Source organism: Spiribacter roseus, assembly GCF_002813635.1.
Taxonomy (GTDB): domain Bacteria; phylum Pseudomonadota; class Gammaproteobacteria; order Nitrococcales; family Nitrococcaceae; genus Spiribacter; species Spiribacter roseus.
This window is the reverse complement of sequence record NZ_CP016382.1, coordinates 1,243,691-1,354,036: the sequence shown is the minus strand read 5'-3', so window position 1 is coordinate 1,354,036 and position 110,346 is coordinate 1,243,691. Positions and strand designations below refer to the sequence as shown.

114 protein-coding genes (2 of these 114 only partly in view) are annotated in these 110,346 nt (G+C 67.1%); 76 read left to right on the top strand and 38 right to left on the bottom strand.

Annotation, left to right across the window (positions count from 1 at the left end; all coding sequences use genetic code 11):
• Both BBH56_RS06585 and typA read left to right on the top strand, forming a co-directional pair.
• Window positions 1–826, top strand: the 3' portion of a protein-coding gene (locus tag BBH56_RS06585) for a TrkH family potassium uptake protein (RefSeq protein ID WP_148122335.1). 692 nt of this gene lie to the left of the window's left edge; only the last 826 of its 1,518 coding nucleotides appear in the window; the start codon falls outside the window, past its left edge; the stop codon is at window positions 824–826.
• Window positions 827–918: 92 nt separating this feature from the next.
• The gene (typA, locus tag BBH56_RS06580; RefSeq protein WP_144348081.1) at window positions 919–2,760 is read left to right on the top strand and encodes a translational GTPase TypA; all 1,842 of its coding nucleotides are present in this window, start codon (window positions 919–921) and stop codon (window positions 2,758–2,760) included.
• Between the two features lie 30 nt (window positions 2,761–2,790).
• Here the strand turns inward: typA and BBH56_RS06575 are convergent, their stop codons facing one another.
• Window positions 2,791–3,684: a polyprenyl synthetase family protein gene (locus tag BBH56_RS06575; RefSeq protein ID WP_148122334.1), complete on the bottom strand. Its 894-nt coding sequence runs from the start codon at window positions 3,682–3,684 to the stop codon at window positions 2,791–2,793.
• Entirely contained in the window at window positions 3,665–3,916 is a 252-nt protein-coding gene (locus tag BBH56_RS06570) for an exodeoxyribonuclease VII small subunit (RefSeq protein ID WP_148122333.1), read from the bottom strand. Before BBH56_RS06570 ends, BBH56_RS06575 begins: the two co-directional genes overlap by 20 nt.
• 72 nt (window positions 3,917–3,988) lie before the next feature.
• On the opposite strand from BBH56_RS06570, the gene parE reads away from it, so the two are divergent.
• Genes parE through BBH56_RS06555 form a run of 3 tightly spaced genes read left to right on the top strand, consistent with a single transcriptional unit; the run spans window position 3,989 to window position 8,872 of the window.
• Window positions 3,989–5,881, top strand: coding sequence for a DNA topoisomerase IV subunit B (gene parE / locus BBH56_RS06565; protein WP_148122332.1), 1,893 nt, complete (start codon window positions 3,989–3,991; stop codon window positions 5,879–5,881).
• 25 nt (window positions 5,882–5,906) lie between these two features.
• Entirely contained in the window at window positions 5,907–8,153 is a 2,247-nt protein-coding gene (parC, locus tag BBH56_RS06560) for a DNA topoisomerase IV subunit A (protein WP_148122331.1), read from the top strand.
• Between the two features lie 23 nt (window positions 8,154–8,176).
• Entirely contained in the window at window positions 8,177–8,872 is a 696-nt protein-coding gene (locus BBH56_RS06555; protein WP_083217691.1) for a response regulator transcription factor, read from the top strand.
• Here BBH56_RS06555 and BBH56_RS06550 read toward each other — a convergent pair.
• Window positions 8,829–10,796, bottom strand: a complete 1,968-nt coding sequence (locus tag BBH56_RS06550) for a sensor histidine kinase (RefSeq protein ID WP_198515198.1) — start codon at window positions 10,794–10,796, stop codon at window positions 8,829–8,831. The two genes, BBH56_RS06555 and BBH56_RS06550, sit on opposite strands and share 44 nt — an antisense overlap.
• A 58-nt stretch (window positions 10,797–10,854) precedes the next feature.
• Entirely contained in the window at window positions 10,855–11,859 is a 1,005-nt protein-coding gene (gene epmB / locus BBH56_RS06545) for an EF-P beta-lysylation protein EpmB (RefSeq protein WP_148122329.1), read from the bottom strand.
• Between the two features lie 80 nt (window positions 11,860–11,939).
• Here epmB and efp point away from each other — a divergent pair, with 80 nt between their 5' ends.
• Together efp and epmA are read left to right on the top strand one after the other, a co-directional pair.
• Window positions 11,940–12,509, top strand: a complete 570-nt coding sequence (gene efp, locus BBH56_RS06540) for an elongation factor P (RefSeq protein WP_148122328.1) — start codon at window positions 11,940–11,942, stop codon at window positions 12,507–12,509.
• Between the two features lie 7 nt (window positions 12,510–12,516).
• Window positions 12,517–13,464: an EF-P lysine aminoacylase EpmA gene (epmA, locus tag BBH56_RS06535; protein WP_148122327.1), complete on the top strand. Its 948-nt coding sequence runs from the start codon at window positions 12,517–12,519 to the stop codon at window positions 13,462–13,464.
• Here epmA and asd (BBH56_RS06530) read toward each other — a convergent pair.
• Together asd (BBH56_RS06530) and BBH56_RS06525 are read right to left on the bottom strand one after the other, a co-directional pair.
• Window positions 13,423–14,325 carry an archaetidylserine decarboxylase gene (gene asd, locus BBH56_RS06530; protein ID WP_318262514.1) on the bottom strand — a complete coding sequence of 301 codons (903 nt, stop codon included), beginning with the start codon at window positions 14,323–14,325 and terminating at the stop codon, window positions 13,423–13,425. The two genes, epmA and asd (BBH56_RS06530), sit on opposite strands and share 42 nt — an antisense overlap.
• Complete coding sequence (locus BBH56_RS06525) at window positions 14,322–14,981, bottom strand: SCO family protein (protein WP_157809119.1); 660 nt, start codon at window positions 14,979–14,981, stop codon at window positions 14,322–14,324. Before BBH56_RS06525 ends, asd (BBH56_RS06530) begins: the two co-directional genes overlap by 4 nt.
• A 62-nt stretch (window positions 14,982–15,043) precedes the next feature.
• Here BBH56_RS06525 and prmB point away from each other — a divergent pair, with 62 nt between their 5' ends.
• The 22 genes from prmB (at window position 15,044) to BBH56_RS06415 (ending at window position 37,340) form a co-directional block, all read left to right on the top strand.
• Complete coding sequence (prmB, locus tag BBH56_RS06520; RefSeq protein WP_144348088.1) at window positions 15,044–15,982, top strand: 50S ribosomal protein L3 N(5)-glutamine methyltransferase; 939 nt, start codon at window positions 15,044–15,046, stop codon at window positions 15,980–15,982.
• A 5-nt stretch (window positions 15,983–15,987) separates the two neighbouring features.
• A complete protein-coding gene (aroC, locus tag BBH56_RS06515; RefSeq protein ID WP_148122324.1) occupies window positions 15,988–17,091 on the top strand; it encodes a chorismate synthase in 1,104 nt (367 codons plus the stop codon).
• A 3-nt stretch (window positions 17,092–17,094) separates the two neighbouring features.
• Entirely contained in the window at window positions 17,095–18,270 is a 1,176-nt protein-coding gene (locus BBH56_RS06510) for an MFS transporter (protein ID WP_144348090.1), read from the top strand.
• A 70-nt stretch (window positions 18,271–18,340) separates the two neighbouring features.
• A complete protein-coding gene (gene leuC, locus BBH56_RS06505) occupies window positions 18,341–19,750 on the top strand; it encodes a 3-isopropylmalate dehydratase large subunit (RefSeq protein WP_069134267.1) in 1,410 nt (469 codons plus the stop codon).
• A 3-nt stretch (window positions 19,751–19,753) separates the two neighbouring features.
• The gene (gene leuD, locus BBH56_RS06500; protein WP_148122323.1) at window positions 19,754–20,407 is read left to right on the top strand and encodes a 3-isopropylmalate dehydratase small subunit; all 654 of its coding nucleotides are present in this window, start codon (window positions 19,754–19,756) and stop codon (window positions 20,405–20,407) included.
• Window positions 20,404–21,483 (top strand): 3-isopropylmalate dehydrogenase, encoded by a 1,080-nt coding sequence (gene leuB, locus BBH56_RS06495; RefSeq protein ID WP_148122322.1) that lies wholly within the window; start codon window positions 20,404–20,406, stop codon window positions 21,481–21,483. The genes leuD and leuB overlap by 4 nt, the downstream gene beginning before the upstream one ends.
• Before the next feature lie 30 nt (window positions 21,484–21,513).
• Window positions 21,514–22,626 (top strand): aspartate-semialdehyde dehydrogenase, encoded by a 1,113-nt coding sequence (gene asd, locus BBH56_RS06490; protein ID WP_069134151.1) that lies wholly within the window; start codon window positions 21,514–21,516, stop codon window positions 22,624–22,626.
• Window positions 22,626–24,182 carry a type IV pilus assembly protein FimV gene (locus BBH56_RS06485; RefSeq protein ID WP_148122321.1) on the top strand — a complete coding sequence of 519 codons (1,557 nt, stop codon included), beginning with the start codon at window positions 22,626–22,628 and terminating at the stop codon, window positions 24,180–24,182. Before asd (BBH56_RS06490) ends, BBH56_RS06485 begins: the two co-directional genes overlap by 1 nt.
• Window positions 24,179–24,979 carry a tRNA pseudouridine(38-40) synthase TruA gene (truA, locus tag BBH56_RS06480; RefSeq protein ID WP_148122320.1) on the top strand — a complete coding sequence of 267 codons (801 nt, stop codon included), beginning with the start codon at window positions 24,179–24,181 and terminating at the stop codon, window positions 24,977–24,979. The genes BBH56_RS06485 and truA overlap by 4 nt, the downstream gene beginning before the upstream one ends.
• Before the next feature lie 9 nt (window positions 24,980–24,988).
• Window positions 24,989–25,618: a phosphoribosylanthranilate isomerase gene (locus tag BBH56_RS06475; RefSeq protein ID WP_148122762.1), complete on the top strand. Its 630-nt coding sequence runs from the start codon at window positions 24,989–24,991 to the stop codon at window positions 25,616–25,618.
• Entirely contained in the window at window positions 25,593–26,825 is a 1,233-nt protein-coding gene (gene trpB, locus BBH56_RS06470; protein WP_069134154.1) for a tryptophan synthase subunit beta, read from the top strand. The genes BBH56_RS06475 and trpB overlap by 26 nt, the downstream gene beginning before the upstream one ends.
• Window positions 26,822–27,646 carry a tryptophan synthase subunit alpha gene (trpA, locus tag BBH56_RS06465; protein ID WP_069134155.1) on the top strand — a complete coding sequence of 275 codons (825 nt, stop codon included), beginning with the start codon at window positions 26,822–26,824 and terminating at the stop codon, window positions 27,644–27,646. The genes trpB and trpA overlap by 4 nt, the downstream gene beginning before the upstream one ends.
• Window positions 27,643–28,527 (top strand): acetyl-CoA carboxylase, carboxyltransferase subunit beta, encoded by an 885-nt coding sequence (gene accD, locus BBH56_RS06460; RefSeq protein WP_069134156.1) that lies wholly within the window; start codon window positions 27,643–27,645, stop codon window positions 28,525–28,527. The genes trpA and accD overlap by 4 nt, the downstream gene beginning before the upstream one ends.
• A gap of 9 nt (window positions 28,528–28,536) precedes the next feature.
• Window positions 28,537–29,829: a bifunctional folylpolyglutamate synthase/dihydrofolate synthase gene (locus BBH56_RS06455; RefSeq protein ID WP_148122319.1), complete on the top strand. Its 1,293-nt coding sequence runs from the start codon at window positions 28,537–28,539 to the stop codon at window positions 29,827–29,829.
• A gap of 9 nt (window positions 29,830–29,838) precedes the next feature.
• Entirely contained in the window at window positions 29,839–30,354 is a 516-nt protein-coding gene (locus BBH56_RS06450) for an SPOR domain-containing protein (protein WP_157809118.1), read from the top strand.
• Window positions 30,355–30,381: 27 nt separating this feature from the next.
• A complete protein-coding gene (locus BBH56_RS06445; protein WP_235013465.1) occupies window positions 30,382–30,972 on the top strand; it encodes a CvpA family protein in 591 nt (196 codons plus the stop codon).
• Between the two features lie 4 nt (window positions 30,973–30,976).
• Window positions 30,977–32,488, top strand: a complete 1,512-nt coding sequence (gene purF, locus BBH56_RS06440; protein ID WP_069134160.1) for an amidophosphoribosyltransferase — start codon at window positions 30,977–30,979, stop codon at window positions 32,486–32,488.
• Window positions 32,485–33,669, top strand: coding sequence for an O-succinylhomoserine sulfhydrylase (locus tag BBH56_RS06435; RefSeq protein ID WP_069134161.1), 1,185 nt, complete (start codon window positions 32,485–32,487; stop codon window positions 33,667–33,669). Before purF ends, BBH56_RS06435 begins: the two co-directional genes overlap by 4 nt.
• A gap of 161 nt (window positions 33,670–33,830) precedes the next feature.
• Window positions 33,831–35,030 carry a glycine betaine/L-proline ABC transporter ATP-binding protein ProV gene (proV, locus tag BBH56_RS06430; RefSeq protein WP_144348101.1) on the top strand — a complete coding sequence of 400 codons (1,200 nt, stop codon included), beginning with the start codon at window positions 33,831–33,833 and terminating at the stop codon, window positions 35,028–35,030.
• Window positions 35,030–35,878: an ABC transporter permease gene (locus BBH56_RS06425; protein WP_069134163.1), complete on the top strand. Its 849-nt coding sequence runs from the start codon at window positions 35,030–35,032 to the stop codon at window positions 35,876–35,878. Before proV ends, BBH56_RS06425 begins: the two co-directional genes overlap by 1 nt.
• 28 nt (window positions 35,879–35,906) lie before the next feature.
• Window positions 35,907–36,776, top strand: a complete 870-nt coding sequence (locus BBH56_RS06420) for a glycine betaine ABC transporter substrate-binding protein (protein WP_069134164.1) — start codon at window positions 35,907–35,909, stop codon at window positions 36,774–36,776.
• 87 nt (window positions 36,777–36,863) lie between these two features.
• Window positions 36,864–37,340: a hypothetical protein gene (locus BBH56_RS06415; RefSeq protein WP_148122317.1), complete on the top strand. Its 477-nt coding sequence runs from the start codon at window positions 36,864–36,866 to the stop codon at window positions 37,338–37,340.
• Here the strand turns inward: BBH56_RS06415 and BBH56_RS06410 are convergent.
• Window positions 37,324–38,079, bottom strand: a complete 756-nt coding sequence (locus BBH56_RS06410) for a UDP-2,3-diacylglucosamine diphosphatase (RefSeq protein ID WP_148122316.1) — start codon at window positions 38,077–38,079, stop codon at window positions 37,324–37,326. The genes BBH56_RS06415 and BBH56_RS06410 overlap by 17 nt on opposite strands.
• A 61-nt stretch (window positions 38,080–38,140) precedes the next feature.
• Between BBH56_RS06410 and gltX the strand changes: the two genes are divergently transcribed.
• The gene (gltX, locus tag BBH56_RS06405; protein ID WP_148122315.1) at window positions 38,141–39,571 is read left to right on the top strand and encodes a glutamate--tRNA ligase; all 1,431 of its coding nucleotides are present in this window, start codon (window positions 38,141–38,143) and stop codon (window positions 39,569–39,571) included.
• The gene (gene cysS / locus BBH56_RS06400) at window positions 39,564–40,958 is read left to right on the top strand and encodes a cysteine--tRNA ligase (protein ID WP_148122314.1); all 1,395 of its coding nucleotides are present in this window, start codon (window positions 39,564–39,566) and stop codon (window positions 40,956–40,958) included. The genes gltX and cysS overlap by 8 nt, the downstream gene beginning before the upstream one ends.
• Before the next feature lie 8 nt (window positions 40,959–40,966).
• Here cysS and BBH56_RS06395 read toward each other — a convergent pair whose 3' ends face one another.
• Together BBH56_RS06395 and BBH56_RS06390 are read right to left on the bottom strand one after the other, a co-directional pair.
• Window positions 40,967–42,256, bottom strand: a complete 1,290-nt coding sequence (locus BBH56_RS06395; protein ID WP_069134169.1) for an HlyC/CorC family transporter — start codon at window positions 42,254–42,256, stop codon at window positions 40,967–40,969.
• Between the two features lie 6 nt (window positions 42,257–42,262).
• The gene (locus BBH56_RS06390) at window positions 42,263–43,075 is read right to left on the bottom strand and encodes a cytochrome C assembly family protein (protein WP_318262513.1); all 813 of its coding nucleotides are present in this window, start codon (window positions 43,073–43,075) and stop codon (window positions 42,263–42,265) included.
• Window positions 43,076–43,218: 143 nt separating this feature from the next.
• Here BBH56_RS06390 and ffh point away from each other — a divergent pair, with 143 nt between their 5' ends.
• From ffh to rplS, 5 genes are read left to right on the top strand one after another with little or no spacing between them, the layout of a single operon-like run.
• Window positions 43,219–44,622, top strand: a complete 1,404-nt coding sequence (gene ffh / locus BBH56_RS06385) for a signal recognition particle protein (RefSeq protein ID WP_069134171.1) — start codon at window positions 43,219–43,221, stop codon at window positions 44,620–44,622.
• A gap of 54 nt (window positions 44,623–44,676) precedes the next feature.
• A complete protein-coding gene (gene rpsP, locus BBH56_RS06380; RefSeq protein ID WP_069134172.1) occupies window positions 44,677–44,946 on the top strand; it encodes a 30S ribosomal protein S16 in 270 nt (89 codons plus the stop codon).
• Window positions 44,947–44,977: 31 nt separating this feature from the next.
• Window positions 44,978–45,460, top strand: coding sequence for a ribosome maturation factor RimM (gene rimM / locus BBH56_RS06375; protein ID WP_069134173.1), 483 nt, complete (start codon window positions 44,978–44,980; stop codon window positions 45,458–45,460).
• A 6-nt stretch (window positions 45,461–45,466) separates the two neighbouring features.
• A complete protein-coding gene (trmD, locus tag BBH56_RS06370; protein WP_148122312.1) occupies window positions 45,467–46,204 on the top strand; it encodes a tRNA (guanosine(37)-N1)-methyltransferase TrmD in 738 nt (245 codons plus the stop codon).
• Window positions 46,205–46,222: 18 nt separating this feature from the next.
• A complete protein-coding gene (rplS, locus tag BBH56_RS06365; protein WP_148122311.1) occupies window positions 46,223–46,600 on the top strand; it encodes a 50S ribosomal protein L19 in 378 nt (125 codons plus the stop codon).
• Window positions 46,601–46,622: 22 nt separating this feature from the next.
• On the opposite strand, the gene serB is transcribed toward rplS, so the two are convergent.
• Window positions 46,623–47,855 carry a phosphoserine phosphatase SerB gene (serB, locus tag BBH56_RS06360; protein ID WP_069134176.1) on the bottom strand — a complete coding sequence of 411 codons (1,233 nt, stop codon included), beginning with the start codon at window positions 47,853–47,855 and terminating at the stop codon, window positions 46,623–46,625.
• Between the two features lie 62 nt (window positions 47,856–47,917).
• On the opposite strand from serB, the gene msrB reads away from it, so the two are divergent.
• From msrB to minE, 6 genes are all read left to right on the top strand, one after another.
• A complete protein-coding gene (msrB, locus tag BBH56_RS06355) occupies window positions 47,918–48,325 on the top strand; it encodes a peptide-methionine (R)-S-oxide reductase MsrB (protein ID WP_069134177.1) in 408 nt (135 codons plus the stop codon).
• Between the two features lie 66 nt (window positions 48,326–48,391).
• Window positions 48,392–50,281 carry a biosynthetic-type acetolactate synthase large subunit gene (gene ilvB / locus BBH56_RS06350; RefSeq protein ID WP_148122310.1) on the top strand — a complete coding sequence of 630 codons (1,890 nt, stop codon included), beginning with the start codon at window positions 48,392–48,394 and terminating at the stop codon, window positions 50,279–50,281.
• Between the two features lie 66 nt (window positions 50,282–50,347).
• Window positions 50,348–52,216, top strand: a complete 1,869-nt coding sequence (gene htpG / locus BBH56_RS06345) for a molecular chaperone HtpG (protein WP_148122309.1) — start codon at window positions 50,348–50,350, stop codon at window positions 52,214–52,216.
• On the top strand, window positions 52,216–52,917 hold the full coding sequence (minC, locus tag BBH56_RS06340; protein ID WP_148122308.1) for a septum site-determining protein MinC: 702 nt from the start codon (window positions 52,216–52,218) through the stop codon (window positions 52,915–52,917). Before htpG ends, minC begins: the two co-directional genes overlap by 1 nt.
• 16 nt (window positions 52,918–52,933) lie before the next feature.
• Complete coding sequence (gene minD, locus BBH56_RS06335; protein WP_069134269.1) at window positions 52,934–53,740, top strand: septum site-determining protein MinD; 807 nt, start codon at window positions 52,934–52,936, stop codon at window positions 53,738–53,740.
• Window positions 53,741–53,744: 4 nt separating this feature from the next.
• Window positions 53,745–53,999 (top strand): cell division topological specificity factor MinE, encoded by a 255-nt coding sequence (gene minE / locus BBH56_RS06330; RefSeq protein ID WP_069134181.1) that lies wholly within the window; start codon window positions 53,745–53,747, stop codon window positions 53,997–53,999.
• Window positions 54,000–54,029: 30 nt separating this feature from the next.
• Here minE and BBH56_RS06325 read toward each other — a convergent pair whose 3' ends face one another.
• Complete coding sequence (locus BBH56_RS06325; protein WP_148122307.1) at window positions 54,030–55,670, bottom strand: LysM peptidoglycan-binding domain-containing protein; 1,641 nt, start codon at window positions 55,668–55,670, stop codon at window positions 54,030–54,032.
• Between the two features lie 11 nt (window positions 55,671–55,681).
• The gene (gene gloB / locus BBH56_RS06320) at window positions 55,682–56,449 is read right to left on the bottom strand and encodes a hydroxyacylglutathione hydrolase (RefSeq protein WP_148122306.1); all 768 of its coding nucleotides are present in this window, start codon (window positions 56,447–56,449) and stop codon (window positions 55,682–55,684) included.
• Window positions 56,450–56,519: 70 nt separating this feature from the next.
• On the opposite strand from gloB, the gene BBH56_RS06315 reads away from it, so the two are divergent.
• Genes BBH56_RS06315 through BBH56_RS06280 form a run of 8 tightly spaced genes read left to right on the top strand, consistent with a single transcriptional unit; the run spans window position 56,520 to window position 62,766 of the window.
• Entirely contained in the window at window positions 56,520–57,281 is a 762-nt protein-coding gene (locus BBH56_RS06315) for a class I SAM-dependent methyltransferase (RefSeq protein WP_069134184.1), read from the top strand.
• Window positions 57,268–57,714 (top strand): ribonuclease HI, encoded by a 447-nt coding sequence (rnhA, locus tag BBH56_RS06310; protein ID WP_144348116.1) that lies wholly within the window; start codon window positions 57,268–57,270, stop codon window positions 57,712–57,714. Before BBH56_RS06315 ends, rnhA begins: the two co-directional genes overlap by 14 nt.
• Window positions 57,714–58,442, top strand: coding sequence for a DNA polymerase III subunit epsilon (gene dnaQ / locus BBH56_RS06305; RefSeq protein WP_148122305.1), 729 nt, complete (start codon window positions 57,714–57,716; stop codon window positions 58,440–58,442). Before rnhA ends, dnaQ begins: the two co-directional genes overlap by 1 nt.
• Complete coding sequence (locus BBH56_RS06300; protein WP_148122761.1) at window positions 58,439–59,176, top strand: HAD family hydrolase; 738 nt, start codon at window positions 58,439–58,441, stop codon at window positions 59,174–59,176. Before dnaQ ends, BBH56_RS06300 begins: the two co-directional genes overlap by 4 nt.
• Window positions 59,176–59,958: a competence/damage-inducible protein A gene (locus BBH56_RS06295; RefSeq protein ID WP_148122304.1), complete on the top strand. Its 783-nt coding sequence runs from the start codon at window positions 59,176–59,178 to the stop codon at window positions 59,956–59,958. Before BBH56_RS06300 ends, BBH56_RS06295 begins: the two co-directional genes overlap by 1 nt.
• The gene (locus BBH56_RS06290; protein WP_148122303.1) at window positions 59,948–61,090 is read left to right on the top strand and encodes a hypothetical protein; all 1,143 of its coding nucleotides are present in this window, start codon (window positions 59,948–59,950) and stop codon (window positions 61,088–61,090) included. Before BBH56_RS06295 ends, BBH56_RS06290 begins: the two co-directional genes overlap by 11 nt.
• A gap of 21 nt (window positions 61,091–61,111) precedes the next feature.
• A complete protein-coding gene (locus tag BBH56_RS06285) occupies window positions 61,112–61,303 on the top strand; it encodes a hypothetical protein (protein WP_148122760.1) in 192 nt (63 codons plus the stop codon).
• Window positions 61,300–62,766: a sodium:solute symporter family protein gene (locus BBH56_RS06280; protein WP_148122302.1), complete on the top strand. Its 1,467-nt coding sequence runs from the start codon at window positions 61,300–61,302 to the stop codon at window positions 62,764–62,766. Before BBH56_RS06285 ends, BBH56_RS06280 begins: the two co-directional genes overlap by 4 nt.
• On the opposite strand, the gene BBH56_RS06275 is transcribed toward BBH56_RS06280, so the two are convergent.
• Window positions 62,767–63,357, bottom strand: coding sequence for a chalcone isomerase family protein (locus BBH56_RS06275; RefSeq protein ID WP_157809117.1), 591 nt, complete (start codon window positions 63,355–63,357; stop codon window positions 62,767–62,769).
• Window positions 63,350–63,913: a DUF3833 domain-containing protein gene (locus BBH56_RS06270; protein ID WP_148122300.1), complete on the bottom strand. Its 564-nt coding sequence runs from the start codon at window positions 63,911–63,913 to the stop codon at window positions 63,350–63,352. The genes BBH56_RS06275 and BBH56_RS06270 overlap by 8 nt, the downstream gene beginning before the upstream one ends.
• Window positions 63,914–64,001: 88 nt before the next feature.
• Between BBH56_RS06270 and BBH56_RS06265 the strand changes: the two genes are divergently transcribed.
• Window positions 64,002–64,706: a DUF3429 family protein gene (locus tag BBH56_RS06265; RefSeq protein WP_157809116.1), complete on the top strand. Its 705-nt coding sequence runs from the start codon at window positions 64,002–64,004 to the stop codon at window positions 64,704–64,706.
• Here BBH56_RS06265 and BBH56_RS06260 read toward each other — a convergent pair.
• Complete coding sequence (locus BBH56_RS06260) at window positions 64,690–66,099, bottom strand: phospholipase D-like domain-containing protein (protein WP_148122298.1); 1,410 nt, start codon at window positions 66,097–66,099, stop codon at window positions 64,690–64,692. The two genes, BBH56_RS06265 and BBH56_RS06260, sit on opposite strands and share 17 nt — an antisense overlap.
• 63 nt (window positions 66,100–66,162) lie before the next feature.
• Between BBH56_RS06260 and BBH56_RS06255 the strand changes: the two genes are divergently transcribed.
• From BBH56_RS06255 to BBH56_RS06220, 9 genes are all read left to right on the top strand, one after another.
• Window positions 66,163–67,605 carry a lytic transglycosylase domain-containing protein gene (locus tag BBH56_RS06255; protein ID WP_148122297.1) on the top strand — a complete coding sequence of 481 codons (1,443 nt, stop codon included), beginning with the start codon at window positions 66,163–66,165 and terminating at the stop codon, window positions 67,603–67,605.
• 40 nt (window positions 67,606–67,645) lie between these two features.
• Window positions 67,646–68,143 (top strand): tellurite resistance TerB family protein, encoded by a 498-nt coding sequence (locus tag BBH56_RS06250; RefSeq protein ID WP_069134196.1) that lies wholly within the window; start codon window positions 67,646–67,648, stop codon window positions 68,141–68,143.
• On the top strand, window positions 68,143–68,625 hold the full coding sequence (locus tag BBH56_RS06245; protein ID WP_148122296.1) for a hypothetical protein: 483 nt from the start codon (window positions 68,143–68,145) through the stop codon (window positions 68,623–68,625). The genes BBH56_RS06250 and BBH56_RS06245 overlap by 1 nt, the downstream gene beginning before the upstream one ends.
• Before the next feature lie 167 nt (window positions 68,626–68,792).
• Window positions 68,793–70,949 (top strand): adenosylcobalamin-dependent ribonucleoside-diphosphate reductase, encoded by a 2,157-nt coding sequence (locus BBH56_RS06240; protein ID WP_069134198.1) that lies wholly within the window; start codon window positions 68,793–68,795, stop codon window positions 70,947–70,949.
• 11 nt (window positions 70,950–70,960) lie between these two features.
• Complete coding sequence (locus BBH56_RS06235) at window positions 70,961–71,680, top strand: TSCPD domain-containing protein (RefSeq protein WP_069134199.1); 720 nt, start codon at window positions 70,961–70,963, stop codon at window positions 71,678–71,680.
• Window positions 71,681–71,818: 138 nt separating this feature from the next.
• Window positions 71,819–72,148, top strand: coding sequence for a type IV pilus modification PilV family protein (locus BBH56_RS09660; RefSeq protein ID WP_318262512.1), 330 nt, complete (start codon window positions 71,819–71,821; stop codon window positions 72,146–72,148).
• Window positions 72,145–72,990 carry a PilW family protein gene (locus BBH56_RS06230; protein ID WP_198515281.1) on the top strand — a complete coding sequence of 282 codons (846 nt, stop codon included), beginning with the start codon at window positions 72,145–72,147 and terminating at the stop codon, window positions 72,988–72,990. Before BBH56_RS09660 ends, BBH56_RS06230 begins: the two co-directional genes overlap by 4 nt.
• Window positions 72,987–73,475 carry a hypothetical protein gene (locus BBH56_RS06225; protein ID WP_144348131.1) on the top strand — a complete coding sequence of 163 codons (489 nt, stop codon included), beginning with the start codon at window positions 72,987–72,989 and terminating at the stop codon, window positions 73,473–73,475. The genes BBH56_RS06230 and BBH56_RS06225 overlap by 4 nt, the downstream gene beginning before the upstream one ends.
• 39 nt (window positions 73,476–73,514) lie before the next feature.
• Window positions 73,515–74,372, top strand: coding sequence for a D-amino-acid transaminase (locus BBH56_RS06220; protein WP_144348132.1), 858 nt, complete (start codon window positions 73,515–73,517; stop codon window positions 74,370–74,372).
• Here BBH56_RS06220 and dsbG read toward each other — a convergent pair whose 3' ends face one another.
• From dsbG to BBH56_RS06195, 5 genes are all read right to left on the bottom strand, one after another.
• Window positions 74,373–75,146: a thiol:disulfide interchange protein DsbG gene (gene dsbG / locus BBH56_RS06215; protein WP_148122294.1), complete on the bottom strand. Its 774-nt coding sequence runs from the start codon at window positions 75,144–75,146 to the stop codon at window positions 74,373–74,375.
• A gap of 109 nt (window positions 75,147–75,255) precedes the next feature.
• Complete coding sequence (locus tag BBH56_RS06210) at window positions 75,256–75,594, bottom strand: high-potential iron-sulfur protein (protein ID WP_148122293.1); 339 nt, start codon at window positions 75,592–75,594, stop codon at window positions 75,256–75,258.
• 145 nt (window positions 75,595–75,739) lie between these two features.
• A complete protein-coding gene (locus BBH56_RS06205; RefSeq protein ID WP_148122292.1) occupies window positions 75,740–76,696 on the bottom strand; it encodes an SLAC1 anion channel family protein in 957 nt (318 codons plus the stop codon).
• A 3-nt stretch (window positions 76,697–76,699) separates the two neighbouring features.
• Window positions 76,700–77,047, bottom strand: a complete 348-nt coding sequence (locus tag BBH56_RS06200) for a DUF5368 family protein (protein WP_148122291.1) — start codon at window positions 77,045–77,047, stop codon at window positions 76,700–76,702.
• 11 nt (window positions 77,048–77,058) lie between these two features.
• A complete protein-coding gene (locus BBH56_RS06195; RefSeq protein WP_148122290.1) occupies window positions 77,059–78,393 on the bottom strand; it encodes an NAD(P)/FAD-dependent oxidoreductase in 1,335 nt (444 codons plus the stop codon).
• Between the two features lie 140 nt (window positions 78,394–78,533).
• On the opposite strand from BBH56_RS06195, the gene BBH56_RS06190 reads away from it, so the two are divergent.
• A complete protein-coding gene (locus BBH56_RS06190; RefSeq protein WP_148122289.1) occupies window positions 78,534–79,343 on the top strand; it encodes a Crp/Fnr family transcriptional regulator in 810 nt (269 codons plus the stop codon).
• Here BBH56_RS06190 and BBH56_RS06185 read toward each other — a convergent pair.
• Window positions 79,262–80,785: a protein adenylyltransferase SelO gene (locus BBH56_RS06185; protein ID WP_148122288.1), complete on the bottom strand. Its 1,524-nt coding sequence runs from the start codon at window positions 80,783–80,785 to the stop codon at window positions 79,262–79,264. The genes BBH56_RS06190 and BBH56_RS06185 overlap by 82 nt on opposite strands.
• 65 nt (window positions 80,786–80,850) lie before the next feature.
• Between BBH56_RS06185 and BBH56_RS06180 the strand changes: the two genes are divergently transcribed.
• Together BBH56_RS06180 and BBH56_RS06175 are read left to right on the top strand one after the other, a co-directional pair.
• Window positions 80,851–81,360, top strand: coding sequence for a disulfide bond formation protein B (locus BBH56_RS06180; protein ID WP_404828030.1), 510 nt, complete (start codon window positions 80,851–80,853; stop codon window positions 81,358–81,360).
• On the top strand, window positions 81,357–83,285 hold the full coding sequence (locus tag BBH56_RS06175) for an ATP-dependent DNA helicase (RefSeq protein ID WP_148122287.1): 1,929 nt from the start codon (window positions 81,357–81,359) through the stop codon (window positions 83,283–83,285). The genes BBH56_RS06180 and BBH56_RS06175 overlap by 4 nt, the downstream gene beginning before the upstream one ends.
• Here BBH56_RS06175 and BBH56_RS06170 read toward each other — a convergent pair.
• Both BBH56_RS06170 and ectA read right to left on the bottom strand, forming a co-directional pair.
• Window positions 83,264–83,653, bottom strand: coding sequence for an ectoine synthase (locus BBH56_RS06170; RefSeq protein WP_069134212.1), 390 nt, complete (start codon window positions 83,651–83,653; stop codon window positions 83,264–83,266). The two genes, BBH56_RS06175 and BBH56_RS06170, sit on opposite strands and share 22 nt — an antisense overlap.
• Window positions 83,654–83,701: 48 nt before the next feature.
• On the bottom strand, window positions 83,702–84,235 hold the full coding sequence (ectA, locus tag BBH56_RS06165) for a diaminobutyrate acetyltransferase (RefSeq protein ID WP_069134213.1): 534 nt from the start codon (window positions 84,233–84,235) through the stop codon (window positions 83,702–83,704).
• Window positions 84,236–84,352: 117 nt separating this feature from the next.
• On the opposite strand from ectA, the gene BBH56_RS06160 reads away from it, so the two are divergent.
• Genes BBH56_RS06160 through BBH56_RS06140 form a run of 5 tightly spaced genes read left to right on the top strand, consistent with a single transcriptional unit; the run spans window position 84,353 to window position 89,213 of the window.
• On the top strand, window positions 84,353–85,642 hold the full coding sequence (locus tag BBH56_RS06160) for an MFS transporter (protein WP_144348141.1): 1,290 nt from the start codon (window positions 84,353–84,355) through the stop codon (window positions 85,640–85,642).
• Window positions 85,639–86,331: a tRNA (adenosine(37)-N6)-threonylcarbamoyltransferase complex dimerization subunit type 1 TsaB gene (tsaB, locus tag BBH56_RS06155; RefSeq protein WP_148122286.1), complete on the top strand. Its 693-nt coding sequence runs from the start codon at window positions 85,639–85,641 to the stop codon at window positions 86,329–86,331. The genes BBH56_RS06160 and tsaB overlap by 4 nt, the downstream gene beginning before the upstream one ends.
• Window positions 86,332–86,336: 5 nt before the next feature.
• Window positions 86,337–86,810 carry a Fur family transcriptional regulator gene (locus tag BBH56_RS06150; RefSeq protein ID WP_069134216.1) on the top strand — a complete coding sequence of 158 codons (474 nt, stop codon included), beginning with the start codon at window positions 86,337–86,339 and terminating at the stop codon, window positions 86,808–86,810.
• A gap of 4 nt (window positions 86,811–86,814) precedes the next feature.
• Window positions 86,815–87,639: a M23 family metallopeptidase gene (locus BBH56_RS06145; protein WP_148122285.1), complete on the top strand. Its 825-nt coding sequence runs from the start codon at window positions 86,815–86,817 to the stop codon at window positions 87,637–87,639.
• Window positions 87,636–89,213, top strand: coding sequence for a cryptochrome/photolyase family protein (locus BBH56_RS06140; protein ID WP_148122284.1), 1,578 nt, complete (start codon window positions 87,636–87,638; stop codon window positions 89,211–89,213). Before BBH56_RS06145 ends, BBH56_RS06140 begins: the two co-directional genes overlap by 4 nt.
• A gap of 97 nt (window positions 89,214–89,310) precedes the next feature.
• Here the strand turns inward: BBH56_RS06140 and pdeM are convergent, their stop codons facing one another.
• From pdeM to BBH56_RS06120, 4 genes are read right to left on the bottom strand one after another with little or no spacing between them, the layout of a single operon-like run.
• Window positions 89,311–89,967: a ligase-associated DNA damage response endonuclease PdeM gene (pdeM, locus tag BBH56_RS06135; RefSeq protein WP_148122283.1), complete on the bottom strand. Its 657-nt coding sequence runs from the start codon at window positions 89,965–89,967 to the stop codon at window positions 89,311–89,313.
• Entirely contained in the window at window positions 89,964–92,423 is a 2,460-nt protein-coding gene (locus BBH56_RS06130) for a ligase-associated DNA damage response DEXH box helicase (RefSeq protein WP_148122282.1), read from the bottom strand. Before BBH56_RS06130 ends, pdeM begins: the two co-directional genes overlap by 4 nt.
• Window positions 92,420–94,009 (bottom strand): ATP-dependent DNA ligase, encoded by a 1,590-nt coding sequence (locus BBH56_RS06125; protein ID WP_148122281.1) that lies wholly within the window; start codon window positions 94,007–94,009, stop codon window positions 92,420–92,422. The genes BBH56_RS06130 and BBH56_RS06125 overlap by 4 nt, the downstream gene beginning before the upstream one ends.
• Entirely contained in the window at window positions 94,009–95,013 is a 1,005-nt protein-coding gene (locus BBH56_RS06120; protein ID WP_148122280.1) for a ligase-associated DNA damage response exonuclease, read from the bottom strand. The genes BBH56_RS06125 and BBH56_RS06120 overlap by 1 nt, the downstream gene beginning before the upstream one ends.
• 35 nt (window positions 95,014–95,048) lie before the next feature.
• Between BBH56_RS06120 and BBH56_RS06115 the strand changes: the two genes are divergently transcribed.
• Window positions 95,049–95,816, top strand: coding sequence for an SDR family NAD(P)-dependent oxidoreductase (locus BBH56_RS06115; protein ID WP_148122279.1), 768 nt, complete (start codon window positions 95,049–95,051; stop codon window positions 95,814–95,816).
• A 7-nt stretch (window positions 95,817–95,823) separates the two neighbouring features.
• Here the strand turns inward: BBH56_RS06115 and BBH56_RS06110 are convergent, their stop codons facing one another.
• From BBH56_RS06110 to BBH56_RS06090, 5 genes are read right to left on the bottom strand one after another with little or no spacing between them, the layout of a single operon-like run.
• Entirely contained in the window at window positions 95,824–97,245 is a 1,422-nt protein-coding gene (locus BBH56_RS06110) for a M20/M25/M40 family metallo-hydrolase (RefSeq protein ID WP_148122278.1), read from the bottom strand.
• A 54-nt stretch (window positions 97,246–97,299) separates the two neighbouring features.
• Entirely contained in the window at window positions 97,300–99,090 is a 1,791-nt protein-coding gene (locus tag BBH56_RS06105; RefSeq protein WP_148122277.1) for an SLC13 family permease, read from the bottom strand.
• A 20-nt stretch (window positions 99,091–99,110) separates the two neighbouring features.
• A complete protein-coding gene (locus BBH56_RS06100) occupies window positions 99,111–100,031 on the bottom strand; it encodes an ABC transporter substrate-binding protein (protein ID WP_148122276.1) in 921 nt (306 codons plus the stop codon).
• A 12-nt stretch (window positions 100,032–100,043) separates the two neighbouring features.
• A complete protein-coding gene (locus tag BBH56_RS06095; protein ID WP_069134227.1) occupies window positions 100,044–100,226 on the bottom strand; it encodes a hypothetical protein in 183 nt (60 codons plus the stop codon).
• A 31-nt stretch (window positions 100,227–100,257) separates the two neighbouring features.
• Complete coding sequence (locus BBH56_RS06090) at window positions 100,258–100,704, bottom strand: ProQ/FINO family protein (protein ID WP_148122758.1); 447 nt, start codon at window positions 100,702–100,704, stop codon at window positions 100,258–100,260.
• Between the two features lie 94 nt (window positions 100,705–100,798).
• On the opposite strand from BBH56_RS06090, the gene BBH56_RS06085 reads away from it, so the two are divergent.
• The 3 genes from BBH56_RS06085 to BBH56_RS06075 are packed head-to-tail and all read left to right on the top strand — an operon-like array spanning window position 100,799 to window position 102,706.
• On the top strand, window positions 100,799–101,218 hold the full coding sequence (locus BBH56_RS06085; RefSeq protein ID WP_069134273.1) for a hypothetical protein: 420 nt from the start codon (window positions 100,799–100,801) through the stop codon (window positions 101,216–101,218).
• 1 nt (window position 101,219) lies between these two features.
• Entirely contained in the window at window positions 101,220–101,900 is a 681-nt protein-coding gene (locus tag BBH56_RS06080) for a uracil-DNA glycosylase family protein (protein ID WP_148122275.1), read from the top strand.
• Window positions 101,897–102,706: a creatininase family protein gene (locus BBH56_RS06075; RefSeq protein ID WP_148122274.1), complete on the top strand. Its 810-nt coding sequence runs from the start codon at window positions 101,897–101,899 to the stop codon at window positions 102,704–102,706. The genes BBH56_RS06080 and BBH56_RS06075 overlap by 4 nt, the downstream gene beginning before the upstream one ends.
• Here the strand turns inward: BBH56_RS06075 and BBH56_RS06070 are convergent.
• On the bottom strand, window positions 102,703–103,815 hold the full coding sequence (locus BBH56_RS06070; RefSeq protein ID WP_148122273.1) for a GTP cyclohydrolase II: 1,113 nt from the start codon (window positions 103,813–103,815) through the stop codon (window positions 102,703–102,705). The two genes, BBH56_RS06075 and BBH56_RS06070, sit on opposite strands and share 4 nt — an antisense overlap.
• 107 nt (window positions 103,816–103,922) lie before the next feature.
• On the opposite strand from BBH56_RS06070, the gene BBH56_RS06065 reads away from it, so the two are divergent.
• A complete protein-coding gene (locus tag BBH56_RS06065; RefSeq protein WP_157809115.1) occupies window positions 103,923–104,702 on the top strand; it encodes a RibD family protein in 780 nt (259 codons plus the stop codon).
• Here the strand turns inward: BBH56_RS06065 and BBH56_RS06060 are convergent.
• The 5 genes from BBH56_RS06060 to BBH56_RS06045 are packed head-to-tail and all read right to left on the bottom strand — an operon-like array spanning window position 104,683 to window position 108,801.
• Window positions 104,683–105,561, bottom strand: a complete 879-nt coding sequence (locus tag BBH56_RS06060; RefSeq protein ID WP_157809114.1) for a lysylphosphatidylglycerol synthase transmembrane domain-containing protein — start codon at window positions 105,559–105,561, stop codon at window positions 104,683–104,685. The genes BBH56_RS06065 and BBH56_RS06060 overlap by 20 nt on opposite strands.
• Window positions 105,549–106,370: a class I SAM-dependent methyltransferase gene (locus BBH56_RS09610; protein ID WP_157809113.1), complete on the bottom strand. Its 822-nt coding sequence runs from the start codon at window positions 106,368–106,370 to the stop codon at window positions 105,549–105,551. Before BBH56_RS09610 ends, BBH56_RS06060 begins: the two co-directional genes overlap by 13 nt.
• Window positions 106,340–107,395, bottom strand: a complete 1,056-nt coding sequence (locus tag BBH56_RS06055; protein ID WP_318262511.1) for a glycosyltransferase family 4 protein — start codon at window positions 107,393–107,395, stop codon at window positions 106,340–106,342. Before BBH56_RS06055 ends, BBH56_RS09610 begins: the two co-directional genes overlap by 31 nt.
• 17 nt (window positions 107,396–107,412) lie before the next feature.
• A complete protein-coding gene (locus BBH56_RS06050; protein WP_148122269.1) occupies window positions 107,413–107,817 on the bottom strand; it encodes a 6-pyruvoyl trahydropterin synthase family protein in 405 nt (134 codons plus the stop codon).
• Between the two features lie 9 nt (window positions 107,818–107,826).
• The gene (locus tag BBH56_RS06045) at window positions 107,827–108,801 is read right to left on the bottom strand and encodes a zinc-dependent alcohol dehydrogenase (protein ID WP_148122268.1); all 975 of its coding nucleotides are present in this window, start codon (window positions 108,799–108,801) and stop codon (window positions 107,827–107,829) included.
• A gap of 60 nt (window positions 108,802–108,861) precedes the next feature.
• On the opposite strand from BBH56_RS06045, the gene BBH56_RS06040 reads away from it, so the two are divergent.
• The 3 genes in view from BBH56_RS06040 to BBH56_RS06030 are tightly spaced (at most 11 nt apart) and all read left to right on the top strand, a layout consistent with a single transcriptional unit that may run on beyond the window.
• Window positions 108,862–109,578, top strand: a complete 717-nt coding sequence (locus tag BBH56_RS06040) for a CDP-alcohol phosphatidyltransferase family protein (protein WP_148122267.1) — start codon at window positions 108,862–108,864, stop codon at window positions 109,576–109,578.
• Between the two features lie 11 nt (window positions 109,579–109,589).
• Entirely contained in the window at window positions 109,590–110,186 is a 597-nt protein-coding gene (locus BBH56_RS06035; protein ID WP_148122266.1) for a YceI family protein, read from the top strand.
• Window positions 110,179–110,346: the 5' end (the start) of a patatin-like phospholipase family protein gene (locus BBH56_RS06030; protein ID WP_148122265.1), read on the top strand. It continues 666 nt past the right edge of the window; 168 of the gene's 834 nt are visible here — the first part of the coding sequence; the start codon lies at window positions 110,179–110,181; its stop codon lies off the right edge, out of view. Before BBH56_RS06035 ends, BBH56_RS06030 begins: the two co-directional genes overlap by 8 nt.

Below are 110,346 nucleotides of genomic sequence, written 5' to 3'. Positions count from 1 at the left end.
CATCAATCACGCCATGTCGGCGATTTCCACGGGCGGGTTCACGATCACCGATGATGGGCTGGCGAGCGCGAGCACTGCGGTTCGACTGGCCTACACACCGATCATGCTGGTGGGGGCGATCAGCTTTCTCATTCATTACCGGATGGTGGTCGAGCGGGTCGGCCCGCGGTCCCTGTGGCAATTGCTGGAGGTGCGGGTATTCGTCTACGTGCTCGTGCTGGGCGGGCTGCTGCTCTGGGGACACCGCTGGCTGGTGGGTGCCGATACCGACCCGGTCAGTGCGCTGGTGCTGTGGGTATCCGCCATCACCGCCACCGGTGTGACATCGGTGAACATCGCCACACTCGACAATGGCTCGCTGCTGTTGATGCTGGTCGGGCTGGCCATGGGCGGCATGGCCGGCTCGGCGGCCGGAGGCATCAAACTGCTGCGCGTCGGGCTTTTGATCAAGGACGTGGTCGGCCAGCTGAGACGGCTGCGCGCCACGCCCCACGAGGTGGTCGTGCTGCGCTATAACGGCGCCCGGATCACGCCGGCGGAAATGGCGCGGCTCGGGCATACCGCGCTGCGGCTCGTGGGCGTATTCATGCTGCTGTGGCTCGTCGGCGTTTTCATCATGCTCTACTGGATGCCCGATGACATGCGTCTGGCCTATGTGTTCTTCGACACGGCCTCGGCGCTGTTCAACAACGGGCTCGCCACCGGGGTGGCCGGACCGGACCTGGACACCGGCGCCGCGCTGGTGCTGAGCGTGCTCATGCTGCTGGGACGACTCGAGGTGTTTCCGCTGCTGCTGCTGGTGGCGTTTTTCCTGGGACGGCGCTAGGAAATCGCCGGCTGGCCGACAATTCCGCCGCGCAACCTGTAGACTGGGGGGTTATTCATCACAGCGACCGATTGATCAGCGAGCGAAATCCCATGAGCACCGATCCCATCCAGACCGACGTGCGCGACCTGCGCAATGTCGCCATCATCGCCCATGTCGACCACGGCAAGACCACGCTAGTGGATCAGTTGCTCCAGCAGTCGGGCACCCTGGCCGCGCGGGGCGAGGTGCAGGACCGGATCATGGATTCCAATGATCTGGAGCGCGAGCGCGGCATCACGATCCTGTCAAAGAATACCGCCATCAAGTGGCAGGATCTGCGCGTCAACATCGTCGACACACCGGGCCATGCCGATTTTGGTGGCGAGGTCGAGCGCGTGCTGTCGATGGTCGACTCGGTGCTGCTGCTGGTCGATGCGGTCGATGGACCGATGCCGCAGACCCGCTTTGTCACCCAGAAAGCGCTGGCGCTGGGTCTCAAACCCATCGTGGTGGTCAATAAAGTCGACCGTGATGGCGCGCGGCCCGACTGGGTGGTGGACAAGACCTTCGATCTGTTCGACAACCTGGGTGCCAGTGACGAGCAGCTCGACTTTCCGGTGATTTACGCCTCGGCGCTGAACGGCTATGCCGGCACCGACTCGGATGTCCGCAGCGGCGACATGACCCCGCTGTTCGAGCTCATCCGCGACATCGTCCCGGCGCCTCAGGTGGATGCCGAGGGACCATTCCGCATGCAGGTGACCTCCCTCGACTACAACAGCTATGTCGGCGTCATCGGCATCGGCCGTATCGAGCGGGGCAGCGTCAAGAGCAACCAGACGCTGACCTGCGTCGACCGTGACGGCAAGCGCCGACAGGTCCGGCTGCTGCAGGTGCTGGGCTTCCTGGGACTTGACCGCGTTGAGGTGCCCTTCGCCAGTGCCGGCGATATCATCGCGTTTACCGGCATTGACGGCATCAACATCTCCGACACGCTCTGCGACAGCTCGGCGGTGGAGGCGCTGCCAGCACTGACCGTCGACGAACCGACGGTGTCCATGACCTTCCAGGTGAACACTTCGCCGTTCGTGGGCCGGGAGGGCAAGTATGTGACCTCGCGGCAGCTGCGGGAGCGGCTGATGCGGGAGCTCGAGCACAACGTCGCGCTGCGGGTCGAGGACACCAATGACCCCGAGCGTTTCCGGGTCTCGGGCCGCGGTGAGCTGCATCTGGGCATCCTCATCGAGAACATGCGCCGCGAGGGCTATGAGCTGGGTGTCTCCCGGCCCGAGGTCATCACCCGCGAGGTCGATGGCCGGCTCGAGGAGCCGTTCGAGCAGCTCACCGTCGACGTCGAGGAAGACTATCAGGGCGCGGTGATGCAGGCCCTCGGCGAGCGCGGCGGCGAGCTCACCGACATGCTCCCGGACGGCCGTGGCCGGGTGCGGCTGGACTACACCATTCCCGCGCGGGGCCTCATCGGCTTTCGCACCGAGTTCCTGACCGCCACCTCGGGCACCGGGCTGATGTATCACGTTTTCGATCACTACGGCCCGGCGAAGACCGGTGAGTACGGCCAGCGGATCAACGGTGTACTGGTGTCGATGGCGCCCGGCAAGGCGCTCGCCTATGCGCTGTTCAACCTCCAGGATCGCGGCAAGCTGTTCATCGGGCATGGCGACGAGGTCTATGAGGGGATGGTCATCGGACTGCACAACCGAGACAACGATCTGGTGGTCAACCCGCTCAAGGCCAAGCAGCTGACCAATGTTCGCGCGGCCGGCTCGGACGAGAGCATCATCCTCACGCCGCCGCAACGGCTGACGCTGGAGCAGGCGCTGGAGTTCATCGACGACGATGAGCTGGTGGAAGTGACCCCGGGCGCCATCCGCATCCGTAAGAAATACCTCCTCGAGCATGAGCGCAAGAAGGCGGCGAAGGCCGGCCACTAGGGCCCGTCGTGAGCCTGGAGCAGTCCGGGCTCAGCGCTCGCGCTGGATGATGTAGTCGGCGAGCGCCCGCAGGCGATCCGCGCCAGACCCCATACCGCCCAGGGCGTCGACGGCCCCGTCGCGCAGTCGACGGGCGAATTGCTGCGAGGCCTCAAGGCCCATCAGCCCCGGATAGGTCGGCTTGGCGCGACGCGCATCGGCTCCGCTGGTCTTGCCGATGGCCTCGCTGTCGCCGGTGACATCGAGGATGTCGTCCTGCACCTGAAAGGCCAGACCGATGCACTGGCCGTACTCATCCAGCCTCTGACGGACCGAATCGTCAACGCCGTGGGGCCCGCTCAGCGAGCCCAGTCTGAGGCTGGCCAGGATCAGCGCCCCGGTCTTGTAGCGGTGCATGGTCTCGAGCTGCGCGGCATTCAGTTGATGCCGGACGGCGCCCAGGTCCAGCGCCTGACCGCCTGCCATGCCCTGCGAGCCCACCGCCGCCGCCAGGGTCCGCACCATCTCCAGTCGGCGTTCGGCGGCAACGCCCGTCGCTCCCGCCAGATGCTCGAACGCCAGGGTCTGGAGGGCATCGCCGGCGAGGATCGCGGTGGACTCGTCAAACGCTCGGTGACAGGTCGGCTGACCGCGGCGCAGGTCATCGTCGTCCATGGCCGGCAGATCGTCGTGGACAAGCGAGTAGGCATGGATCATCTCCACCGCACAGGCGGCCGGGTCCAGATCCGGCGCGTCGACGCCACACAATGCCCCCGCCTCGTAGACCAGGAACGGGCGCAGCCGCTTGCCCGGGGCCAGCACGGCATAGCGCATGGCCTGATGGAGCCGCGTCGGTGGCTGGTCGTCGGCGGGAAGGACGGTTTCCAGCGCGGCCTCGACCCGCGCACGGGCCCGGCTCAGCGCGTCATTCAGGGCCGCTGTCATCGCTTCCCTCAAAGGGCCGGGGCTGGGCGTCGGGATCGCGGCCGGCGAGAATCTCGACGCGCTGTTCGGCCTCGGTCAGCGCCTTCTGGCACTCCCGCGTCAGCCGGATGCCCTGCTCGAAGCATTGCAGGGACTGCTCCAGTGTCAGCTCGCCGGCTTCCATGCGCTCGACCAGTTCCTCGAGGGTCTTGAGGGCGGCTTCAAAGTCGGGGGTCGATTCAGATTCACTCATGCCTGCAAGTCTAGCGCGCAGTGGCGGGCAACGCACTCGCCCGATGCGGTGCCACCCGTTACACTTCCCGCCATGAGCAAAGATTACGATTCCGCTTCCATCGAGGTTCTCACCGGCCTCGACCCGGTGCGCCGTCGCCCGGGGATGTATACCGATACCACCCGCCCCAACCATCTGGCCCAGGAGGTCATCGATAACAGCGTCGACGAGGCCATCGGCGGTCACTGTCAGCGGATTGACGTCACGCTGCATCGCGACGGGTCACTGTCAGTCAGTGACGATGGACGCGGCATGCCGGTGGATATGCACCCCGAGGAGGGGGCACCCGGCGTTGAAATCATCCTTGGCCGACTGCATGCCGGCGGCAAGTTCTCGCGCGAGAGCTACCAGTTCTCCGGCGGCCTGCACGGGGTGGGTGTGTCGGTGGTCAACGCCCTGTCGACCCGCCTCGAGGTGAGTATCCGCCGCGACGGGCGGGAATGGCGGATGGCCTTCGCCAACGGCGAGCGGATCCAGCCCCTCGAGGCGGTGGGCGAGGTCGGCCGGCGCAACACCGGCACGCGCCTGCATTTCTGGCCGAATGCCGAGTACTTTGATTCGGCCCGCTTTTCGCTGCCGCGCCTGCGCCATGTCCTGCGGGCCAAGGCGGTTCTCTGCCCGGGGCTCGCCGTGCGGCTGGTCGAGGAGGCCAGCGGCGAGGAAACGCTCTGGCACTACGAAAAGGGGCTGGCCGATTATCTGGGAACCACCCTCGAGGGTGTCCCGCAGATCCCCGCAGCGCCGTTCACCGGCGATTTTTCGGCCGCTCACGAAGCCGTGGAATGGGCGGTCGCTTGGCTGCCCGAGCAGGGTGAGCCGGTGCAGGAAAGCTACGTCAACCTGATCCCCACCCTGCAGGGCGGCACCCACGTCAACGGCCTGCGCACCGGCCTGACCGAGGCGCTGCGGGAGTTCTGCGAGTTCCGCAATCTGCTCCCGCGCGGCGTACGCATCGCCCCGGAGGATGTCTGGGAGCGGGTGACCTATGTGCTCTCGGTCAAGCTCGAGGAGCCGCAGTTCTCGGGCCAGACCAAGGAGCGCCTGTCCTCCCGCGCCTGCGCCGGATTCGTCTCGGGCGTGGTCAAGGACGCCTTCAGTCTGTGGCTCAATGAACACACCAGCGAGGCCGAAGCACTTGTCGAGCTGGTGCTCGCCAATGCCCAGCGCCGCCTTCGGGCATCACGCAAGGTGACGCGCAAGCGGGTCACCCAGGGGCCGGCGCTGCCCGGCAAGCTGGCCGACTGCAGCAACCAGGATCCGGGCATCAGCGAGCTGTTTCTGGTGGAGGGGGATTCCGCCGGGGGATCCGCCAAACAGGCCCGCGACCGCGACTTTCAGGCCGTGATGCCGCTGCGTGGCAAGATCCTCAATACCTGGGAGGTCGATCCGTCTGAGGTCATGGCTTCGCAGGAGGTCCATGACATCGCCGTTGCGCTGGGGATCGAGCCGGGGTCGGAGGATCTGAGCGGGCTGCGCTACGCCAAGGTCTGCGTGCTGGCCGATGCCGACCCCGATGGTGCGCATATCGCGACGCTGCTCTGCGCGCTCTTCCTGCGCCATTTCCCCGCCCTGGTGCGGGCCGGTCACGTGTTCATGGCCATGCCGCCGCTGTATCGGGTGGATGTGGGCAAGCAGACCTGGTACGCGCTGGACGAGGACGAGCGCCAGGGTATCCTCGAGCGGATCGAGGCCGAAAAGCTCAAGGGCAAAGTGGCGATCACCCGGTTCAAGGGGCTCGGCGAGATGAACCCGCTGCAGCTTCGCGAGACCACCATGGCCCCGGATACCCGGCGGCTGGTTCAGTTGACCGTTGACGCCCCCGAGGAAACCGAGGCGCTGATGGCGATGCTGCTGGGCAAGCGTGCCGCCAGCCAGCGCCGCGCCTGGCTGGAGCGCAAGGGCGATCTGGCCGACGTACTGGTATGAACGGGCGACAGGATATCCACAAACGATGAGCGAACCGATTCAGTCAGAAGGCTTCGAGCGCCGCCCGCTGCAGGAGTTCACCGAAAAGGCGTATCTCGATTATTCGATGTACGTCATCCTCGACCGGGCGCTGCCCCACGTCGGCGATGGCCTCAAGCCCGTGCAGCGGCGCATCGTCTATGCCATGTCCGAGCTGGGCCTCTCGGCGGTCTCCAAACACAAGAAGTCGGCCCGCACCGTGGGCGACGTGCTGGGCAAGTACCACCCCCATGGCGACTCGGCCTGCTACGAGGCGATGGTGCTGATGGCCCAGCCCTTCTCCTATCGCTATCCGCTGGTGGACGGCCAGGGCAACTGGGGGTCGGCGGACGATCCCAAGTCCTTCGCGGCCATGCGCTACACCGAGGCGCGGCTGGCCCCCTACGCCCGCCTGCTGCTCCAGGAACTGGGCCAGGGCACGGTCGAATGGCAACCCAACTTTGATGGCAGTCTGGATGAACCGGTGACCCTGCCGGCGCGGGTGCCCAATGTGCTGCTGAATGGCGGCACGGGGATCGCCGTGGGCATGGCCACCGATATCCCGCCACACAATCTGCGCGAGGTCGCGTCGGCCTGCATCCGGCTGCTGGATGAGCCGGAGGCCGACATCGACGCGCTCTGCGAACACATCCAGGGCCCCGACTTTCCCACCGATGCCGAGCTCATCACCTCCGCCAGTGACATCCGCCGGCTCTACGAAACCGGTCATGGCGGTCTGCGGCTGCGGGCCCGCTGGGAGCAGGATGGCCGCGATGTGATCGTGACCGCCCTGCCGTTCCAGGTCTCCGGCAGTCGGGTGCTCGAGCAGATCGCCGCGCAGATGCAGGCCCGCAAGCTGCCCATGGTCGAGGATCTGCGTGACGAGTCGGACCACGAGAACCCGACCCGCCTGGTCATCAGCCTGCGCTCCAATCGGGTGGATGCCGAGGAGGTGATGCAGCATGTCTTCGCCACCACCGATCTCGAGAAAACCTATCGGGTCAACCTGAACGTGATCGGTCTGGATGGCCGCCCGCGGGTGCGCAATCTGCGCGAGCTGCTCGGCGAGTGGCTCGAATATCGCCGCGACACGGTCCGGCGCCGCCTGCAGTGGCGGCTGGAAAAGGTCGAGGCGCGTCTGCATGTGCTCGAGGGCCTGCTGACCGCCTATCTGAACATCGATGAGGTGATCGCGATCATCCGTGACGCGGATGAACCGCGCCCGGCCCTCATGCAACGCTTCGGGCTGACCCAGACCCAGGCCGAGGCCATCCTCGAGCTGCGGCTGCGGCATCTCGCCCGGCTCGAGGAAATGAAGATCCGGGGTGAGCAGGACGAGCTCGCGAGCGAGCGCGACGAGCTGACTGACATTCTCGGCTCGGAAGATCGGATGACCCAGCTCATCCAGTCCGAGCTGAAGGCCGATGCCGAGGCCTATGGCGACGACCGCCGCTCGGTGCTGGTGGCGCGCAGCAGTGCACGGGCACTGAGTGAAAGCGAGCTTGTGCCCAGTGAACCGATCACGGTGGTGCTCTCGCAGAAGGGCTGGGCGCGGACGGCCAAGGGCCACGAGGTGGATCCGCGCAGACTCTCCTATCGATCCGGTGACGGTTTTGCCGCGGCGGCCAGCGGGCGCAGCAACCAGCTGGCGGTTTTCCTGGACACCCAGGGACGCAGTTACAGCCTGCCCGCGCATACGCTGCCCTCGGCCCGTGGTCAGGGCGAACCGCTGACCGGCCGGCTGCAACCGCCGGATGGTGCCTTCTTTGCGCATGTGCTGTGCGGCGAACCCGAGGAGCGGGTGCTGCTGGCATCGGACGGCGGCTATGGCTTTGTGGCCCGGATGCAGTCGTTGCAGGCCCGTCAGAAGGCCGGCAAGGCGGTGATCAATCGCCCGGCCGACAGCGAAATCCTGCCCCCCATCCGCCTCCCGTCCCATGCCGACCGCGTCGCCGTGGCCACCAGCGCGGGGCGGCTGCTGGTGTTTGCCCTTGATCAGCTCCCCGAGCTGTCACGCGGCAAGGGCAACAAGCTGATCGATATCCCCGCCGCGCGGCGGGCCGAGGGGACTGAGAAGGTGGTGGGACTGTGTCTGCTGGGGCCGGATCAGCCACTGGTCGTTACCGCCGGCAAGCGCACCCTCACGCTCAAGACAGCGGATCTGGCTACCTACGAGGGCGAAAGGGGCCGGCGTGGGCGGCCGCTGCCGCGGGGCTTCCAGCGGGTCGATGCGCTGTCCCCGCATTCCAACTGAAGACGCTGCAGCAGGCTTTTGGCATGGCAGGAATGATTGATGCGCTGGTGATTGAGGACGAGGCCGACATCCGGGATGCGGTGGTGGGTTATCTGACGCAGGTCGGCTGGACCACCGCCGGCGTGGAATCGGTGGAAGCCGCCGATGCAGCGCTGGCGCAGACCGATGCGGCGGTGCTGGTGCTGGATCTGGCCCTGCCGGGCGAGTCCGGTCTTGACTGGCTCAGACGCCGGCCGGACCTGCGCGGAAAGGGCATCATCATGGTGACCGCCGCCGGTCGCGAGGCGGAGCGGATCGCCGGTCGCGACGCCGGTGCCGACGACTATTTCGTCAAGCCGGTGAACCTGGTGGAGCTCAGTGTGAGTGTCCGCAATCTGATCGCGCGGCTGCCCGTGAACGATCACTGGCAGCTCGACTCGCTCAGCTGGCAGCTGCGCGCGCCCGATGGATCGGCGGTCAGGCTCACCGCCTCGGAGCTGGCGTTGCTGGAACTGCTGGCGGGCCAACCCGGTGCCGTGGTGGAGCGCGACACGATCATCCGACGCCTGGGGGCCGACCCGGAGACCTACGACATTCGCCGTATGGAGGTCATGCTGCGCCGCCTGCGGGTAAAGATCGCCGACCAGCTTGGTCTCGAGGCCCCCATCGTGACCGTCCGGGGGACGGGGTATGCGTTCACGGCAGAGATTGACTGGACGGGAGAGGGATCCACAGGGTAAAGACGCTGCCCCGGCCGGGTGAACTGTCCACCGTCACCGATCCGCCGTGGGCGCGCATGACCTCGGCGACCAGGTAGAGTCCCAGCCCCAGTCCCTGTTTCCGGGGCCGCCCGGCTGCCTGGTGGTGTTTTCTGAAAATCGCGGCCTGCTCGGCTTCATCGATCCCGGCGCCCTCATCGCTGACGGCGATGCCGATGCAATCCACGGCCCTGCGTGTGCGGACACGGATCGGCGCCCCGGCGGGCGAGTACTTGGCCGCGTTGTCGATGAGATTATGCAGGGCGGTGGTCAGCAGCGCCTCATCGACAACCACGGGCACGGCGTCGATGGACTCGATCACGATGCTATGGGTGACTCGCAGGTCACTGCTGTGCAGCACCCGGGCGAGCCAGTCGTCGAGGTTGATGGTCTGCCTTTCCATGGCATCGAGTCGGTCGTGCAGGCGGTCACTTTTGAGCCATTCATCAAACAGCCCCCGCAGGCGCTCCGCCGCCCGATCGATGGCCTGAAGGCGCTCATCCGAAAGGACATGATCACGCTGCTGCTCGAGCCGGGCGAGCTCCGTCTGGTTTGAGATGATCGCCAGCGGGTTACGGAATTCATGCGCGATCAGCGCCCCGAACTCGATGTACTGATTGAGGGTTTCGCGCTCTCGGTTCAGGGCCGACTCCAGCGCTTCGGTGCGGTCCTGGACCTTGCGCTCAAGCTGCCGCTCGGAATCCCGAAGCCCCTGGACCAGCTCCGCCTCGGCCTCGAGCGCTATGTCCTGGGCCTGTTCCCGGGCCCGCCGCTCGGCCTGGATCCGGTCGGCGAGGGCGAACGAGAGCAGCAGCATGTCGAGCAGCGAGCCGATCTGCATGAGATTGAGCGTCACCGCGTTGGTCGGCACGAGGGCGAAATTGCGGGCCGCCTGGATGCCGACCGCCAGCAGCAGGACCGCCCAGGCGGCCAGCAGGAAACGTGCGCTGCGATATCCGGCGAGCCAGCAGATGACCGTCACCGCCAGCATCGATGGTCCGGCGAGTACCGCCAGCGCACTCAGGCTGATCACGCCGATGCGGACCGGCAGACCCAGCAGCGGAAAAGCCGCCACCACGGTAAATGCCACCATCAGCCCACGCAGCAGCCAGTCGGCCCGGGGAACGGATCGGCGCGTGTCCAGAAACTGGCGCAGGAATTCGACGGCGAAGACGCCCGCGATGGAGAACAGGGTGTTGGTCCCAATGCTGCGCGGCCAGTCGACCAGCGCGAGGGAGTAGGCACCAAATCCGTTCATGAACCACATGCCGGACGCCGCAAACAGCAGAAATCCGCAGTAAAGCAGGTAGTTGCGATCGCGCAGGGACAGGAACAGGAAGAAATTGAACAGCAGCAGCGCGCCGGCGACACCATAGTAGGCGGCCGTCCACAGATAGTCGGTCTGGGTGGCATAACTGAACGTCGCCGGCTCCCAAAGCGTCAGCGGCGTTGTGAGCGAGCCCACCGAGGCCACCCGTAGATAGTAGGTCTGGGGCGCGTCCGAGGCGAGCTGTATCGGAAAGACCGGGTGTCGGTGCGGCCAGGGGCGATTCGCCGCCGGCTGATACTGGCCGGTTTCAACGACTGTGCCGTCGGGATAAAAAAGCCGCAGGTCGGTCAGCCCATAGAATCCCACCTCGATCAGGTAGGGCGCCGGCTCGGGGGTGTTCCCGACAAGGGTGAAGCGCAGCCAGTAAACCGAGGCCGACAGGCCAAAGTTGAGGCCGCCAATGCCGTCGTTGGAGACGAACGCGCCGGCGGCGTCCGCGGCACGGACCTCACCGATGGTTTTCCCGCCGGTGGGATCCTCGAGAAACGCTACCTGGCTGTCCAGCCGGGCGCGGCCGTCATCGGGCGCGATGACGGCCGCGGTGGCCAGCGTCGGCAGCAGTGCAATCAGAACCATGAGGATCCGTTTCATGGGTTAAGTCTGCCACCGGCCCTTGGGACAGGCCACTTGCCCGTCACATCGGGGCGTGCCGGGTCCAGTCGATGGGCACTTTCCAGGGCTCACCGGCCACTTCGCGGACCAGTCGCGGCAGCATGTAGCCCGGGGTCACCGCGGCCAGTTCCCGCATGAGGGCGGCGGCGGTCGCGTCGTCCACCTCGAAATGGGCCGCCCCGCGGACGCGATCAAGCAGGTGCAGGTAGTAGGGCTGTACGCCCAGTTCAAACAACCGCTCGCCCAGCGCCTCCAGGGTTGCGGCGTCATCGTTGACGCCGCGCAGCAGCACGGCCTGGTTGTAAAGCCGCACGCCGCGCGCGGTCAGGCGTTGCAGGGCATCGGCGACGCGGCCATCCAGTTCCTTGGGGTGATTGGCGTGGATGACCATGACCGGTGTCAGGCGGGTGCCGGTCAGCCACTCCAGCAGCGCCCCGTCGATGCGGCTTGGCAGCACCACCGGCATGCGGCTGTGGACGCGGAGGCGCCGCAGGTGCGGGATGCTGGCGAGGGCCTCGCTGAGCGCGCCCAGACGCCGGTCGTTGAGGCTAAGCGGGTCGCCGCCGCTGAGGATGGCTTCGCTGATGGATGGATCGGCGCGCAGGTAGTCGATGGCCCCGGCCCATTGCCCGCTGCTCGCGTTGGCGTCGGCATAGGGAAAGTGGCGGCGAAAGCAATAGCGGCAGTTGATGGCGCAGGCACCGGTGGCGATCAGCAGCGCACGCCCCCGGTATTTGTGAATGACGCCGCCGTTGGCCAGACTGGCATGATCGCCCACCGGGTCATCGCCAAAGCCGGCGCTGTCGGCGGATTCCGCGTCCACCGGCAGGACCTGGCGCAGCAGGGGATCATGGCGATTACCCGGTTCGATGCGCTGCAGATAGGCTTCCGGCACCCGCAGTTCGAACAGCCGGTCCGCGCGTGTTGCCGGCTCGAGCAGCGAGGCATCCAGCCCGAGGCGCTTCAGCAGCGACGCCGGGTGCCGGATGGCGTTCTGCCACTCGCGCTGCCACGGGGCTGTGCTCATGTGTCATCCCTCTGTCGTTTCGGTTAGCATGCAGCGCTGTTCGCCGTGCAGGTCGCGGCAGTCAGCGCAATGGAGAACGAATGGCGACGTACAGCACCAATCAGTTCAAGTCGGGCCTGAAGCTGCTGCTCGACGGTGAGCCCTACTCGATTGTCGAGAATGAATTCGTCAAGCCCGGCAAGGGGCAGGCATTTAACCGGGTGAAGGTGCGCAACCTCAAGACCGGCAAGGTGATCGACCGTACCTTCAAGTCGGGCGAGAGCGTTGAAGCCGCCGACGTGATGGAAACCGAGATGCAGTATCTCTACAACGACGGCGAATTCTACTACTTCATGGCCCCCGAGACCTTCGAGCAGCATGCCGCCCCCGAGGCCGCCGTGGGCGACAACGGCAAATGGCTCAAGGAGCAGGACACCTGCAACGTCACGCTGTACAACGGCGAGCCTCTCTCGGTCGAGCCGCCGCCGCATGTCACGCTAGCCGTTTCCCAGACCGACCCGGGCATGAAGGGTGACACCAGCAGTGGTGGCAGCAAGCCGGCCACGCTCGAGACCGGGGCCGTCGTACAGGTCCCGCTGTTCATCCAGGAAGGCGAGATCCTCAAGGTCGATACGCGCTCGGGCGAATACGTCTCGCGCGCCAAGGACTGACCGCCCCTTGGTCGCGGGGGCGGACTGGCGGCCCAGCGCCTCGCTCCAGGCGTTGCGCCAGCGCGCCGGGTGGCGGGCGCGGCTGCGCCGCTTCTTTGACCAGCGCGGCGTCATCGAGGTCGACACCCCGCTGCTCGCCGCCACCGGGGTCACCGATCCCGCCATCGACTGCCTGCAGGAGTCGGCCAGCGGATACTGGCTGCAGTCCTCGCCCGAGTACGCGATGAAGCGCCTGATCGCCGCCGGCCTGGGGGACTGCTATCAGATTACTCCGGCATTTCGGGCGGGGGAGCTGGGGCGCTGGCATAACCCCGAGTTCACACTGCTCGAGTGGTATCGCCTGGGCTACAGCGCCGACGACCTCATGGACGAGCTCACGGCGCTGACCGATTGCCTGCTCGGGCCCGCTCCGATCCGGCGATACACTTACCAGGCGGCCTTCGAGGCGGCCGGTCTGCCGGATCCGCTGACTGCATCCATCGATCAGTTGACCGCCGCCGCCCGGACCCGGCCGGCCGCCTGTCCACTGCCTTCGGGCACCGACCATCGGGTTCTGCTCGACTGGCTGTTCAGCCAGGTGGTCGCCCCACAGTTGCCGGTGCGGTGCTTTGTCACGCACTACCCCGCCGATCAGGCTGTCCTCGCGCGGCTCGATCCCGCGGATTCCCGGCTCGCGGAGCGATTTGAGCTGTTCATCGGGGGCGTGGAAATGGCCAACGGGTTTCGGGAATTGACCGATGCGCGGGCGCTGCGTGAGCGTTTTGAGGCCGATCAGGCGGTGCGCCGGGCCCGTGGTCAGCCAGTCATGGCCATTGATGAGCGACTGCTCGCGGCAATGACCGCCGGAATGCCGGATTGTGCCGGCGTTGCCGTGGGCCTGGACCGGATGTTCGCCCGTGCCGCTGGCGCCGAGTCAATCGCGGAGGTGATCGCCTTCCCCTGGACCCGCGCCTGAGTCTTCGGCCGCGCGGGTTTCCGCCAGCGCCTGACCCATCCGCAGCGGCTGCTCGAGGCCGATGGTCGGGGACCACCGCACGTCCGGGTCGGCCAACAGCAGGATTACCGTCGACCCCAAATTGAAACGCCCCATCTCGGCGCCCGCCTCGAGGGTCAGCGGGTAATGTCGAAAGTCCCAGCTGCGGATGCGCTGCCCCCGGGGCGGGGTCACCTCGCCGCTCCAGAGGGTCTCGATGCTGCCAACACCGATGGCGCCGACGAGGACCATGGCCATCGGCCCCGCGGCGGTGTCGAACAGGGTCACCACCCGCTCGTTGCGGGCGAACAGCCGGGAGACGTGTCGGACCAGCGGCGGCGATACCCCGAACAGCCGCCCCGGGATATGCAGCATCCGCTGCAGCGATCCGGTCATCGGCATGTGGACGCGATGATAGTCCCGCGGCGAAAGATAGAGGGTGGCAAAGTGGCCGTGGCGGAACGGCCCGGCAAGCTGCGGGTCGCCGCCCAGCAGGTCATCAACGCTGTAGTCCTGGCGCTTGGCCTGGATCAGCCGCCCGTCGCTGATCGGGCCATGCTGGCTGATGACACCGTCCACGGGGCTGACGATCCGGTTTTCGCCTTCGGCGAGGGGCCGGGCCCCGGGCGCCAGCGGCCGGGTGAAGAAGGCATTGAAGCTTACATAGGCGTTGGGCTCGCTGGCCGCCGCCTCGCCGCAGTCAACGCCGTAGATCCGGGTGAAAAGCCGGATGAGCTCGTTCTTCCACGGCCGCCAGCGCCAGCGGGCAAGCCCATGAACCACCCGCGAGAGTCGATGCTGGGGCAGCAGCGCGACGATCAAGCTGAACAATCGCCCCATCATGAGCGGCCCTCCGATGGATACTGCCCGCGGATCCGCCGGAACTCGTCGGCCAGCACATCGCGGCCATGGGGGGGCTGCCAGAGCGCCCGCAGCCGACCCTGCGGATCGATCAGCAGGATGGCGGCGCTGTGATCGACCGCGTAGTCGCCCTCACTGTCGGGCTCGTGCAGGGTGTAGCTGATGCCCAGTGCCGAGGTCAGCCGGTCGATGGCATCACGTTGACCGGTCACCCCGATGAAGTCGTCGCTGAAGTGCTCGACATAGGTCTCCATGGCCGCCGGCGTATCGCGCTGCGGGTCGACGCTGACGAAGACAACGCCGGGCAGGCGCTCGACGTCCGCCTGTTCCAGACGCTCGAGGGCACCCGCGAGGGTTGCCAGGGTCATCGGGCAGACGTCGGGGCAGTGGGTGAAGCCGAAGAACAGGTACTGCCAGCGCCCCTCGAAATCCGACGCGGTCCAGTCCCCACCGTCGTGATCGGTCAGTGTCACGGCCGGCAGGTCGCGGGCCTCAGGCAGTACCGTGCCCACCGCCTCATCCGGGTCCAACCGCTCGGGCGGCGCATCGGACGGCCACAGGGCCGTGAGCGCGCCGGCGATCAATGCCGTTGCCAGCGCCACACCCAGTGCCAGTCGGATCGGGGATACGTTCATCATCGGTGTATTATGCCACTTTCCGGCGGCGGTCATGACCCGGCGAGCCTGATAAACTGCCCGCTATGGAATCATCGTCAACCGATCCGCTGCGCACCGTGGGCGATTTCGTGCGCTGGGCGGCCAGCCGTTTTCAGGCGGCAGGCGTGCATTACGGCCACGGCACCGACAACGCCATTGATGAAGCCGCCGCGCTGGTGCTGGGCAGCCTCAGCCTGCCGGCGGATCTCCCGGCGCTGTATTTTGACGGCGCGCTCACGGGTGACGAGCGCGAGCGGTTGTTTGCCCGCATCGACGAGCGCGTCCACCAGCGCCGTCCCGTCCCCTATATTCTTGGCGAAGCGTGGTTCTGCGGACTGGTCTTTGGGGTCGATGAGCAGGTGCTGATTCCGCGCTCGCCCATTGCCGAGCTGATCGAATCAGGCTTTGCCCCGTGGGTGGATCCGGCGCGGCTGCGGCGCATCGCCGATGTCGGCACGGGGAGCGGCTGTATTGCCATCGCCACGGCCCTGGCGTTGCCGTCGGTGCAGGTCGATGCGCTGGACTGCTCACCGGCGGCGCTGAACTGGACGGCGCGCAATGCCGAGCGCTACGGCGTTGGTGATCGGGTCCGGGCGCAGGCGTCGGATCTGCTGGACGCCATCCCCAGCGAGCCGCTGCTGGATCTGATCGTCAGTAATCCGCCCTACGTCGATGCGCCGGCGATGGCCGCGCTGCCGCCGGAATACCGGCATGAACCGCGCGATGCGCTCGCGGCGGGCGAGGATGGCCTGGATGCTGTCCGCCGACTGTTGCCCCAGGCCGCGCAACGACTGACCGACCACGGCGTGCTGATCGCCGAGGTAGGGCACGGCGCTGCGGCCTTTGAAGCCGCCTTCCCCCGTCTGCCGGTTACCTGGCTCGAGTTCGAGCGCGGCGGAGAGGGCGTTTTCATGGTCGACGCCGATACCCTGCGAGCGGCGGCCGCGGCCGGCGAAATCCCACGACTGAACGGAGACGACTGACTCCCATGTCCGGAAATACCTTTGGCCGACTGTTCACGGTCACCACCTTCGGCGAAAGCCATGGGCCCGCCCTGGGGGCGGTCATTGACGGCTGCCCACCCGGGCTTGCCATCGATGAATCCGACCTTCAGCGTGATCTTGACCGGCGTAAGCCGGGCACCTCGCGGCATACCTCCCAGCGCCGTGAGGGCGATGAGGTCCGCATCCTCTCGGGTGTGTTCGAGGGCCGCACCACCGGTGCGCCCATCGGCCTGCTGATCGAGAATATGGACCAGCGCTCGAAGGATTACTCGGCGATCAGCGAGCTGTTCCGCCCCGGGCATGCCGATTACACTTACTGGCAGAAATACGGGATCCGCGACTACCGCGGCGGGGGTCGCTCGTCGGCCCGTGAAACCGCGGTGCGGGTGGCCGCCGGCGCCATCGCCCGGCGTTACCTCCATGCCCGTCTGGGCATCGAGATCCGCGGCTGGCTCAGCCAGCTCGGCTCGATCGAGCTGTCCCTCGAGGACTGGGCAAGCGTGGATGACAATCCGTTCTTCTGCGGCGAGCCGGGGCGCCTGCCCGAGCTCGAGGCGTATATGGATGATCTGCGCAAGTCCGGCGACTCAGTGGGGGCGTCGGTGGGCGTGCTGGCCCGCAATGTGCCACCGGGCCTTGGCGAGCCGGTCTTCGATCGGCTCGATGCCGATATCGCCCATGCGCTCATGAGCATCAATGCGGTGCGCGGGGTGGAAATCGGGGACGGCTTCGCGAGTGCCGCCCAGAAAGGCACCGAGCATCGCGACGAAATGACCCCTGAAGGATTCCTGTCGAATCACGCCGGCGGCACGCTGGGGGGGATTTCCACGGGTCAGGATGTGGTGGCGCGCATGGCGCTCAAGCCCACCTCGAGCATCCGCCTCCCCGGTCAGTCGGTGGACATCCACGGCCAACCGCAGGAGGTGGTGACCACCGGCCGCCATGACCCGTGTGTGGGGATCCGTGCAACGCCGATTGCCGAGGCCATGCTGGCGCTGGTGCTGATGGATCACTATCTGCGCCATCGCGGCCAGAATGCCGATGTCGACTCGGGGACGCCGGTCATCCCCGCACAGCCAGGCGGTTAAGCCATCGGCGGTCTTCCTGCGGTACCGGCCATCCGGCTGTCGGCCTTCTATCTCGCCTTCTTCGGAGTCCTCGGGGTGCTCTCCCCCTACTGGGGGCCCTACCTGAAGGCCCAGGGGTTTGATGCGGCCGCCATCGGCACCCTGATCGCGCTGATGCACGGCACCAAGATCATCGCCCCCAACCTCTGGGGCTGGGTGGCGGACCATACCGGTCACCGCATCCGTGTCATCCGGCTGGCCAGCATCGGCGCGCTGATCTGCTTTTCGGGGGTGTTCGCGGCCGGCGGCTCGTTTGCCGCGATGGCCGCCGTGATGATCGCGTTCAGTTTTTTCTGGCATGCCGCCATGCCCCAGTTTGAAGCCAACACGATGAACCACCTGACCGGTCAGACCCATCGCTATCCACGGATCCGGCTCTGGGGCACGGTCGGGTTCATGGCCTCGGTGCTGGTGGTGGGCGAGGGCATCGACCGGGTGGGCGTGGGCGTCGTCCCGGTGGTATTGGTCGGGCTGTTCGCCGCGCTCAGCCTGGTCAGCCTCAGCGTGCCCCAGGCCGGACAGGCCAGTGACTCGGCCGATGGTCAGGGGCTGCTCGCCGTGCTGCGCCAGCCCCAGGTGTTCGGGCTGCTGATCGCCTGCTTTCTGCTGCAGGCGAGCCACGGACCGTTCTACGCGTTCTACAGCATCTATCTACAATCCCATGGTTACAGCGCGACGGCCATCGGGCTGCTCTGGTCCATCGGGCTGATCGCCGAGATCGGCGTGTTCCTGCTCATGCCCCGCTGGCTGCCGCGCTTCGGACCCCGCCGGCTGCTGACCGTGGCAATGCTGCTGGGCGTGGTGCGCTGGCTGCTGGTGGCGCGGTTTCCCGAAGTGGCCGCCACCCAGGGGTTCGCCCAGCTGCTGCATGCCGCCACCTATGGCGTCTATCACGCCGCGGCGATCTCGTTGATCCACCGCTACTTCACCGGGGGGCTGCAGGGCCGCGGCCAGGCCCTGTACAGCAGCATGACCTTCGGCGCCGGGGTGTCACTGGGGAGTTTCGTGGCGGGCAGCCTGTGGGACAGCGCCGGTGGAGCGCAGACGTTCTATCTGGCCGCGGGGCTGGCGGCGGTCGCGTCGATGGTCGCGTTCAGCGTTGTACCGGCCCGCGACCGGCTGTATGCGGCGCGCGCTTAACCGCCGCTGGCCGCCGGCGTATACTATTGCTGGAATATGACCAATCCGAATGGCCGGACAAGAGGATCTCATGGGCGGTAAAACCCTCTACGACAAACTCTGGGATGCCCACGTCGTCCGCGACAACGGCGACGGGACGGCACTGCTGTATGTCGATCGCCAGCTCGTGCACGAGGTGACATCGCCTCAGGCCTTCGAGGGCCTGAGACTGGCCGACCGCCCGCTGTGGCGGGTCGATGCCAATCTGGCCGTGGTCGATCACAACGTCCCGACCACCGGGCGCGCCAGCGGCATCGCCGATCCGATCTCGGCGCTGCAGGTGGACACCCTCAGCCGCAACTGCCGCGAGTACGGCATCACCCAGTTCGGGTTGATGGACCGGCGCCAGGGGATCGTGCACATCATCGGTCCCGAGCAGGGCGCGACGCAGCCGGGCATGACCGTGGTCTGCGGCGACTCGCATACCTCCACCCACGGCGCCCTCGGGGCGCTGGCGTTCGGTATCGGCACCTCCGAGGTGGAGCATGCACTGGCCACCCAGACCGTGGTGCAGGCGCGCTCGAAGCGCATGCTCATCCGGGTCGACGGCCAGCCCGGCCCGGGCGTGACCGCCAAGGACATCATGCTGGCGATCATTGGCAGGATCGGCACCGCCGGTGGCACCGGTTATGCGGTGGAGTACGGCGGCGAGGCCATTCGGTCCCTGCCCATGTCCGGTCGCATGACGATCTGCAATATGTCCATCGAGGCCGGTGCGCGCTGCGGCATGGTGGCGGTGGACGACACCACGATTGAATACGTCCGCGGCCGGCCGTATGCACCGACGGGCGGGATGTGGGAGCAGGCGGAGGCCTACTGGCGGACGCTGGTCAGCGACGAGGACGCGGTGTTCGACCGGGTAGTCACGCTGGACGCCGCCGAGATCAAGCCCCAGGTCTCGTGGGGGACGTCGCCCGAAATGGTGGTGTCGGTGGACGGTGTGGTCCCCGACCCGGCTGACGAACCCGACGAGACCCGGCGCGCCGGCATGCAGCGGGCGCTGGAGTATATGGGCCTCACGCCGGGGACGCCGATGCGCGAGATCCGTCCCGAGAAGATCTTCATCGGCTCCTGCACCAACGCCCGGATCGAGGATCTGCGCGCGGCGGCCCGCATCCTGCGCGGCAAGCGCCTGGCGCGGAGCATCCGCGAGGCGATGGTGGTGCCGGGATCCGGCCTGGTTAAGTGGCAGGCCGAGCAGGAGGGCCTGGATCAGGTGTTCAAGGAAGCCGGGTTCGAATGGCGGGACGCCGGCTGCTCGATGTGTCTGGGCATGAACCCGGATCGTCTGAGCCCCGGCGAGCGTTGCGCCTCGACCTCCAATCGCAATTTCGAGGGGCGCCAGGGCGGTGGCGGCCGGACCCATCTGGTCAGTCCCGAAATGGCAGCGGCGGTCGCCGTGGCCGGTCATTTTGTCGACGTCCGAGAGCTGGAGCACTAGACAATGGAGCCATTGACCCGCGTCGAGGGGGTTGTCGCCCCCCTCGACCGATCCAACGTGGACACCGATGCGATCATCCCCAAGCAGTTCCTGAAGTCGATCCATCGCACCGGGTTCGGTCCCAATCTGTTCGACGAATGGCGTTATCTGGACGAAGGACAGCCGGGACAGGACTGCAGTGATCGCCCGCTGAACCGGGATTTCGTCCTCAACCAGCCGCGCTACCAGGGGGCGAGCATCCTGCTGACGCGGGCCAACTTCGGCTGCGGCTCGTCCCGCGAGCACGCGCCGTGGGCGCTTGCGGATTTCGGCTTTCGCGTGCTGATCGCGCCCAGCTTTGCCGATATCTTCTACAACAACTGCTCCAAGAACGGCATTCTCCCGCTGACCCTGCCCGAGGAGACCGTCCAGGGCCTGTTCGAGGCGACTTGGGAACAGCCCGGCTATGCCCTGACCGTTGATCTGCCCGGCCAGTGGGTGGCGACGCCGGAGGGAACCCGTCACTCCTTCGAGATCGATCCGCACCGCAAGCACATGCTGGTGGAGGGGCTGGATGAAATTGGCGTCACCCTTGAGCACGCCGATGCCATCCACGCCTATGAGCAGCGCCAGCGCATGGTCACGCCGTGGCTGTTCAGCGATATTGAGGCGTCATGACGCATCGAATTCTGCTGCTCCCGGGCGATCACATCGGCCCCGAGATCGTCGCCGAGGCCGACCGTCTGCTGAGGGCCCTGAGTGCGGATTTCGGCCTGGATGCCGAGCTTGAATACGCCCACCTCGGCGGCTGCGCGGTGGATGCCGAGGGTGATCCATTCCCGGCCACCACGCGGCGGCTCGCGGAATCCGCCGATGCGATTCTGCTGGGGGCCGTGGGCGGGCCACAGTGGGATGATCGGCCGCGGGATCAGCGTCCCGAGACCGGTCTGCTGAAGATCCGCTCGACACTGGGGCTTTTCGCCAATCTGCGCCCGGCCATGCTGTTCCCGGAGCTGGCGGCGGCCTCGTCGCTGCGGCCCGACGTGGTTGCCGGTCTGGATATCCTCATCGTGCGCGAGCTCGTCGGTGGTATCTACTTCGGCCAGCCCCGCGGGCTCAGGACCCGCGATGACGGGGTGCGGGAGGGTTTCAACACCCTGGTCTACGGCGCCGACGAAATCGAGCGGATCGGTCATGCCGCCTTCCAGGCGGCGGCCCGCCGTGGCGGACGCCTGTGCTCGGTGGACAAGGCCAATGTGCTTGAGTCGAGCGAGCTCTGGCGCGGGGTGATGACTGACCTTGCCGCCCGTTACCCGCAGGTCGAGCTCAGTCACATGTACGTCGACAATGCCGCCATGCAGCTGGTGCGCGATCCCAACCAGTTCGATGTCATCGTCACCGGCAACCTGTTCGGCGATGTGCTCTCGGACTGCGCCGCCATGCTGACCGGCTCCATCGGCATGCTGCCGTCGGCGTCGCTGGATGACGGCGGGCGCGGGCTCTACGAGCCGGTCCACGGGTCGGCGCCGGATATCGCGGGTCGCGGCCTGGCCAATCCGCTGGCGACGCTGCTGTCGGTGGCGATGATGCTGCGCCACAGCCTTGATGAGGCGGCGCTGGCGGACCGCGTCGAACAGGCGGTTGCCAGAGTGCTGGCGGACGGGTACCGCACGGCCGATCTGGCCACCGATCCGGCGCGGGCGGCCGACACCCGCACCATGGGTCAGGCCGTGGTCAACGCGCTTTATCAATAGCGATTCATTCGAATTTTCTCTGGGGGATGCATGAACAAGGTAGGGCTGATCGGATGGCGCGGCATGGTGGGCTCGGTGCTCATGGACCGCATGCGCCGCGAGAATGACTTCGCCGACATCGAGCCGGTGTTCTTTTCCACTTCGCAGACCGGACAGCCGGGGCCGGATGTCGGCAAGCCGGTGCCGGCGCTGCGCGATGCCCATTCCATCGAGGCGCTCGCGGAGATGGACATCATCGTGACCTGTCAGGGCGGTGATTACACTGGCGCGGTCTATGACGATCTGCGCCGCACCGGCTGGCAGGGCTACTGGATCGATGCCGCCTCGACCCTGCGCATGGCCGAGGACAGCATGATCGTCCTCGATCCGGTCAATGCCGGGGTGATCCGTCAGGGGCTGAGCGACGGTGTGCGCACCTTCGTCGGGGGCAATTGCACGGTCAGTCTCATGCTCATGGCGCTTGGCGGGCTGCTGGAACATGATCTGGTGGAGTGGATTTCGCCGATGACCTATCAGGCGGCATCAGGCTCCGGCGCCCAGCACATGCGCGAGCTGCTGCGGCAGATGGGGCATCTGCACGCGGCGGCGGGCACGCGGCTGGCCGATCCGGCGGGCGCTATTCTGGATATCGACCGCGACGTCAGCGAGGCGCTTCGCAGTGCCGAGTACCCCGCCGATCAGTTCGGCGTGCCGCTGGCCGGCAGCCTGATCCCCTGGATCGATCGGGCAATGGATAGCGGTCAGAGCCGCGAGGAATGGAAAGCCGGGGTCGAGACCAACAAGATCCTGGGCCGGCGGACCAATCCGCTGCCCATCGACGGCCTGTGCGTGAGGATCGGCGCCATGCGCTCACACGCCCAGGCCCTGACCATCAAGCTGCGGCGTGATGTGCCGATGGCCGATATCGAAACGCTCCTGGCCGAGGCCAACGACTGGGTCCATGTCGTCCCCAATGAGCCCGCCGCCAGTCAGCAGCAGCTCACGCCGGCAGCGGTCAGTGGCGGTCTGGATATCCCGGTGGGGCGCTTGCGCAAGCTGGCGATGGGGGACGACTACCTGTCGGCCTTCACCGTGGGGGATCAGTTGCTTTGGGGCGCCGCGGAGCCGCTGCGCCGCATGCTGCGGCTGCTGGTGGAGGACTGATGCGCCCCGCGATCGCGCTGGCCGGGCTGTTGCTGGTGGCGCTGCCATCGGCATCGGCCCTTGAGCTGGGCGATCTGCAACTGGCCTCGGCCCCTGACGAGCCACTGCGCGGGCACATCACCATTCGCGAAACCGGGCCGGTGGCGCTCAGCGCGCTCGACGTCACCCGGGCCAGCGATCGCGGGCATGCCCGGGCAGGGATCAATCCTTCCACGCTGCCGCCGCGCCTGACCCTGCAGCAGGAGACGTCCCCGGCGGATCGAATCCGGGTCACCACCGCCGCGCCCACCGCCGTGTCCGAGCCGGGCGGGACGCTGGAGTTTCTCGTCCGTCTGCGCTGGCCGGACGGGCAGTTGCTGCGCCGTTACCGCATCGCCAACGAAGGTGGCCGGCTGCAGGCCAGCCCGGCGTCCAGCGCCCGATTCGGCCCGACCCGCTCCGGGGATACGCTCTACAGTCTGGCCCAGCAGTTGCGCCCACCGACAGTGACCAACAATCAGATGATGCTCTCGCTGCTCGCGGAAAATCCCGCCAGCTTCAGTGCCGATAACGTCAACGCACTCAGGCGTGACAGCTATCTGGCGGTGCCGCGTGGCGAAGCGCTGCGGTTCCCGGACGAGCCCACGGCCACCGAGCGGGTGCGTGCCCAGGGCCGGTCCTGGCAGGCCGATGGCGGGGCAAGCACCGTGACCGGGTCGGCCTCGACGACATCGACCGCCCCGCCGTCATCGCCGGTACCCCGGCTGCAGTTGCTGCCACCGGATCCGCGGCTGACCGGGTCGGGATCGGGGGATGTCGGCGAGCGGCTCGACGCGGCGCTGGAGCCGCTGGAGGCACAGCTCCAGCGACTCGAATCGTCCAATGCCGAGCTCAGTCAGCAGAACCGCTCGCTCCAGGCCACGCTCTCGCGGCTTGAAGCCGATCTCTCGCGGCTCGAGGCGCAAAGCGCGCAACCGGCGCCCACGCCCGACCCGCCGGCACCCACCGAAACACTGACGGCCGGGCAGGTGAGGGCGTGGCTTGAAGGGCATGCCCGCGCCGCGCTCGCCAATCCCGTCGTCACGCTGCGCCGGCCAGCGGTGCAGTGGACTCTCGGGGCAACGGCACTGGTGCTTTCGCTGATCCTGCTGGGGCTTGTGCGGCGTCGGCGCGCGCGCGAGAACACCGCATCCGCCATGCCGAACAGCTGGCGGCCCGCCGGCGGTCGGGTCGAGCAGAGCGCCGGGGTGGCCGAGACCTCGCTGGGCGAGCCGCGGGTGCGCCCGCTGGATGAGGCGCCCGAGGATCCACTCGCCCAGGCCAGCGAGCGGATTGCCCATGGCCGGCTCGAGGCCGCCCAGGCAATGCTGGACGAGGCGTTGGGCGAGGCGCCGGACAGCATCGATCTGCGCCTGAAGCTGCTCGACGTGCTGGCGATGCGCTCAGACCGGTCCGGCTTTGAGGCCGAGGCGCATGTCCTTCGGGCCCAGCTTGACGATCCCGATGACGAGCGCTGGCGGACGGTGGCCCGCAAGGGACGGGCGCTGTCACCGGATCATCCGCTGTTCCAGGCATGACCCGGGTGGTGCTCGGCGTCGAGTACGACGGCAGCGCGTACAGCGGCTGGCAGCGTCAGCACCACGCGGATACCGTCCAGGCGCGACTGGAGCAGGCACTGGCTGTGGTGGCCTGTCATCCGGTGACCACCGTGGCAGCCGGGCGGACCGATGCCGGCGTGCATGCCTGTGAGCAGGTCGTGCATTTTGACACCCACGCCACGCGTCCGGACCGGGCCTGGGTCAGGGGGGTGAATACGCATCTGCCGGGCGGCATCGGCGTGCGCTGGGCGGTGCAGTCAGTGAGCGGGTTTGATGCCCGGCGCTCGGCGGCGTCACGGCGGTATCGCTATCTGCTGGTCGACCGGCCGACGCAGCCGGTGCTGCTGCGCAATCGTGTGGGCTGGACATGGCGGTCGCTGGCGGTTGAACCGATGCAGCAGGCCGCCGTCGCGCTGCTCGGTGAGCACGACTTCAGCAGTTTCCGTGCCGCGGGCTGTCAGGCCCATCACCCGCATCGCCGGGTGGATGCGCTTGGCATCCACCGGCGCCACGGAGTGCTTGTTTTTGATATCCGCGCGAACGCCTTCCTGCATCACATGGTCCGTAATATGGTAGGAACGCTCATGCGGGTGGGCGCCGGCGACCATCCCCCCGACTGGGTGGGGCAGGTGCTGGCAGCCAGGGATCGCCGGCGCGCGGGCGTGACGGCGCCGGCCGCCGGGCTGTATCTGGTGGGCGTTGACTATCCGGCGCGGTTTGGCCTGCCGGTGCCGCCGAAGGGGCCGGTTTTTGCCCTTGATGAGGGCGATGAGTAAACTATGACTGTGCGGTGCCGGATCAAAATCTGCGGCGTGATGCGACCCGAAGACGCGGTGATGGCGGCGGAGGCCGGCGCCGATGCGATCGGACTGGTGTTTCATCCGCCCAGCCGGCGCTGTGTCAGCGAGGCGCAGGCCGCCCGGATCGTGGCGGCGCTGCCGCCGCTGGTGAGCGCCGTGGGACTGTTCCTGGACGCGGATGCCGCGCAGGTCCGGCGGGTCAGATCAGCTGTTCCGCTGGATCTGCTGCAGTTTCACGGCAATGAGTCGGCGGCGTTCTGCGAACAGTTCGGTGATCGCTACATCAAGGCAGTCGGCATGGCCGGCGGCGATGCCTGGGCGGTGGCCCGCGAGCATCCGGCCGCGGCCGGGCTGCTGCTCGATGGACACCCGCCGGGGGCGGCTGGCGGCAGTGGCGAGGCATTCGACTGGCACCAGTCGCTGCCGGCTGAACCCCGCATCATCGTGGCCGGCGGACTCCGCGTCGATAACGTCGCCGAGGCCGTCGAAGCCATTCGACCCTGGGGCGTCGACTGCAGCAGCGGCGTCGAATCCGCCCCTGGGATCAAGGATCGGCGAAGCATCGCCGCCTTCATAGAAGAGGTCTATCGTGTCGAACGTCATCCAGGCGATTGAAGCCCCCGTCGATTACGGCGAGTTCCCCGACCCGCTCGGGCATTTCGGTCCCTACGGCGGGCGTTTCGTCCCCGAGCTGCTCATGGCGCCGCTCGAGGAGTTGGCCGCCGCCTATGACCGCTTTCGGACGGACGCCGAGTTCCAGGCCGAACTGTATGCCGACCTGCAGTACTACGTCGGCCGGCCGACGCCGCTGTACTTCGCCCGGCACTGGACGGAAAACGTGGGTGGGGCGCAGCTGTACCTCAAGCGCGAGGATCTGGATCACACCGGTGCGCACAAGATCAACAACACCATGGGTCAGGCATTGCTGGCGGTGCGCATGGGCAAGCGCCGGATCGTGGCCGAGACCGGCGCCGGCCAGCACGGGGTGGCAACCGCCGCTGTCTGCGCCCGGCTGGGGCTCGAGTGCATCGTCTACATGGGCGCCGAGGATGTCCGCCGGCAGTCGGTCAATGTCTACCGCATGCGGCTGATGGGTGCCCGGGTGGTGCCGGTGGACTCCGGCACCCGCACCCTCAAGGACGCCCTCAATGAGGCATTCCGCGACTGGGCGGCCAATGTCGATGATACGTTCTACATCATCGGCACCGTCGCCGGACCGCACCCCTATCCGGAAATGGTCCGGGATTTTCAGGCGGTGATCGGCCGCGAAACCCGCGAACAGTGCCTCGAGCAGCACGGGCGGCTGCCCGATGCGCTGGTGGCCTGCGTGGGCGGCGGCTCAAATGCCATCGGCATGTTCCACCCCTTCCTCGGCGATACGGGTGTCGCCATCTACGGGGCCGAGGCCGGTGGTGAGGGCGTCGCCACCGAGCGCCATGCAGCGCCGCTGTCGGCGGGGCGCCCCGGTGTGCTGCATGGCAACCGGACCTACCTGATGGAAAACGCCGACGGCCAGATCATGCCCACCCATTCGGTCTCGGCGGGCCTGGATTATCCGGGGGTCGGGCCAGAGCATGCCTGGCTCAAGGACACCGGGCGTGTCCAGTACGTGGCGGTGGACGATGACGATGCGCTCGCGGCATTCCACAACCTGGCGCAGCTCGAGGGGATCATCCCCGCGCTGGAAACCGCTCACGCCATCGCCTATGCCGAAAAGCTGGCCGCGGACATGTCGCCCGATCAGATCATCGTCATCAACTGTTCGGGTCGTGGCGACAAGGACATCAACACTGTGGCCGAGGTAGAGGGGATGGAACTATGAGCCGGATCGGGCACCGCTTTGAGCAGCGCCGCGCTGAGCAGCGCAAGACCCTGGTCACCTATCTGACCGGCGGCGATCCGCACCCCCGGGCGACGGTCCCGCTCATGCACCGGCTGGTGGACGCCGGCGCCGATGTGATCGAGGTGGGCATGCCGTTTTCCGATCCGATGGCGGACGGGCCGGTCATCCAGTCGGCCTGCGACCGTGCGCTCGAGAACGGCACCGGGCTGCGTGGCGTACTCGAGATGGTGCGCGATTTCCGTCGCACCGATAACGATACGCCGGTGGTGCTGATGGGCTATCTCAACCCCATCGAGCAGATCGGTTACCAGGCCTTTGCCCGGGATGCCGCTGCCGCCGGCGTGGACGGCGTCCTTACCGTCGACCTGCCGCCCGAGGAGGGCAGCGAGCTGGTGGCGGCGCTGCTCTCGCACTCGCTGGATCCGATCTGGCTGGTCGCGCCCACCACCCGGATGGAGCGCGTCAACTCGATCTGCGGCCAGGCCAGCGGGTTTGTCTACTATGTCTCGCTCAAGGGTGTGACCGGCGCAGGCACCCTGGATGTGGATGACGTCGGCAGCCATGTCGATACGATCCGTCAGGCCACCCGCACACCGGTGGGTGTCGGGTTCGGGGTGCGGAGCGGCCATGACGCGGCCCGCCTCGGCCAGGTCGCCGACGCGGTCGTGGTGGGCACGGCCATCGTCTCGCGCATCGCCGAGAATGTCGGTGACGACGCCGCCATCGGCGATGCGGTCGAGGCCATCACCCGCGAGCTGCGTGCCGGCCTTGATACACCGCTGGCGGAGGTGGTGGATTGAGCTGGTTTGAAAAGCTCATGCCCTCGCGGATCCGCACCGAGGGCGGGCGCAGTCACAGCATTCCCGAGGGGCTCTGGACCAAGTGCGAGGCCTGCAATGCCGTGCTTTATCGGCCCGAGCTTGAGCGCAATCTCGAAGTCTGCCCCAAGTGTGACGCCCATATGCGCATTGGCGCACGGCGGCGGCTGGCGCTGTTTCTGGACGAAGCCGGGCAGAGCGAGATCGGTGCCGAGCTGCAGCCCGTCGATACGCTGCGGTTCAAGGATTCCAAGCGCTATAAGGATCGGCTGAGTCAGGCGCAGCGCACCACTGGCGAGCGGGACGCGCTGGTGGCCATGCGCGGCACGCTGATGGATCAGCCCGTTGTGGCGGTGGCCTTTGAATTTCGCTTCATGGGCGGGTCCATGGGGGCTGTGGTCGGGGAGCGCTTCGTGCGCGCCGCCGAGCAGGCCCGCGAGTCGGGCTGCCCGCTGGTGTGTTTCAGCGCCAGCGGGGGCGCGCGCATGCAGGAGGCACTGCTCTCGCTCATGCAGATGGCCAAGACCAGTGCCGCACTGAAGCGGCTCTCGGACGCCGGCGTACCATTCGTCAGCGTCCTCACCGATCCCACCATGGGGGGTGTGTCCGCCAGTCTCGCGACCCTGGGCGATATCATCGTCGCCGAACCCGGCGCGCTGATCGGTTTTGCCGGGCCCCGGGTCATTGAGCAGACCGTGCGCGAGACGTTGCCCGAGGGGTTTCAGCGCAGTGAATTTCTGCTTGAACACGGCGCGGTGGACCGGATCATCGACCGCCGTGAGCAGCGTGTGCGCATTGCCTCCCTGCTGGCGATGCTGACCCATGCCCCGGCGCCCCGGCAGGCCGCCGCCGCCCCGAGCTGATCGACGCCAATGGCCGCGACCGTGCTCGAGCGCTGGCTCGCCTGGCTCGAGGGGGTGCATCCGCGCGGGATCGATCTGGGTCTGGAGCGGATCACCGAGGTCGCCCGGCGGCTGGAGCTGCAAAGCGATCCAACGCCGATCATCACCGTGGCGGGAACCAACGGCAAAGGCAGTACCGTGGCCTGCCTCGAATCAATCCTGCAGGCTGCCGGTCATCGCCCGGGTGCCTTCACTTCGCCCCACCTGCTGCGCTACAACGAGCGTATCCGCATTGATGGAAAGCCCGCGGACGACGCCGACATCGTGGCCGCGTTCGAGGCCATTGACCGTGCGCGCGGATCGATCACCCTCACTTACTTCGAGTTCTCGACACTCGCCGCTGTCTGGTGTTTTCGGGCCGCCGGGGCCCATCCATGGGTGCTGGAAGTAGGACTGGGCGGCCGGCTGGATGCGAGCAACTGCCTGGACCCGGAGGTGGCGGTGATCACCACCATCGATCTCGATCACATGGAGTGGCTGGGCGACACCCGCGAGGCCATTGCCGGTGAAAAACTCGGGATCGCCCGGCCGCATCGGCCGATCATCTGCTCCGATCCCCAGCCACCGCAGCGGATTGCCGAGCGGGCTGCGGCGCTACCCGCCCCGCTGCATCAGCTGGGCCGGGACTATGGGTATGCCAGCGGCGATGGGGACTGGTCGTGGCATGACGATCACCGCCACTATGCGCATCTGCCCCGCCCGGAGTGGATGGGCGATGCGGCGCTCGCCAACGCCGCCGGAGCGGTGGCGGCGCTGACCCGTGGCATGCCATCGCTGGGTGTCGACGCCGCCAGTGTCGCCCGGGGGCTCGCCAAGGCGCGTCTTATCGGGCGTCAGTCGCGGGCGCCGGGGCCGGGGGGTGGATGGCTGCTTGATGTCGGTCACAACCCGTCGGCCATCGAGTTGCTCGCCCGCCGACTGGCCGCCCATCGCGAGCACGGCCGGGTGCGTATGGCGTTCGGGTTGATGGCCCGCAAGCCGCTGCGGGTGCTGATCGAGCGGCTCGCCCCGGTGGTTGATGAGTGGTATGCCCTGTCGCTGGACGATCCTCAGAGTCATTCCGCCGAGGCGATTGAACGGGCGCTGGCGGATGTCGGTGCGGTGGTGATTGGCCGTGGTGATGCGGCCGGGGCGCGTCAGCAGCTTGAGCAACGCGCAGCGGGCAGCGATCTGGCGGTGGCCGCGGGATCCTTCCGGGTCGTCGAGGCGTTCATGCAGGCAGGCGTTGTCCCTTGCAACGCGGGCGGCAGCAGCCGAGACTGAGGCGGTGGAGTGACGCGGAGCACAGGGGTGGATCAGCGATTCAGACAGCGGTTGATCGGGGCGATCGTGCTGGTCGCGCTGGGTGTCATCTTCCTGCCGATGCTGCTGAGTGGCCCGGTGGAGCAGACCCGCGTCGATATACAGCTGGACATGCCCGCCGAGCCTTCCCTCGACGCGGCGCCGAGCCTGCCCGAAGACACCACCGACGGGACACCGGAGCCGGTTCCCCCCGAGGAAGCGGCACCATCCGAGGCCCCGGCGCCCGTGAGCCCGGACCCGGCGGCGGGCAGTGGCGCGGGATTTTTCGTGCAGGTCGGCGCGTTTGGCAGTCTCGAGAACGCCCGGCGCCTGTCGGGGCGGCTCGATGAGGATGGCCTGACGGTCCGCATCGCCGAGAATGACCGCGAGGATCGTCTGCGCTATCGCGTTCAGGTGGGCCCGGTGGACACGCGGTCGGCGGCTGAGGCAATGGCCCAGCGCCTGGCTGAGGATCACGATCTGCCCGGCTATATCGTCGAGCCCTAGGCGATCGACTGTTACAATGACGCAATTATGACACCGTTGAACTGGCTGGATCTCGCGTTTATCGGCGTCATCGCGCTGTCGGTGGTCATCGGTGTGATTCGCGGATTCGTCCGCGAGGTCATTTCGGTGCTGGTCTGGGTGGCGGCTTTCTGGGTCGGCGTCCGCTACAGCGCCCAGGTGGGCGATTACCTGTCACCCTGGCTCGCCTCCTCAATGCTACGGCTGGTGGCCGGATTCGCTGGGCTTTTCATCCTGACCCTGCTGGTGGGGGCGCTGGTGAGTTTTCTCGCCCGCATGCTGGTTGGACGGACCGGATTGTCGGGCACCGACCGGCTGCTGGGCGTGGTCTTCGGTGCGCTGCGCGGCCTGCTGCTGATTGGCGTGGTGGTGCTGGGGGCGGGCCTGACCGCGGTCCCCAACGAGACCTGGTGGCGGGAGTCGGTGATCGCGCAGGGTTATCGCCCATGGGTCTGTCATGCACAGGTCGGCAGCTGGCTTGAACAGGCGCGTCAGGTGCCCGGGGTGTCACAGGCACCGGTCAACGGCACGGCGGCGTTCGCCTACTGGGAAGCCTACTGTCAGATCAATTCACAATCCAACGGCGAGAGCGGGAGCTGAATCTATGTGTGGCGTAATCGGCATGGTGGCCCGGGAACCGGTCAACCAGGCCCTTTATGATGGCCTGACGGTCCTCCAGCATCGCGGGCAGGATGCCGCCGGCATCATGACCTTTGATCGCGGCCGGCTGCATCTGCGCAAGGACAACGGTCTGGTGCGCGATGTCTTCAGCACTCAGGACATGATGCAGCTGCAGGGCAACATGGGAATCGGTCACTGCCGCTATCCCACCGCCGGCTGCGCCAGTGCGGCCGAGGCCCAGCCGTTCTACGTCAACTCACCCTACGGCATCAGCATCGCCCACAATGGCAACCTGACCAACGCCGAGGCTATCAAGCGCGATCTCTTTCTCGAAGATCTCCGCCACATCAATACCAGCTCCGATTCCGAAATCCTCCTCAACGTGTTCGCCCATAAGCTCGCCGAGCTGGGTAAGCTGCGGGTGGACGAGTCGGACATCTTCAATGCGGTCACTGGTATTCACGAGCGCTGCCATGGCGGGTACGCCGCCGTGGCCATGATCAACGGCTATGGCGTGCTCGGCTTCCGTGATCCCAATGGCATCCGGCCGCTGTGTTTCGGCAGTCGCGAGACGCCCTCGGGCACCGAGTACATGATCGCCTCGGAGAGCGTCGCGTTGAGCGTTCTCGGCTTCCGGCTCATCCGGGATGTGGCGCCCGGCGAGGCCGTGTTCATCGATCTCGAAGGGCGTCTGCACACCCGCCAGTGCGCCACTGAGACCGCGCTCTCGCCGTGCATTTTCGAATACGTCTACCTGTCCCGGCCCGATTCCATGCTCGATGATGTCTCGGTCTACAAATCGCGGCTGCGGATGGGGCGGACCTTGGCCCGCAAGATCAAACGCGAGTGGGCGCATCACGACATCGACGTGGTCATCCCCATTCCGGATACCAGCCGCACCAGTGCGCTGGATCTGGCCAACGATCTCAACATCCGGTACCGCGAGGGATTCATCAAAAACCGCTATATCGGCCGGACCTTCATCATGCCGGGCCAAGCCGTGCGGAAGAAATCCGTCCGCCAGAAGCTCAATCCCATCGAACTGGAATTCCGCGGCAAGAATGTCCTGCTGCTCGATGACTCCATCGTCCGCGGCACCACGTCGGAGCAGATCATCGAGATGGCCCGCGACGCCGGTGCCAACAAGGTGTTCTTTGCCTCGGCCGCACCGCCGGTGCGTTATCCCAATGTCTATGGCATCGACATGCCGGCGGCCCGGGAGCTGCTCGCGCATGGCCGATCGGTGGAGGATATCCGCCAGACCATCGGCGCCGACGGGATGATCTACCAGGACCTCGAGGATCTGGTGGCCGCGGTACGCGAGGGCAATAGCGGCATCGGCAGCTTTGACTGCTCATGCTTCGACGGCCGCTATGTGACCGGCGACATCAGCGTCGACTACCTGCTGCAGCTTGAGGCGCAGCGCGGCGAGGCGGCGCGTCAGGTGGGCCAGGAGAGCACCGCCGTGAACGAACTCGGGATGGTGCGCTCGTGAGTTGGGGCGACGACACCACCGGCCTGCGTGCGGGCTGGGAGCGGACGCCCGAGCAGGAGCACTCCGAGGCGATATTCCCCACGTCGAGCTTCACCTTTCGGAGCGCGGCCGAGGCGGCGGCACGGTTCAGCGGCGAGGAATCGGGGAATATCTATTCGCGGTTCACCAACCCCACCGTGCGGGCCTTCGAAAACCGTCTGGCGGCGATGGAAGGCGGCGAACGGGCAATCGCCACGGCCTCGGGCATGTCGGCGATTCTCAGCCTGTGCATGGGGCTGCTGCGGACCGGCGATCATGTGATCTGCTCGCTGGGTGTGTTCGGGACCACGAGTTCGCTGTTCGCCAACCAGCTGTCGCGGTTCGGGGTGCACACCGATTTCGTCTCACCGACGGACGTGGATGCCTGGGCAGGGGCGATGCGCCCCGAAACGCAGATGCTGTTCCTCGAAACGCCGTCGAACCCGTTGACCGAAGTGGCGGACATCCGTGCCCTCGCGGATCTGGCCCACGCCCACGATGCGCGGCTGGTGGTGGATAACTGCTTCTGCACCTCGGCCCTGCAGCGGCCGTTGGATTGGGGCGCGGACATCGTCTCGCACTCCGCCACCAAATACCTCGATGGTCAGGGGCGCTGTGTGGGCGGTGCGCTGGTCGGTGACGCCGATACCCTGGATCGGCACATCTTCCCGGTGCTGCGCACGGCCGGGCCGACGATGAGTCCGTTCAATGCCTGGGTATTCCTCAAGGGGCTCGAAACGCTCAACCTGCGCATGCGCGCCCACAGCGAGCAGGCGGCCGCGCTTGCCGAATGGCTGCGCTCGCACCCGGCGGTGACGCGGGTTTTCTACAGCGGCCTGGCGGATCACCCGCAGCATGCGCTGGCGGCCCGTCAGCAGAAGGCGTTCGGCGGCATCGTCTCGTTCGAGGTCGCGGGTGGCCGAGCGGCGGCCTGGAGCGTCATCGACCATACCCGGATGCTCTCGATTACCGCCAACCTCGGCGATACCCGCTCGACCATCACCCATCCGGCCACCACCACCCACGGTCGTGTGCCGGCGGATCAGCGTGAGGCCATGGGCATTCAGGAAGGCCTCGTGCGGGTCTCGGTGGGTCTTGAGGACTTAACTGACATCCAGACCGATCTGGATCATGGGTTGTCGCGAATCCGTCAGGGCGGTTGAACAAGCGTTACTGGTTCCGTACGGTTTTGTTCATCGAAGCCATTGCGGAGCGGTATGACAGACCCAACCGGTCTCTCCATCACACCCCTGGATGCGCCTGACGCATCGTCGACCGCCCCCGGCCTGCCGTCCATCACCGCGCCAACCCAAGGGGCTGTCCGATGACCACCAAGATCTCGGTCGATAACCTCCACAAAGTCTTCGGGCCTGATCCCGATGAGGGCATGCGTCTTCTGGAGGCCGGCTATGAAAAGGACGCGATCTTCGAGAAGACCGGCAACACCGTGGGTGTCCAGCGCGCGTCCTTCGACATCGAAGAGGGCGAAATCTTCGTCATCATGGGGCTGTCCGGCTCCGGTAAATCCACCATCGTGCGGATGTTCAACCGCCTGATCGACGCCACGGCGGGACGGGTTCTGATCGATGGACGTGATGTCACGGCGATGCCGCGTAACGAGCTGATCAACCTGCGTCGCCACGAGATGAGCATGGTGTTTCAGTCGTTCGCGCTGATGCCCCATAAAACGGTGCTGCAGAACGCCGCCTTTGGTCTGGAAGTGGCCGGCAGCGACCGCGAGACCCGCGAAGCGCGGGCCCTTGATGCCCTCGAGCAGGTGGGTCTCAAGCCCAACGCCAGCAGCTTCCCGGAGGAGCTCTCCGGTGGCATGCAACAGCGCGTCGGGCTGGCCCGGGCGCTGGCGGCCGACCCGTCGATCATGCTGATGGACGAGGCGTTCTCGGCGCTTGACCCGCTGATCCGCACCGAGATGCAGGATGAGCTGGTGCAGCTGCAGCGGGAGAACCGCCGCACCATCATTTTCATCTCCCATGATCTCGACGAGGCCATGCGGATCGGCGATCGCATCGCCATCATGCAGGGAGGCCGGGTCGTTCAGGTGGGCACGCCCGAGGAAATCGTCACCCAGCCGGCCAATGAGTATGTGCGCTCGTTTTTCTACGGCGTGGACGTCACCCGGGTGTTCTCGGCGACGGATCTGGCCGATCGCCGTCAGGTCATGGTGTTCGATCGTCCCGGCACCAGCCTGCGCGCAGCGCTGGAGCGCCTGCATGCCAACAACCGCGAGCTGGGCGTGGTCCTGGACACCGACGAGCGCTATCGCGGCACGGTCAGTGCCGATTCGCTGAAAAAGGCGATGGATGCCGGCAATGACGCGGGTTTTGACGCGGCGTTTCTGGACGACGTGACGACACTGCCGGCGGATACGCCCCTCAGTGATGTGGTGACCCGATCGGCGCAGACCGGACATCCGCTGCCGGTGACCGATGCCAGCGGCCATTACGTGGGCAGCATCAGCCGAACCGCCGTTCTCAAGACATTGGATCGCTCAGGAGCAGAATAATGGCTGATTTGCGGGAGATCATTGATATCCCCATCGGCGGATGGGTCGAGGCCGGCGTGGAGTGGGTCCGCTCGACGCTGGCAGGGCCGCTTGATGGATTCGCCACTGGCGTTGGATTCGTCGCCGACGGGCTCGAGTCAGCGCTGCTGTTCCTGCCCGACTTCATCTTGGCCCCTCTGTTGGTGGCGTTTGCCTGGTACCGGGTCGGCTGGCGGTTTGGTCTGTTTGCCGCGCTGGCGCTGCTGCTGGTGGTTGGCATGGGACTGTGGCAGGAGACCATGCAGACCCTGGCGCTGGTGATCGGCGCGAGTCTGATCGCCCTGCTGGTGGGGCTGCCGCTGGGCATCACCATGGCGCGACGCGACGCGGTTGCTATGGTCGTGCGGCCGGTACTGGATTTCATGCAGACCATGCCGCCCTTCGTCTATCTGATCCCGGCGGCCATTTTCTTTGGTCTGGGCAAGGTGCCCGGCACCATCGCCACGGTGATCTTCGCGATGCCGCCGGCGGTTCGCCTGACCAACCTCGGCATCCGTCAGGTCAGTCAGGAGAACGTCGAGGCGGGTCTCGCATTTGGCTGTACTCAGCGCCAGCTGCTTTACAAGGTGCAGGTGCCACTTGCGATGCCCTCGATCATGGCGGGCGTCAACCAGACCATCATGCTGGCCCTTTCCATGGTCGTCATCGCCTCGATGATCGGCGCCGGGGGGTTGGGCAATACCGTTTTGACAGGCATTCAGCGGCTGGACGTCGGCCTCGGTTTCGAGGGCGGACTGGGTGTTGTCATTCTCGCAATCCTGCTGGATCGGATGACGCAGAGCTTTGGCCTGCGCCGTGGCAAGGATTGATTTTTTGTTGCAAGAAAGGAGTAACCCGATGCTAAGGCAATCAACGCGTCTCTTGGTCACCGGAGCGCTGGGGATGGCCCTCGCGGGGGGTGCCCAGGCCCAGGATGACACGATTGAAATTGGCTGGACGGCCTGGTCTGACGCCGAGTTCGTCACCAAGCTCGCCTCGCGGCTGATCAATGAGAACACCGACCACACGGTCGAGCTGGTGCAGACGGACATCGCGCCGCAGTACCAGGGCATCGAGACCGGCGACATCGACGCCATGATGATGGCGTGGCTGCCGGCAACCCACGAGGACTATTACGAGGAAATCGCCTCGAACGTCGAAAACCTCGGCGTGCTCTACAACGGGGCCCGCCTCGGCTGGGTCGTGCCGGACTACATCCCGGAAAGCCAGCTGTCCTCGCTGAGCGATCTGTCCAACGAGTCGGTCCGCGACAAGCTGGACGGGCGCATCACCGGTATCGATCCGGGCGCCGGCCTCACGCAGCTCTCCGAGTCCGCCATCGAGGAGTACGAGCTCGACGGCTATAACCTGCAGACCTCGAGCGGTGCCGGCATGACGGCGGCGCTGGACCGCGCCACCAACCGCGAGGAGTGGGTCGTGGTGACCGGCTGGAGCCCGCACTGGAAGTTCGGTGCTTACGACCTGCGCTATCTCGAGGATCCGCAGGGCGTGCTGGGTGGTCCGGAGCGTGTTCACGTCCTGGCCCGCGCGGGCTTTGATGCGGACTATCCGCAGATCTCTCAGGTGCTGACGCGCATGTATCTGTCGCTCGACGAGCTTCAGGGCTACATGTTCGAGGCGCGCGAGAGCTCCTATGACGAGGCGATCAGCCAGTTCATCGATGAGAACCCGGATCAGGTCAACTACTGGCTGACCGGCGAGTTCTGATCGACGGTGCCTCGGGCACTTCGGGCCGAGCCAATCGGCCGATTCACACCCCGCCGCGTGCGGGGTGTTCTGTTTTAGACTGCGGGAATGAGATTACGGCGAAATCCGCGTCCCGACATTCACGCCCCGGATCCCGCCAGCCGCCGCGCGGCCATCGATGCCGCGGTGGTGGGGCATAACGCATTGCGCCGGGTCGTGACCCACGATCCCGATCGCGGCGTTCGTTGCGCTGCCATCCGCCGACTCCAAGACCTGATCATCCTGCGTCAGGTGTGCGAGTCGGAGAGCGACGAAGTGGTCCGCGAGGCGGCCCGCGTTCGTTACCGGCAGTTGCTCGCCGGCGGCGATACGCTGGATATCGGCTATCGGCATGCAGCGCTGAAGGCCTGTTCCGACGCCCAGATCATCGCCCATGTAGCCCGCAGTGCCCGTGAGCCGAGCCTGCGCCGGGCGGCGCTCGGGTTGATCGACGAATGGGGGTTGCTTGAGGAGATCCGTTGTCACGACCCGGACTCCACCGTCCGGTCCGCTGCCGCCGACCGGTTGATCAACCTTCGAAGCTGAGTGTCTCCAGTCGAGCGGTGCCATGGCCGATGCGCAGCACGCTGCCCTGTTCAAACCAGTCCCCCAGGACGATGCGACGCCCGGCGCCATCGCCCAGGTCCAGGTGGTGAATGGCGGGGCGGTGGGTGTGGCCATGGATCAGGGTCCGCACACCCCAGGTTTCAAGCCGGTCGCGCACGGCCGCAGCGTTGACGTCCATGATCGCGGCGGGCTTGCCGGCCATGGCCTCACCACTGCGCTGGCGCAGGTCGCGCGCCTGCTCCAGCCGTCTGGCAATGGGCTGTGCCAGAAATCCGGCCTGCCACTCCGGGTCGCGGACCTGCGCGCGGAATGCCTGATAGGCGGTATCGTCGGTACACAGCGCATCGCCGTGCTCGAGGAGCACCGCTTCGTCGTCGATCTCCACCCATGTGGGCTCGGCCAGCATCGTGATCCCAGCGGCCTGACAGAACGCCGGGCCAATCAGAAAGTCACGGTTGCCCGCCAGGAAATAGACCGGAGTGCCCTTTGCACTGAGCGCCGCGAGCGCCGGCGCGACGGGATCATCCGCCGGTCGTGCGTCGTCGCCGATCCAAGCCTCGAACAGGTCACCCAGGATGAAAAGCGCGGCCGCGGATGGCGCGCGCGTCTCGACGAAATGGCGGAACGCCTGGATGGCCGCCGGGCGCTGCGGATCCAGGTGCAGATCGGCGATAAACAGCACCGGCGCGCGGGCGGTGTCAAAACGCAGTGGAGTCATGGCGTGACGATGCCCGGGGCGGCAGCTGCATGCAAGGCGCGGTTCCATTACCATTGCGGCGATGAATCATCAGGTCGTTCGCACACGTTTCGCACCCAGCCCGTCGGGCCAGCTTCATGTCGGCAACCTGCGCACGGCGCTTTTCAACTGGCTGCTGGCGCGGCACCACCGGGGCACGTTCGTGCTGCGCATCGAAGACAGTGATGCGGCCCGCAGCGATGCCGAGCGTATCGAGCGGCTGCAGGGCGACCTGGAATGGCTGGGACTCGGCTGGGAGGTGGGGCCGGGGGTCGACTCACCGGTCGCCTGGCAGCAGTCCCGACGGACCGACCTGCATGCCGAAGCGGCCGGGCGCCTGCGGCACATGGACGCCGCCTATTACTGTTTCTGTTCCACCGAGCGGCTTGCCGCGCTGCGCGAGCGTCAGAAAAAGGCCGGCCACCCGCCACGTTATGACGGCTGCTGCGCGGGCCTCGATCCGGTCCGCTCGGCGGAGCGCGTCGCGGCCGGAGAGTCGGCGGTCCTGCGGTTGCGCATGCCGGCTGAAGGCAGTCTCCGATTCATCGACGCGGTGCGCGGCGAGCAGTCATTCCAGGCGGCGGAGCTCGATGATCCGATCATCCAGCGGGCCGACGGGAGTGCCGCATTCCTGTTCGCCAACGCCCTGGATGACGCGCTGATGGGGATTACCCATGTGCTGCGCGGTGAGGATCATCTCTCGAACACGCCCCGCCAGATCGTGCTGCTCGAGCGCCTGGGGCAGTCGGTCCCGGTCTACGGTCACCTGTCGCTGGTGGTCGACGATCAGGGGGCGCCGCTATCGAAGCGCCGCGGTGCGCCGGGTGTCGGGACCCTGCGGGACGAGGGCGTGGAACCGGCGGCCATCGCAAACTACCTGGCCCGGCTGGGCAACCCGGCGCCGGCGGACGGCCTCGAGCCGCTCGACGCGCTGGCGGCGGATTTCGACGTGACCCGCCTCAGCCGGCGGCCGGTCCGGTTTGATCGTCCCCAGCTCGATTACTGGCAGTCGCTGGCGATGGCGGCGGCGCCGGTCGCCCGCCTGCGATCCGCGCTGCAGGTCGACTGCGTGCCGGACGACCGGGTCGCCGCATTCATCCGCCTCGTGCAACCCAACCTGCACCGCGCCGATGAGCTCAATGACTGGGCGCTGCGCCTGTTTTCGCGGCAGTCAGTGCTCGACGGGGCGCTCGAGGCCCGGCTCCGTCCGTCGGGAGCGGCCTTCTTCGAAACCCTGGCCGGGCTGCTCGAGTCGGCGGCCACCGCTGACTGGAAGCCCCTGCGTGCCGAGCTCGAGGCCGCCACCGGACGCCGCGGCGGCGCGCTGATGAAGCCGCTGCGCCAGGCCCTGACGGGGCTTGATCATGGCCCGGCACTGGGCGACATCATTCATCTCATGCCGGCAGATATCCGCCGGCTGCGTTTGCAACAGGCGGCCGCCATCGCCGCCCCGGGAGCCGATACGGATGCTTGAGATCCATGACAGCCTGAGTGGCCGCAAGGCCGCCTTCGTGCCCATCGATCCGCCGCATGTCAGTCTCTATGTGTGCGGCATGACGGTGTACGACTACTGTCATCTCGGCCATGCCCGCGCCATGGTGGTCTTCGACATGGTGGTCCGCTACCTGCGGGCCAGCGGCTACGACGTCCACTATGTGCGCAATATCACCGACATTGACGACAAGATCATCGCCCGGGCCGCCACGCTGGGCGAGTCCATGGACGCGTTGACATCGCGTTTCACCGAGGCGATGCACGCCGACGCCGATGCGCTCGGCTGCCAACGTCCCGACGAAGAACCCCGCGCCACGGCGCATGTCGACGAGATCATTGCCATGATCCAGCGCCTCGTGGACCGCGGCTACGCCTACGCGGCCGGGGGCGATGTGTATTACGCCGTCGGCCAGTTCCCCGATTATGGCCAGCTCTCCGGTAAGCGTCTCGAGGATCTGCGGGCCGGCGCCCGGGTCGAGGCGGGTGAGCACAAGCGCGATCCGGCCGACTTCGCGCTGTGGAAGGCGGCGCGACCCGACGAACCCGGCTGGCCCTCGCCGTGGGGCCTGGGGCGGCCCGGCTGGCATATCGAGTGCTCGGCCATGTCCACCCACTGCCTGGGCCACCACTTCGACATCCACGGTGGTGGTCTCGACCTGAAGTTTCCCCATCACGAGAACGAGATCGCCCAGTCGGAAGCGGCCACCGGCGAGCATTTCGTCAACTACTGGATGCACAACGGCCACGTGCGCATCGACGATGAGAAGATGGCGAAGTCGCTGGGCAACTTCACCACCGTGCGCGACGTCCTCGCCCGGCACGATGCCGAAACGGTCCGCCATTTCCTGCTCTCAAGTCATTACCGCAGCCCGCTCAACTATACCGCTGACGCGCTGTCGCAGGCGCGGAGCGGGATGGAGCGGCTCTACACGGCATTGCGTGACCTGCCCGGGGAACAGACGCAAGCGGGGGACAGCGAGGTGTTCCGCGGCCGCTTTCGGGCGGCGATGGATGACGATTTCAATACACCGCTGGCCCTGGCCGTGCTGTTCGAGCTGGCGCGCACCATCAACCGCGCCCGCGAGGCCGGCGAGGTTGACCGGGCCGATGGTCTGGGCACAACACTGCGCGAGCTGGGTGGCATGCTGGGGCTGCTGGGTCAGTCGCCGATCGCCTATCTGCAGGCGGCGGCGTCAGAGGATGCTGCCGATGCCGCGCGCATCGAGGCGCGACTCGCCGAGCGGGCGGCGGCCCGGGCGGCCCGGGATTTTGCGCGTGCCGATGCCATTCGTGATGAGCTGCTGGCCGAGGGGGTGGTGCTCGAGGATAAGCCTGAGGGCACCCGCTGGCGTCGCGACGGCCACTGAGCCAGGGCTCAGTCTTCGATGGCGGGCGGGGTTTCGCGTGGCCGCACACGCTGCTCAAGGCGGGCCACCTTGACGCGGTTTTCCTCGGCCTGCAGGACCGTGACGGGGTGGCCGTCGATCAGCAGGCTGATGCCCGGCTCGGGAATGGTTTCCAGCTGCTCGAGGATCAGTCCGTTCAGGGTCTTCGGCCCTTCCGCCGGTAAGTCCCAGCCCAGCAGGCGCTTCAGCTCGCGCACGCTGGCGCTGCCGGCGGCCAGGTAGCTGCCGTCGGGCTGGCGGTGGATGTCGCGGATGGCTTCAGCGGGATCGGTGGTGAACTCGCCGACGATCTCCTCGAGGATGTCCTCGAGGGTGACAAGGCCGTGGAACTCGCCGTACTCGTCCACGATCAGGCCGATCCGGCGGCGCTCCGACTGGAAATTCAGCATCTGCTGATGCAGGGGCGTCCCCTCGGGCACGAAATAGGGCTCGCGGACATGCTCGAGCAGCCGTTCGCGGGTCAGTACCCCGTCGAGCATTGCCGTGAGCACCCGGCGCACATGCAGGATGCCGCGGATGGTGTCGACGCCGCCCTCGAACACCGGCAGGCGCGTGTACTCCGAGCTGGCGATCTGCTCGGTAATACGCGACCAGTCATCTCCCAGGTCGATGCCCACCACTTCATTGCGCGGGATCATGATGTCGTCGACGGTGGCCTGATCCAGATCGAGGATGCCGAGCAGCATGCGTTGATGACGACGCGGGATCATCGCACCGGTCTCGTTGACCACCGTGCGCAGCTCCTCGCGGCTGAGCGCGGTCTGGCCCCCTTCGGTGGGATTGACGCCGAGGCTGCGCAGCAGTGTGTTGGCCAGCATGTTGGTGAGCCACACCAGCGGGTAGAGCAGCTTCAACAGTGGGCCGAGGACGAACGCGGCGGGAAAGGCGACGCGCTCGGGCCGCAGCGCCGCCAGGGTCTTGGGGGCCACCTCCGCGAAGATCAGGATGGTCAGGGTCAGCAGACCCGTCGCCGCGGCGATGGCGCCCTGCCCCCCCAGACGCAGGGCGATCAGGGTGGCAATGGACGACGCGAAGATATTCACGAAGTTGTTGCCCAGCAGGATGATGCCGATCAGCCGGTCGGGCCGCTCGAGCAGCCGCTCCGCGCGGCGGGCGCCGCGGTTGCCATGCCGCGACAGGTGCCGCAGCCGGTAGCGGTTGAGCGTCATGAGGGCGGTCTCAGAGCTCGAGAAGCCGCCGGACAGGACGATCAGCGCGCCCAGAATGACGAACAGAACGGGAAGGGGAACAACGTCCAAGCTCGCTCAGGCCCCCCGGCCGATGATCAGCTCGACCACGATTTTACTGCCGAAATACGCCACCGCCAGCAGGGCGAATCCCCATAGCGTCCAGCGGATGGCGGTGCGGCCGCGCCAGCCCGCCACGGTCCGGCCGATGAGCAGCCCGGCGAAGACCAGCCAGCCGATCATCGAGATCACGGTCTTATGCACCAGGTCCTGAGCGAAGAGGTTGTCGACGAATAGCCAGCCGCTGACGAGCGCGACGGACAGCAGCACGAAGCCGATGGCCACCAGGTGGAACAGCAGGGATTCCATGCCCTGCAGGGGCGGGAGAAACCCCAGCACCGGGCCGGCGCGACGTCGGCGCAGGGCGCTCTCCTGCCAGGCCAGCAGGAGCGCCTGAGCGCTGGCGAGCCCCAGGACGGCATACGCGGCCACCGACGAGATGACATGCACATCCACGGGCGCGCCCACCGGCACCATGGTGGCCGTCGGCACACCCAGCGTCTGGGCAAGCACCAACGTCAGCAGGGCGAACGGATAGACGATCAGGCCCAGGCTGTGCAGGGGCTGACGCACCGCCGCGGCGATCAGCGTCAGCGCCATCAGCCAGCCGAGTAACGAGGCGGCGTTGAACAGTGACAGGTCGACGCCTGCCGGCGTCCACAGCGCCTGCCAGAGGCTGACGCCATGCAACACCACGGCGATGGCGGCCAGGGCCAGTGCCAGAGGCTCGGCGCGTTGCACGGCAAGGCGGCCGCGCAGGGCGGCCAGGAGCGCCGCGACGGCGAGCGCGTACAGCGCCGCCGCCATCCAGGGAGTGAGGGTAAGGATCATCTGCGGGTTGTTTACTGCCGTTGCGACTTGACTGGATCATCGCACACAAAATTTGCTTCTTCGACCATCAGTGCTCGAGGAACCGGCATGCGCTGATACAATCATCACCATGACGACCGGCGACTGCGGGGTGCCTGACAGACATGTTCGATAATCTGAGTGATCGCCTCGAGGCGATCGGAAAGCGCCTGAAAGGCAAGGGGCGGCTGACCGAGGACAACATCCAGGAAACACTGCGCGAAGTGCGCATGGCGCTGCTTGAGGCGGATGTCGCCCTGCCGGTGGTCAAGGACTTCGTGGCCAGCGTCCGCGAGCGGGCCCTGGGCACCGAGGTGACCAAGAGCCTGTCGCCCGGACAGGCCTTCGTGAAGATCGTCCACGACCAGCTCGTCGAGGTGATGGGCGCCCGCAACGACGGCCTCGATCTGACCACGCGCCCGCCGGCAGTGGTGATGCTGGCGGGCCTTCAGGGCTCGGGCAAGACCACCAGCATCGCCAAGCTCGGGCGGTTGCTGCGCGAGCGCGAAAAGAAAAAGGTGCTGGCTGTCTCGGTCGACGTCTATCGGCCGGCCGCCATCGATCAGCTGCAGCGTCTGAGTGACGAGGTGGGCATTGATTTCCACCCCACTGATGCATCGGCCGACCCGGTGGCAACGGTCGAGGCGGCGCGCGAGCAGGCCCGTACCGGGTACTACGATGTGCTGCTGGTGGATACGGCGGGTCGTCTGCATGTCGACGGCGAGATGATGGACGAGGCGCGGCGGGTGCATGAGGCGGTGGCGCCGATCGAAACCCTGTTCGTGGTCGACAGCATGACCGGTCAGGATGCCGCGAACACCGCCCGGGCGTTCGACGAGGCCCTGCCGCTGACCGGGGTGATCCTGACCAAGGCCGACGGTGATGCCCGCGGTGGCGCGGCACTGTCAATCCGCCAGATCACCGGCAAACCCATCAAGTTTCTGGGCATCGGCGAGAAGACCGATGCCCTCGAGCCCTTTCATCCCGATCGTATGGCCTCGCGGATCCTGGGGATGGGGGATGTGCTCTCTCTGGTCGAAGAGGTCGAGCGCAAGGTCGACCATCAGAAAGCCGAGCGAATGGCCGGCAAGCTCAAGAAGGGCAAGGGTTTCGACCTTGAGGACATGCGCGAGCAGCTCACCCAGGTCACCCAGATGGGTGGCATGGGTGGGCTGATGGAAAAGCTCCCGGGCATGGGTCAGCTTACCGAGCAGGCCAGCCAGCAGATGAATGACGGCCAGGTCCGGCGGCAGATCGCCATCATCAACTCGATGACGCCGGGCGAACGCCAGCGTCCGGATGTCATCAACGGATCGCGCAAACGGCGGATCGCCCGCGGCTGTGGCATGCAGGTGCAGGACATCAATCGCCTGCTCAAGCAACACAAGCAGATGCAGAAGATGATGAAGCAGTTCAAGAACGGCGGGATGAAGAAAATGATGCGCCAGATGGGCGGCGGCAACGGCATGCCGCCGGGGGGCGGCATGCCACCGGGCGGTGGTCTGCCGCCGGGACTTGGCGGGCGCTGAACACGCAGGTAAACTGCGCGGTTTAGTAGTCACCAGAGTTGACTGGATAACGATATGGTCACGATCCGTCTAGCGCGTGCGGGCGCCAAGAAGCGTCCCTTCTACCACATCGTCGTCACCGACAGCCGGAATGGCCGTGACGGCAAGTTCATCGAGCGCCTCGGTTTTCTCAACCCGGTCGCCCGGGGGCAGGAAGTGCCGTTCCGGCTCGATCTCGAGCGCGCCGAGCACTGGCTGTCGCAGGGCGCCCAGCCGAGTGAGCGGGCGCGGCAGCTGATCCGTCAGTCGCGCCGTGGAGCGGCCGAGGGTGCCGAAAGCGCCTGATCCAGCGACGCCCGCGGATGTCCATGTAGTCATGGGCGAAATTGCGGGAGTCCGGGGGGTCCGCGGCGAGCTGAAGGTCCATTCCTGGACACGGCCGCGGGAGAACCTGCTGGACTATTCAGTCTGGACGCTGCAGCACGGCGACGATGCCCGCGACTGGCGGGTCACGGGTGGCGGCTGGCAGGGCCGGCACCTGGTGGTGCGGCTCAAGGGCATCGACGATCGCGACGCCGCCGAAGCGCTGGTCGGCTGCCCGATCAGGGTGGCCCGGTCGCAGATGCCGCCAGCGGGCCCTGACGAGTTCTACTGGTATGAGCTCGAGGGGCTGGCAGTGGAAAACCGCGATGGAACAAGCCTCGGTCGGGTCGCGGGCCTGATCGAAACCGGCGCCAACGATGTGATGCGGGTGGTTGGCGACCGCGAGCGGCTGATCCCCTATACGCCGGGGGTGCATATTGATCGCATTGACCTGGACGATGGCCGGATGGTCGTCGACTGGGATCCGGAGTTCTGAGCGGACATGCGCTTCGACGTCATTACGCTGTTTCCGGAAATGGTGCACGGCCTGCTGGGCCACGGGGTCATGGGACGGGCGGTCGACCGCGGGTTGATCGAGCTGGTCACCTGGAACCCCCGCGATTACAGCGAGGACCGCCATGCCACGGTGGATGATCGCCCCTATGGGGGTGGCCCGGGCATGGTCATGAAAGTCGAGCCGCTGCGGACCACGATCCGCGCGGCGAGGGTGGCCGCTGCGGCGGCGCCGGTGATCTATCTGTCGCCGGACGGGGAACGGCTTGATGGGCCCCGGGTGCGGCGACTGGCGCAGGACCAGCGGGTGATCCTGCTGTGCGGGCGCTACGAGGGCATCGACGAGCGGCTCATCGACGAGGAGGTCGATCAGTCACTGTCGATTGGCGATTATGTGCTGAGCGGTGGCGAGCTGCCGGCCATGGTGATGATGGACGCCGTCGCCCGGCTGATCCCGGGGGTGCTCGGGCATGCCGAGTCGGCATCCCAGGACGCCTTCGCGGACGGACTGCTAGATTGTCCGCACTACACGCGCCCGGAGCAGATCGATGACCGGCGCGTGCCGGCGGTACTGCTCAGCGGCGACCACCAGGCGGTGGCGCGCTGGCGGCTCAAACAGGCGTTGGGGCGAACGCTGGAAAAACGCCCGGACCTGCTCGATCAGCGGGGGGTCAGTGACGACGAACAGGCACTGCTCGATGAATATCGGGCGGGGCATCAAGGCTAATTACAAGGGGATGCAGGCATGACCAACATCATCGAAGAACTGGAGCGTGAACAGGTCGAGAAAACCGGCCGCTCGCTCGAAGACATCAACTCCGGCGATACGGTGCTCGTCAACGTCTGGGTCCGCGAGGGCAACCGTGAGCGCACCCAGCCCTTCGAGGGTGTGGTGATCGCCAAGCGCAACCGCGGCGTCAATTCGTCGTTCACGCTGCGCAAGGTCTCCCACGGCGAGGGCGTTGAGCGGGTCTTCCAGCTCCACAGCCCATTGATCGAGAGCCTGCAGGTCAAGCGGCGTGGCGATGTCCGCCGGGCCAAGCTCTACTTCCTCCGTGAGCGGCGCGGCAAGGCGGCACGCATCAAGGAGAAGGTGCGGGCGAAGAGCCGCAAGGCCTCCTGATCACCCGACCGCCCGTACGCGCTCAGTGCGGGTTTTCGGCGTCGTTCATACCCATCAGGTAAAGCACCCCGTCCAGGCCGATGGTCGAAATCGCCTGACGGGCGCTTTTCTGCACTAGCGGCTTGGCGTGAAACGCGATCCCCAGTCCGGCTGACCGCAGCATGGGCAGATCGTTGGCGCCGTCACCGACGGCGATCACCTGTGCCAAGTCGATGCCCATCTCGCCTGCCAGGCGCTCGAGCAGTTGCGCCTTGCGCTCGCCGTCGACAATCGGCCCCGCCACCTGACCGGTAAGACGGCCGTCGACGATTTCGAGCCGGTTGGCGTACACCGTGTCCAGATCCAGACGCCGCTGCAGGTGGTGGCCGAAAAAATCGAACCCGCCGGAAATGACGGCCGTGCGGTAACCGAGCGTCTGCAGGGTCTTCATCAGCCGCTCCGCTCCCTCGGTCAGGGTCAGCCGCTCGGCCACCCTGGCGAGCACCGCTTCATCCAGGCCTTCAAGGCAGGCAACACGCTGGGCAAGGCTGTCGCGAAAGTCGATGTCACCGCGCATGGCCGCCTCGGTGACCGCGGCCACCTGATCGCCTACGCCGGCCTCGTGGGCCAGTTCATCGATGACCTCCTCGTGGATCAGCGTCGAGTCCATGTCGAACACCACCAGGCGCCGATTGCGCCGGTAGAAGTTGTCCTCCTGGAATGAGATGTCGATATCCATTTCCCGGGAGATGGACAGGAACGCCGCTTTCATCGCATCGGCATCACTGGGCTCGCCGCGCAGGCTCAGTTCCAGGCAGGCCCGGCTTTCCTCGCGCTCGTCATGCAGGGGGCTGCGGGCCGACAGGCGGACGATGTCCTCGATATTGAGGGCATGCTGCGTGGTGACGCGCGCAATCCGGGCGATCTGCGCGGCGGTCACCCGCCGGCCCAGCAGTGTCAGGACATAGGCCGACTGGCGCTCGCCGCGCACCCATTGCTGGTACTCGTTCGCTGGCACTGGCTGAAAGCGCACGCGGAGCTCGAGCTGATGAGCTTCGTAGAGCAGATCCTTGAGTACGGCGGCCGAGTCCGCCGCCCCCGAGAGCTTGATCAGGATCGCCAGGGCGAGGTTTTCGTGGACCATCGCCTGGCTGATGTCCAGGACGCGGACCGGATAGTCGGCGAGTATCCCCATCAGTGCCGCGGTGACGCCGGGGCGGTCACTGCCTGAGATGTTGATCAGGATGATTTCGCTGTCGGATTCGATGTCGTTCATGGATTCGCTCAGTGACGGCCCGGCGCGATATTGTAGGGGAAATTGCCAAGGAGCCCACGTCCATGACCGATTCGCGCGATCCCCGCAACACCGACTGGCGGCAGCAGCTGACGCCGGCGCAGTATCGGGTCGCCCGCGAGGGTGGCACCGAACCGCCGTTCAGCGGCGAATACAATAACCTCAAGGCCGACGGCGTCTTTCGCTGTGTCTGCTGCGGACGGCCGCTGTTCGACAGCGAGCAGAAGTTCGACTCCGGTACCGGTTGGCCGAGTTTCTGGGCACCGACACGGGACGACGCCGTTGCCACCGAGGCGGACAGCAGCCTTGGCATGCGGCGGACCGAGGTCCATTGCCCGGACTGCCAGGGCCATCTCGGTCATGTATTTCCGGACGGGCCGAAGCCCACCGGATTGCGCTACTGCATCAATTCTCTGTCACTTCAGTTCGAGCCCCGCGGGGACAGCGGCTGAGGCTTGCCGCCCGGCCTGACGCCTCGGTATAGTCGTGAGATAAGTCACTGATTTCAGGATGTCACCATGAATGAACCCGCTCCCTCCATCGACGCCGATCCCAACGGCCATTCCCCCCGCGAGCAGTCCGGCCATCCGCGTGCCGGCGAGGTCATGAGCGGGGCGGAGATGGTCGTCGAGGTCATGGCACAGGAGGGGGTCGACACCATCTTCGGGTATAGCGGTGGCGCCATCCTGCCCACCTACGATGCGATCTTTCGCTACAACGAGCGGGAACGGACCGACGCCAGTCACGACCCCATGCAGCTCGTGGTGCCCGCCAACGAGCAGGGCGCGGGCTTCATGGCCGCCGGTTATGCGCGCAGCACCGGTGATGTCGGCGTCTTTCTGGTGACCTCGGGGCCCGGGGCCACCAACACCGTGACGCCGATCCGTGACTGCATGGCCGATTCCGTGCCGGTGGTGCTCATCACCGGCCAGGTGGCGCGCGCCGCCATGGGGACTGACGCCTTCCAGGAGGCGCCCATCGTCAACATCATGGGCAACTGCGCCAAGCACGTGTTTCTGGTCACGCGCCCCGAGCGCCTCGAGGAAACCATCCGCACGGCGTTTGAAGTGGCGCGCTCAGGCCGCCCGGGTCCCGTGGTGGTGGATCTGCCCAAGGACGTCCAGAACTGGGTGGGCGAGTACAAGGGCAGTGGTCTGCTGGGTATCCGCGGCTATCGCCAGCGCATGGAATCACTGCGCCAGACGCCGCTCGCCGAGAGCAAGGCCCGGCAGTTCTTCGACATGCTCGAGCAGTCCCGCCGGCCCCTGTTGTACGTTGGCGGGGGCGCCATCCATGGTGAAGGCAGTGAGGCCCTGACCGCCTTTGCCCACGAGTACGGGATCCCCAGCGTCAGTACCGTCATGGGTCTGGGTGCCATCGATTCCACCGAGGACCTGCACCTGCACATGCTGGGTATGCACGGGACAGCCTACGCCAACTACGCCGTCGAGGACTGCGATTTCATCATCGCCGTCGGCTCGCGGTTTGACGACCGGGTGGCCGCCAAGGCGGAGCTGTTTGCGCCCAACGCCGAGAACATCGCTCACATCGACATCGACGCCGCCGAGATCGGCAAGGTCAAGCAGGTGACCTGGTCGCACATCGGTGAGGCCGGCAGCACCCTTCGACAGCTCCTCGACTATGGGCGCGACAGCGGCTTTGGCGCGGACTACACCAGCTGGGGCCAGCACTGCCAGGAGCTGCGTGAGCGTCACCCGATGAATTTCAAGCCGGACGGCGAATTCATCCAGCCCCAGGCGGTGATGCGCTCGCTCAATCGCCTGACCGGTGGCAATGCCATCGTCAGCACCGGAGTGGGTCAGCATCAGATGTGGGCCGCCCAGTATCTGGACTTCCGTCGGCCGCGTCTGTGGATGACCTCGGGCTCCATGGGCACCATGGGTTTCGGCCTGCCCGCCGCCATTGGGGCCCAGTTCGCCAACCCTGACGAGCTGGTCATCGACATTGACGGCGATGGCAGCCTGCGAATGAACCTGGGCGAGATGGAAACGGTGACCACTTACGGCCTGCCGGTAAAGATCCTGCTGCTCAATAACGCCGGCGACGGCATGGTGCGGCAGTGGCAGAAGCTCTACTTCGGTGATCGCTTCTCGGGCAGCGACAAGTCCCTGCACCGCAAGAACTTCATCAAGGCCGCCGAGGCCGACGGCTTCGAGTTCGCCCGCAATGTGTCGGATCCGGCCGAAATGGAAGACACGCTGGCGGCGTTCATCGGCTTTGACGGCCCGGCCTTTCTCGAGGTCAACGTCGATCCCGACGCCTCGGTGTATCCGATGGTCGGCCCCGGCATGGGCTACAAGCAGATGGTGACCGGTGAGTACATCCCGGCGCGCGAGATACCCGAGATCGGCCGACACGGCCGGGTTGGTCCCAGCGAATCATTCTGAGCGCATTGAAAACATGACCGCCCGACCCCATTACGCGGCAAGGTTCGGGACGAAACGGAAACAGGAATGAGCAACAACGACGCACAAGCCGCGGAAACCCACGAATTCCAGGCCGAGGTCCGGCAGCTGCTGGACCTCATGATCCACTCCCTCTACAGCAATCGCGAGATCTTTCTGCGCGAGCTCGTCTCCAACGCCGCCGATGCGGCCGACCGGCTGCGGTTCGAGGCGATACAGGATGAATCACTGCTCGAGGACGATCCGAAGCCACGGGTGAGCATTCAGGTGGATGCCGATGCCCGGACACTGACCATCAGTGACAACGGCGTGGGCATGAATCGAGAGGATGTCATCGACAACCTCGGCACCATCGCGCGCTCCGGTACGCGACGCTTCCTTGATGCCATGACCGGCGACCAGAAGCAGGACGCCCAGCTCATCGGCCAGTTCGGGGTCGGCTTCTACTCGGCGTTCATCGTGGCCGACTCGGTCAGCGTGCACACCCGCCGCGCCGGCGAATCCGCCGATCAGGGCGTGCTGTGGCGCTCCGACGGCAAGGGCGCCTTCACCCTCGAACCGGCACCGCGGGAGCGGCGCGGCACGGCAGTGACGCTGCATCTGGCCGAGGGCCAGGATGAATTCCTCGAGCGGCAGCGGCTGCGCCAGATCGTGCGCCGCTACTCCGATCACATCGCTCTGCCCATCGAACTCGAGGACGAACAGGGTGAGATGGAGACCGTCAACCAGGCCTCGGCACTGTGGATGCGGCCCAAGTCGGAGATCAGTGACGAGGACTATCAGCAGTTCTACCAGCAGCTGACCTACGATCCGGAGCCGCCGCTGGAGTGGCTGCACAACAAGGTGGAGGGCAATCAGTCCTACACATCGCTGCTCTACATCCCTGCCCAGCGGCCGTTCGATCTGTTCGAGGCGGACACCCAGCAGGGGCTGCGTCTGTACGTGCGGCGCGTGTTCATCATGGAGGACCGCGAGAACCGGCTGCTGCCGCGCTATCTGCGGTTTGTGCGCGGGCTGGTGGATTCGGATGACCTGCCGCTCAACGTCTCCCGTGAGCTGCTCCAGCACAATCGGCTGATCGATCGCATCCGCAGCGCCTCGGTCAAGCGCGTGCTCGACAGCCTTGAGCGTATGGCCCGGGATGATGCCGAACGCTACGTGCGGTTCTGGTCGTCCTTTGGCACCGTACTCAAGGAAGGGCCGGTGGAAGATCCCGGCAACGCCGAGAAAGTCGCGGGGCTGCTGCGCTTTCACTCGACCCACGGCGACGGCGGTCAGACGGTCTCGCTGGCGGACTATCTTGCGCGTCGTCACGAGGGTCAGACCGCGATCTATTATCTCACCGGGGAAAGCCTGGCTGCGGTGCGCAACAGCCCCCATCTGGAGATCTTCCGTCAGCGCGATATCGAAGTGCTGCTGCTGGCCGAGCCCATCGACGAGTGGCTGGTCGCGCATCTGAGCGAATACGACGGCGTGCCGCTGCAGAGCGTCGCCAAGGGCGATCTCAATCTGGACGGACTGGGTGACAGCCCTGAGGAAAAACCCGAACAGCCCGAGACCAGCGAGCCCGTCGATGCGCTGATCGGCCGGATCCGCGAGGCGTTGGGCGACCAGGTCTCGGAGGTGCGCGCCAGCAGCCGGCTGACGGATTCGCCGGCCTGCATCGTGGTCGGGGATGACGAGTTCGGTCTGAACATGCAGCGCATGCTCAAGGCGGCCGGTCACGAACTGCCGCAGCAGAAGCCGGTGCTTGAGATCAATCCCCAGCATTCCATCATCGAGCGGCTGGCGGCGAGCGATGACGCACCGATCGATGAGTGGGCCACGCTGCTGCTCGAGCAGTCGGTGCTCATGGACGGCGGTCGGCTGGATGACCCGGCCGGCTTCGTCCGACGCATGAACCGGCTGCTCGACTGATGGCAGTCAATGCGCCGGCCGGTGCGGCCTTCGATCTCAAGGGGCGGATGGCGCCGTTTACGGTGCTCCAGGTCCGGACGGCCGATGTTGACGCGGTACTGGCTCAGCTCGATGCGCGGCTCGCGCAGGCACCGGACTTTTTTGCCGGTATGCCCCTCGTGGTGGCGCCCGCCGAGGCGGTGAGCCTTGAGGGGGCCAGCCTCGACGCCCTAGTGACTGGCCTGCGTGAGCGTTCACTGCTGCCGGTGGCGGCGTCGGGGCTGCCCGCTGAAACCGCCGCGGTTGCCGGGCTGGGACTGATCCGCAATCTCGAGGCCGCGCGATCGGGGTCCGCTGAAGGCGGGCGTCGCGAGGCCCCGGCCAAAGCCGCGGCCGGCGCGGCTCGGCTGGTCACCCAGCCGGTGCGCTCCGGGCAGCAGGTGTATGCGCGTGGGGGCGATCTGGTGGTGACGGCGCCGGTGAGTGCCGGTGCCGAGCTGATGGCCGATGGCCATATCCATGTCTATGACACCCTGCGCGGTCGGGCACTGGCCGGTGTGCAGGGGGACGAGAATGCGCGTATCTTCTGTCGATCGCTCAAGGCTGAACTGATCGCGATTGCCGGGCAGTACCGGCTCAGCGACCAGATCGACGCCGAGCTGCGTGGCGCGGCGGCAATGGCCTCGCTGCGTGACGGCGAGCTTGAACTCAACGCGCTCTGACAATCGGGAGGTGAATGTGGCGCGAATCGTGGTTGTAACATCCGGCAAGGGGGGCGTTGGAAAAACGACCACCAGTGCTGCATTCGGGGCGGGTCTGGCCCGCGCGGGCTATCGCACGGTGGTGGTCGACTTCGATGTCGGGCTGCGCAACCTCGACCTCATCATGGGGTGCGAGCGGCGGGTGGTCTATGACTTCGTCAACGTCATCAATGGCGAGGCCAATCTCAATCAGGCCCTGATCCGGGACAAGCGTGTCGACGGCCTCGAGATCCTCCCGGCCTCGCAGACCCGTGACAAGGACGCGCTCACTTTCGAAGGTGTCCAGTCGGTGCTCGAGACGCTGGCGAGCACCCATGACTATGTGATCTGCGACTCACCGGCGGGCATCGAGCGCGGGGCGCACCTGGCGATGTACTTTGCCGATGATGCGCTGGTGGTGACCAATCCCGAGGTCTCCTCGGTGCGTGACTCCGATCGGGTGCTGGGGCTGCTTTCAAGCAAGACCCGACGTGCCGAACAGGGCGACGAGCCCGTCCGGGAGCACCTGGTGGTGACCCGCTACGCGGCGGCCCGGGTGGGCAAGGGCGAGATGCTGAGCATCGAGGACATCTGCGAGATCCTCTCGATTGATCTGCTTGGTGTGGTGCCGGAGTCCAGCGCCGTGCTCAACGCCTCGAACGCCGGCGTGCCGGTGATCATGGAGGAAAAGACCGACGCCGGTCAGGCCTACGATGACATCGTCTCGCGCTATCTCGGCGAAGCGCGCGATCATCGCTTCCTGACCGAGAAAAAGGGACTGTTCGGCCGACTGTTCAAGGGCTAGCGCAATGGCTTTTCTGGATTATTTCCGCTCGGAGAAAAAACGCAGCGCATCGCTGGCCAAGGAGCGATTGCAGGTCATCGTCGCGCGTGAGCGGGGCAACCGGGGTGGCCCGGATTATCTCCCGGCGCTGCAACAGGAGATCCTGCAGGTCATCCGCCGCTATATCGAGGTCGACGACGACGCCGTCCGCATCGAGGTTGACCGCGAAGGCGACTGCGAGGTGCTCGAGCTGAACGTCACCCTGCCCGACAGCGATTAGCCGCTGCGGGCTGAGCCGCGATGGGGCCGCTCAGGGACTGCTCTGGGCGGTCACGTCGACACGCATGCGCAGGGACTGCCCGGGCTGCAGGTAGGCATCGGCGGACAGATCGTTCCAGCGCTGCAGATCGTTAATGCTCACGTTGAACTGCCGGGCGATGCGATACAGCGAATCCCCCTCGCGGACCGAGTAGGTCACCGACTGTAGGCGATCGCCCGCCGCAATTCCGGGCCGGGCGCGGCGATCGGGCTGCGGGTCGCTGCTCCCGCGCTGCGTCCAGACCACCAGCTGCTCGCCAACACCCAGCGTGTCCCCGGGGGCCATGCCATTCCAGCGCGCCAGCGGGCGCACGCCGACCCCGAAACGCTGGGCGATGGACCAGAAGCTGTCCCCGGAGCGGACCGTGTAGAGGCGACGCTCGCCTTCATCGCGCTGGCGGTTGCGGGTCTTCTGCTGCCGGGCCCCGGCGGTCATCACATACTCGCCGGTGGGCCGGCTGGCGATGGGGACCAGTAGGTGATCACCGGCCCGGATCAGGGCGCCGTCGAGGTCGTTGGCCGAGCGCAGCGAGTCGACCGTGATGTGGTACTGCGCGGCGATGCCACCAAGGGTTTCACCGCGGGCGATCTGGTGGCGCTGCCAGCGCATCCAGGCGTTGTCGGGCTGCTCGGCCAGCCGGGCGCGGAATGCCCGGGCGCGGTCACGGGGTAGCAGCAGCCGATGAGGCCCGGTGGGCGGAGTGGCCCAGCGATTGTAGCCGGGGTTGAGGCGGTAGAGCGTTTCCATGTCGATGTCGGCAAGGTCGGCCGCCAGGGCCAGATCGATCTGGCGGTCGAGTTCGATCTGTTCCACCGCCGGTCGGTTGGCGATGGGCTCGAGCTCAATGCCGTGGCGTTCAGGATCGGCCACCAGCTCGCTGATCGCCAGCAGCCGGGGTACGTAGTTCATGGTCTCCTCGGGCAGATCCAGCGACCAGTAATCGGTCGGCCGGCCGGCCCGGCGATTGCGCTCGATGGCCCGCTGAACAGTGCCTTCTCCGGCATTGTAGGCGGCAATCGCCAGCAGCCAGTCGCCCTCGAACATCTCGCCGAGATAGGTCAGGTAGTCGACCGCCGCCTCTGTGGCGGCCAGGACGTCACGGCGCCCGTCGTACCACCAGTTCTGCTCAAGGCCGTAGTGCCGTCCCGTGGCTGGAATGAACTGCCATATGCCGGCGGCCCGGCCGTGGGAGTAGGCAAATGGGCGGAATGCGCTCTCGACGATCGGAAGCAGCGCCAGCTCCAGCGGGATCCCGCGGTCATCGAGGGTTTCGACGATGGGATGGAGGTAGGGCTGCGCGCGTCGCGAGACCCGCAACCAGTAATCGCCGTAGGACGCATAGTCATTGAACTGACGGGCAACCCGCGGGTTGTCATGCCCGGGTATGGCGTAGCCGCGGCGGATCCGCTCCCAGAGGTCATCCGGCGGCGCGGCCTCGTCCGTTGCCTGGCGGCTGCCCGGCGGATCCGAGACCGCCCGGTTGCCGGTCATTAACGGCGGCGGCGATGCCGATGCCTGCGGGTCGGTGGCGGCGGTCCCGTCACCGGTGCCGGTCGCGTCCTCGGGTGGGACACTGGCACAGCCGGCGAGGGTGAGGGCCGCGATGAGCGGTAGCAGGAGGGAGCGATTCACGGGTGTGTTCCTTAGAAGTTGTCTTTCCAGTCGCGAAGGATGGCAAAGACGTCTGCTGGCCCCTCCGGTGTCCGCCCGGCATGCTCGCCGGCGTGCCGGCGTACCGCGTCACTGTCCCAGCGCATGAAGGGATTGGTGGCGCGCTCCTCGCCGATGGTTGAGGGCAATGTGATGGCGCCGCGCTGACGCTGCTCGTGCACGCGCTCGGCCCGCGCCTGCAGCGCCGTATTCTCGGGCTCGACCGCCCGGGCGAAGGCCAGGTTGGCCTGGGTGTATTCGTGGCCACAGTAGACCCGCGTCGCCGGCGGCAGTGCCCGCAGCTTGGCAAGATAGCCCTGCATGGGGGCCGGGGTACCCTCGAACATGCGCCCGCATCCGCCGGCAAACAGGGCATCCCCGGCAAACAGACTGGCGTCGCCCAGGTAGGCGATATGATCAAGGGTATGACCGGGGACCGCGATCACTTCGAACTCGACGCCGAGGCCGCCGGGGGTGATCCGGTCGCCATGTTTTAATGGCTGGGTGAGGTGCGGGATATCGCTGTCAGCCGGACCGTAGACGGGGATGGCGTCATCCCGCAGGCCCGCGATGCCGGCGACATGATCGCCGTGGTGATGGGTGATGAGGATCGCGCTCAGCGTCAGGCCCAGGCTTTCAAGGGCATGGGCCACCGGAGCCGCCTCGCCCGGGTCGACCACCACGGCAGCGGTTGACTGCGGGTGATGGATGAGCCACGTATAGTTGTCGCTGAGGACGGGAATCGGGGTAATTTCCAGCATCGTCGCATGCTACCCCGACCGACCGCTTGCCTCAATTGCCCATCCAGCGACCAACGGGGAGGAGTCATCAATGCGTGCGCTGCATGAGTGGTTTGCCACCCCGACCGGGCAGGATCTGGCCGAGCGCGAATCGCGGCTGCTGACGCGGCGGCTCGCCGGGCTCTACGCCCGTCGGGTCCTGCAGGTCGGCGCCTACGGCCAGGGACGCAGTCCGGCCGTGTTCGGCAATGTCCGCCAGTGGGTGGTGGATGACTGGTCCGGTGGACCGATCGACCTCGAGGCTGACAGCCGGGTCATGCCGCTGGCCTCCAGCAGCGTCGATGTGGTGGTGCTGATCCATCAACTCGAATTTACCGCCGCGCCGCATCAGGTGATCCGCGAAGCGGCGCGGGTGCTCGCGCCCGAGGGGCATCTGCTGGTGATGGGCTTCAATCCCCACAGCCTGTGGGGACTGCGTCGCATCGTCGCGACGGGCCCCGGGACACCGCCATGGTCGGGCCGGTATCTTGCACCGCGACGCGTCGCCGACTGGATGCAGCTGCTCGGGATGGTGCCGCGCCGCCCCGAGGGGCTGGCGATCCTGCCGCCGCCGCTGCGCCGCTGGTGGCAGCAGCAGCACACGGCCCAGCTCCACCGCGGCCGCGAGTCGCTGGGGCCGGGGCTGAGCTGGATCGGCGGCGTCAATCTGGTGATTGGCCAGAAACGCGTGAACGGGACGGCCAACCCGCCGCAGCAATGGCGACGGCGATTCGAACTCATCCCCGGCGGACTGAACCAGGCCGGTGCCGGGGCCACCCGCAGTCAAAGGGAGAGCTGGCATGACGCCGGTTGAGATTTACACGGACGGCGCCTGCCGGGGCAACCCGGGGCCAGGGGGCTGGGGCGTTCTGATGCGCTACGATGGAGTCGAGAAAACGCTCCACGGGGGAGAGGCCCGGACCACCAATAACCGGATGGAGCTGATGGCCGCCATCCAGGCGCTGGAGGCGCTGAGTCGCCCCTGCTCCGTGGATCTGACCACTGATTCGCAGTACGTGCGCAAGGGCATCACCGAGTGGATGGCCGCATGGAAACGGCGGGGCTGGAAAACCGCCAGCCGCCAGCCGGTCAAGAACCGCGACCTCTGGGAGCGTCTCGATACGCTTTCCCAGCGTCATGAGATACGCTGGCACTGGGTGCGCGGGCATACCGGCCATGATGGCAATGAGCGCGTGGACGATCTTGCCAACCGCGGAATCGATGAGCTGGAAGGGGCAGACAACTGATGCGACAGATTATCCTCGATACCGAGACCACCGGGCTCGAGCCTGAGAATGGTCACCGGATCATCGAGATCGGTGGATATGAGATTGAGCAGCGTCGACCCACCGGGCGACGCTTTCACGAATACCTCAACCCCGATCGCAGCGTCGACCCCGAAGCGGTGGAAGTGCACGGCATCACCGATCAGGACTTGATGGACAAGCCCCGGTTCGCCGACATCGCGGCCCGTTTCATCGACTTCGTCACCGACGCCGAGCTGATCATCCACAACGCCCCTTTCGACGTCGGGTTCCTCGACAGCGAATTCTCGCGCCTGGGCGCGCAATGGGGGCAGCTGGCCGACTACTGCCGGGTCACCGACAGTCTGGCACTGGCCCGGCGCCGCCATCCCGGGCAGCGCAACAGCCTTGACGCACTGTGCCGGCGGTATGCCATTGATAACAGCGGGCGTAGCCTGCATGGCGCGCTGCTCGACGCCGAAATCCTCGCCGAAGTCTATCTGGCCATGACCGGCGGGCAGGTCACCCTGCACCTGGGGGCCCGCGATAATGAGGGGCCGGCCCAGCCGGTGGCGGGCGACCAGGCGGTGAGTGCCGATCGTCGCCGTCTGCCGGTCATCGAGCCCACCGCCGAGGAAGCGGCCGCGCATGCCGCATGGCTGGAGCAGCTCGACCGTGACAGCGATGGCGCATGTGTCTGGCGGTCGCTGACCGGGGAGGCCCGCGCGTGACGCAGCGTTCGCTCAATGCGCCCATTGGCGCGGTCACTTTCGATCTCGACTTCACCCTCTGGGATCTCAACGGTGTCCTCCAGCATGCCGAGGCGGTCTGCCAGGGCCTGCTCGAACAGCATTACCCGGCGGTGGCGGCACGTTTCGACTCGCAGGGCCTGAGGACCCTGCGCGACGGGATCGCCGCTGAGCGCCCGGATATCGCTCATGATGTCACCGCACTGCGCCGCGCGGGGCTGCGTCGGGCCGGTGAGGTGTCGGGCTATCGGGGCGCGGCCCTGGATACACTGGTGGAGGAGGCCTTTGAGGTATTCCTCGAGGCCCGCCATGCCGTTCGGCTCTATCCGGACACGCTGCCCCTGCTGCGGGCCCTGCATGGCCGCCTCCCCATCGGCGCGATCACCAATGGCAACGCCGAGATCGCCCGCGTGGGGCTGCAGGGGTACTTCGACTTTTCGCTGTCCGCTGTTGATCTGGGCGCCGCTAAGCCTTCACACCTGGTGTTCGAGACGGCCGCGGTACGCGCCGGCGTTGCGCCCGAGCGCATCATCCATATCGGCGACGACGTGCACAGCGATGTCTACGGGGCGGCGACCAGTGGCCTGCAGGCCGTCTGGCTGAATCGTGATGATGCCGGCTGGCCCGATGATGTGCCCGATGTGCCGCATACCCGCGTCGACAGCCTCGCGGGCCTCGAGGGCATGCTGCTGGGACTGATCCGGGAGTCGGTGTGATGGCTGAATCGGTACAGGGCTTCGGCCTGATCGTGATCGGAGATGAACTCCTCTCCGGCAAGCGCCGCGACAAACACTTCCCGCACCTGGTGGGCCTGCTCGCCGATCGCGGGCTCGAGCTGCGCTGGGTGCGCATGATCAGCGATGAGCCGGCTCTGGTGACCCGAACCCTCGAGGAAACCTTTGCCGGGGACGATGTGGTGTTCAGCTGTGGCGGCATCGGTGCCACGCCCGATGATCGCACGCGCCAGTGCGCCGCGGCCGCGCTTGGACGGCCGCTGGCGTTTCACCCTGAAGGGGTCGCCATGCTGGAGGCGCGGTTCGGCCGGCCGGTCGAGCCCTCACGCCGGCTGCATCTAGTGGAGTTTCCCGAAGGCGCATCGGTGATCCCCAACCCGGTCAATCAGGTGCCGGGGTTCAGCGTCGCCGGCCATCACTTTATGCCCGGCTTCCCGAGCATGGCCTGGCCCATGATGGAGTGGGTTCTCGATGAGCACTATGGCGGGTGGCAGGACCCGGATCGGCTGACCGAGGCATCGATCATCGTCCACGATGCCCGGGAAAGCGATGTGATCCCGCTCCTCGAGCGCTTCGAGGGGGATTATCCCGAGCTGCGCCTGTCCTGCCTGCCAACGCTGCGCGAGGACGGCTACTCGCTGGAGCTGGGGCTGCGCGGCGCACCGGCCGCGGTGGAGGCCGCCATGCGGGCGCTCCGCGAGGCGGTGGAGGCCATGGGCTTCAGCGTGCGCCCTGCGCCGGTGAGCGGTGGCGATGGCGACTGAGGTGCTCGAGAGGCGAGGCCGCTCGCACCTGCGCCAGGCCCTGGCTGTGGTGGCCCTCATGATCATGGCACCGCTGCTCGGCCGGCTGCTCGCCGGCGGCGACCCCGAGGTCTATCTGCGCTTTCCGCCAAGGCCGCTGGAACCGGCGCCGGGGAGTTTCTCGCTGCCGGTCTTCACGCTCTATGCGGTGCTCATCGTCGGCACGCTGCTGCCGTTCGTGGTCCGCATCATTGTGGCCAACCGGCGCACCGCCGATGGCGCGCCGGCGCCACGGACAGCGTCGGCGGCATGGCCGCGCTGGGGCAGTGTGGCGCTGGTGGCTCTGCTGATTGTCTGGGTGATCGCCTGGGTGCCGATCCCGGGGCTCGAGGCACTGCGCCGCTACAGCTTTACGCCCCTGTGGCTCGCTTATATCGGCGTGATCAGTGCCTGGATCCGGCAGCGCGGCGGGCGGGTGTTATTGTGTGAGCAACCCCGGCGGTTTCTGGCGCTATTCCCGGCGAGCGCCCTGTTCTGGTATCTGTTCGAGTACCTCAACCAGTTCACCGGCAACTGGATCTATACCGGCACCGGCGTGGCCGAGCATGATGCGCTCAACTGGTTCGTGCGCTCGGCGCTGCCGTTCAGCACGGTGCTGCCGGCCGTGCTCGTCACCCGTGACCTGTTCGCCACCTGGCCGACGCTGTCCCGCGGGCTGGATGATTTCATTCGGATAAGCCCGCCGCAGCCGGTGGCGACCGCCTGGGCGGTGCTGGTGGCGGGTGGTCTCGGGCTTGTGGCGATTGCGATCCGGCCGGATACGTTCTTCTCACTGGTCTGGGTCGGGCCGCCGATGCTGATCGTCGCCATTCAGGCGATCAGCGGCGAGCGTCATCTGTTCAGCGGTGTCGCCACCGGGCAGTGGCGCGACGCCTGGCTGGCGGTGTTGGCGGCACTCTTCTGCGGCCTGTGCTGGGAGCTGTGGAATGTATTCAGTCTGGCGCGCTGGACGTACCATATCCCCAACGCTCAGGTGCTCCACATCTTCGAGATGCCACTGCTCGGGTACGCGGGCTATCTGCCCTTCGGGCTGACCTGCGTGGTGGCGGCGCAGCTGCTGACCGGTACCGACCCCCGGGCGCGCTACGACTGACAATCGCCAAGGATGTCCGTGATGAGTGACTATCGCCGACGCGGCAATCGAACGCTGGCGTGGCTGGCCGTGGCCATTGTCGTGGCCTATGTGGTGCCCTACGGGCTGCTGCGAGATCAGCCCGTGTGGCACGGCGCGTTTCTGGTCTGGCTGGTGTTTGGTGCGGTGGCGATCGGTCTGATCGCGCGCCTCGTTTCGGGCTGGCGGCCATGACCCCGGGCCTGATCGCGGCGCTGACCGTCTACGCCCTGATCGGCATTGGTGTCGCCTTCGCCGCGCGCCGTGGGTTGGGCGCGGGGGCGGCGGAGTATTATCTGGCCGGACGCCGGGCGGGTGGCATCATCTCGGCGCTCAGTTACGGCGCGACCACCTACAGCGCGTTCATGATGGTGGGGCTCGCCGGGCTGACCTATGCCGGCGGTGTCGGTGCCCTGGGCTTCGAGCTGGTGTATCTGGCCGGTCTCGGACTGGTGGCGATCTTTGGCCCGCGGTTCTGGCTGGCCAGTCGCGCTTTCGGCTTCATTACGCCCGCCGAGATGCTCAGCCATCGCTACGCCAGCCGCTGGGTGGGGGCGGTCATGGCGCTGACCGCCTGCGTCTTCCTGATCCCCTACAGCGCGGTCCAGCTCATGGGCATCGGCTACCTGGTCTCGGGGGTGACTGACGCGGCAATCGGCTTTGAGCAGGGGATCCTGATCGGCGCCGCACTGGCGCTGATCTGGACGCTGGCGGCGGGCATGCGCTCGGTGCTCTGGACCGACGCATTGCAGGTGGTCGTCATGCTGGTGACCAGCCTGATCGCGGCTGGCTTCGTGATCGCCGCGCTGGGCGGCCCGGTGGCGTTCCTCGAATCGACCCGGGCCGACCACGGCGAATGGCTGAGCGTGCCGGGTCCCGGCCTGTTCAGCCTGACCACGTTCATCGGTCTGACCGTGCCGTGGTTTTTCTTCTCGATCAGCAACCCGCAGGTCAGTCAGCGGCTGTTCACCACCGAGTCCATCGGTGCCATGCGCACCATGCTGCTGGGCTTTCTGATTCTTGGCTTTGTCTACACCCTGATCTCGGTCATCTGGGGATTCTCCGCCCTGCAGCTGGTGCCCGATCTGGACCAGCCCGACCTCGCCACACCGCGTCTGCTGGCCACCGATGCGGTCCCGGCGCCGGTGGCGATCGTGCTGGTGGTGGGGATCGTCGCCGCGGCCGTGTCCACGGTGGACTCGATTCTGCTGAGCCTGTCCGCGCTGGCCGCGCGGGACCTTTATCGACCCCTCGCCCCGAGCGGTGGCCATCAGATGATCGCCGGTCAGGCGGTGATACTGATCGTCACCGCGCTGGCCATCCTCTTTGCCCGGCTGCAGCTCGACCTGATCACCGTGCTGTCGGTGGCGGCGTCGTCGGGGTTACTGGTGACGGTGCCGAGCATTGTCGGCTGCTTTTTCTGGCGGCGGGGTACGGCAAGCGGCGCCATTGTCAGCATGCTCGGAGCGGGCGTGGTGGTGACGGCCCTGCAGCTGACCGGTTTCGATCCATTGGGCATTCCCGCCTCGATCTGCGGTGGCGCACTCGCCGTGGCCCTTTTCGTGGGCGTCAGCCTGGCGACCCGGGCGGATTCGGCCCGGGCCGATGCGTTTCTGGCGCCAGTCGAGGCGGGACTCGCGGAGCACCGCATCCGCTGATCAGTCGGTTCCGGAGGACTCCGCGCCTGCCAGCAGATCCCGGCGCAGTCCGCGGGACAGCGGATCGTCGGCATCCAGCCAGATCCCGAAATACGCCGCGGCGAAATCGCCCCCGGCCACCTGACCGACCGGCTTGCCGTTGAATGCAAGGCGTGTCCCCTCACCGGGAATGTATTCCATGCGGTAGCGATCGCCGTCCGAGACGGCCTGGAACAGCGCGTGGAAGCGGTCGATCTTTGGCTGAAGCCGGGTCTGCCGGGCCGGACTCAGCTGCTCGTCGAGCTTGGTGTTGGCGGCCCGGATGATGTCCTCGGCACTGATGTCATGGAAATACTCGATTTCCAGGCGCCGGGGCGTGTCCGTGGCCAGTGCCTGATCGGCATCCGCATCGGGCGGCAGATACAGACCCGCGGCATAGACGGTGAACACGATCCGGTATTTGGCGACGCCCGTGCCGGTCAGGCGCAGTCGCTCACCGGCCTGCTCGATGCGTTCATCGAAACGCGCGCCGTTCTGCTCCACCGTGGCACCCGTCAGCGTCGGCACCATCAGCATGATGGCGGTGAGTCCCGCGATCAGAAGGTTACCCATTGTCTGCCTCCCCGGCATCGTCGCGCCGGAAGAACAGCGTCACCGTCCCGACCCGGAAGCCGAACTTGGTCACCTCGGCGGTATTCACCAGGGTGTTGTCGTCGTGCAGATACATCCAGTCGTCGAACTGCACGTTCCAGGTCCGGTCGCCCACTTCGAGGGCGAGGGTGTACTGCCAGTTGAAGGCATTGCCATAGCGCTTGCCCTTGGCCACGCCGACCACATCACCGGCCGTGCCCTCATAGGTGTGCTCGTCGATGCGCTCGATCTCCCAGACCCGGCGGTCGGTTTCGCCATCCGCATAGGCAAACCGTTCATCCAGGGTGATCCGGTCGCCCTCGACGGTCCCGGTGATGTCCACGGTGAACCGCCGCTTCACCTCGCCGCTGCGCGACTGGAACATCCCCCAGGCGGTCACCTCGCCGTCGAAGTATTCCTCCAGGCGCAGTTCGGGTGAGGTGCCCGCGTAGTCCTCGGGCGCTACCCCCGCGCAGCCGGCGAGGACAAGGGTGACCGCTGTGACAAGGGACAGGGCCAGCAGGCGAAATCGCGTCATGAAAACCTCCGGGGCATGCGTTGATAGATTGGGTTATGCCTCATTTGACCCTATCATGCACGTAGAATTCTCAACCGTGGGATGCGCCATGTCAGACGATCAAAGCCTTCGGGAGCTGGCCGCCAGCGCGGACGTTGTCGTGTTTCATTCCACCGTCACCGACCTGGGCGGGCTTGATGAGCTGCTCGAGGACTCGGGGCGCGACTGGCGGGCGGTGGAAATGGGCATGGGTTCAGCGGAAAACCGCGAGCAGTTCGCCCGTCTGAAGGCCCTGACCGGCTCCGCGACATTGCCCCAGGTGTTCATCGGGGGCCACTTTGTCGGTGGTCTGCGCGCCGCCAGCGCCCGTCTGCAGGCCGAGGGGCGGCACCGCATGGCAGCGGACTGGATGGGCTATCTGGGCCTGATCCCGTTCGCCGCCACCGCGGCGGGTCCCTGGCTGGGCATGGCCTGGACCAGCGACTGGCTGCTCGCCTATGGCGCGGTGATCCTGTCGTTCATCGGCGCGATCCATTGGGGGCTCGCCATGGGTCAGCGCAATCCGCCGCCAGCCGCTTTCTACACCTCGGTGATCCCGGCGCTGGTCGCCTGGGTGGTGCTGATGCTGCCAGTGATCATCGCATTGCCAGTGATGGCCGCCGCCTTCATCGCTTGGCGCTATGGCGAGTACCGATTCGTTGAGCCGACGCTGCCGCGCTGGTTCCGGCGACTGCGCACGGTGCTGAGTGTGGGGGCGGCCGTTGCCCTGGCGGCCGGATGGCTGGCGCTGCTGCCGTTCACAGGTACGGCGTAAACAGCCACGCAATGGCGTCGCGGATGCGCGGCAGCATCGGTCGCTCGTCGAGTTCGCTGAGTGTCACGCGGTGTGCCTCGCGCCGCGCCGCCTCGATATGGCGGGCCATGCGCCCGCCGAAGTCCGTGTCATAGACCTCGAGCATGATCTCGAAATTAAGCCGCAGGCTGCGGGCATCGAGGTTGGCGGATCCGACCTGAGTGTAATGCCGGTCCACCACGATCAGCTTGGTGTGATCGAATGGGCCGGGCTGGTAGTAGACGCCGACGTTCCATTTGACCAGCTCCCAGAGCATGTTGCGGCTCGCCCAGTGCATGAATGGCAGATTGTTGTGGCCGGGCAGGATGATGTCGACGCGGGTGCCGCGCACAGCGGCCGCCTGCAGCGCCGCGACCAGCTCCCGGGGTGGAAGGAAGTAGGGCGTCATGATGGCGATGTGCTCGCGCGCGGCTGCCACCGCCCCCACCAGCACCATGGTCAGCCGATGCAGGTCCTCGTTGGGGCCGTCGACCAGGGTACGACCGAGGGCGGCGCCACCGGCCGTCGGCGCGCTTGATGATGGCGGATCAGGGCGCTCACCGGTAATGAACTCCCAGTCGTCGAGGAAGACATCCTCGAGCTGCCGGGTGACCGGTCCGTTGACGCGGAAGTGGATATCGCGGATGCCCTCGCGGTGATCCGGCCGCTCGATGAGATGGCGATCGCCGATATTCATGCCACCGACGAACACCGTCCCGCCGTCGGTGATGAGCAGCTTGCGGTGGTTGCGCAGGTTGATGACCGGGCTCGGGGGGATCAGCCGCGGGGGCAGGAAGCGCTCGACGCGCACGCCGTCACGGCGCAGGCGATGGCGGATCGCCGGCCGGTTGTAGAATTCGCCGGCGCCGTCCAGCAGCACCCGCACGTCAACGCCACGCGCCGTGGCGGCGGCCAGCGCATCGGCGAATCGCTGGCCGGTCTGATTGCTCTCGAAGATATAGGTGGACAGATAGACCCGGTCGGTGGCCTGCTCGATGGCTTCGAGCATCGCGGGGTAGGCCGCCTCGCCGCCAACCAGACTCTCGATGCGGTTGTCGTGGGTCATGGGCAGCCCGGTCACCGCCCGCGATATCTGGGCCTGCGTGCGAAAGGCGGTGGGGATGGATTCGGGCACGCTGGCGTTCGCCACGTCGAGCCCGGCCAGCTGCTCGCCGCGCAGGCGTCGGGCGCGCATGCGGATGCGGTTGATCCCCAGCAGGTAGTAGAAGATCGGGCCGACCACCGGAAACAGCAGGCAGAAGGCGATCCAGCCGAACGCCGCCGCCGGCTCGCGCTTGAACAGCAGCGCGTGGACGGCGCTGGCGGTCGAGACGAGGGCGACAGCCACCACGAGAATCCATTGTACCGGCTGCATTGTCTGCGCCCCTCTCCAAGACTACTATCCTAATGAGGTGTCCATCCCCACAGTGAGGGTGTCATGTTAACCCTTCGACGTATCCTGCAAACCGGCCTGCTGCTGGCGGCTGCGGGCCCGGCGGCCGCTGCACCCCCGGCCAGCCTGCCCGTACCGGCGGCGCTGGAGCCGGCCATTGCCTTCTGGGAGCGCATCTACACCGACGTAGGGGTGGGTGAGGGCGTGATCCACGACACCGACGGGCAGATGCGGATCATCGCCCGTATCGATGTGCCGCGACCGCCCCAATGGCAGGCCCGCCGCGACGCGATTGAGGCGGCGTTGGCGCGGCATCGCAAGGCATTGAACGCCGCAGGTTCGCCGGCGCTGGCCGAACGGCTGCGTTTTCAGGGCGGGCTGCGCGAGCGTTTCCGCGAGGGGCTGGTGCGCTCCGGGCGCTGGCGGTCGCATATTCGCACCGCACTGGCTGAACGCGGTGTGCCCGCGGCACTGGCGGCACTCCCCCACGTCGAGTCGTCGTTCAATCCCCGGGCCCGTTCGCACGCCGGTGCCGCTGGCCTGTGGCAGTTCACGGCCGGCACCGGGCGCCGGTTCCTGCGTATCGATCCGTTGATCGACGAGCGGCTTGACCCGTGGCGGAGCACCACTGCGGCGGCCGCGCTCCTGGCCCACAATTACGCCGAGATCGGCCACTGGCCACTGGCCATCACCGCCTACAACCACGGCCTTAATGGCATGCGTCGTGCGGTCCGCGCTGTCGGCTCGACGCACTACATGGAGATCCGCGAGCACTACGAGGGGGCGCGTTTCGGGTTTTCATCGAAGAATTTCTATCCGGCCCTGATCGCCGCTGCCCGGGTGGACCGGGATGCCCGCAGGTACTTTCCTGATCTGGAGCGCGAGGCACCAGCCCCGGTCATGCGCGTCGAGCTGCCGCACTACACACCGGTCGATACCCTGCTGACGGAGCTGGCCATCGACCGGGGCACGCTGCAGCGCCTCAACCCCGCCCTCGGTCCGTCGGTCTGGGACGGCCGCAAGTTCATCCCACGCGGCTACGGTCTGGTCCTGCCGCGGGCGGATCAGGGCGACTGGTCAGCTGCCGTGGCGCGACTGCCCGGGGATCGACTGTATCAGGATCAGCGCCCCAGTCAGGTGCATCGTGTGCAGGCCGGGCAGACCCTGTCCGGCATTGCCATGCGATATGACGTCGATGTCCCGACGCTGATGGCTGCCAATGGCCTCGCCGATCCACGCCGGCTGCGGGCCGGCCAGCGCCTGGATCTGCCCCTCGCCGGGTCCGACCCTCGCAGCGTGGGCCGCCGGCAGTATGAAGTCCGGCCGGGGGACACCCTCGGTGCCATCGCGGTGCGTCACGATGTTGGCACCGATCAGCTGATGCGTCTGAATGAACTCGATCATCCCGACCGGATCCAAGCGGGCCAGCAGCTGATTGTCAGCCGCGCCGCGTCGGTCGCCGTGGTCGACATGGCCGACGAGCCCTGATAAGAGGGACGTTCCGGATGAACGCAACCAGGTCCTCGAGATGATTGAAGCCATCAAGCAGTTCTACGAAACGCGGATCAACCCGGGCGCAGCGACCGCCGACGACCCGGAGCCGCATCGGCTGCAGCTCGCCACGGCGGCACTCCTCATCGAAATGGCGCAGGCCGACAACCAGCGCCATAGCGTCGAATTCCAGGCCATTCACGACGGCATCATCGAGGTCTTCGAGCTCACGCCCGAGGAAACTTCAGAAGTCATCGATCTGGCCGATCAGGAGGTCCACGAGGCGGTGGATCAGTTTGAGTTCACCCAGCTGATCAACCAGCAGTTTGACTACGCCCGCAAGTGCCGGGTGGTGGAGCTGCTGTGGCGCGTATGCCTTGCCGACGCCGAAATGGACCGCTACGAAGAGCATCTGGTGCGCAAGATCGCCGAACTGCTCTACATCGAGCACAGCGACTTCATCGCCGCCAAGCTCAAGGTCCAGCGGGACTACACCGCCACCAGTCACCTCGGCGACTACGACGACTACGAGTAATGGCGGCATTCCGGGCCCGACAGGTTGCACGCATCCGCGATGCGATCGCGGCGGGTCGCCAGGCGGTCCGCCAGGCCGGTAGCCGCGATCGGCTGACGTTTGCCCGGGCGTTTGTTGATGCCGGGGGGCCGCAGGTCCCCGGTGATCGCAGTGGCGAGGCCAGTACGGCGCTGGCCGAGCGGCTGATGCAGGCGGTCACGGCGGGCCGCACCCGGGCCGTCGATGATCCAGATCTCGATCGCGAACTCCTGCGGGCGCACAACGAAACCGACTGGGCGCTTGCCCTCGATGACGAACGGGTCATCGGGTTTCTGCTCGATCTGCCCGAAGCGGCCCTGGAAACGCCAACCGTCGAAGCCCTGGCGCATCAGAGTCAGGGACTTGGACCGGGGGTGTTCCGGAAGGCCGATATCCTGGTCCTGCAGCCGGAGTGCGACGGCGCCCGGTTCATCCCCGTTACTGATCACGACATCGAGTGCTGAGGCCCGCCGGCCCGGGTTGACTTGTGCCTGTGTTGGGTTAAGCTGGCATCAACTACACAACATGTAGTGGGCATCGCGAGGAATCCCGATACATGTTGTGGATAACCGCCGGCAAGCCGCCTCTGTCGCGGTTCCCGAGATGAATCGAACAGCGCAAGGAGACTCCCATGACGACCGCAACAAAATTGCGTGCGCTCCCCAAGGCCGTAACGGATATCCCCATTCAACCCGCCTCGGCGGATATCTGGGACAAAAAGTACCGGCTCAAGTCCAAGGAAGACGTGGTCGTCGACAAGACGGTTGACGATACCTACAAGCGGGTCGCCCGGGCGCTCGCCGATGTCGAGCCCGAGAAAGACCGTGAGCACTGGTACGAGCAGTTCCTCTGGGCGCTGCGCCACGGGGCCATCCCCGCCGGCCGCATTACGTCCAATGCCGGTGCCTGGGACCACAAGCCCGCCACCTCGACGATCAACTGCACCGTCTCGTCCACCGTGGGCGATTCCATGGACGACATCCTCGACAAGGTTCACGAGGCGGGTCTGACGCTGAAGGCCGGTTGCGGCATCGGTTACGAGTTCTCGACGCTGCGCCCCAAGGGCGCCTATGTCTCCGGTGCCGGCGCCTACACTTCGGGACCGCTGTCGTTCATGGATATCTACGACAAGATGTGCTTTACGGTGTCGTCCGCCGGTGGCCGTCGCGGCGCTCAGATGGCGACCTTCGACGTCGGCCATCCCGACGTCATGGACTTCATCCGCGCCAAGCGCGAGGACGGGCGGCTGCGTCAGTTCAATCTCTCGCTGCTGATCACCGACGGCTTCATGCAGGCCGTGCGCGAGGGCAGCGACTGGCCGCTGGCGTTCCCGATCAAGCCCGACGAGGCCGAGAGCGAGGGGGTCGATGTCAACGATCCCGATCAGGTCCTCTGGCGCGAGTGGCCCAACCGTAAAAGCGGCTATCTGACCCGCGAGGACGGGCTGGTGGCCTGCCGGATCTATCGCTGGGTCAAGGCGCAGCGGATCTGGGACATGATCATGACCTCGACCTACGACTATGCCGAGCCGGGGTTCGTGCTCATCGATCGCGTCAACGAGATGAACAACAACTGGTTCTGCGAGGAAATCCGCGCCACCAACCCCTGCGGTGAGCAGCCCCTGCCGCCCTATGGCGCCTGCCTGCTGGGCTCGGTCAACCTGACCAAGTTCGTTCGTGAGCCCTTCACCGAGCGCGCCCACTTCGACTGGGACGAGTACCGCCGGGTGGTGGCGCTGTTCACCCGCATGCTTGATAACGTGGTGGAGATCAACGGCCTGCCGCTGGACAGGCAGCGCGAAGAGATCGAGCGCAAGCGCCGTCACGGCATGGGCTTTCTGGGGCTGGGCTCCACGGTGACCATGCTGCGCATGAAGTATGGCGAGCCGGAGTCGCTGGCCTTTACCGAGGACGTCTCCCGCGAGATGGCCCTGGAGGGATGGCGCGAGGCGCTGCGCCTTGCCGAGGAAAAGGGCCCGGCGCCGATCATGGAAGAGGATTTCACGCTGACCGAGCGCATGATGGCCTGGCGCCCCGAGCTGCGTGATGCCGGCTATAAGGTGGGTGACAGCATCAAGGGTCGGGTGCTCTGGGGGCGCTACAGCCGCTACATGCAGCGGGTCGCCGGCGAGGCGCCGGAGCTTGTCGACGCACTGGTCGAAAAGGGGGCCCGGTTCACGCACCACACTTCGATCGCGCCCACGGGCACCATCAGCCTGTCGCTGGCGAATAATGCCTCCAACGGCATCGAGCCGAGCTTTGCCCATCACTACTTCCGCAATGTGATCCGGGAGGGCAAGAAGTCGAAGGAGAAGGTGGACGTATTCAGTTTTGAGCTGCTTGCGTATCGCACGCTCATCAACGAAAACGCGCTGCCGAGCATGGATGCGGAGACCCGCAATCTGCCCGACTACTTCATCGCCGCTGACGATGTGACGCCGAAGCAGCACGTCGACATCCAGTCCGCGGCCCAGAAATGGGTGGACTCGAGCATCTCGAAGACCGCCAACGTGCCCACCGAGTATCCCTACGAGGACTTCAAGGGCATCTATCAGTACGCCTACGAAAACGGCCTCAAGGGCTGCACCACGTTCCGCTTCAACCCTGAGGCGTTCCAGGGTGTGCTGGTCAAGGAGTCGGATCTGGAGAACACGATCTATCGGTTCAAGCTCGAGGATGGTCGCACCGTCGAGGTGAGAGGCGGCGACGAGGTCGAGTACGACGGCGAAGTGCACACCGCCGCGAACCTCTATGACGCCCTCAAGGAAGGGTACTACGGGAAATTCTGAGGACACACGCCATGGCAGTAAAAATCGATACCAAGATCGTCGACTACGAAGTCGGTCAGGCCGACGCTGAGGCCGAAGCCGCGGCGGCCAATGACGCCGGCGCACCGTCCGCGGCCGCCATCGAACACATGCACGAGGAGCTGCAGCGCCCGGAGCGACTCGAGGGGCAGACCTACAAGATCAAGACGCCCCTGTCCGAGCATGCGCTGTACGTGACGGTGAACGATCTGATCCTCAACGAGGGGACCGAGCACGAGCTGCGCCGGCCGTTCGAGGTGTTTATCAATTCCAAGAACATGGACCACTTCCAGTGGATCGTGGCCCTGACCCGCATCATCTCGGCGGTGTTCCGCAAGGGCGGGGACTGCACCTTTCTGGTCGAGGAACTGCGCAGCGTGTTTGATCCACGCGGCGGATATTTCAAGAAGGGTGGTCGGTTCATGCCGTCGCTGGTTGCCGAGATCGGCGAGGTGCTCGAGCAGCATCTGCGATCCATCGGCATGATCGAGTCGGAGGGCCTCGACGAGCACCAGCGTCGCTACATCGAGCAGAAAAAGGCCGAGGCCATGGCGCGGGGTGAACAGGCGGAGACCGCCGAGCCCGCGGACGAGGCCCGCGACGATGGTTATCCCGCCGGCGCCGAGCTGTGTGGCAAGTGTCACGTCAAGGCGATGGTCGTCATGGACGGATGCCTCACCTGCCTCAACTGCGGCGACAGCAAGTGCGGCTGACCGCAATGGCCTGACGGATCGGGGCGACCGATGAGCGGTGGCCCCGGCTGATCGCCGGCTTGCTAGTCTGGAGCCATGCGCTCCCTCTCCCGATCCGTTCCCCCGTACCGTCAGACCGGCAGCTCGCTGGTGGAGGTTTTGGCGGCCTCGAGCCTGCTCGCCATTGGCGTGCTGGGCCTGGTGATGGGCCAATCGCGAGCCTCCCTTGACCTGCGCCAGATGCATGAACATGTCCAGGCGCAATTTCTGGCCATGGACCTGGCCGAGCAGGCCCGCGCCTACCGTCCGGGGCCGCTGCCGGCCAGCCGCCTCATCGCCTGGCGCGAGCGGGTCGCCGAGCAGTTGCCCCGGGGTGAGGCCCGCGTGCAATGGCCCGGTCCCCCGCCCACTCCGGGCACATTGACCATCACTTGGCGTGTCAGCGACCGGTCGGATCCTGGGTCCCTGAACTACGTGTTTCGCCCATGATCGGGCTCGCCCCGCGGCAGCGGGGGTTCACCCTGATGGAACTGCTGATCGCCTCGGCACTCGGGGCAATGGTCGTGCTCACCGCCGGCGAGGTTCTGGTGATGTCGCGGGCCATTGAACGGGCCGATCAGACGGAGGCCGAGCAGTTGGATGCGTTGCATCTGGCGCTGACACTCATGGCGCGCTCGGTGCGGCAGGCGGGCTATCCGGGCTGTCACCCGAGCAGGCGCCAATCGTTGATCAGTGCCGGCCATGACTGGGTCGAGCCGGTGGTCGCCACCGGCGATGGGCTGACCCTTCGGTCAATGCGCCACCAGGCACAGGCCCGGGTGAACGACGCGCCCACGCGCAGCGACCGCCTTGTGCTGGATCGGCGGCATGGCATTGCACCGGGTGCGCCGGTGATGGTGGTCAACCGGCGCGGCACGGACTGCGTGCTGTTCCGTCATGCCGGCGACGACCCGTCCGTGTTGAACCGTGGCCCCGGCGTGGCGGGTATCAACGAGCGGCCCACCCGGGGGCATGGCCCGCTGGGCGAGGCCATCGAAATCCTCGTGCCGGCGCGGACCGAGTACTACATCGACACCTCGGTGGGCGGTGACCGCCTCAGCCTTTTCCGCCGCCGACGGGCAAACAGCGGTCACCGTGAGGAGCTGGTGGTGGGCGTGGAATCGCTGAGCGCCACCGCAGGGGTCGACATCGTTGGCGATGGCGCTGTCGATCGCTGGGTGTCGGGCAATGCCGACCTGGCGGGTGCAGCGGTGGTGGCGGTCCGCATCCGGCTGCAGGCCCAGTCGGTGGATCTGGCCACCACCGTCGCGCTGCGCAACGGTCGCCCATGAGACGCCGGCAACGCGGGATCGCGCTTGTCGGGGTTCTGGGCGTGGTGTTGATCGTCTCGCTCATTACGCTGACGGCACTCGAGCGCGCCCGTCTGCAGATTCGCACCGTCACGGCGACCATCGATCAGGCCCAGGCCCTCGAGGCGGCGGAGTTCGCCCTGCGCGAGGCGGCCCGGCAGGCCGCGCAGTGGTCCCGGCCGGCCCTGCAGCCCACGCCGGTGCCCCGCCGGCGTGCCTGGCGGGCGGTGCTTATGGCCGAGGGCCGGACGCTGTCGCTGCCCCACCGGACAGACGATGGCGCGCCACCCCTGCGGGTTCTCGTCGAACGGCTTCGCCCGGTAAGCAGGCCCGACTGCAGCGACGGTGGCTGCGGCTATCGCATCTCAGCGCTCGCCGGTGGCCGTGGTGCCACCCGGGCCAGTGTGCTGCTGCAGGCGAGGCTCGTGGACGGTTCACCGCTGCGAACCTGGCGGGCGCTGCAGTGATATCCTTGATGCTCATCCGTGCCGGGGGGAAGTCGAGAGATGTCGCGCATCGTTTACGTCAACGGCGAGTTTCTGCCTGAGGACGCCGCCTGCCTGTCCGTCTTTGATCGCGGCGTCCTCTTTGCCGATGCGGTCTACGAAGTCACCGCCGTGGTGGATGGCGGGATGGTGGATTTCGAGGCCCACCAGCAGCGGCTGTGCCGAAGCCTTGCCGAGCTCGGCATCGATTTCGACCTCCGGGCTGCCGGACTGCTCGAGCTGCATCGCGAGCTCATCCGCCGTAATGCCCTGAACGAGGGGCTGGTCTATCTGCAGGTCAGCCGAGGCGTGGCGGATCGCAGCTTTCTCCAGCCCACCACCTGCCAACCCTCGGTCGTGCTCTTCACCCAGGCTCAGTCGCTGCTCGAGACCGCCGCCACCGGGACCGGGCTGAGGGTGATCACCCAGCCGGATCTGCGCTGGCACCGGCGTGACATCAAGACCACCCAGCTGCTCTACCCATCAATGATGAAGACCCTGGCGGTGGAGCAGGGCGCGGATGATGTCTGGATGGTGGAAGGAGGAACGGTCACTGAGGGCAGCTCCAGCAACGCGCACATCATCCGTGCCGACGGGGCGCTCGTCACCCGGCCTACGTCGCCGGATATCCTCCACGGGATCACCCGCGCGGCGGTTCTGGATTACTCGCGGGAGACCGGCGCTGCGGTCATCGAGCGCCCATTCACGGTGGCCGAGGCCCAGCAGGCGCGCGAGGCGTTCATCACCAGTGCCACGGCGTTCGTGACCCCGGTGGTGGCGGTGGACGGCGTGGCCATCGGTGATGGCAGGCCGGGGCCGGCCACCCACCGGATCCGCTCGCACTATATTCAGCGCAGCCGCGAGCGGCTGCAGTACTGATTACTCGGGCTTTGCCCCGCCCATCACATCGATGAGCCGCTCGCCACGCGGCAGGCCGCGCACCAGGCGGATATCGCCACTGTCGTCGCGGTAGTAGACCGAGGGCGTACCGCGAATCCCCAGTCGGCTCATCAATTCGTTATTGGATGCCACGGCCTGCTGACTGGACGCCGGGATGGACTCGGCGGGTGGCGTACCACCACTGTCGAAACGGGCCTCATGTTCGGCCAGTGCGGCGGCCGGATCATCCGCCGCCAGCAGAGTCGCGGCTTTGCCGAGACTGTCCTCGCGCAGGACACCCACCATGACGTGGCGGATCTGCACGGCCCCGGCATCCACCCAGTCGCGGGTCTGCTCGTAGAAACGGCTGCAGTAGGGGCAGTTCGGGTCGGTAAAGGCATAGATCACACGCTCGGCCGAGTCGCTGCCATCGGCGATCCAGCTGGCGTTGGCCACCTCATCCCATTCGCTCTGTGGCCGCGCGGCGTTGGCTGCCGCGGACAGGACCGGCTGGGACAGGTTGGTGCCGTCACCGTCGAGGAGCGTGCCCACGACCACATGATCCTGAGCGTTGGTGACATAAGCGGTGAGGGTCTGACCCTGAAAGCTCACGGTATACCCGGTGAGGCCGCCCGGTGCGTCAAAGGTCTCACCGATGGTCGCCCCCCGGTCCTCCAGGGCCGCGATCGGATCGGGCAGTGCCGGGTCCTGGGCCTGGGCGCCGGCCAGGCCGGGGATCAGAAGAATGAGGGTCGCAAGTAGGGATCGGGTCATGCCAGGTGGCCTCCGGTGGCGGGCTTGGGGGCTAGCGGCTGTGGGGGCGAAAAAACCCCCGGCTCGCGGCGCGAGCCCGGGGGTTGCAGGGCGTTGACGCGGACGGCTGTCAGCCGCTGGCACGCACCCAGGCGCTGCACCAGCCGTTGGTGTTGACCGCCTTGCCGGGGAAGGCCGTGCAGCCGCCCCACTCGTCGCCGCGGCTGCCGAGGTAGAGGCGGCAGTTGGCGCAGACAGCGTCCGGCTCACGCATGTCGTCCTTTTCAGTGGCGTCATGCACATAATTGAGGGCGATCGCCTGGGGATCGTCCTCGGCGAGCTTGGGCATGTCCTGCGCCAGAGCGTTGGAGCCGCGCAGACCCATGTAACCGATGGGCGCAGCGGCAATGCCCATCAGCGCGCCCCGCAGCAGGCGCCGGCGATCGTTACGGAAGTTATTGTCAGTCATTGATTTTCCCCTTGATGGTCATCAGGAAATTGATTTGTAAACGTTTCAATCTCCATGCGTACGGTAACCGCTGCGACGGCTGCGGGAAAGCCTTGGGGCGGCAGGAGTTGATCTGGCGCAAGTTCGATTCCGGCGCACGGATCGGTCATTCGGGCACACAGATCTGGCCCCGACTGGCGGCCCGGATGGTGAGTACGATCAGCCATGCAATCACCGCGCTGGTGACTGCGAGCAGCAGCCCGCTCAGGCCCAGGGCCCAGTTCGCGGCTGTCTGCTGGTAGTAGACCATCGCGGCGATGGTCATTGCGGCCAGCGGGAAGGAGTAGGCCCAGAACGACAGAAAGAACGACAGGGCGGCAAACCGCCGGACCTGCGTGACCAGCAGCAGCGTCATGAACAGCGCGGTGTTGAACAGGATACGACTGAACGGATCAATGTCGCCGACCATTCCCTCGTAGGCGATGAAGCCCACGGCGGGCGGCGCGACCAGGATGAACAGCGTTGGCAGGAGCCGCCCCGGGAGCGGGTCATGGAAGATCACCCGGTAGAAAATGATGGTCAGCAGGATGATCCAGAAAACCAGGCCAATGCTGAAGAAAAACCACGAAATCGAGACTTGGCCATGGGTCATGCCGGCGATGGGGATGAGGATGTTGCCTACCGCGGGAATGAACCAGGCCGGGTTGATGTGGATGATCTGAAAGTGTTCGTGATGCATCCAGCGATTGACGATGAACAGGGTTAGCACCAGATGCAGCGCCGCACCGATGCCCCAGAGCACGATCGAAAGGTCGGGCAGGGAGTGCCGTGTAGCGGTGCCCAGCAGAATCAGGCTGATGCTGATGGTGGGGAAAAAGCTGAGCTTGACCGGGTGATCGAGCTCCGCACGCACCGCGTCACGATAGCGGACCGCCTTGAGGGCATAGGCGAGCAGTAGCACGGTGAACAGTCCCCCGGTCAGGACTAGAAGGCCCTGACCGATCGCGGGGGACAGCGGGAGCATTGTCGCGGATTTCTGCCAGACCAGTGTCAGGCCCGACAGGCCCATCACCATGGCGAACAGGGCAATGGGCAGGTGCTGCAGTCGCGAGTGTTCGCTCATGGATCAGGCGGTTTTCCTCAGTAACAGTTGAACGGGCGGATACACCGCGCAGGCCGCGGCAAAACCGATGCCCACGCCCGCCGCAATGATGGCGAGATAGTCGACCAGACTCTGCAGCTGGGTCAGGCCGGCGCCGGTCCAGACGGGAAAGTACAGCGCCGCCGCGAGGCCCAGCACAACGCCGATGCTGGCCGCCGTGCGGAGCCCGCGTGCCACGTTCAGGCGCCGATGCCGGCCGATGACGATGGCCAGTAGCAAAAGATCGGCCGCAATCAGGACTCCCAGCGGCAGAAGGATCGGCCGGAACAGCTCGAGAACAACGGCCAGAATGCCAAAAATCGAAAATTCCATGACAGGCCTCCTTATACCCGGCCGCGCATCATCGCGTTGTAGGCGGCATGCAGCATGCGTTCCTTGAGAAACCATGGGGCCCACTGCGGCTCGAACGGATTGAGGAAGTCGAACGAGGGCGTCATCTCGAGGCTGAAGTCGAACTCGACCAGCATGGCCTGGCCCTTCTCGGTAATGAGCGGGCAGGAGGTATAGCCCGTCCATTCCATGGGGAGTTCGCGGTCCTCGATGGCGGCCACCACGTTGTCGGCGACCACCGGTGCCTGGGCCTTGACACTGGCAGCGGTCTTGCCCACCGGCGTGCCCACCACGTCACCGGCACCGAAGACGTTCGGGTAGCGGCGGTGCTGCAGGCTGTACTGATCCACTTCCATCCAGCCCTGGAAATCGCCTTCCTGCCAGCCCAGATCGCCATAGCGGATCATGTCCGGGGCCGACATGGGCGGTACGACATGGATGAAGTCGTAGTCGATTGTCTGCGCCCCCTCCGGCGTGCCGAAGGTCGCCCGCCGGTTGCCCGGGTCGATGCCGGTCAGCGGATGACTCCAGTCAATGGCGATATCCCGCTGTTCGGGGAAATAGCTTTTGAGAAACTCGTGGATGTCGGGCTGCGAGAACAGCCCCTCACCGGGCGGCAGATAATGCATCTCCGCCTCGGCCCGGGTGCCGTTGTTCTGCAGCTCATCCTCGATGAGCATGGTCACCTTCAGCGGTGCGCCGGCACATTTGATCGGCCCCGGGGGACGGGTGAAAAGCCCGACGCCGCCTTCATCGATATACTGCCGGGCCGCCTCCCAGGTGCGCGAGGCATTCTGTGGACTGGCATAGACACAGCCGATTCCGTCGCTGCCAATCAGGCTTGGGTCCATGCCCTCGATCTCATCGAAGTTCAGTTGCAGCCCGGTGGTGACGACCAGATAGTCGTAGTCGACCCGACTGCCCCCCGACGTCTCGACCTGGTTGCTGTCGGGGTGGAAGGCAACGACGTCATCGCGGATCCATTCCGCCTGATCGGGGATGTATCGGGCATTTCGATCCTCAACCTGGGCAGGTTCCCAGATGCCTGTGCCAACCAGCGTCAATCCGGGCTGGTAGAGATGGATCTCGCGGCTGTCGATGAGGGTGATGCGGGCGCCGTCCAGCTGCCGGCTCAGACGGGTGGCGATGGAAAGCCCCGCGGCGCCGGCACCGGCGATGACGATGCGCGCATTGGTCGACACCGCCCGGGCACTGCCGCTTTTGAAAAGGGCGCCGCCGGCGATGCCGCTGGCGGCCGCACCGGCCGCCATGGCGGAACCGGCAAGAAACCGCCGGCGGGAGGTCTTTACGGGATCTGAATCAGTCATTCTGTCCTCCTAGGGGAAGGTCTTTATGCCTTCATGCCATGATCATGGCGCGGCAATCGGTGGGGGGACAGTGACAATGTCACCGAGCCCCGGCGTCATCTCTGCAAGACTGTCGGATTATCCATTGAAGACGGATAGCCATGGATAACGATAACCCCCCAAGTGAGTCCTCACCCTGCCTGGTGCTGGATGCCGTTTCCCCTGCCGTCCTTGGGGCAAGCGTCATGGATCGGCTACGCCAGCTGGCGACCCAGCATGCTTCAGTTCCCGCAGGGACCACCCTCTACCGGCAGGGTGAGCCTTTTCAGGCGATCTATGCGGTGCGCGTCGGGGCCGTAAAAACCGTTGTCAACGATGCTGCGGGCGACGAGCAGGTCCTGTCCTTCCGTCTGCCGGGTGAATTCTTTGGCCTGACCGCCATTCATGCCGGTCACTACGTCAACACCGCCATTGCCCTTGAGCGAACCGCCGTGTGTTCGCTGTCCTTTCCGGCGCTGTCCCGCGTCGCCGATGAGCACCCGGCGCTACGGCGTCAACTCATGCGCCTGATGAGCGGGGTCATCCTCAATGAGCAGGATGCCCACGCGGCCCTGGCCGGTCATGCGGCACCGGCCAGGCTGGCGTTCATCCTGCTGGCGCTGCGCCGTCGCATGCCCGAGCCAGAGGCTTCGGCCGAGACCCTGCGATTGCCGATGTCGAGGGCGGATCTGGGGCAGTCGGTCGGGCTGACGCCGGAGACGACGAGCCGGGTCTTCGGTCAGTTCCGGCGCCACGGCCTGATTCACGCGAGCGGCCGCCGGGTGCGGTTCCTGGATACGGTGCGTCTGCAGGCAATGGCCGCCTCGATCAGTCCAGCGGCGCCCTCCCGTCAGGTCCCGCAGAACGTGGCGGGCACGACCTCGGCCAACGACGGCGGCCGTTGCAGCCAGGCCGCCGACGGCGGGGGGTGATAGGGCGACTGGAGCGCGTCGATCAGTTGCCGGGCCGGCGCCATGTCGCCTTGCCGGGCGGCGTCGAGGGCGGCTTCGACCTGATGGTTGCGGGGAATCACGGCCGGATTGGCGTGGTTCATCCGCGACTGGCGTGTGGATTCGGCAATGCCCGCCGCCTGCAGACGCGCGGCGTAATCATCCATCCATTGCGCCAGGGCGTCGTCGTGCCCCAGCCACTCGCCCATCGCCCGGCACTGGCCGGGTGAATCGGGCCGGTCTGTGGCGAGCACCCGCCAGGTGTTGGTGAAGTCCGCTTCATGCCGGGCCATCAGTCCAAGCAAACGCTCAGCGAGCTCGGCATCTTCCCCGGTGGCTTCCTCCCCGACGGCCGGGTCCGTGCCTCCGCGCAGGTCCGTGAGCCCCAGTTTGGCTGACAGTGCGCGGTTGTAGTGCGCCTCGAAGCGGCCCGGGTAGGTGGCAAGGATCCGCTCCGCCCGCTGTGTGGCGCTCGCTTCATCGGGGTCGAGCAACGGCAGCAGGCATTCGGCCAGACGTGTCAGGTTCCAGTGCCCGATGCGCGGCTGCTGGTTCCAGGCGTAGCGCCCACGCACATCAATGGAGCTGTAGACTCGATCGGGCCGGAATCCGTCCATGAAGGCACATGGGCCGTAGTCGAGGGTTTCGCCACTGAGGGTCATGTTGTCGGTGTTCATCACCCCGTGAATGAAACCCACCCGCAACCATTCGCTGATCAGCGCCGCGGTGCGCTCGACCACGCGGTCGAGCAGGGCGGCGGCGCGCTCGCTGGCCGAGGCATCGCGCCAGTCCGGGTCATGCCAGTCGATGGCCATGTCGACCAGTGCCTGCAGTCCGTCGGTATCGCCGCGATGGGCAAAATACTCGAAACTGCCAAAGCGCAGATGACTGGCCGCGACGCGGGTCAGGACCGCGCCGGGCTCGGGGCCGAACTGCCGCTCGAGCGTTGCGCCGGTGGTGGCCACGGTCAGCGCCCGGGTGGTCGGGATACCCAGCGCGTGCATCGCCTCGCTGACGATATACTCCCGAAGCACCGGCCCGAGCGCCGCCTGTCCGTCGCCGCCACGCGAGAAAGGCGTGCGTCCGGAGCCTTTCAACTGCAGGTCAACGACGGCGCCGTCACGGGTGGTGACCTGTCCCAGAATCAGGGCCCGGCCGTCGCCAAGCTGCGGCACCGGCTGGCCGAACTGATGCCCGGCATAGGCCAGTGCAACGGGTCGTGTGCCGGCGAGGGGCCCGTTGCCGGTCCATAGCGCGGCGCCATCGGCACCCTGCAACCACGATGGCGCGATGTTGAGGGCTTCGGCGAGTGGTTCATTGACCAGCAGCAGCGCCGGCGCCGGAGCGGGGGCCGGGTCGCAGTGTGCGTAGCCGGTCGCCGGGAGTGCGTCGGGATAACGGTTGTCGAGTGTGAATTGCGTCATAACGTCACCGTATCCGATGGCCCATGGGGATGGCGAGGCCGTCCCCCATTCGGCAAACTGGGCGGATGATGGCATTCCTTCAGCGCCAGTGGCGCCGACCCGCACATATCAACGGCCTGCTGGCACTGATCTGCTTCGCGCTGGTGGCGATTGCCCTGGTGCTTGAGTGGGTGGGTGGCATGGAACCCTGTCCGCTGTGCGTATTCCAGCGCATCGCCTTTATTGCCATGGGTGTCGTGCTGCTCGCGGGAATGGTGGTGCCGGGTCGCAGCGTCGCGGTGCTGACCGTGCTCGCCTGCCTCGGTGGCATCGGTCTCGCCGGGCGGCACCTCTGGCTGCAGTCGCTGCCGGCGGATCAGGTGCCGGCCTGCGGCCCGGGTCTGGACTATCTTCTGGGGGTGTTTCCAGTCACTGAGGTGATCACGCTGGTGCTGTCGGGATCCGGTGAGTGCGCGGCCGTGGATCGGGTGCTGGGTGTGAGTATTCCGGCCTGGACGCTGCTGACCTATGGGGTCATCGGGGGGCTGGCCGTTGCCGCCAACCTTCGCGGCCGCCGCGCGGCGGGTGGCCAATGACCGACGATGCCGCGCTGGATCGCGCGCTCGCCGCCGATGGACCGCTGGCCGACCTGCTCGATGACTACTCGCCCCGTGAAGAGCAGCAGCGTATGGCGCAGGCCGTGGCGGCGGCCATTGAGGCCGAGGACTCGCTGGTGGTCGAGGCTGGTACGGGCACCGGCAAGACGCTCGCCTATCTGATCCCCGCGCTGCACTCGGGCAAGCGTGTGGTGATCTCCACCGGCACGCGCACGCTCCAGGATCAGCTCTATCATCGCGATCTGCCGATTGCCCGGGCGGCACTCGAGCGGCCTGTCCGCATGGCACTGCTCAAGGGGCGCGGCAACTATCTGTGTCTCTATCGCATGGAGCGCACCGCCGAAGAGGGCCGTCTCGAGACCGCGGCGATGGCCGATGGGCTGCAAAAGCTGCGGGCCTGGGCGGGGCGCACCCGAAGTGGTGATCTGGCCGAAGCGCCGGCCGGCAGCGTGGACGGGCGTCTGCAGCCGCGGGTCACGTCCACCGCCGACAACTGTCTGGGCCAGAACTGCCCGCTCTACAGTGAATGCTTTTTGATGGAGGCCCGCCGTGAGGCGCAGGAGGCGGATGTGGTCGTCGTCAACCACCATCTGCTGATGGCGGACTGGGCGCTGCGTGAGGGTGGCTACGGCGAGGTGCTGCCCAGTGCCGATGTGTATATCCTCGATGAAGCCCACCAGCTGCCCGAGACGGCGGCCCGGTTCTTCGGGGTGACGGTTTCAAGCCGCCAGCTACAGGATCTGGTGCGGGATACGCGTCTCGAGCAGCAGCGCGAGGCCGGTGACTCCCCGGATCTGGCGGAGCACGCCGCGCGGGTCGAGCGTGCCGCGGCCGAGTTGCGCCGGGCGCTGGGGGAGAGCTCGCGCATGGCATGGGCGGATGCCGGCGAGGCACCCCACGAGGCGGCGGCCGAGCTGGCGGCGGCCCTTGAATCGCTGACCGCGGCCCTCGCCCCCCAGGCGCCCCGGGGACGCGGCCTCGAGAACTGTCACAAACGCAGCGATGAGCTGCAGTCGTCGCTACGCGGGTTTCTGGCCAATGATGCCGAGTCCCGTGAAGTGGCCTGGGTCGAGACCCGCGGCCAGGGGTTTGCGCTGCGGCTGACGCCACTGGATGTCGCCGAGCATTTCCGTCGCAGCCGCGCCCGGCACGGTCAGTCCTGGGTGCTTACTTCGGCGACGCTGGGCGTGAACGGCTCATTCGAGCATTTCCAGCGTCGCCTGGGGATCGACTCGGCGCAGACCCTGCAGCTCGACAGCCCCTTTGATTATGCCCGCAATACCCGGCTTTATCTCCCGGCGTCACTGCCAGAGCCGCGCGACCCGCGCTTTGACGAGGCCTACCTGCAGGCCGTCGAGCCCGTGCTCGAGGCCAGCGAGGGGCGGGCTTTCATGCTGTTCACCAGTCATCGCGCCCTGCGTCATGCCGCCGACTGGCTGCGGGCGCGGGGCTGGTCGGCATTGATGGTCCAAGGGGATGCCGCACCCAAGCAGCTGCTGGAGCGGTTCCGGGCCACGCAGGGCGCGATCCTGCTGGGCACACAGTCGTTCTGGGAGGGAGTGGATGTCCGCGGCCCGGCCCTGTCCTGTGTGATGATCGACCGCCTGCCGTTTGCCTCACCCGGTGATCCGGTCCTGCAGGCGAGGGCCGCCTGGCTGAAGGATCAGGGGCGGAGCTCCTTCGCCGACCATCAACTGCCGGAGGCCATTATCGGCCTCCGGCAGGGGGTGGGGCGGCTGATCCGCGACACCGCCGATCGCGGCGTCCTGGTACTCGGCGATACGCGCCTCATCAGCAAGCCCTATGGCCGGCTGTTCCGCGCCAGTCTGCCGCCGATGCCACTGGTCCGCGACATCGAGGCGGTCAACGACTTTTTCGCCGATCAGTCCTCGACGAGCTCGTAGGAGCCATCGGCATCATGGGTCTCGCGACCCGTGACCGGCGGGTTGAACGCGCAGATCAGGCGCATGTCCTCGGTGCCGCCGCGCAGGACATGGCGGTCATTCTGATCCAGCGCATAGAGCACGCCGTCGCGCAGCTCATGGCGCTCGCCGGTGGCCAGGTCCTCGACGCTGCCATTGCCCTCAACGCAGTAGACCGCCTCGAGATGGTTCTTGTACCACAGCGTCATTTCGGCACCCGCGGGAATGATGGTCTCGTGAAACGAGAACCCCATCCCGTCCTTTCTCAGCAATAGCCGCCGGCTGGTCCAGCCCGGGCCGTGGACTTCGCGCTCGGAACCCTTGATGACCTCAAGATCGACGATTTTCATTCTTTCTCCCCTGTTCGGAGTGACTGCGGTGTGTGGGTGACTGGGTGCTCACGGCGCCAGCTGGTTGAGCGCCGATGGCCGGTAGGGGCCGATGGTGAACAGCTCCTCCGCCGAGTGGCCATTGTCCGGGAAATCCTCCGCCCGAAAGCAGGGGCTGATCTGGCAGTCGGTGTCGAGCTCGCGCGCCATCGACTGGAAAAGGGCCCGTGAGGCTTCGTTATCCGGCGCAATGGTCGTCTCGAGCATGCTCGCCCGATCGGCCCCGGGCTGACGCAGGAAGGCCGCAATCAGCCGCTTGCCCAGTCCCTGTCCCTGCAGTCCGGGCCGGATCCCCACCTGCCAGAGGAACACCACCTCGGGATGCCGCGGGCGGCGATAGCCGCTGGCGAAGCCGACGATCCGGCCCTCGTGTTCTGCAATGACGCAGGTGTCCGCGAAGTCGCGGGCCAGCAGCATATAGAGATAGCTCGAGTTCAGGTCCAGCGTCTGCGTGTCTCTCGCCACCGACCACATGGCGCCCCCCTCATCGGCATTGGGCGAGCGCAGCCGGATGCCCTGGTCGGGGATTTCCTCGTCGATCAATACTGTCTCCCTCGTGCATTGGCGGGTGTCGCCTGTGATAGTAGCAATGCCGGGGCAGGTCGACTATCCTCGGCACACCCCCGTAGACGCACTCCCGACGCCACCACCGGTACCCGCATGCAGCGCACGATCTCACCGTTTATCGCACTGTTCGTTTCATTCGGACTGCTGCTGAGCGGCGGGGGGCTGCTGACCACCCTGGTGGGTGTGCGCATGTCCGAGGAGGCCTTCGACACCCGCGTCATCGGCCTCGTCACCGCCTGCTATTCGGTGGGTTTCGTCATGGCGACCTGGGTGTGCGCCGGGCTCATTGCCCGGGTGGGACACATCCGCAGCTTTGCGGCCTTCGCGGCCATGGCGGCAATCAGCACATTGGCCTATCCGCTGTTGCTCGAACCCTGGCTGTGGGGGCTGATGCGCCTCGCCTTCGGGTTCAGCCTGGCGGGCCTGTATATGGTGACCGAGAGCTGGCTCAACGATCGCACGCCCAGTGAGCGACGCGGCCAGGTGCTGGGCGTTTACAGCATCGTCAGCTATGTCGGCCTTGGCGGCGGGCAGTTCCTGCTGATGGTGGGCGCGCCCGGCGGTTTTGAACTGTTCAGTCTGGCCGCCATGCTGATTGCCGCTGCGGTGGTGCCGGTGACGATCACCCGAATCGCTTCACCGGCGCTGCCGGTGGTGGAGCGGGTCGGCCTGCGGGACCTGTTCGATGCCTCGCCACTGGGTGTGGTGGGCTCGGCGCTGGCCGGGACGGTGGGTGGGGCGTTTCTGGGCCTGGCGCCGGTGTATGCCCGCGGCGTCGGGTTCAGCGACGGCCATATCGCCTGGCTCATGGGCCTGAGCATCCTCGGCGGCTTTGTCCTGCAGTGGCCGATCGGCCACCTGTCGGATCGTTTCAATCGGCGCGATGTCCTGATGGGAGTCAGTTTTTTGATGACCGCGACGAGCCTCGGCATTGTCTACATGACCGGTGCCCATGAATGGGCCGTGATCGGCATGGCGGTGGTCTGGGGCGGGCTTGCGTTCACCCTCTACCCCATCTCGCTGTCGCTCGCCAACGACTTTCTCGAGCCCCAGCAGATGCTGGGCGCCAGCGCCAGCCTGCTGCTGGTGCATGGGGCGGGGATGATCTTCGGCCCGCTGATCGCCACCCAGCTGATGACCCTGCTCGGCCCGGCCGGGCTGTTCTGGACCCTCGCGGGGGCTGGCCTGCTTCTGGGCGGGTTTGCCTGGCTGCGCCAGCGCATCGGTCCGCCGATCCCCGTGGGCGAGCCGTCCACCTACCGCGTCGTCCCCCAGGAAGCGGTCTATGCCGGTGGGCTCGACCCGCGCTATGAGGCGGTGCAGCTGGAGCTGGATTTTGAGACCGATACAACTGAGGCGCCCGAGCCGGAGGCTGAACCATGACGGCATCCCCCGTTATCCTGGGCATCGACGCCACCACCGGGGTCTGCACCGTGGCGCTGGCGGTGGGTGATACGATTATCACTCGAACCACCCGCCAGCGACAGGGTCAGACCCGGGCGGTACTGGCGGCCGCCGATGCGCTGCTGGCAGAGGCAGGTCTCGGCCGTACCGGCGTCGATGCCGTCGCCTGTACCCGTGGCCCGGGCGGGTTCACCGGCGTGCGGGTGACCACCGGCGTCGGTCAGGGCCTCGCGCTGGGTCTTGATCGGCCGGTGGTGGCACTGTCGACCTTGCAGGTGGTGGCCGAGACGGCCTGGCGGAACGATCCCACACCCACAGGCACGCTGGTGCTGCTGGACGCGCGCATGGGCGAGGTCTATGGCGGGCTTTTCCGGCATCCGCCGACCGCGGAGCCCGGGACGCTGCCGGTGGGTGATGAATGGCTGGGTGCGCCGGTCTGCCCGCCGCTGCCCGCGGGGCAGTGGTCCGGGGCCGGCAGCGGCTTCGCCGCCTGGCCGGCCATCGCCGATGGGGCGGGACTGAGCGCGGTGAATGCCGACTGCGATCCGGATATCGCCGCGGCCATGCCGCTGGCACGGCAGCGTCTGGCTGCCGGTGAGGCGGTCGCGGCGGCGGCGCTTGAACCGGTCTATCTGCGCAACCGCGTGACCCACGCGCAAAAGAGGTGAGGCGGATGAGCGCTTTCCCGGGCGAGGACCATGACCATCAGCGTTGCATTGATGCCGCGCTGGGCGAGGCTGAGAGACTCTGTCTGCAGCGTGGCCGGCGACTCACGCCGCTGCGCCGGCGGGTGCTCGAGCTGATCTGGGAGAGCCACCAGCCGGTCAAGGCGTATGATCTTTTGGCACGACTGCGTCAGGGCTCGGCATCGGCGGCGCCGCCGACGGTGTACCGCACGCTGGATTTTCTGATGGCCGAGCGCTTTGTCCACCGGCTGGCGTCGATCAATGCCTATGTCGGCTGCGGGCATCCTGAACACAGTCATAACGGCCAGTTCCTGATCTGCCGCCACTGCCACCGTGTGGCCGAGCTTGACGACCACGGCATCGAGGCGGCGCTCGCCCAGCGCGCTGGCGATCTGGGCTTCGCCCAACTGGCCCAGACCGTCGAGATCGAGGGCGTCTGCCCGGCCTGTCGCGGGGAATGAAATCATGATCCGATTGACTCGAACCCTTGGTCTGCTGCTTGGCCTCCTGCCGCTGGTCGCCGGCGCGCTCGACATCGACGGTCCACGGCGGCAGGGCGGGCTGCTGCATGGCGAGGCGCCCCCCGGCGCCGAGGTGCGGGCCCTCGGCCACACGATCCCCGTAGATTCAGCCGGGCGTTTCGTGCTGGGGCTGGGCCGCGATGCGCCGGCCGTGGTCACGGTGACGGCGGTCAGCCCGGATGGCACGCGTCGCCAGCGCACCCTGGAGGTTGCCCAGCGGCGCTATGACGTCCAGCGCATTGACGGGCTTGACCGCAACCAGGTCAGTCCCGACGCCGAGACCCTCGATCGGATCCGGCGCGATGCATCGGCGGTGCGGGCAGCACGCGCCAGGCGCCTGCCGGCGCGGCACTTCGATGCCGGCTGGATCTGGCCGGTGACCGGGCCGATTTCCGGGATCTACGGCAGTCAGCGGATTCTCAATGGCGAACCGCGTCAGCCCCACTACGGCATTGATATCGCCCGGCCCACCGGGACGCCGGTGCGGGCCCCGTCCGATGGCGTGGTCACCCTGGCCGCCGAGGATCTGTTCTTCTCGGGCGGCACGCTGATCCTCGATCACGGTCAGGGCCTGTCGTCGAGCTTCCTGCACCTGTCGGCGATGCGCGTGGCGGTGGGTGATAGGGTCCGCCAGGGCGAGGTCATCGCCGAGGTCGGCGCGAGCGGGCGGGTGACCGGTGCCCATCTCGACTGGCGGATGAACTGGTTCGATCAACGCATCGACCCCTCGATGCTGGTTCCACCGATGACGGAGGCCTCCACCCAATGAACACGCTCCGCCGGCTTATCGTGGTGCAGGCCGATCAGCTTGATCGCAATGGTCCGCTCCTCAGTGACATCGACCCCGCCCGGGACGCGGTCTGGATGGCCGAGACCGTCAATCAACCGGCCGGGGGCGCGCCGCATCAGCAACGCCTGGTGCTGTATTGGTCGGCCATGCGGCACCTGCGCGATGCCCTGCGCCAGCAGGGCGTCGCCGTGCACTACCATGCCGCCGACGCGGGTCCCGGGGCGGCATTGACCGATACCACCCTGCCCGGGCAGCTGGCCGAGGACCTGGCGGCACTCGGACCGGCCAGCGTGGTCATGATGGAGGCCGGCGACTGGTCCCTGGAACAGGCCCTGCTCGAGTGCATTGAGCCACTGGATGTCGCGTTGGAGTGGCACCGCGACTGGCATTTCATGGCAAGCCGTGAGGCGTTCCAGGAGTGGGCGTCGAATCGCAAGAGCCTGACCATGGAATACTTCTACCGCAGCATGCGAAAGCGCCATGACGTGCTGATGGACGGTGGCCAGCCGCGCGGCGGGGCGTGGAATTTCGACAAGGACAACCGCGCGGCCTTTGGCGCCGGCGGGCCGGGTGATCTGCCGGGCCATCCGGTGTTCGAGCCGGATGCCACCACTCAGGCCGTGATCGCGCTGGTGGCCGAGCGTTACGGGCATTTCCCCGGTCGTGCCGCCGACTTTGATCAACCGGTGACGCCGGCGCAGGCGGAGACCGCGCTCGACGATTTCATCCGTCATCGACTGCCGGCCTTCGGCACCTGGCAGGACGCCATCTGGGTGGGTGAGCCGCTGCTCTACCATGCCCGCCTGTCGACTTCGCTCAACCTGCATCTGCTCGACCCGCGGCGTTGTCTGGCCCGCGCCGAGGCGGCGCTGGACGCCGGTGCCGCACCGATCAATGCCGTGGAAGGTTTTGTCCGCCAGATCCTTGGCTGGCGAGAGTTCATCCGCGGCGTGTACTGGCTGCGGATGCCCGGGTATGCCGAGCTCAATGCCCTTGATCATCAGGCCGAGCTGCCGGCGTTTTTCTGGGACGGGCAGACCGACATGGCCTGTGTGGCCGATGCGATGGCGGCGCTGCTGCGCCACGGGTACGCCCATCATATCCAGCGTCTGATGGTGCTGGGCCTGTTCGCCCAGCTCTATGGCGTGCACCCCTACCGATTCCATGAATGGCATGCGGCGCTGTATCTGGACGCCGCCGACTGGGTCAGCCTGCCCAACGCCCTGGGGATGAGCCAGTTTGGCGACGGCGGGGTGGTCGGCACCAAGCCCTACTGCGCCAGCGGTGCCTACATCGACCGAATGAGCAATGCCTGCAGCCAGTGCCGGTTCAATCCGCGGGAGGCCGTCGGCGAGACGGCCTGCCCGTTCACCACGCTGTACTGGGACTTCCTGGACCGTCATGAGGCCCAGCTCGCCGGCAATCGGCGCCTGCAGTTTCAGTTCCGCAATCTGCAGCGCAAAAGCGAGGATCAGCGCGCCGCGATCCGGGCCCAGGCCGAGTCACTCCGCAGCCGGATGGGGGCGGAGCACGACCCTGCCACAAAGGGTTGAGAGGAAAGGCGAGGGGTGCTATATTGCATCGCAACACAGTTAGTTCTCTCTCTCCTCCTCTTGGCCGACGATCCCGTCGGCTTTTTTTTGCGCGGTCCTAGCCCGGATCCACGGCGAACACCCCTTCACCGCTGGTCACATAACGGCGGCGGCCGGCACGCCGGTGGATCAGTGCCCCGCCGGTCAGCCCGCCAAATGCTGGCAGTACCAGCCCGACATCCGGGGCTTCGACAAAAGCGGGCAGACGCAGGCTGTCGCCGGCGGCGCTGAGTCGCACCACCGGGTGCCAGTGGCCGGCAAGCCAGGGCGTATCCACCGGGCCCTCTGGCGGATGATGGCGCAGACTCAGGCCATGATGCAGGAGCCCCTCGGCCGCACAGGGGAGGGCGGGCTCGAGGCCACGGATATCCCGGTCATGGTTGCCGACAATGGCGATCATCTCGACTGTCGGATGGCGGGCGCGCCAGGCGAGCAGTGTGTCGCGCAGCGCCGGATCGGCGGCCAGCGAGGCGTGCAGGATGTCCCCCAGAAGGATGAGCGTGGCGGGCCGCCGCGCTTCGATCAGCGCATCGACGCGCGCCAGTGTCGCCTGATTGTCGCCCTCGGGGACTGCCAGCCCGGCGCGGCGGAAACGCGCGGCCTTGCCCAGGTGCAGATCGGCCAGCAGCAATGTCGCGGTTGCCGGCCAGAACACGGCGCGTTCGGGCAGCAGCTCGAGGCGCTGGCCGTTCAGATCAACGACAGGGCCGGTCATGGCCGATCCGCGGCCTTTTCAAGCTGGGCGACCATGCGGGCTACGCGATCCTGCCAGCTCTGGGTGCTGAGCCGGTTACGCAGCCGCTCCGCCCAGAGGGGGAAAGCCAGTGGCGTGAATCGCGCCGGGTGATGGAGGGCCAGTTCAGCGGCGGCCATCTGCTGCAGCGCCGCGCGCAGGCGATCCACCTCGAGGGCGCTGTCAAGGACTTCACGCCGGGCCTGGTCGAGCAGGCGGTTGTCGGGATCATAGCGGTCAATGGTGTCGAACATGAGCCCGCTCGAGGCCTGGAGCTGGCGTGCACTCTTGCCCTTGCCCGGATAGCCCTGAAACACCAGTCCCGCCACCCGGGCGATATCACGGAACTGGCGACGCGCGAGCTCGCTGGCATTCATCGCCGCCGCCAGATCCTCGACCAGCCCATCGGCATCAAACAGGGACCGCCAGTCGTCAGTGCTCAGCTCAGGGAGATCGCGGCCCAGCAGTTCAAAGCCATAATCATTCACTGACAGGCTGTAGGTGGCCGGCGTGATCTGCCCGAGCCGCCAGGCGCAGAGGGTGGCCAGACCCTCGTGGGCCAGGCGGCCGGCGAATGGATAGATGAAGACATGCTCGCCCTCGCGGGAGGTCGTGCGCTCGATGATCAGTCGACCCGGGCGGGGTAGCTCGGACCACTGCGACTGGACCGTCAGCAGCGGGCGGATGGCGCGCATCTCGGGCTCGTCGAAGTGGCCGCCAGCCGCCTCGGCCAGCAGACTCAGGACGCGGTCGGCGAGGGCGGTGGACAGGGGCAGGCGCCCGCCCTGCCAGCGCGGAACCGCCTGGCGGCGGGCGCTGGCGAGGCGGACGTACGCGGTCAGATCACGCACCCGCACCAGGGCCAGGCTTCGGCCGGCGAACAGGAAGACATCGCCGGGACGCAGGCGAGCGATGAAGCTCTCCTCAATGGTGCCGATGTGTCCGCCGCCCTGATAGCGCACGGCGATGGCGGCGTCGCTGGTGATGGTGCCAATGCTCATGCGGTGCCGGCTGGCATGGCCACGACCGGCGATCCGGTAGCGGCCGTCGATGCCCGCGACCACACGCTGGAAGTCGGGGTAGGCGGCCAGAACCGGTCCGCCGCGGGTCACAAAGTCCAGTGTCCACTGCCAGGCCGCCTCATCCAGACCAGCGTAGGCGAAGGTGGTCCGCACCTCGGCATAAAGGGCGTCCGGTTCAAAGCCGTCGCCGGCCGCGAGGGTCACCAGATGCTGTGCGAGCACATCCAGGCTCTCGCGCAGAGGCGGCCGGGATTCCACCTCACCGGCTGCCCACGCCTGCCGCGCGGCGGCGATCTCGATCATCTCGAGGGCGTTGGTGGGCACGCACAGGATCTGACTGTGCCGCCCGGGCTGATGACCACTGCGCCCGGCACGCTGGGCGAGTCGCGCCACGCCCTTGGGGCTGCCGATCTGGATCACCCGGTCCACCGGGGCAAAGTCGACCCCCAGATCGAGGCTTGAGGTGGCCACCACGCAGCGGAATGCCCCGGCGGCGAGTCCCGCCTCGATGCGATCGCGCAGGGACCGGTCGATGGAGCCGTGATGCAGCCCCAGGCCCTCGATCCAGTCGGGCCGTGCCCGCACCAGCGCTTCGAACCAGCGCTCGGCCTGCGATCGGGTATTGGTGAACAGCAGGCAGGTGCCGTCTCCCTCGAGAGCCTCGATCACCCCGTCAATCAGTTGGGTACCGAGGTGCCCCGCCCACGGAAAGCGCTCCTCCTGGGTCGGTTCCAGGGTGCGGATATGGATGGGCCGGGCCGGCGGGCCCTGGATCAGGCGCCCGTCGCGGGCGCTACCACCCAGCAGGCAGTCCCGGGCCTCGTCGAGGTTGCCAAGGGTGGCGGAGAGTCCCCAGGTCCGCAGGCCCGGCGCCAGCGCCCGCAGTCGCGCCAGTGCCAGTTCAAGCTGCACACCGCGTTTGGTCCCGATGAGCTCGTGCCATTCATCGACGATCACGGCCCGCAGCGGCACGAACTGGCGCGCCGCATCGCGGTAGGAGAGCAGCAGCGACAGGCTCTCGGGGGTGGTGACCAGCGCCTCCGGCGGACGCCGCCGCTGCCGGGTCCGAGCGCCGCCCGAGGTGTCCCCGGTGCGCTTTTCGATGCGCCAGTCCAGTCCGACGCCGGCGGCGGCGGTGCGCAGACTGTCGAGCGTATCGCCGGCAAGGGCGCGCAGCGGCGTGATCCACAGCACCCGGAAACCCGCCGCCGTCTGATGCCCGGCGGCGGCCTGTTCAAGCCCCTCAAGCAGCGGCCCACCCCAGGCCGCCAGGGACTTGCCTGACCCCGTAGCCGAGTGGATCAGCCCGCTCTCGCCCGCGGCGTAGGCCGCCCAGGCGGTCTGCTGGAACTCGGCCGGAGTCCAGCCATTGCCGGCGAACCATTCGGTCAACCGGTTCGACGCCGCCACGGTCATGGCAGCAATGCCCGGGCCTGATCGAGGGTATCGGCATCACCGGGGCCCAGATCCTCGCGCCAGCGGCTGATGCGTGGAAAGCGCAGGGCAAGCCCGGATTTGTGGCGTGACGACGGGCTGATGCCCTCGAATGCCAGCTCGAACACCTGGACCGGCTCCACCGAGCGGACCGGACCGAATCGCTCGCGGGTATTGCGCCGGATCCATCGATCCAGCCGGCGGATTTCGGCATCGTCGAGGCCCGAATAGGCCTTGGCGATTGGCACCAGCTGGTCACCGTCGGGCACGGCGAAGCTGTAGTCGGTGTACAGGTTGGCGCGTCGGCCATGACCGGGCTGGGCGTAGAGCAGGATGACGTCGAGCGTCAGCGGGCTGATCTTCCACTTCCACCACGGCCCGCGTGGCCGCCCGGTGGCGTAGGCCGTGTGACGGCCCTTGAGCATGATCCCCTCGACGCCCCGGTCGCGGGATTCGTCGCGACGTGCGGCCAGCGTGGCCCAGTCCGGTGCATCGATCAGTGGCGAGAGCATCAGCGGCGGCTCGGCGTCCTCGAGCAGGGCCTCGAGCCGGGCCCGGCGGGATTGCAGCGGATCGTCCCGCCGATCCCTGCCAGCGGATTCGAGCAGATCGTAGGCCATCAGTCGCACCGGCACCTCGTTCATGAAGCGCCGCGTCACGCGCTTGCGACCCAGTCGTCGCTGCAGCTGTGCGAACGGCAGGACCTGATCGCGCCAGGCAAGGATCTCGCCATCAAGGACGGTATCCGCGGGCATTGCCCGGGCGGCTTCGATCAGTTCCGGAAAGGTATCGGTGACCAGTGCTTCGCCGCGCGACCACAGGTACACCGCATCGGCGCGGCGCACGAGCTGCGCCCGGATGCCGTCCCACTTCCACTCGAGCTGCCAGGCATCGATCGCGCCCAGGGCGTCCGCGGGGTCGCCCTCCAGCGGATGGGCGAGAAAGAACGGGTAGGGGCGCGAGGCATCTTCCTCGCCGGACCGGGCATCGAACAGTCCCTCGAAAAAAGCTGGCTCGGGGCGCCACTGACCCATCATGCGGTGGGCAATCACCGGACGGGGCAAGCCGCTCGCCCGGGCCAGTGCCCGCTCGACAAGTGTCTGCGATACGCCAACGCGCAGGGCCCCGGTGAGCAGTTTGGTATGCAGAAAGCGCTCCGCTTCGTCGAGCTCGCGCCAGGCCGCCGTTACCGCCGCGCGACGCTGCCCGTCGTCGCAGTCGCGCAGGGACTGGATGCGTGTTTCGACCCAGTGGGCAAGCCCCGGATCGGGCGCCGCGTCGCCGTCCACCGGGGTGTCGAGCATGAGTGCGACCGTCTCGGCGAGATCACCGACATGCTGATGGGTCTCGTCGACCAGCCAGGCCGGCAGACCGGTCATCTGCGCCAGCCATTCGCGCAGCTGCACGGGGCCGATGAGGCGTTTCAGGCGTCGTCCGCTGAGAAAGTACACCGCCCAGGCGCCGTCCGCGGCGGATACCCGGCTGAAATAGTCCGCCATGGCCGCGACCTTGGCGTTGGTGCCGCGCTGCTCGTCGAGGGCGCGGAACAGTTCGGCGAACCCCTGCATCAGTCATCCTCTCCGGCGTCGCCATAGAGCGTGGCCAGAGGCCGGGCGTCGAGGCCGCGTTCGCCCAGGTAGCGCACCAGCTCATCCGCGCGGCCGTGGGTGGTCAGGATCTCGCGGGCGCCGGTGTCTTCGATGGTCTGCAAAAGCCCGGGCCAGTCAACGTGATCCGAGATGACGAAGCCGCGGTCATAGCCCCGCCGGCGGCGGTTGCCACGAATGCGCATCCAGCCCGAGGCAAACCCCAGAGCGGGCTGACGGAAGCGTCGCATCCAGGTTGAACCCGCCGCGCTCGGCGGTGCGATCACCAGCGCCCGGCCATAGTCCTCGTCACCGGGTGCCTCACTGACGCGATGGGTGGGCGGCAGTTCGATGCCGGCGTCGCGATAGTCCTGGGTGAGCGGGGCGACGGCGCCGTGCAGATAGATGGGACCGGGGTGGGGGGCCGGCAGCGCCGCCATCAGCCGCTGGGCCTTGCCGAGGGCGTACGAGAACAGCACCGTGGTGCGCCCGTTCGCCGCATTGTTGTGCCACCACTGGTGGATGTCCGCGGCGACCGTCTCCACCGCGGGCCAGCGGTAGACGGGCAGTGCGAAGGTCGCCTCGGTGATGAAGGTGTCGCAGGCCACCGGCTCGAAGGGGGCGCAGGTCGGATCCGGATCCCGTTTGTAGTCGCCGGATGCCACCCACACCGCGCCTTCGTGCTCGACGCGGATCTGCGCCGAGCCGAGGACATGACCGGCCGGGTGAAAGCTGACGCTGACCGGGCCGAACTGCAGCCGCTCGCCCTCGTCCACCGTGTTCAGGCAGGCCCTGCCACCGAGCCGCCGGCGCATCAGCCCGAGTCCGTCGCGCAGGCTCCAGTACGCCTCACTGCCGGGGCGTGCGTGATCGGCATGGGCGTGGGTGATCAGCGCCCGGGGCACCGGTCGCCAGGGGTCGATATGAAAATCACCGGCCGCACAGTAGAGACCGTGCCGGGTGGGCTGAATGAGCGGGGCTGCCATAATGGGCATTGTAACGCGGCAGAAGGAATCGATTGATGGAAACGCTCGATCACGGCTCGAATGTCCTGGTGGTCGGCGCCAGCGGCGGGATTGGTGCGGCGCTGGTGGAGCAGCTGCTGGCCGGCTCGTCGGCGCGTCGGGTCTGGGCGGCCACACGTACCCCGGACAGCCCCCGGCTGACCGCCCTGCGCGAAGCCTATGGCGAGCGCTGTATGCCGCTGGCCGTGGATATCCTCGATGAGGCCAGCATCGCTGCGATGGCGGCGACACTGCGGGCCGATCAGCCGCGGCTGCACCTGCTGATCAATGCGTTTGGCCTGCTCCATGACGAGGCGCAGGGCATCTGGCCGGAAAAGCGCGTCGAGTCGATCAGCGCCGAGGGCATGCTCACCAGCTATCGGGTCAATACCCTGGCGCCGGCGCTGATCGCCCGTGAGTGCCTGGGGCTTCTCAACCACTCGCAGCGCGCGGTGTTTGCCAGCCTCTCCGCGCGGGTGGGCAGCATCGGCGACAACCGTCTGGGCGGGTGGTATGCCTATCGCACCAGCAAGGCGGCCCAGAACATGCTCACCCGCGACCTGGCCATCGAATGCACGCGTCGGGCCCGTCGGGTGATCTGCCTGGCGCTGCACCCCGGCACCACCCGCACCGATCTGTCTGAACCGTTTCAGGCGCGCGTCCCCGAGGGCAAACTGTTCACCCCGGCGTTCGCCGCCGGCAAGCTGCTCGCCCGCATCGATGCCGCCACGACGGCGGACAATGGCGGGTTCTATGCCTGGGACGGCGCACCGATCCCTTGGTAGGCGTCGGCTAGTCGGCGGCTGACTGCGCGGCCAGTGCCTCGGCCACCACACCGCTCAGGCGCTGGGCCATGGGCATGTGCAGGAACTCGTTGGGCCCATGGGCGTTGGAGCCGGGGCCCAGGACGCCCGTGACCAGGAACCGCGCCGCCGGGAAGTGCGCCCCAAGCAGGTTCATCAGCGGGATGCTGCCGCCCTCGCCCATGAACACGGCGGGTTGACCGAACCAGGCCCGGGAGCTGGCACCGAGGCTGTCACCCAGCCAGCCGGCGAACGCCGGGGCATTCCAGCCGTTGGCGGCACCCGCGGGATGGAACTGCACCTCGGCACTCTGCGGCGGGGCCTCGGTCAGGGTCTGCTGGAGTGCGCGGGTGGCCGCCTCGCCGTCCACCGTCGGTGGCAGTCGCAGTGACAGCCGCAGGGTGGTCGCCGGGCGCAGCACGTTCCCGGCCTCGGTGCGGGGCGGCAGTCCATCGGCACCGATCACTTCCAGGGCCGGGCGCCATGTGCGGTTGAGGATCAGGGTCGGCGTCGACTCGCTGTTGGGCCGGGTGGCGCTCGCCCACGGGTACTTGTCGGCCAGATCGGACCCGATCACTGACGCGGCAAGCTCGGCCTGCTCCACCCGCTCGGCGGGGATCTCGGCCTGCAGCGCCGGCAGGCGGATCGCCCCCGTGGCGGCGTCTTCGATCCGCTCGAGCAGTGCCCGGGCGATCCGGAAACTCGACGGCACCACGCCGCCGGCGTCCCCCGAGTGGACGCCCTGATCGAGCACCCGCACCGTCAGGTCACCGGCGGCCATCCCGCGCAGCGAGGTGGTGACCCAGAGCTGCTCGTAGTTCGCGCAGCCCGAGTCGAGGCAGACCACCAGCCCCGGCTGCCCGAGGCGCGGACCGAGATGCTCGATGTAGGCGGGCAGATCGGGGCTGCCGCTTTCCTCGGCGCACTCGATCAACAGCATGCAGCGCGGGCAGGGAACGCCCTGTTCGTGGAGCAGCCGCACCGCCTCGAGCGAGGAGAAAACGGCATAGCCGTCATCCGCCGCGCCGCGGCCATACAGCCGATCGCCCTCGACCACCGGTGTCCAGGGGCCCTTGTCGCTGTCCCAGCCGCTGGCTTCGGGCTGTTTGTCGAGATGCCCATAGAGCAGGGTCTCGCCCGGGCCGGTGCCCGGTATATCCACCCAGAGCAGGGGCGTGCGACCCCGCAGCCGGATCACTTCGACATGACTGCCCGCGGGCGCCTGGGCCCGGCACCAGGCCTCGACCTGGGCGACGGCCTCGTCAATGTACCCGTTTGCCGACCAGTCGCGGTCAAAGGCGGGCGACTTCGCGGGAATGCGGATGAACGCCTCGAGTGCCGGGCGAATGCTTTCGCGCCAGTCCGACTCGACCATGGCCTGTGCCTGTTCCAGATTGAGATAGCCGCTCATGTACGCCTCTGATTGTCTGTCCGGGCTTGGAGGGCTCAGCCTATCGATCCGTTCCTAGAGGGGCCAGACCCGGGGGATGATCAGCAATGCCAACAGCATGGCGATCAGATTCAGGGGCAGGCCGAAGCGGACATAGTCGCCGAACCGGTAGCCGCCCGGTCCGAACACCATGAGGTTGGTCTGATAGCCGATGGGCGTGGCAAAGGCCGCCGAGGCCGCGATCATGATGGTCACGGCGAACGGCGTCGATGAGACCCCGAGGGATTCCGCCGCCGCCATGGCAATGGGAAAGATCAGCACGGCGGCGGCGTTGTTGGTGATCATCTCGGTGGTGACCAGCGTCAGTAGATAGATCGCCGCGAGGGTCAGCAGCGGGCGATCGGCGGTCAGGGCGATGACCTGGCTGCCGATGGCCGCGGCGGCCCCACTGTTGTCCATGGCCTGACCGACGCCCAATGCCGCACCGATGACCAGCAGGACGTTCCAGTTGACGTTGCGGATGGCCTCGCCCAGCTCGATGCAGCGCGTGATCACCAGGGCCATTGCCGCGAGCAGGGCGGCATTGAGCATGCTCATCCACGGGCTTGCCGCCAGGGCCACCATGCCGATCAGGATCGGGATGGCCAGTCCGGCCTTATCATGCTGGGGGGGTGCCGAGTCCTCGACGCCGCTGACCAGATAGAAGTCGCGGGCGTCGCGCTGGCGACGCACAAAGCTCGGGTGGGTTTCGAGCAACAGGGTATCGCCCGGGCGCAGCACGATGTCGCCGATCTTGCCGGGCAGCTGGCGACCGCCTCGGGCCACCGCGATGACCGCCGCCTGATAGCGCTCGCGGAAACGGCCATCGCGAATGCTGCGGCCCACCAGCGGGCACGCTTCAGAGACCACGGCCTCCACCAGGCACCGTTCCCGGCGCGGCTCGTCCAGGTCTTCCACCGCCCGGGTGGCCGGTCGCAGTCCGCGCATCTTGTGCAGGTCGACCACGGACTCCAGCACCCCGACAAACACCAGTCGGTCGCCGGCGCGGAGTTTTTCGGTGGGCCCCACCGCCGGAATGACCTCGCCCTGACGCTCGATTTCGGCCAGGAACAGGCCGGGCAGATGGCGCAGCCCCGCCTCCTCGATGCGTTTGCCGACCAGCGGGCCGTCCTGGACCACTTCCACCTCGACGGTGTACTGGCGGGGGTCGAGTCGGTCGGCGCTCAGGTCACGGCGGTCCGGCAGCAGCCAGGGCGAGGCCGCCAGCAGATAGATCAGCCCCACCGCGGTGATGGGCACACCCACCCAGGCCAGCTCGAACAGGCCCAGCCCCGGCAGGCCGCGGCCGTCGCGGGCGAGCTCGTTGATGATCAGGTTGGTGCTGGTGCCAATGAGCGTGCATGTCCCGCCCAGAATGGCGGCATAGCTCAGGGGCAGATAGAGCCGCGAGGCCGGCAGCTGAAGGCGCCGCGCCAGGTCATCGACCACCGGCAGGAAGACGGCGACGATGGGGGTGTTGTTGAGAAAGGCGCTGAGCCCCGCCACCGGCGTCAACAGCCCCAGCTGCGCGGAGCGGAGGCCGCGCGAGCGGGTGATCAGCGGGTCGGCGATCATGGCGATGGCGCCGGTCCGGGTCAGCCCGGACGCGACCACGAACAGCAGCCCGACGGTGATCAGGCCGCTGCTGCCGAACCCCTGGGCGGCGCTGGCGGCGTCGAGCAGCTGCCCGCTGCCACTGACCGCCGTCGCCGTGACCAGTACGGCCAGTGCGGCGAACAGCACCCCGACCGGCGAGGCAATGCCGCTCGCCAGCCCTGCCAATACCGACAGGACCACAAGAATCGTCAGCCAGCCTTCCCAACCCATCGGCATTACTCCGTTGCCGTTCAAGCCCCCGGTCTGATCTCGGTCGGCGTCGCGGTTCGCCATGCCCCGGGAGCGGGGTCGGCGCTCGATCCAGTGCCAAGGAGATGGGCGACGATCTCCAGCCCCGTCACGGCGGCCGGCCCCGGGCGACTGAAGAATCGGTTGCCGTCGAGCAGATGGACCCGGGCGTCCAGGACGGCGGGCAGTTCGCTCCAGCCGGGGCGCCCGCGCAGGCGCCGCAACCCTTCCTCCGCCCCCGCCAGCGACTGGCCGCAGGGTAGCACCAGAATATGTGAGGGGGCGAAAGCGCGCACCGCGTCCCAGTCGATGACCACCGAGTGATCGCCCGGCGCGTTGAGCGGCCGCCCCCCGGCGCTGACGATCATATCGGGCACCCAGTGCCCCCCGACGAACAGCGGCTCGGGCCATTCCACCGCCAGTACCCGGGGCCGCTCGCCGGTCGCGGGTGCAATGGCGTGACGCCGCCGGTCGAGTGCCGCGATGAGTGCCTCGCCACGGGCCAGCACACCGGCGGCCTCCGCCACCCGTCGGATGTCCTGCAGCAGGCCGGAGAGGTCACGCCCATCGAGTGCGAGCACGGTCGCGGCGCCGATGGCCTCGGCGGTCAGGCTGGCGGGCGTCGCCGCGCATACGTCACACAGCGACTGCGAGAGGATCAGATCCGGACGCAGGGCCCGAAGCGTTTCCGGGTCGGCCTGGAAAAGCGGGGCCCCTCGGGCGAGTCGGTCGCGGACTTCGCGGTCAATCGCCGCCGGGTCGCTTTCGGTGGTTTCCAGTGCGGCCAGACTGACCCGCGGGCGATCCATCAGCGCCGGTGGCTGATCACACTCCGCCGAAATCCCCACCAGCTGATCGCCGAGTCCCAGTGCGGCGACGATTTCGGTGGCACCGGGGAGCAGGGAGACAATGCGCTGGCTCATGGTCAGCCGGCGCTAGCGTCGACGGCGCTGGCCCGAGTGGTGGCTGTCGATCCAGGCCTGCCGATTGCGATGGGACTCCAGGTCACGGCGCAGCCGCTGCTCGAACGCGCGTGCTTCGAGCTCCTGGTCGATCTGGCCGCGCAGCGCGTCAAGCGCCTCCCGGCTCAACGCCTTCAGATCAATGCTCCGGTTCAATGATAGGTCCTGCTGCGAAAGGTTGAATTGATTACTGATTGAAGCGGTTGGCGAGCTGCTCGAGTTTTTCCTGACGCTGGCGGGCCTCGGCTTCCTCCGCCTGCTGGCGTTTGCGCTCCGCGCTGCGCTGTTTCTGCTCGGCGCGCTGTTCGCGGGCGCGGCTGATGGCCGATTCGGTCACTGCCTCGACCGGCTCGCCCTGTAGATTGACCCGGTCATGGCCGGCGATGATGGCGTTCAGATAGGCGGGTGCCCGCGTATACCGGGCGAGTGCCTGGCGGATGAGCCAGTTGGGGATCGGCTCGTCGGCGGGCGGGTCATCGAGGTCGCTGCGCAATGCCTTCTCAATACCGATCTCCAGGGGACGGATCCGGTCCCGCTGGCGGGCAAAGCACGCCGGATAGCGCTGGCTGAGTTCGTTGAGGAATTCGCGGGTGCGCTCGGCGCGCCGCTGCCTCTGGCGATTGGAATTAGACATGGCTAAAGCATACGCGATGCGGATATGGGTCAACAGACCGGCGGTCGGGTTGTATGATGCAACCATGAAACATGTGACTGCAAAGGTGGATTCGATGAGAGCAGAGCCCGTTATCCCCAAGCAAGAGCTCCTGCAGATTCTCGAAGACAATCCATTCGAGCACCTCTCGAGCAGCGTCCACGTCATGGACAATCAGCGGGGCAGCGGCCATGAGCTGGCGGGCGTGTCCCTGTACTCCAACGCCCGCGGCTGGATGGCGCAGGTCAACTGGCGGGCGATTGTCGACGCCGACGAGATCACGCTGCGCGTGGGCGATGGCGACAGCGGGGAGCGCGCCTACGAGCTGCGCGACGCGGATCACTTCCGCCTCGCCGTCGGCGACGATGGGGGTGATCCCGTCAGCGCCGACGAGGTCTCGGCACTGGTGGCCCAGTCGCCACTCGCCAAGAGCTGGGAAGAAGACGTCGTGGGCGTGCTCAAGGAATCCCGCGAGCGTCAGGCCACCGTGCACTGACATGCGGACCCTGCCCGGCGCCCTGCGCGAGCGCTTTCGCACGGCGGCCGCCGGGCTCACCGGTCGCGATGATGCGGTCTATGCCGCCGCCGGGCGGGACCCGACCGAACCGATATTCGGTCTCGGTCCGGCGGATGCTCGCATTGCCTTTTTCGGTCGCGACCCGGGGCGCGATGAGGTGCATGTCGGCGTGCCCTTCATCGGCGCCGGCGGCCGGCAGGTCCGACGGGTGCTGCACGAGCGCCGGTTTCACGCCCCGCTCACCGACACCGCCGGGGCGCTGGCCGCCGGTGAGCCCTATTTCTGGGCCAACACCGTCCCCTACAAACCCGTTGGCAACAAGGCCTGGCCCATGGGCGTCAAACGACACTTCCAGCCCCTGGTCGCCGAACTGTTGCTGGATCAATGGCAGGGGCGCGAGGTGATCACCCTCGGGCGCGAAGCCTTCTTCTGGTTCGGTCTTGAACAGTCGCCGGCCGAGCGCCGGCGGCTGGATGATCACTGGCGGCTTGATGGGCGTTTCTCAAAATCCCTCGACATGGCATTCCACGGCCCGGATGGACGGCGACGGTCGCTGCGATTGCATCCGCTGCCGCATCCCTCGCCGCTCAATGCAACCTGGTTCAAGCGCTTCCCGGGTCTGCTGGCGGCGCGCCTGGACGCGCTGGAGGGCCAGGCATGACCGCCCACGACTGGGCCGACCACACCACCCATTCCCTGCGCGACGATATCAGCGAGGCGAGTGTCGCACTGCTGCCGCTGGGGGCCATAGAGCAGCACGGGGGGCACCTGCCACTGGCCACTGACGCCTGGATCGCGGAGGGGCTCTCAAAAGCGGCCATGCAGCGCTGTGATAAGCGGGTGCACGTGTTGCGGATGCCTACCCAGGCACTGGGACAGGGTGTTGAGCACATGGATTGGGCCGGTACCCTGGCGCTTTCCCCGGCCACCTTCGAGGCCATGCTCTATGATCTGGGGGCGTCGCTGGCCCGCGCCGGGCTGCGCCGCGTGGTGATGTTCTCCGCGCATGGTGGCAACCTGGCGGCGATGGCTACCGCGGCGCTGCGGCTGCGCCGGGATTTTGGTCTGCTGGTGGTGCAGGCCTGTTATTTCGACTTTCCGCCCCCTGCTGATGCGCTGACCGCCCGCGAGGCCCGCGAGGGGCTGCACGGCGGCGCGCTGGAGACGGCGTTGATGTGGCACTTCGCGCCGCAGCAGGTGGTGGCCAGCGCGATTGCCCATCATACCTCGGTGGAGTTCGAGGCCCTGGCGGCGTTTGAGTGGATCGGTGCCGAGTCGCGCCCGGCACGATTCGCCTGGCTGGCCGGCGACCTCAATCCGGCCGGCGTCTGCGGGGATGCCCGGTTGGCGGATGCGGCGCTGGGTGCCCGCCTGGCCCGGCACTATGCCGATGCACTGGCCGCCATTCTGACCGAGGCGGCGGATTTCCCCCTGGCGTGCCTGTCGCCGCCAGCGCCCGGGTACTAGCGGGGCTGTTCGCCCACCGACTGCGAAACCACATCATCCAGCCAGTGGCCCGCGCGCTCCGCCTTGGTGGTCAGGTAGCGCTCGTTGTGGCGGTTGAGTGCGCCGTGAACCGCCTCGCGGCCGGCGATCTGAATGCCGTGCCGCTCGAGGGCCGCAATCTTGCCGGGGTTGTTGGTCATCAGGCGGACGCGGCTGATCCCCAGATCGTCGAGCATGGCCGCGGCCACCTCATAACGGCGTTCATCCGCGCCGAAGCCCAGCAGCCGATCGGCGTCGACGGTATCGAGGCCCGTGTCCTGGAGACCGTAGGCCCTCAGTTTATTGGCAAGACCAATGCCGCGCCCCTCCTGGGCGAGGTAGAGCAGGATCCCGCCGCCCTCATCGGCGATCGTGCCCACGGCACTGCGCAGCTGCTCGCCGCAGTCGCAGCGCAGCGATCCGAACAGATCCCCGGTGAGGCAGGCCGAGTGCATACGCAGCGCCGGCGTGTCCGGCCAGTGGTCGGGATCGCCCACCATCAGCGCGACATGCTCGAGCAGCCCGTCCGCCTCGCGGTAGAGAATGAACCGCGATTGCTCTGAATCGGCCAGCGGGACCTGCGCTTCGCTGATGCGCTCCGGCTGGCGGGCATTCTCGATACCCGCTGCGTGGATATCCGCGACATCAACCGAGAGGATTTCGCCATTGCGGATGTCATCGACCAATGCGCGGTCGTTGTCATGGGTATCGATGGCGATCAGCGCTGGCAGCAGTGTGGCCTGACGGGCCAGATCCAGGGCAGCCTGCTCGTCGGCGCGGGCATTACGGGCCACCGGCTCGGCGCTGCGGGTAGTGAGATCGCCGGCCAGTGTGACCGCGGTCGCGACGCCGTCATCGGTATCCAGGGGAACGGCCAGATCCTCGCCGGGAGCGGTTTCCATGCCGATGGCCCGTGCCCGGTGGCGGGTCATCAGCAGCCGCGCCTCCCCGGAGGCCAGCGACCGCGCCCGGGCCATCAGACCGTCGCTGAGGTTTTCCAGTGCCAGCACCAGCATCGCGCCGGCGGGATGGGTCACGTGGACGGGCTCACCCCGTCTGAGGTCGATCAGTGCGCGCCGGATGCGCTGCATGCCTGCTCCTTGGAATCAACTTTTCGCAATAGACCGTTCATGCCTGCAACAATTCCGTCAATATGACACAGCATAACCGATCCCGCGGGGCGGCGGCCCCACCGCCGATGGGCTGGGAAGCGCTCGTCGCCCAGTGCCGGCGCTGTTCCCTGCCCGCTGCGGCGCAACCGGTGGAATGGCCGGCGGATATCGGCGGAATCGCTGCCGAGGCCGTCGCCCCGGCACTGCAGGCGCGCTATGCCCCGTTGCTCGCCCCGGTCCGGCAACGGCCGCGGGTGGTCGCGCAGCTTGGCCAGAGCCTCGACGGGCGTATCGCCACGGCAACCGGGCATTCCCATTACGTGACGGGCGCCGCTGACCGGGCCCACCTGCATCGCCTGCGGGCGCTCTGCGATGCGGTGCTGGTCGGCGCCGGGACCGTCGTCGCCGACAATCCACGCCTGACCGTCCGTGAAGTGGCGGGACCCAACCCGGTTCGAGCGGTGATCATGAGTCGCAGCGGGCTGCCGGCTGACGCGGCGCTCCTGCGGGATGGCGCGGCCCCCACCTGGGCGCTGACCGGCCCGTCGGTGGCGGCTCCCGCGGTGGATCGCCGTTTTGCGCTGCCCGATCTGGCGCCGGCCACAGCGCTGCAGTGCCTGGCCGCGGCGGGTGTGCAGCGACTGCTGGTGGAAGGTGGGGCCAGAACCGTTTCCGCATGGCTGGCGGCGGGCCTGGTAGATACGCTCTATCTGGTGGTCGCGCCGGTGATCATTGGATCAGGGCCAACCGGCCTGAATCTGCCGCGCATCGATCACATGGACGAGGCCCTGCGCCCCGCGGTGACGCCCTTCGACCTGGGGGATGATCGGCTCTACCGGCTCGATTTCAACGCCGTATCAGCATGATCAGACCGGGCGTGCTGGCCGCCAGTGACAGCGCGCCGTAGAGTACCGCAGCGGTGATGCCCTCCGCCGCGGGCAACCCGGCCAGCGGCCAGAGCAGGGCGGCCGCCCCCTCGCGTAGTCCCCATCCCGCGATGCTTGCGGGGATCAGCATGGTGAACAGGACCAGTGGTATCAGTGGCAGCCAGGCGGACGCCGGTGCCGCCGGATCCAGTGCCAGGACGCAGCAGGCGTAGACCGCGATATAGCTGGCCGCGACGGCCAGGGAAGCGGCCAGCTGGATGGGCAGCACGCGGGGGGTCAGCAGCGCCGAGTGCAGTGCGCGGCGCCAGTCGCCGAGCCAGGCGCGCCGGTGGCGCGGAATCAGGCCGATGGCGATGACCACCGCGGCGGCCGTCAGCGCGGTCAATGCCAGGCCGCCCGACGAAATGGGCAGGCTCAGCGCGCCACCGGGTGGCCAGTAGACCCATACGCCCACCGCGATGGCCACCATGGCGAGCTGACCCGATAGCCGCTCGATGACCACCGCCTGAAAGGCCGGTCCACGCCGCGGCATGCCCTGACTATGGCGCCAGGCGCGCTGAGCGTCGCCTACCACACCGCCGGGCAGCACCTGATTGACCAGCGTCGCCAGGTAGTACTCGCCCACGGCGCGGCCCGCCGGCAGCGCGATCTGCAGCCGGGCCGCGGTAAATCGCCAACGCCATGCCGACAGCAGCACCTGGGCAACGGTGATGGACAACCCCACGATCATCCAGCCCGGCTCGATGGCCTGCAGCCGCTCGAGCACGCCGGCCCCGAATTGCCGGGCGATCAGGCCCAGAATGGCCAGGCTGACCAGCAGCCGGATCAGTCGCGGCACGGAATGACCAGCAGGTCCTGATGCCCGACCGTGATGAAACTGTGCTCGAGCGCGCGCAGGCGCTCGTCCCTCCAGCGATCGATGACCGCGGCGGCGTCGGGTTGCTGGGCTCGGGCGGCGGCATGCCAGCCCTCGATGAGTGGCCGCTGCAGCGCAGCCTGTTCCGGCGTGAGATGCCAGTCGCTGGCCCGGCAGTCAACGCTTGCCCCGCGCTCGCGGAACATCTGCGCTGCAACGGCGGGGGCATCCGGGCCCAGCGCCGGTCCCATGTCCTTGGCTCCGCGCTGGTGGGCAAGGACCGCGGCCTCGACCTGCTGGTCAGCCTCCAGCGTGGGGGAAAACGCCAGGCGGCCGTCCACGTTGAGTGCGAACAGGGCCGGCAGACCGCGCCGGCAGCAGGTGTCCACCACCCGCCGCAGCCAGGCGTCCGGCACCAGATCGAGCAGGGCCGAGGCGGTGAGCAGATCGGGCGTTGTGTCGAGGCAGTCGGGGAATGTGCCGAGATCGGCCGGGTGGGCCCGGGCCTGAACCCGTGCCACGTGGCGATCGTCGCCGGCTGGATGCGCCAGGGCCACCGCCTGGTCGAGCAGCCCGCGATCGTGATCGATGAGCGTCCACGCCTGCGCCCGGGGCAGGCGTGGGCCCAGGTAGCGCAGGTTGCTGCCGGCACCGGCGCCCAGATCGGTGATACGGATCGTTCGATCCCGCGGCAGGACGTCGATCAGGGGCGTGAGTAGCGTGTCGTCACGGGCCGCATGGTCGGCCGGCTCACGCAGGGTCAGCCAGCGGGCGGCAAACTGCTCGGGCATGGCGATGCCTCCTCGATGAGAGCCATGAAAAGCGCGACGCTCCGATCCCAGTCATTGAGCTCGCGGCGGGCGCGACGGGCCCCCCGCGCCAGGGCCTGACGTCGGGAGGGGTCATCCAGTAGCGCGGCGATGGCGTCGCGCAGCGCTGTCGGGTCGTCCGGCGGGACAGCGATGCCGGCCTCCGGCGGAAGGGTGGTTGCCAGCGCACCACCGGTGGTGGTGATTACCGGCAGCCCGTAGGCGACGGCCTCGCTGATCACCATGCCGTAGCCCTCGTAGAGCGACGGCAGGACGAACAGCTCGGCCTGGCGATAGGCCTCGTCCAGACGCTGCTCGTCGGCGGCGCCGGTGAGGGTGATGCGGTCCTGCAGGCCCTCGGCGTCGCGCTGTCTGGCGATGGCGGCGGCATAGTCGGGATCCAGATCCAAGGCGCCGATGAGCTGGCACTGCCAGGGTCGGTCGACCAGCCCGGCTAGCGCCTCGATCAGGCGATGCTGGGCCTTGCGCGGCGTGATCGAGGCGACGCAGAGCAGCAACGGCGGCTGCCCCGGCCGTCCCGTGGCGAGCGGTCGCGGCGTGCATCCGGGTGGGATGACGCTGACTTCGCCCGCGTTCAACCCCAGCGTCCGCAGCCGTTGGGCGGTGAAGGCGCTGGTGGCGATGACGCGGGTCGCCGCGCCCAGCGCACGGGCTTCGTCATGGATCAGTTGCTCCACCCGGGCGGGGTCATGGTCGGTTTCATCGGCCAGGGGGTGATGCACCAGCGCATGAATGCGAAGGCGCCCGGCGTGCGGGGCCACCGTCGACGCCAGTCGTCCCAGCACCAGACCGTCGATCACCACCACCCGACCATCCGGGATCCGCGCAAGCGCGGCATCCACGGCCTCGCGGGCGGTGGGGTCGGCATCCGGAAAGCAGCCGGGTAGGGCGTCGACGTCGACGCTAACGCCCGCACCGCGCAGGCCGTCGATGATCCGGCGGTCATAACGGCTTCCCCCGGTGGGTCGGTCCAGTGACCCCGGCACCAGGAAATGGCAGACGGTCACAGCTGGAGCGAGCGCTCGTAGGCGGCCGAGGCGATGTGCGACTCGTGCAGGGTGATCCGCAGTCGATCCAGGGTGCGGGCGGTTTCGCCCAGTTCACCGGCGTGAATGGCGGTCGCCAGCGCATCGGCGATATGCCGGGCGAGAAACTCCGTGGTGGTGTTGACGCCCTCGAACTCCGGCAGGCTGTCGAGGTTGACGAGGTTGTAGCGCGACAGGATGTCGTGCAGCACCGTGCTGGCGCGGGCAATGTCCACCACCACATTGTCATCGTCGAGGCCGTCGCGAAAGAACGTGGCATCGGTGACGTAAGTGGCGCCGTGCAGGGCCTGGGCGGGCCCGAATGTCTCGCCCTGAAAGCTGTGGGCGATCATGAAGTGATCGCGGACGTTGACGCTGTACATTCTGTCTCCTTAGTACTTGATGCGGTGACACAGACCCGGCCGGGTGACGATCGAGTCCATCGTCGCTGGCAGATCATCAAAGGCGGTCTCGCCGTCGATCAGACAATCCCAGTGGGTGCGATGAGCCAGCAGTTCCAGGGCCTTGCGCATGCGTCGGCCATGGTCCCAGCGCGGGCGCATGACCGGGGCGAGCTGTCCGACCTGGCTGGCGCGCAGGGTCAGGCGGCGCGAGTGAAAGGCCTCGCCCAGTGGCACCTGGGGCGGGTGGTCACCAAACCAGCTTGCCTCGATCAGCATGGCCTCGTCTGCGGCGATCCTCAGGGCCAGGGCCAGGCCGGACTCGCTGGCGCTCGCGTGAATGACCCGGTCGTTGTCGGGGCGCGCGGCATCGGGTGTGGCAAAGGCGACACCCAGCGGCGCCGCAAGCGCGTGGCGATCCGGATTGATGTCCACCAGCTCCACCTCGGTGCCGGGGATTTCGGCGCAGAGCGCGGCGGCGAGCGCACCCACCACGCCCGCGCCGATCACGCTGATGCGCTCGCCGGCTCGGGGTTCGGCGTCCCAGCAGATGTTCAGGGCGGTCTCGACGTTGGCGGCCAGTACCGCGCGCTCCGGCGGCAGGCCCGCCGGCAGTGGATGGGCGGCGGCAAGCGGCACGGTGTAGCGGCGCTGGTGGGGGTAGAGGCAGAACACCGTCTGTCCGATCAATGCCTCGGCGCCGGACTCGACCACGCCGACACTGGCATAGCCATACTTGACCGGCGCTGGAAACTCGCCGGCCTGGAAAGGTGCGCGCATGCGGGTCTGCTGGCTGACAGGGATCCGCGCCTGCCAGACCAGCGACTCGGTGCCATGACTGATGCCCGAGTAAAGGGCGCGGATGCCCACCGAATCGTCGTCGGCTACCGCGACCGATTCATCGCGGATCCCGCCGCTGCGCGGCGCCACGATCCAGAAGGCCTGACTGCTATGTTGACGGGTCACGCCGGTGCGGTCCTCATGCTGCTAGACTTGGCGAATTGACTCGGAAAACGGAGCGTAGCATTGGTTCCCCCCGGGACGGACGATTCACCCCTGCAGATCCTACCCGACCTGCTGGTGGCGGCCATTGTGCTGACCGCCGCCGCCGGCGGGTTGCAGCAGACGCTGGATCTGCCCGCCGGGGTGCTGCCGCTGGCGCTGGCCGCCTATGCCGCGCTGGCCCTGCTGGTGTGGCGGCTGGTGGGCAACCGGGTACTGACCCCCGCTGATCGGGTGACCATGGGGCGCGGCCTGCTCGTGATGTTGCTGGTCGGGCTCCTGCCCGCTGCCGGGAGCGGGCCGAACGTCGCCATGCTGCCCTTCGCGCTCGGCATGACGGCCTTTGTGCTGGATGGCATCGATGGCTGGGTGGCGCGGCGTCTGGGTTGTCAGACCCCTGCAGGGGCGCGCTTTGATATGGAGCTGGATGCCGTGCTGCTGCTGGTGCTGGCACTGTGGCTGCTCCGGCTTGATCTCGCGGGTGCCTGGGTGCTCGCCATCGGTGGCTGGCGCTATGCGTTCATCCTTGCCGGTTACTGGCGTCCCGCGCTGCGCCGGCCCCTGCCGCCCTCACAGCGTCGCCGGGTGATCTGCGGGGTGCAGACCGGTGCCCTCGTGGTGTTGCTGGCACCGGACTTTCCCGCCGCCTGGGTGCCGCCGTCGGCCGCCGTGCTGCTGATCCTGCTCAGTTATTCCTTTATCGTGGACGGGGTCACTTTATCGCGGACAGCCGATCATTGAGGAGGTCTCTCATGGTTCACAATGCAATGCGCGCGCTGGCCCCGTTGCTCGCGCTGGGCCTGATGACGGCACCGGTCCAGGCCGAGCCGGAGCGTTTCCGGCTGGATGAAAGCCATGTCAGTGTCGGTTTCCTGATCGGGCATGCCCGCTTTGCCGATGTCCTCGGCCAGTTCACCGATGTCAGCGGCGGGTTCCGTTATGACGCGGAGACCCGAACGCTTGAATCGGGGCGGGTCGAAGTGGCGGCCGACAGCGTCTTTACCGGCCACGATGAACGCGATGGTCATGTGCGCGACGGGGACTTCCTGGCCGCGGACGCCCATCCGACGATCGTCTTTGAGGCCAGCGGCTATGAACCCACCGGCGAGGGCGAGGGCATCCTGCGCGGCGAGCTGACGATGCTCGGCGTCACGCGCCCCATTGAGCTCGATCTGACCCTCAATCGCCGCGGTGAGCATCCCATTGGCGGTGCCGACACCCTGGGCGGATCGGCGCGTGGCGCGATCCGGCGCAGCGAGTTCGGCATGGACTACGCGCTCGAGAATGAGCTGGTGGGTGACCGGGTCGAACTGATCATCGAGTTCGAGGCCATCCGCGAGGATGACTGAGTCACGCCCGTCGCCGCCGGGCGGGCGCATCGGCCTCGCCCTGGGCGGCGGCGCGGCGCGCGGCTGGGCACACATCGGCGTCATCCGCGCCCTGCGTCAGCAGGGCATCGAGCCGTCAATCATCGCCGGGACGTCAGTGGGTGCCATCGTCGCCGCGATG

Excerpts from the sequence above, each read along its gene's own strand:
- BBH56_RS06275 (WP_157809117.1), bottom strand. The coding sequence starts at position 63,357 with ATGGGTAACCTTCTGATCGCGGGACTCACCGCCATCATGCTGATGGTG.
- BBH56_RS06115 (WP_148122279.1), top strand. The coding sequence starts at position 95,049 with ATGGAAACGCTCGATCACGGCTCGAATGTCCTGGTGGTCGGCGCCAGC.
- BBH56_RS06245 (WP_148122296.1), top strand. The coding sequence starts at position 68,143 with ATGGCGGCATTCCGGGCCCGACAGGTTGCACGCATCCGCGATGCGATC.
- BBH56_RS06130 (WP_148122282.1), bottom strand. The coding sequence starts at position 92,423 with ATGACCGTGGCGGCGTCGAACCGGTTGACCGAATGGTTCGCCGGCAAT.
- BBH56_RS06195 (WP_148122290.1), bottom strand. The coding sequence starts at position 78,393 with ATGACTGATTCAGATCCCGTAAAGACCTCCCGCCGGCGGTTTCTTGCC.
- BBH56_RS06210 (WP_148122293.1), bottom strand. The coding sequence starts at position 75,594 with ATGACTGACAATAACTTCCGTAACGATCGCCGGCGCCTGCTGCGGGGC.
- minE (WP_069134181.1), top strand. The coding sequence starts at position 53,745 with ATGGCTTTTCTGGATTATTTCCGCTCGGAGAAAAAACGCAGCGCATCG.
- minC (WP_148122308.1), top strand. The coding sequence starts at position 52,216 with ATGGCAGTCAATGCGCCGGCCGGTGCGGCCTTCGATCTCAAGGGGCGG.
- serB (WP_069134176.1), bottom strand. The coding sequence starts at position 47,855 with ATGAACGACATCGAATCCGACAGCGAAATCATCCTGATCAACATCTCA.
- gltX (WP_148122315.1), top strand. The coding sequence starts at position 38,141 with ATGAATCATCAGGTCGTTCGCACACGTTTCGCACCCAGCCCGTCGGGC.
- BBH56_RS06235 (WP_069134199.1), top strand. The coding sequence starts at position 70,961 with ATGGCAGTAAAAATCGATACCAAGATCGTCGACTACGAAGTCGGTCAG.
- BBH56_RS06270 (WP_148122300.1), bottom strand. The coding sequence starts at position 63,913 with ATGACGCGATTTCGCCTGCTGGCCCTGTCCCTTGTCACAGCGGTCACC.
- BBH56_RS06085 (WP_069134273.1), top strand. The coding sequence starts at position 100,799 with ATGAGAGCAGAGCCCGTTATCCCCAAGCAAGAGCTCCTGCAGATTCTC.
- efp (WP_148122328.1), top strand. The coding sequence starts at position 11,940 with ATGGCGACGTACAGCACCAATCAGTTCAAGTCGGGCCTGAAGCTGCTG.
- BBH56_RS06050 (WP_148122269.1), bottom strand. The coding sequence starts at position 107,817 with ATGTACAGCGTCAACGTCCGCGATCACTTCATGATCGCCCACAGCTTT.
- BBH56_RS06410 (WP_148122316.1), bottom strand. The coding sequence starts at position 38,079 with ATGACTCCACTGCGTTTTGACACCGCCCGCGCGCCGGTGCTGTTTATC.
- BBH56_RS06145 (WP_148122285.1), top strand. The coding sequence starts at position 86,815 with ATGATCCGATTGACTCGAACCCTTGGTCTGCTGCTTGGCCTCCTGCCG.
- BBH56_RS06445 (WP_235013465.1), top strand. The coding sequence starts at position 30,382 with ATGACACCGTTGAACTGGCTGGATCTCGCGTTTATCGGCGTCATCGCG.
- BBH56_RS06170 (WP_069134212.1), bottom strand. The coding sequence starts at position 83,653 with ATGAAAATCGTCGATCTTGAGGTCATCAAGGGTTCCGAGCGCGAAGTC.
- BBH56_RS06420 (WP_069134164.1), top strand. The coding sequence starts at position 35,907 with ATGCTAAGGCAATCAACGCGTCTCTTGGTCACCGGAGCGCTGGGGATG.
- leuC (WP_069134267.1), top strand. The coding sequence starts at position 18,341 with ATGGGCGGTAAAACCCTCTACGACAAACTCTGGGATGCCCACGTCGTC.
- ffh (WP_069134171.1), top strand. The coding sequence starts at position 43,219 with ATGTTCGATAATCTGAGTGATCGCCTCGAGGCGATCGGAAAGCGCCTG.
- pdeM (WP_148122283.1), bottom strand. The coding sequence starts at position 89,967 with ATGACCGGCCCTGTCGTTGATCTGAACGGCCAGCGCCTCGAGCTGCTG.
- rpsP (WP_069134172.1), top strand. The coding sequence starts at position 44,677 with ATGGTCACGATCCGTCTAGCGCGTGCGGGCGCCAAGAAGCGTCCCTTC.
- asd (WP_069134151.1), top strand. The coding sequence starts at position 21,514 with ATGAACAAGGTAGGGCTGATCGGATGGCGCGGCATGGTGGGCTCGGTG.
- aroC (WP_148122324.1), top strand. The coding sequence starts at position 15,988 with ATGTCCGGAAATACCTTTGGCCGACTGTTCACGGTCACCACCTTCGGC.
- BBH56_RS06425 (WP_069134163.1), top strand. The coding sequence starts at position 35,030 with ATGGCTGATTTGCGGGAGATCATTGATATCCCCATCGGCGGATGGGTC.
- BBH56_RS06150 (WP_069134216.1), top strand. The coding sequence starts at position 86,337 with ATGAGCGCTTTCCCGGGCGAGGACCATGACCATCAGCGTTGCATTGAT.
- parC (WP_148122331.1), top strand. The coding sequence starts at position 5,907 with ATGAGCGAACCGATTCAGTCAGAAGGCTTCGAGCGCCGCCCGCTGCAG.
- htpG (WP_148122309.1), top strand. The coding sequence starts at position 50,348 with ATGAGCAACAACGACGCACAAGCCGCGGAAACCCACGAATTCCAGGCC.
- ilvB (WP_148122310.1), top strand. The coding sequence starts at position 48,392 with ATGAATGAACCCGCTCCCTCCATCGACGCCGATCCCAACGGCCATTCC.
- BBH56_RS06100 (WP_148122276.1), bottom strand. The coding sequence starts at position 100,031 with ATGAGCCAGCGCATTGTCTCCCTGCTCCCCGGTGCCACCGAAATCGTC.
- BBH56_RS06570 (WP_148122333.1), bottom strand. The coding sequence starts at position 3,916 with ATGAGTGAATCTGAATCGACCCCCGACTTTGAAGCCGCCCTCAAGACC.
- BBH56_RS06575 (WP_148122334.1), bottom strand. The coding sequence starts at position 3,684 with ATGACAGCGGCCCTGAATGACGCGCTGAGCCGGGCCCGTGCGCGGGTC.
- rplS (WP_148122311.1), top strand. The coding sequence starts at position 46,223 with ATGACCAACATCATCGAAGAACTGGAGCGTGAACAGGTCGAGAAAACC.
- epmB (WP_148122329.1), bottom strand. The coding sequence starts at position 11,859 with ATGAGCACAGCCCCGTGGCAGCGCGAGTGGCAGAACGCCATCCGGCAC.
- BBH56_RS06140 (WP_148122284.1), top strand. The coding sequence starts at position 87,636 with ATGAACACGCTCCGCCGGCTTATCGTGGTGCAGGCCGATCAGCTTGAT.
- BBH56_RS06525 (WP_157809119.1), bottom strand. The coding sequence starts at position 14,981 with ATGATGAACGTATCCCCGATCCGACTGGCACTGGGTGTGGCGCTGGCA.
- BBH56_RS06550 (WP_198515198.1), bottom strand. The coding sequence starts at position 10,796 with ATGGTTCTGATTGCACTGCTGCCGACGCTGGCCACCGCGGCCGTCATC.
- rnhA (WP_144348116.1), top strand. The coding sequence starts at position 57,268 with ATGACGCCGGTTGAGATTTACACGGACGGCGCCTGCCGGGGCAACCCG.
- parE (WP_148122332.1), top strand. The coding sequence starts at position 3,989 with ATGAGCAAAGATTACGATTCCGCTTCCATCGAGGTTCTCACCGGCCTC.
- BBH56_RS06185 (WP_148122288.1), bottom strand. The coding sequence starts at position 80,785 with ATGACGCAATTCACACTCGACAACCGTTATCCCGACGCACTCCCGGCG.
- BBH56_RS06070 (WP_148122273.1), bottom strand. The coding sequence starts at position 103,815 with ATGCAGCGCATCCGGCGCGCACTGATCGACCTCAGACGGGGTGAGCCC.
- BBH56_RS06160 (WP_144348141.1), top strand. The coding sequence starts at position 84,353 with ATGCAGCGCACGATCTCACCGTTTATCGCACTGTTCGTTTCATTCGGA.
- BBH56_RS06220 (WP_144348132.1), top strand. The coding sequence starts at position 73,515 with ATGTCGCGCATCGTTTACGTCAACGGCGAGTTTCTGCCTGAGGACGCC.
- gloB (WP_148122306.1), bottom strand. The coding sequence starts at position 56,449 with ATGCTGGAAATTACCCCGATTCCCGTCCTCAGCGACAACTATACGTGG.
- BBH56_RS06175 (WP_148122287.1), top strand. The coding sequence starts at position 81,357 with ATGACCGACGATGCCGCGCTGGATCGCGCGCTCGCCGCCGATGGACCG.
- BBH56_RS06200 (WP_148122291.1), bottom strand. The coding sequence starts at position 77,047 with ATGGAATTTTCGATTTTTGGCATTCTGGCCGTTGTTCTCGAGCTGTTC.
- BBH56_RS06285 (WP_148122760.1), top strand. The coding sequence starts at position 61,112 with ATGAGTGACTATCGCCGACGCGGCAATCGAACGCTGGCGTGGCTGGCC.
- rimM (WP_069134173.1), top strand. The coding sequence starts at position 44,978 with ATGGGCGAAATTGCGGGAGTCCGGGGGGTCCGCGGCGAGCTGAAGGTC.
- proV (WP_144348101.1), top strand. The coding sequence starts at position 33,831 with ATGACCACCAAGATCTCGGTCGATAACCTCCACAAAGTCTTCGGGCCT.
- truA (WP_148122320.1), top strand. The coding sequence starts at position 24,179 with ATGACCCGGGTGGTGCTCGGCGTCGAGTACGACGGCAGCGCGTACAGC.
- BBH56_RS06485 (WP_148122321.1), top strand. The coding sequence starts at position 22,626 with ATGCGCCCCGCGATCGCGCTGGCCGGGCTGTTGCTGGTGGCGCTGCCA.
- BBH56_RS06230 (WP_198515281.1), top strand. The coding sequence starts at position 72,145 with ATGATCGGGCTCGCCCCGCGGCAGCGGGGGTTCACCCTGATGGAACTG.
- BBH56_RS06280 (WP_148122302.1), top strand. The coding sequence starts at position 61,300 with ATGACCCCGGGCCTGATCGCGGCGCTGACCGTCTACGCCCTGATCGGC.
- trmD (WP_148122312.1), top strand. The coding sequence starts at position 45,467 with ATGCGCTTCGACGTCATTACGCTGTTTCCGGAAATGGTGCACGGCCTG.
- BBH56_RS06265 (WP_157809116.1), top strand. The coding sequence starts at position 64,002 with ATGTCAGACGATCAAAGCCTTCGGGAGCTGGCCGCCAGCGCGGACGTT.
- purF (WP_069134160.1), top strand. The coding sequence starts at position 30,977 with ATGTGTGGCGTAATCGGCATGGTGGCCCGGGAACCGGTCAACCAGGCC.
- BBH56_RS06295 (WP_148122304.1), top strand. The coding sequence starts at position 59,176 with ATGGCTGAATCGGTACAGGGCTTCGGCCTGATCGTGATCGGAGATGAA.
- BBH56_RS06090 (WP_148122758.1), bottom strand. The coding sequence starts at position 100,704 with ATGTCTAATTCCAATCGCCAGAGGCAGCGGCGCGCCGAGCGCACCCGC.
- BBH56_RS06240 (WP_069134198.1), top strand. The coding sequence starts at position 68,793 with ATGACGACCGCAACAAAATTGCGTGCGCTCCCCAAGGCCGTAACGGAT.
- BBH56_RS06555 (WP_083217691.1), top strand. The coding sequence starts at position 8,177 with ATGGCAGGAATGATTGATGCGCTGGTGATTGAGGACGAGGCCGACATC.
- BBH56_RS06190 (WP_148122289.1), top strand. The coding sequence starts at position 78,534 with ATGGATAACGATAACCCCCCAAGTGAGTCCTCACCCTGCCTGGTGCTG.
- prmB (WP_144348088.1), top strand. The coding sequence starts at position 15,044 with ATGGAATCATCGTCAACCGATCCGCTGCGCACCGTGGGCGATTTCGTG.
- trpA (WP_069134155.1), top strand. The coding sequence starts at position 26,822 with ATGAGCCGGATCGGGCACCGCTTTGAGCAGCGCCGCGCTGAGCAGCGC.
- dnaQ (WP_148122305.1), top strand. The coding sequence starts at position 57,714 with ATGCGACAGATTATCCTCGATACCGAGACCACCGGGCTCGAGCCTGAG.
- BBH56_RS06260 (WP_148122298.1), bottom strand. The coding sequence starts at position 66,099 with ATGCAGCCGGTACAATGGATTCTCGTGGTGGCTGTCGCCCTCGTCTCG.
- BBH56_RS06065 (WP_157809115.1), top strand. The coding sequence starts at position 103,923 with ATGGGCTGGGAAGCGCTCGTCGCCCAGTGCCGGCGCTGTTCCCTGCCC.
- leuB (WP_148122322.1), top strand. The coding sequence starts at position 20,404 with ATGACGCATCGAATTCTGCTGCTCCCGGGCGATCACATCGGCCCCGAG.
- BBH56_RS06075 (WP_148122274.1), top strand. The coding sequence starts at position 101,897 with ATGACCGCCCACGACTGGGCCGACCACACCACCCATTCCCTGCGCGAC.
- BBH56_RS06125 (WP_148122281.1), bottom strand. The coding sequence starts at position 94,009 with ATGCAGGGGTTCGCCGAACTGTTCCGCGCCCTCGACGAGCAGCGCGGC.
- BBH56_RS06105 (WP_148122277.1), bottom strand. The coding sequence starts at position 99,090 with ATGGGTTGGGAAGGCTGGCTGACGATTCTTGTGGTCCTGTCGGTATTG.
- leuD (WP_148122323.1), top strand. The coding sequence starts at position 19,754 with ATGGAGCCATTGACCCGCGTCGAGGGGGTTGTCGCCCCCCTCGACCGA.
- BBH56_RS06225 (WP_144348131.1), top strand. The coding sequence starts at position 72,987 with ATGAGACGCCGGCAACGCGGGATCGCGCTTGTCGGGGTTCTGGGCGTG.
- BBH56_RS06035 (WP_148122266.1), top strand. The coding sequence starts at position 109,590 with ATGGTTCACAATGCAATGCGCGCGCTGGCCCCGTTGCTCGCGCTGGGC.
- asd (WP_318262514.1), bottom strand. The coding sequence starts at position 14,325 with ATGATGGGGCGATTGTTCAGCTTGATCGTCGCGCTGCTGCCCCAGCAT.
- cysS (WP_148122314.1), top strand. The coding sequence starts at position 39,564 with ATGCTTGAGATCCATGACAGCCTGAGTGGCCGCAAGGCCGCCTTCGTG.
- BBH56_RS06315 (WP_069134184.1), top strand. The coding sequence starts at position 56,520 with ATGCGTGCGCTGCATGAGTGGTTTGCCACCCCGACCGGGCAGGATCTG.
- BBH56_RS06120 (WP_148122280.1), bottom strand. The coding sequence starts at position 95,013 with ATGGCAGCCCCGCTCATTCAGCCCACCCGGCACGGTCTCTACTGTGCG.
- tsaB (WP_148122286.1), top strand. The coding sequence starts at position 85,639 with ATGACGGCATCCCCCGTTATCCTGGGCATCGACGCCACCACCGGGGTC.
- BBH56_RS06110 (WP_148122278.1), bottom strand. The coding sequence starts at position 97,245 with ATGAGCGGCTATCTCAATCTGGAACAGGCACAGGCCATGGTCGAGTCG.
- BBH56_RS06255 (WP_148122297.1), top strand. The coding sequence starts at position 66,163 with ATGTTAACCCTTCGACGTATCCTGCAAACCGGCCTGCTGCTGGCGGCT.
- msrB (WP_069134177.1), top strand. The coding sequence starts at position 47,918 with ATGACCGATTCGCGCGATCCCCGCAACACCGACTGGCGGCAGCAGCTG.
- BBH56_RS06180 (WP_404828030.1), top strand. The coding sequence starts at position 80,851 with ATGATGGCATTCCTTCAGCGCCAGTGGCGCCGACCCGCACATATCAAC.
- dsbG (WP_148122294.1), bottom strand. The coding sequence starts at position 75,146 with ATGACCCGATCCCTACTTGCGACCCTCATTCTTCTGATCCCCGGCCTG.
- BBH56_RS06250 (WP_069134196.1), top strand. The coding sequence starts at position 67,646 with ATGATTGAAGCCATCAAGCAGTTCTACGAAACGCGGATCAACCCGGGC.
- BBH56_RS06455 (WP_148122319.1), top strand. The coding sequence starts at position 28,537 with ATGGCCGCGACCGTGCTCGAGCGCTGGCTCGCCTGGCTCGAGGGGGTG.
- typA (WP_144348081.1), top strand. The coding sequence starts at position 919 with ATGAGCACCGATCCCATCCAGACCGACGTGCGCGACCTGCGCAATGTC.
- BBH56_RS06080 (WP_148122275.1), top strand. The coding sequence starts at position 101,220 with ATGCGGACCCTGCCCGGCGCCCTGCGCGAGCGCTTTCGCACGGCGGCC.
- BBH56_RS06205 (WP_148122292.1), bottom strand. The coding sequence starts at position 76,696 with ATGAGCGAACACTCGCGACTGCAGCACCTGCCCATTGCCCTGTTCGCC.
- BBH56_RS06415 (WP_148122317.1), top strand. The coding sequence starts at position 36,864 with ATGAGATTACGGCGAAATCCGCGTCCCGACATTCACGCCCCGGATCCC.
- BBH56_RS06390 (WP_318262513.1), bottom strand. The coding sequence starts at position 43,075 with ATGATCCTTACCCTCACTCCCTGGATGGCGGCGGCGCTGTACGCGCTC.
- BBH56_RS09610 (WP_157809113.1), bottom strand. The coding sequence starts at position 106,370 with ATGCCCGAGCAGTTTGCCGCCCGCTGGCTGACCCTGCGTGAGCCGGCC.
- BBH56_RS06290 (WP_148122303.1), top strand. The coding sequence starts at position 59,948 with ATGGCGACTGAGGTGCTCGAGAGGCGAGGCCGCTCGCACCTGCGCCAG.